General features: G+C 62.6%; 90 protein-coding genes, 2 tRNA genes, 3 pseudogenes and 1 riboswitch. Of the genes and pseudogenes, 46 read left to right on the forward strand and 49 right to left on the reverse strand.

Annotated features, from left to right (window positions below):
• From FEV53_RS08965 to iscR, 12 genes are all read right to left on the reverse strand, one after another.
• Positions 1–236 (reverse strand): transposase (locus FEV53_RS08965; RefSeq protein ID WP_185962149.1); only part of this gene is annotated, 236 nt, incomplete at its 3' end.
• Positions 237–322: 86 nt separating this feature from the next.
• Positions 323–399: transfer RNA gene (locus FEV53_RS08970), tRNA-Arg, on the reverse strand.
• A gap of 85 nt (positions 400–484) precedes the next feature.
• Complete coding sequence (locus tag FEV53_RS08975; RefSeq protein ID WP_142834483.1) at positions 485–1705, reverse strand: cysteine desulfurase; 1221 nt, start codon at positions 1703–1705, stop codon at positions 485–487.
• 11 nt (positions 1706–1716) lie between these two features.
• Positions 1717–2313, reverse strand: coding sequence for a Yip1 family protein (locus tag FEV53_RS08980; protein ID WP_142834484.1), 597 nt, complete (start codon positions 2311–2313; stop codon positions 1717–1719).
• On the reverse strand, positions 2310–2792 hold the full coding sequence (locus FEV53_RS08985) for a YIP1 family protein (protein ID WP_142834485.1): 483 nt from the start codon (positions 2790–2792) through the stop codon (positions 2310–2312). Before FEV53_RS08985 ends, FEV53_RS08980 begins: the two co-directional genes overlap by 4 nt.
• Before the next feature lie 3 nt (positions 2793–2795).
• Positions 2796–4094, reverse strand: coding sequence for a SufB/SufD family protein (locus FEV53_RS08990; protein ID WP_142834486.1), 1299 nt, complete (start codon positions 4092–4094; stop codon positions 2796–2798).
• Complete coding sequence (gene sufC / locus FEV53_RS08995) at positions 4094–4849, reverse strand: Fe-S cluster assembly ATPase SufC (protein ID WP_142834487.1); 756 nt, start codon at positions 4847–4849, stop codon at positions 4094–4096. Before sufC ends, FEV53_RS08990 begins: the two co-directional genes overlap by 1 nt.
• A gap of 33 nt (positions 4850–4882) precedes the next feature.
• Positions 4883–5203 carry a heavy metal-binding domain-containing protein gene (locus FEV53_RS09000; RefSeq protein ID WP_142834565.1) on the reverse strand — a complete coding sequence of 107 codons (321 nt, stop codon included), beginning with the start codon at positions 5201–5203 and terminating at the stop codon, positions 4883–4885.
• Positions 5204–5241: 38 nt separating this feature from the next.
• Entirely contained in the window at positions 5242–5877 is a 636-nt protein-coding gene (locus FEV53_RS09005) for a class I SAM-dependent methyltransferase (RefSeq protein ID WP_246100767.1), read from the reverse strand.
• Positions 5878–5902: 25 nt separating this feature from the next.
• Positions 5903–7429, reverse strand: a complete 1527-nt coding sequence (sufB, locus tag FEV53_RS09010; protein ID WP_142834488.1) for a Fe-S cluster assembly protein SufB — start codon at positions 7427–7429, stop codon at positions 5903–5905.
• Positions 7430–7442: 13 nt separating this feature from the next.
• Positions 7443–8486: a cysteine desulfurase family protein gene (locus FEV53_RS09015; RefSeq protein WP_142834489.1), complete on the reverse strand. Its 1044-nt coding sequence runs from the start codon at positions 8484–8486 to the stop codon at positions 7443–7445.
• Positions 8479–8937, reverse strand: a complete 459-nt coding sequence (iscR, locus tag FEV53_RS09020) for a Fe-S cluster assembly transcriptional regulator IscR (RefSeq protein WP_142834490.1) — start codon at positions 8935–8937, stop codon at positions 8479–8481. Before iscR ends, FEV53_RS09015 begins: the two co-directional genes overlap by 8 nt.
• A gap of 169 nt (positions 8938–9106) precedes the next feature.
• On the opposite strand from iscR, the gene FEV53_RS09025 reads away from it, so the two are divergent.
• Positions 9107–9760, forward strand: coding sequence for an alpha/beta hydrolase (locus FEV53_RS09025; protein WP_142834491.1), 654 nt, complete (start codon positions 9107–9109; stop codon positions 9758–9760).
• 80 nt (positions 9761–9840) lie between these two features.
• Here the strand turns inward: FEV53_RS09025 and FEV53_RS09030 are convergent, their stop codons facing one another.
• A complete protein-coding gene (locus tag FEV53_RS09030) occupies positions 9841–10473 on the reverse strand; it encodes a hypothetical protein (RefSeq protein ID WP_142834492.1) in 633 nt (210 codons plus the stop codon).
• Positions 10474–10603: 130 nt separating this feature from the next.
• Here FEV53_RS09030 and FEV53_RS09035 point away from each other — a divergent pair, with 130 nt between their 5' ends.
• From FEV53_RS09035 to FEV53_RS09080, 10 genes are all read left to right on the forward strand, one after another.
• Positions 10604–11815: an NADP-dependent isocitrate dehydrogenase gene (locus FEV53_RS09035; RefSeq protein ID WP_142834493.1), complete on the forward strand. Its 1212-nt coding sequence runs from the start codon at positions 10604–10606 to the stop codon at positions 11813–11815.
• Positions 11816–11948: 133 nt separating this feature from the next.
• Positions 11949–12248, forward strand: a complete 300-nt coding sequence (locus tag FEV53_RS09040) for a hypothetical protein (RefSeq protein ID WP_142834494.1) — start codon at positions 11949–11951, stop codon at positions 12246–12248.
• Between the two features lie 73 nt (positions 12249–12321).
• The gene (locus FEV53_RS09045) at positions 12322–13614 is read left to right on the forward strand and encodes a homoserine dehydrogenase (protein WP_142834495.1); all 1293 of its coding nucleotides are present in this window, start codon (positions 12322–12324) and stop codon (positions 13612–13614) included.
• 101 nt (positions 13615–13715) lie between these two features.
• On the forward strand, positions 13716–14690 hold the full coding sequence (gene glpX, locus FEV53_RS09050; protein ID WP_142834496.1) for a class II fructose-bisphosphatase: 975 nt from the start codon (positions 13716–13718) through the stop codon (positions 14688–14690).
• Positions 14691–14692: 2 nt separating this feature from the next.
• Positions 14693–15373 (forward strand): orotate phosphoribosyltransferase, encoded by a 681-nt coding sequence (locus FEV53_RS09055; RefSeq protein ID WP_142834497.1) that lies wholly within the window; start codon positions 14693–14695, stop codon positions 15371–15373.
• Between the two features lie 227 nt (positions 15374–15600).
• The gene (locus FEV53_RS09060; protein ID WP_142834567.1) at positions 15601–17085 is read left to right on the forward strand and encodes a replicative DNA helicase; all 1485 of its coding nucleotides are present in this window, start codon (positions 15601–15603) and stop codon (positions 17083–17085) included.
• A 2-nt stretch (positions 17086–17087) separates the two neighbouring features.
• A complete protein-coding gene (locus tag FEV53_RS09065; protein ID WP_221931601.1) occupies positions 17088–17507 on the forward strand; it encodes a VOC family protein in 420 nt (139 codons plus the stop codon).
• A gap of 15 nt (positions 17508–17522) precedes the next feature.
• Positions 17523–18560: an alanine racemase gene (alr, locus tag FEV53_RS09070; RefSeq protein ID WP_142834499.1), complete on the forward strand. Its 1038-nt coding sequence runs from the start codon at positions 17523–17525 to the stop codon at positions 18558–18560.
• A 4-nt stretch (positions 18561–18564) separates the two neighbouring features.
• On the forward strand, positions 18565–19929 hold the full coding sequence (gene radA, locus FEV53_RS09075) for a DNA repair protein RadA (protein ID WP_142834500.1): 1365 nt from the start codon (positions 18565–18567) through the stop codon (positions 19927–19929).
• Positions 19930–19939: 10 nt separating this feature from the next.
• Positions 19940–20494, forward strand: a complete 555-nt coding sequence (locus FEV53_RS09080; RefSeq protein ID WP_142834501.1) for a CvpA family protein — start codon at positions 19940–19942, stop codon at positions 20492–20494.
• On the opposite strand, the gene FEV53_RS09085 is transcribed toward FEV53_RS09080, so the two are convergent.
• The 4 genes from FEV53_RS09085 to ndk form a co-directional block, all read right to left on the reverse strand.
• Positions 20461–21351 (reverse strand): DMT family transporter, encoded by an 891-nt coding sequence (locus tag FEV53_RS09085; protein WP_281283469.1) that lies wholly within the window; start codon positions 21349–21351, stop codon positions 20461–20463. The genes FEV53_RS09080 and FEV53_RS09085 overlap by 34 nt on opposite strands.
• On the reverse strand, positions 21348–21941 hold the full coding sequence (locus FEV53_RS09090; RefSeq protein ID WP_142834502.1) for a LysE/ArgO family amino acid transporter: 594 nt from the start codon (positions 21939–21941) through the stop codon (positions 21348–21350). The genes FEV53_RS09085 and FEV53_RS09090 overlap by 4 nt, the downstream gene beginning before the upstream one ends.
• Before the next feature lie 85 nt (positions 21942–22026).
• The gene (locus tag FEV53_RS09095) at positions 22027–22767 is read right to left on the reverse strand and encodes a YebC/PmpR family DNA-binding transcriptional regulator (RefSeq protein ID WP_142834503.1); all 741 of its coding nucleotides are present in this window, start codon (positions 22765–22767) and stop codon (positions 22027–22029) included.
• A 142-nt stretch (positions 22768–22909) separates the two neighbouring features.
• The gene (gene ndk, locus FEV53_RS09100) at positions 22910–23332 is read right to left on the reverse strand and encodes a nucleoside-diphosphate kinase (RefSeq protein WP_142834504.1); all 423 of its coding nucleotides are present in this window, start codon (positions 23330–23332) and stop codon (positions 22910–22912) included.
• A gap of 271 nt (positions 23333–23603) precedes the next feature.
• Between ndk and FEV53_RS09105 the strand changes: the two genes are divergently transcribed.
• From FEV53_RS09105 to gap, 6 genes are all read left to right on the forward strand, one after another.
• Positions 23604–25481: an ABC-F family ATP-binding cassette domain-containing protein gene (locus tag FEV53_RS09105; RefSeq protein ID WP_142834505.1), complete on the forward strand. Its 1878-nt coding sequence runs from the start codon at positions 23604–23606 to the stop codon at positions 25479–25481.
• A complete protein-coding gene (locus FEV53_RS09110; RefSeq protein ID WP_142834506.1) occupies positions 25478–26098 on the forward strand; it encodes a MarC family protein in 621 nt (206 codons plus the stop codon). The genes FEV53_RS09105 and FEV53_RS09110 overlap by 4 nt, the downstream gene beginning before the upstream one ends.
• Positions 26099–26119: 21 nt before the next feature.
• Positions 26120–26701, forward strand: a complete 582-nt coding sequence (locus FEV53_RS09115; RefSeq protein ID WP_142834507.1) for a retropepsin-like aspartic protease family protein — start codon at positions 26120–26122, stop codon at positions 26699–26701.
• A 73-nt stretch (positions 26702–26774) separates the two neighbouring features.
• A complete protein-coding gene (locus FEV53_RS09120) occupies positions 26775–27962 on the forward strand; it encodes a Gfo/Idh/MocA family protein (RefSeq protein ID WP_142834508.1) in 1188 nt (395 codons plus the stop codon).
• A 55-nt stretch (positions 27963–28017) separates the two neighbouring features.
• The gene (locus FEV53_RS09125; RefSeq protein WP_142834509.1) at positions 28018–28158 is read left to right on the forward strand and encodes a glyceraldehyde-3-phosphate dehydrogenase; all 141 of its coding nucleotides are present in this window, start codon (positions 28018–28020) and stop codon (positions 28156–28158) included.
• Between the two features lie 92 nt (positions 28159–28250).
• Entirely contained in the window at positions 28251–29249 is a 999-nt protein-coding gene (gene gap, locus FEV53_RS09130) for a type I glyceraldehyde-3-phosphate dehydrogenase (RefSeq protein WP_142834510.1), read from the forward strand.
• 185 nt (positions 29250–29434) lie between these two features.
• Here gap and FEV53_RS09135 read toward each other — a convergent pair whose 3' ends face one another.
• Complete coding sequence (locus tag FEV53_RS09135; RefSeq protein ID WP_142834511.1) at positions 29435–29848, reverse strand: DUF6314 family protein; 414 nt, start codon at positions 29846–29848, stop codon at positions 29435–29437.
• Positions 29849–29928: 80 nt separating this feature from the next.
• Here FEV53_RS09135 and purB point away from each other — a divergent pair, with 80 nt between their 5' ends.
• The 3 genes from purB (at position 29929) to FEV53_RS09145 (ending at position 32483) form a co-directional block, all read left to right on the forward strand.
• Entirely contained in the window at positions 29929–31236 is a 1308-nt protein-coding gene (gene purB, locus FEV53_RS09140) for an adenylosuccinate lyase (RefSeq protein WP_142834512.1), read from the forward strand.
• 93 nt (positions 31237–31329) lie between these two features.
• Entirely contained in the window at positions 31330–31482 is a 153-nt protein-coding gene (locus FEV53_RS20840) for a hypothetical protein (RefSeq protein WP_185962150.1), read from the forward strand.
• Between the two features lie 86 nt (positions 31483–31568).
• Positions 31569–32483 (forward strand): lysophospholipid acyltransferase family protein, encoded by a 915-nt coding sequence (locus tag FEV53_RS09145; RefSeq protein ID WP_142834513.1) that lies wholly within the window; start codon positions 31569–31571, stop codon positions 32481–32483.
• 3 nt (positions 32484–32486) lie between these two features.
• Here FEV53_RS09145 and FEV53_RS09150 read toward each other — a convergent pair whose 3' ends face one another.
• On the reverse strand, positions 32487–33185 hold the full coding sequence (locus tag FEV53_RS09150) for a DUF1223 domain-containing protein (RefSeq protein ID WP_142834514.1): 699 nt from the start codon (positions 33183–33185) through the stop codon (positions 32487–32489).
• A 235-nt stretch (positions 33186–33420) separates the two neighbouring features.
• Here FEV53_RS09150 and acnA point away from each other — a divergent pair, with 235 nt between their 5' ends.
• Positions 33421–36210: an aconitate hydratase AcnA gene (acnA, locus tag FEV53_RS09155; protein ID WP_142834515.1), complete on the forward strand. Its 2790-nt coding sequence runs from the start codon at positions 33421–33423 to the stop codon at positions 36208–36210.
• A gap of 67 nt (positions 36211–36277) precedes the next feature.
• Here the strand turns inward: acnA and FEV53_RS09160 are convergent, their stop codons facing one another.
• From FEV53_RS09160 to yajC, 10 genes are all read right to left on the reverse strand, one after another.
• The gene (locus FEV53_RS09160) at positions 36278–36931 is read right to left on the reverse strand and encodes a DUF6946 family protein (protein ID WP_142834516.1); all 654 of its coding nucleotides are present in this window, start codon (positions 36929–36931) and stop codon (positions 36278–36280) included.
• A gap of 54 nt (positions 36932–36985) precedes the next feature.
• Positions 36986–37534 carry a DsbE family thiol:disulfide interchange protein gene (locus FEV53_RS09165; protein WP_142834517.1) on the reverse strand — a complete coding sequence of 183 codons (549 nt, stop codon included), beginning with the start codon at positions 37532–37534 and terminating at the stop codon, positions 36986–36988.
• Positions 37527–37676: a heme exporter protein CcmD gene (gene ccmD, locus FEV53_RS09170; protein ID WP_142834518.1), complete on the reverse strand. Its 150-nt coding sequence runs from the start codon at positions 37674–37676 to the stop codon at positions 37527–37529. The genes FEV53_RS09165 and ccmD overlap by 8 nt, the downstream gene beginning before the upstream one ends.
• Positions 37669–38403 (reverse strand): heme ABC transporter permease, encoded by a 735-nt coding sequence (locus FEV53_RS09175; protein WP_142834519.1) that lies wholly within the window; start codon positions 38401–38403, stop codon positions 37669–37671. The genes ccmD and FEV53_RS09175 overlap by 8 nt, the downstream gene beginning before the upstream one ends.
• A 41-nt stretch (positions 38404–38444) precedes the next feature.
• A complete protein-coding gene (gene ccmB / locus FEV53_RS09180; protein ID WP_425465477.1) occupies positions 38445–39089 on the reverse strand; it encodes a heme exporter protein CcmB in 645 nt (214 codons plus the stop codon).
• Positions 39090–39097: 8 nt separating this feature from the next.
• Positions 39098–39706 carry a heme ABC exporter ATP-binding protein CcmA gene (gene ccmA, locus FEV53_RS09185; RefSeq protein ID WP_142834521.1) on the reverse strand — a complete coding sequence of 203 codons (609 nt, stop codon included), beginning with the start codon at positions 39704–39706 and terminating at the stop codon, positions 39098–39100.
• Positions 39703–40056, reverse strand: coding sequence for an Mth938-like domain-containing protein (locus FEV53_RS09190; protein WP_142834522.1), 354 nt, complete (start codon positions 40054–40056; stop codon positions 39703–39705). Before FEV53_RS09190 ends, ccmA begins: the two co-directional genes overlap by 4 nt.
• Positions 40057–40146: 90 nt before the next feature.
• Positions 40147–41115, reverse strand: coding sequence for a protein translocase subunit SecF (gene secF, locus FEV53_RS09195; protein WP_142834523.1), 969 nt, complete (start codon positions 41113–41115; stop codon positions 40147–40149).
• A 1-nt stretch (position 41116) separates the two neighbouring features.
• Entirely contained in the window at positions 41117–42790 is a 1674-nt protein-coding gene (gene secD / locus FEV53_RS09200; protein ID WP_142834524.1) for a protein translocase subunit SecD, read from the reverse strand.
• Positions 42790–43116, reverse strand: a complete 327-nt coding sequence (gene yajC, locus FEV53_RS09205; RefSeq protein ID WP_142834525.1) for a preprotein translocase subunit YajC — start codon at positions 43114–43116, stop codon at positions 42790–42792. Before yajC ends, secD begins: the two co-directional genes overlap by 1 nt.
• A 146-nt stretch (positions 43117–43262) precedes the next feature.
• Between yajC and FEV53_RS09210 the strand changes: the two genes are divergently transcribed.
• On the forward strand, positions 43263–44504 hold the full coding sequence (locus FEV53_RS09210) for a pentapeptide repeat-containing protein (RefSeq protein ID WP_142834526.1): 1242 nt from the start codon (positions 43263–43265) through the stop codon (positions 44502–44504).
• Positions 44505–44561: 57 nt separating this feature from the next.
• Here FEV53_RS09210 and FEV53_RS09215 read toward each other — a convergent pair whose 3' ends face one another.
• Positions 44562–45083: a 2,4'-dihydroxyacetophenone dioxygenase family protein gene (locus tag FEV53_RS09215; protein ID WP_142834527.1), complete on the reverse strand. Its 522-nt coding sequence runs from the start codon at positions 45081–45083 to the stop codon at positions 44562–44564.
• Positions 45084–45249: 166 nt separating this feature from the next.
• Between FEV53_RS09215 and serS the strand changes: the two genes are divergently transcribed.
• Both serS and FEV53_RS09225 read left to right on the forward strand, forming a co-directional pair.
• Entirely contained in the window at positions 45250–46539 is a 1290-nt protein-coding gene (serS, locus tag FEV53_RS09220) for a serine--tRNA ligase (RefSeq protein ID WP_142834528.1), read from the forward strand.
• A 71-nt stretch (positions 46540–46610) separates the two neighbouring features.
• Positions 46611–47291 carry a hypothetical protein gene (locus tag FEV53_RS09225; protein WP_142834529.1) on the forward strand — a complete coding sequence of 227 codons (681 nt, stop codon included), beginning with the start codon at positions 46611–46613 and terminating at the stop codon, positions 47289–47291.
• Between the two features lie 41 nt (positions 47292–47332).
• On the opposite strand, the gene der is transcribed toward FEV53_RS09225, so the two are convergent.
• From der to FEV53_RS09240, 3 genes are read right to left on the reverse strand one after another with little or no spacing between them, the layout of a single operon-like run.
• Positions 47333–48772 (reverse strand): ribosome biogenesis GTPase Der, encoded by a 1440-nt coding sequence (gene der / locus FEV53_RS09230; RefSeq protein ID WP_142834530.1) that lies wholly within the window; start codon positions 48770–48772, stop codon positions 47333–47335.
• 18 nt (positions 48773–48790) lie between these two features.
• Positions 48791–50089, reverse strand: a complete 1299-nt coding sequence (locus tag FEV53_RS09235) for an outer membrane protein assembly factor BamB family protein (RefSeq protein WP_142834531.1) — start codon at positions 50087–50089, stop codon at positions 48791–48793.
• A gap of 10 nt (positions 50090–50099) precedes the next feature.
• On the reverse strand, positions 50100–50759 hold the full coding sequence (locus FEV53_RS09240) for a tetratricopeptide repeat protein (protein ID WP_142834532.1): 660 nt from the start codon (positions 50757–50759) through the stop codon (positions 50100–50102).
• Positions 50760–50972: 213 nt separating this feature from the next.
• Between FEV53_RS09240 and FEV53_RS09245 the strand changes: the two genes are divergently transcribed.
• From FEV53_RS09245 to FEV53_RS09255, 3 genes are all read left to right on the forward strand, one after another.
• The gene (locus FEV53_RS09245; protein ID WP_142834533.1) at positions 50973–52193 is read left to right on the forward strand and encodes an efflux RND transporter periplasmic adaptor subunit; all 1221 of its coding nucleotides are present in this window, start codon (positions 50973–50975) and stop codon (positions 52191–52193) included.
• Complete coding sequence (locus tag FEV53_RS09250) at positions 52190–55948, forward strand: efflux RND transporter permease subunit (RefSeq protein ID WP_142834534.1); 3759 nt, start codon at positions 52190–52192, stop codon at positions 55946–55948. The genes FEV53_RS09245 and FEV53_RS09250 overlap by 4 nt, the downstream gene beginning before the upstream one ends.
• A 176-nt stretch (positions 55949–56124) precedes the next feature.
• A complete protein-coding gene (locus FEV53_RS09255) occupies positions 56125–56376 on the forward strand; it encodes an HP1242/YdcH family protein (RefSeq protein WP_142834535.1) in 252 nt (83 codons plus the stop codon).
• A 143-nt stretch (positions 56377–56519) separates the two neighbouring features.
• Here FEV53_RS09255 and FEV53_RS09260 read toward each other — a convergent pair whose 3' ends face one another.
• Together FEV53_RS09260 and FEV53_RS09265 are read right to left on the reverse strand one after the other, a co-directional pair.
• Positions 56520–58334, reverse strand: coding sequence for an ABCB family ABC transporter ATP-binding protein/permease (locus tag FEV53_RS09260; protein ID WP_142834536.1), 1815 nt, complete (start codon positions 58332–58334; stop codon positions 56520–56522).
• Positions 58335–58356: 22 nt separating this feature from the next.
• Positions 58357–59331 carry a LysM peptidoglycan-binding domain-containing protein gene (locus tag FEV53_RS09265; protein ID WP_142834537.1) on the reverse strand — a complete coding sequence of 325 codons (975 nt, stop codon included), beginning with the start codon at positions 59329–59331 and terminating at the stop codon, positions 58357–58359.
• Between the two features lie 100 nt (positions 59332–59431).
• Between FEV53_RS09265 and FEV53_RS09270 the strand changes: the two genes are divergently transcribed.
• The gene (locus tag FEV53_RS09270; protein ID WP_142834538.1) at positions 59432–59998 is read left to right on the forward strand and encodes an LOG family protein; all 567 of its coding nucleotides are present in this window, start codon (positions 59432–59434) and stop codon (positions 59996–59998) included.
• Here FEV53_RS09270 and rarD read toward each other — a convergent pair.
• Positions 59995–60885: an EamA family transporter RarD gene (gene rarD / locus FEV53_RS09275; RefSeq protein WP_246100768.1), complete on the reverse strand. Its 891-nt coding sequence runs from the start codon at positions 60883–60885 to the stop codon at positions 59995–59997. The two genes, FEV53_RS09270 and rarD, sit on opposite strands and share 4 nt — an antisense overlap.
• 95 nt (positions 60886–60980) lie before the next feature.
• Here rarD and FEV53_RS09280 point away from each other — a divergent pair, with 95 nt between their 5' ends.
• From FEV53_RS09280 to FEV53_RS09290, 3 genes are all read left to right on the forward strand, one after another.
• Positions 60981–61562 (forward strand): anthranilate synthase component II, encoded by a 582-nt coding sequence (locus tag FEV53_RS09280; RefSeq protein WP_142834540.1) that lies wholly within the window; start codon positions 60981–60983, stop codon positions 61560–61562.
• A complete protein-coding gene (trpD, locus tag FEV53_RS09285) occupies positions 61559–62581 on the forward strand; it encodes an anthranilate phosphoribosyltransferase (RefSeq protein ID WP_142834541.1) in 1023 nt (340 codons plus the stop codon). The genes FEV53_RS09280 and trpD overlap by 4 nt, the downstream gene beginning before the upstream one ends.
• 66 nt (positions 62582–62647) lie before the next feature.
• Positions 62648–63082, forward strand: coding sequence for a DUF4399 domain-containing protein (locus tag FEV53_RS09290; RefSeq protein WP_142834542.1), 435 nt, complete (start codon positions 62648–62650; stop codon positions 63080–63082).
• Between the two features lie 56 nt (positions 63083–63138).
• On the opposite strand, the gene FEV53_RS09295 is transcribed toward FEV53_RS09290, so the two are convergent.
• Both FEV53_RS09295 and FEV53_RS09300 read right to left on the reverse strand, forming a co-directional pair.
• Positions 63139–63819 carry an energy-coupling factor ABC transporter permease gene (locus tag FEV53_RS09295; RefSeq protein ID WP_142834543.1) on the reverse strand — a complete coding sequence of 227 codons (681 nt, stop codon included), beginning with the start codon at positions 63817–63819 and terminating at the stop codon, positions 63139–63141.
• A gap of 48 nt (positions 63820–63867) precedes the next feature.
• Positions 63868–64073, reverse strand: a riboswitch (cobalamin riboswitch).
• 64 nt (positions 64074–64137) lie between these two features.
• Positions 64138–64551, reverse strand: coding sequence for a VOC family protein (locus FEV53_RS09300; protein ID WP_142834544.1), 414 nt, complete (start codon positions 64549–64551; stop codon positions 64138–64140).
• Between the two features lie 70 nt (positions 64552–64621).
• On the opposite strand from FEV53_RS09300, the gene FEV53_RS09305 reads away from it, so the two are divergent.
• Positions 64622–65911: an O-acetylhomoserine aminocarboxypropyltransferase/cysteine synthase family protein gene (locus FEV53_RS09305; protein ID WP_142834545.1), complete on the forward strand. Its 1290-nt coding sequence runs from the start codon at positions 64622–64624 to the stop codon at positions 65909–65911.
• A 45-nt stretch (positions 65912–65956) separates the two neighbouring features.
• Here the strand turns inward: FEV53_RS09305 and FEV53_RS09310 are convergent, their stop codons facing one another.
• Positions 65957–66688, reverse strand: a complete 732-nt coding sequence (locus FEV53_RS09310; protein ID WP_185962151.1) for an SIMPL domain-containing protein — start codon at positions 66686–66688, stop codon at positions 65957–65959.
• 145 nt (positions 66689–66833) lie between these two features.
• On the opposite strand from FEV53_RS09310, the gene FEV53_RS09315 reads away from it, so the two are divergent.
• Both FEV53_RS09315 and FEV53_RS09320 read left to right on the forward strand, forming a co-directional pair.
• On the forward strand, positions 66834–69110 hold the full coding sequence (locus FEV53_RS09315) for a hypothetical protein (RefSeq protein WP_142834547.1): 2277 nt from the start codon (positions 66834–66836) through the stop codon (positions 69108–69110).
• Positions 69111–69234: 124 nt separating this feature from the next.
• Complete coding sequence (locus FEV53_RS09320; RefSeq protein WP_142834548.1) at positions 69235–71172, forward strand: monovalent cation:proton antiporter-2 (CPA2) family protein; 1938 nt, start codon at positions 69235–69237, stop codon at positions 71170–71172.
• A gap of 91 nt (positions 71173–71263) precedes the next feature.
• Here FEV53_RS09320 and FEV53_RS09325 read toward each other — a convergent pair whose 3' ends face one another.
• From FEV53_RS09325 to FEV53_RS09345, 5 genes are all read right to left on the reverse strand, one after another.
• Positions 71264–71776 (reverse strand): CarD family transcriptional regulator, encoded by a 513-nt coding sequence (locus FEV53_RS09325; RefSeq protein ID WP_142834549.1) that lies wholly within the window; start codon positions 71774–71776, stop codon positions 71264–71266.
• A 170-nt stretch (positions 71777–71946) separates the two neighbouring features.
• Positions 71947–72282, reverse strand: coding sequence for a ferredoxin FdxA (gene fdxA, locus FEV53_RS09330; protein ID WP_142834550.1), 336 nt, complete (start codon positions 72280–72282; stop codon positions 71947–71949).
• A gap of 79 nt (positions 72283–72361) precedes the next feature.
• Positions 72362–72721 carry an RNA-binding S4 domain-containing protein gene (locus FEV53_RS09335; RefSeq protein ID WP_142834551.1) on the reverse strand — a complete coding sequence of 120 codons (360 nt, stop codon included), beginning with the start codon at positions 72719–72721 and terminating at the stop codon, positions 72362–72364.
• Positions 72722–72727: 6 nt separating this feature from the next.
• Positions 72728–75514: a helicase-related protein gene (locus FEV53_RS09340; protein ID WP_142834552.1), complete on the reverse strand. Its 2787-nt coding sequence runs from the start codon at positions 75512–75514 to the stop codon at positions 72728–72730.
• 78 nt (positions 75515–75592) lie between these two features.
• Positions 75593–76168, reverse strand: coding sequence for a tetratricopeptide repeat protein (locus FEV53_RS09345; RefSeq protein WP_246100769.1), 576 nt, complete (start codon positions 76166–76168; stop codon positions 75593–75595).
• Positions 76169–76217: 49 nt separating this feature from the next.
• Between FEV53_RS09345 and FEV53_RS09350 the strand changes: the two genes are divergently transcribed.
• Positions 76218–76502, forward strand: a complete 285-nt coding sequence (locus tag FEV53_RS09350; protein WP_142834553.1) for an SCP2 sterol-binding domain-containing protein — start codon at positions 76218–76220, stop codon at positions 76500–76502.
• Between the two features lie 3 nt (positions 76503–76505).
• Positions 76506–77444, forward strand: a complete 939-nt coding sequence (locus tag FEV53_RS09355) for an alpha/beta fold hydrolase (protein WP_142834554.1) — start codon at positions 76506–76508, stop codon at positions 77442–77444.
• Here FEV53_RS09355 and miaB read toward each other — a convergent pair.
• Positions 77441–78760, reverse strand: coding sequence for a tRNA (N6-isopentenyl adenosine(37)-C2)-methylthiotransferase MiaB (gene miaB, locus FEV53_RS09360; RefSeq protein WP_142834555.1), 1320 nt, complete (start codon positions 78758–78760; stop codon positions 77441–77443). The genes FEV53_RS09355 and miaB overlap by 4 nt on opposite strands.
• Positions 78761–78878: 118 nt before the next feature.
• On the opposite strand from miaB, the gene FEV53_RS09365 reads away from it, so the two are divergent.
• Entirely contained in the window at positions 78879–79742 is an 864-nt protein-coding gene (locus FEV53_RS09365; RefSeq protein ID WP_142834556.1) for a hypothetical protein, read from the forward strand.
• Between the two features lie 9 nt (positions 79743–79751).
• On the opposite strand, the gene FEV53_RS09370 is transcribed toward FEV53_RS09365, so the two are convergent.
• A complete protein-coding gene (locus FEV53_RS09370; RefSeq protein ID WP_221931600.1) occupies positions 79752–80387 on the reverse strand; it encodes a glycosyltransferase family protein in 636 nt (211 codons plus the stop codon).
• A 114-nt stretch (positions 80388–80501) separates the two neighbouring features.
• Positions 80502–80948: an iron response transcriptional regulator IrrA gene (gene irrA / locus FEV53_RS09375; RefSeq protein ID WP_142834558.1), complete on the reverse strand. Its 447-nt coding sequence runs from the start codon at positions 80946–80948 to the stop codon at positions 80502–80504.
• A gap of 119 nt (positions 80949–81067) precedes the next feature.
• On the opposite strand from irrA, the gene fabA reads away from it, so the two are divergent.
• The 3 genes from fabA (at position 81068) to FEV53_RS09390 (ending at position 83733) form a co-directional block, all read left to right on the forward strand.
• Positions 81068–81577, forward strand: a complete 510-nt coding sequence (gene fabA, locus FEV53_RS09380; protein WP_142834559.1) for a bifunctional 3-hydroxydecanoyl-ACP dehydratase/trans-2-decenoyl-ACP isomerase — start codon at positions 81068–81070, stop codon at positions 81575–81577.
• Positions 81578–81715: 138 nt separating this feature from the next.
• Positions 81716–82942 (forward strand): beta-ketoacyl-ACP synthase I, encoded by a 1227-nt coding sequence (gene fabB / locus FEV53_RS09385; protein ID WP_142834560.1) that lies wholly within the window; start codon positions 81716–81718, stop codon positions 82940–82942.
• A 2-nt stretch (positions 82943–82944) separates the two neighbouring features.
• A complete protein-coding gene (locus FEV53_RS09390) occupies positions 82945–83733 on the forward strand; it encodes an enoyl-ACP reductase FabI (protein WP_142834561.1) in 789 nt (262 codons plus the stop codon).
• Between the two features lie 18 nt (positions 83734–83751).
• On the opposite strand, the gene FEV53_RS09395 is transcribed toward FEV53_RS09390, so the two are convergent.
• Positions 83752–84768, reverse strand: a complete 1017-nt coding sequence (locus tag FEV53_RS09395; protein WP_142834562.1) for a phosphotransferase family protein — start codon at positions 84766–84768, stop codon at positions 83752–83754.
• A gap of 1 nt (position 84769) precedes the next feature.
• Positions 84770–85996, reverse strand: coding sequence for an acyl-CoA dehydrogenase family protein (locus FEV53_RS09400; protein ID WP_142834563.1), 1227 nt, complete (start codon positions 85994–85996; stop codon positions 84770–84772).
• 106 nt (positions 85997–86102) lie between these two features.
• Here FEV53_RS09400 and dtd point away from each other — a divergent pair, with 106 nt between their 5' ends.
• The 6 genes and pseudogenes from dtd to FEV53_RS09430 all read left to right on the forward strand — a co-directional run.
• Positions 86103–86540 carry a D-aminoacyl-tRNA deacylase gene (dtd, locus tag FEV53_RS09405; RefSeq protein ID WP_142834564.1) on the forward strand — a complete coding sequence of 146 codons (438 nt, stop codon included), beginning with the start codon at positions 86103–86105 and terminating at the stop codon, positions 86538–86540.
• A gap of 53 nt (positions 86541–86593) precedes the next feature.
• A tRNA-Gly gene (locus FEV53_RS09410) sits at positions 86594–86667 on the forward strand.
• Between the two features lie 655 nt (positions 86668–87322).
• Positions 87323–88748, forward strand: a pseudogene (locus FEV53_RS09415) (transposase).
• Positions 88749–88949: 201 nt separating this feature from the next.
• Positions 88950–89836 (forward strand): annotated as a pseudogene (locus FEV53_RS09420) (tyrosine-type recombinase/integrase).
• A 12-nt stretch (positions 89837–89848) separates the two neighbouring features.
• Positions 89849–90615: pseudogene (locus FEV53_RS09425) on the forward strand (IS91 family transposase); the annotation flags it as partial.
• Positions 90616–90697: 82 nt separating this feature from the next.
• A partial coding sequence (locus FEV53_RS09430) for a transposase (protein WP_142834367.1) occupies positions 90698–90932 on the forward strand: 235 nt, incomplete at its 3' end.

The raw sequence follows: 90932 nt of genomic DNA on the forward strand, positions 1-90932 counted from the left end.
CAGGGCTGAAAACAGTCCACCGGACTGTTTTCCGAGCGCCCTTCACCCTTCATTGTCAGGCACGTCTGGATAGCTTCATCGCTGAAACTCGGCTGCCGCCCACGCTTCCCGCTGGGCGGCAGCTTCCACATCATGTCGGGATCGAACCAGATCGTCAGCGATCCGCGCTGGCACAGTGCTTCATTGTAAGCCGACCAGTTCGTGGTCTTGTCCTTCGTAGGGGCCCAACTGCTCATACCTTCCAGCTATCACGCTCGATTCACCCAGTGAATCCCTCACTCGATTTGTGCAACAAGGCCTACCTGCCATAAAAAATATAAGGTGGCGCACCCAGTAGGATTCGAACCTACGACCTTCGCCTTCGGAGGGCGACACTCTATCCAGCTGAGCTATGGGTGCTCCGTTTTTACGGCTATAAGCTGACTGCCGTTGGGGTGCAATGGGCGAAGATCCCGAAATCGCGATCTTCGCCCGTTATTGCTTGTCAGGAAAACAGGTCGTGGCACAGCTCCAGCCCATCGACCAGCGCGTCCACGTCGGCTCGATTATTGTATAGGGCAAAGCTCGCGCGACAGGTCGCGCTAAGGCCCAGATGGTCCATGAGCGGGCCGGCGCAATGCTGACCAGCGCGGACGGCGATGCCTTTTTTGTCGAGCACCGTGGAGATGTCGTGGGCGTGGGCCTGACCTTCGATGGTAAAGGAGAAGATGCCCCCCTTCCCCGGCGCATTTCCCTGCACGTTCAGCCAGTTCAGCCCGGAGAGACGCTCCGTCGCATAGGCGGTCAGGTCGCGCTCATGGGCGGCGATGGCCTCCATGCCGAGGCCCATCATGTAGTCGAGCGCTGCGCCCAGACCGATCTGCTGGACGATTCCCGGTGTCCCGGCCTCGAAGCGCATGGGCGCGTCGTTATACTCGACCCGGTCGCGATGGACCTCGCGGATCATATCACCCCCGCCCATGAAGGGCCGCATTTCCGCCATCCGCTCGGGCCGGATGTAGATGCCGCCAGAGCCAGATGGACCATAGAGCTTATGGCCGGTGATGGCGTAGAAATCACAGCCGATCTCTTCGACGTTGACCGGCAGATGGACCGCCGCCTGACTACCATCGACGAGGACAGGAACCTCCCGCTCACGCGCGGCGCGGCTGATGGCGGCTACATCCACCACGGTGCCCAGCACGTTGGACATGTGGGTTATGGCGATGAGGCGGGTCCGGTCAGTGACCGCCTCCAGTACCTTGTCCCCAAGGAGACTGCCGTCAGGATCGGGCTCGACCCAGACGAGCTTCACGCCCTGCCGCTCGCGCAGGAAATGCCAAGGCACGATATTAGCGTGGTGCTCCATCACGGACAGGACGATCTCGTCGCCCGCCTGCATCCGCGGCATGGCCCAGCCATAGGCAACCAGATTGATGCCTTCGGTGGTGCCGGTATTCATGACAATATTATCCTCGGAGGCGGCCCCGAGGAAGCGGGCAATGGTGCCCCGCGTGGATTCGTATTTCTCCGTCGAGATCGTAGAAAGCGTATGCAAGCCCCTGTGGACGTTCGAATATTCCTCGGCATACGCACGCTGGATCGTATCAAGCACAATTCTCGGCTTTTGCGCCGAAGCACCGCTGTCGAGATAGACGAGCGGCTTGCCGTTCACCTGTCGTGACAAAATCGGAAAGTCCCGGCGGACCGTATCAATATCGAGCATGGGACGTCCTCTCAGGGAGTGATGGTCACACCGGACAGGGTGAGGAAGAAGGAGATGGCAAGCGCCACACCGACCATAACGAACAGGATCATCGCGAAGGTGCGGCCGACCGAAGCAAAGCCGTGCAATTCGGCCACAAAGGCCGAGAGCAGGTAAAAAAACAGCACCACCCCGGCGATGAGCAGCAGCCCGGCAAAGGGCGGCGCGATAAACAGCATGAGCGACTGGGCGATCTGTAGCAGGACCATGATGGCTTGCACCCATGTGACTGTCATGAGGGCGCCCGCAAAATCACCCTTGCCTCCCATCGCGCGTCCGACGCGATCCACAAGGCCGATGATCACGACCATCGCCGCGAATTGAAGGGCCCCGAACAGCACAGGTGACAGGAAGACCGGCGGGGACATTCCGGGTGGCAAGGCAGCACGGATCAGAATGTTACCGAGCTCGGCCAGAATAACCGACAGCACGATCACCAACGCCAGCGCGTGCCACAGGACGGAGGCCGGCAGGTTCAGATCCAGAAGGCGGCGCATGGTGGGGCGTGGTGCCTTGACGCTTTGTGCGGCGAGGCGAACGAGACCGCCGGGGCTAAGATCAACGGTCATGGGCGCTCCACCCGGTAGAGGCACGCGCCCCAGATCAGCACAAAGGCGCCCAGCGCCACGATTCCTATCACGTCCAGCCCTACCCCCGGACCAACCAGCCCCGCAACCAGCCCCCACAGGAGCCAGAGCGGTGCCGCTGCGAGGAACGACCAGAACAGCGCCATGCGCGCCTCGCTATAGGTCCCCTGCCCGCCCACGAGCTTTGCCACGAAATGCGATACGCCCGCGATGCCATAAAACACCAGCGGCGCCACAAAGAGCCAGCCGAACAGCGCCCCGCCGATCATCACGTCGAGTTCCTGCCCGGTCTCTATGCTTTGGCGCTGCAGACGCGGAGCCTGCGCCAGGAAGACCAGAAAACAGCCCAGCATCAGCGTGGCCAGTGCCCGGGCCTCGCGGCGATAGACCGGACCCAGCCGCCGCAAGAGCGTGTCTCCGGGATGCGCGTAGCTGCGCAGGATATCGGCGGTCAGGGACATGGGTCAGCCCGCGTGCCTCTCAAGCCAATGCTCCAGCCGCAACAGAAGGCTTTCAGAGATCTTCGGATCCTCGATCTCCTCCAGCGTCTCGGCAACGAAGGCCAGCACAAGCAGGTCCTGAGCGCGCCGGTTGGGAATGCCGCGTGCCCGCAGGTAGAACAGCATATCCTCATCAATGGCGCCGGTGGTCGAGCCATGGGAGCAGGCCACGTCATCGGCGTAGATCTCCAGCTCGGGTTTGGCGAGAAACTGGCTGTCTTCGTCGAGCAAGAGCGCCTGACTGATCTGGTAACCGTCGGTTTTCTGCGCCCCGGGTTGCACGAGGATCTTTCCCTGAAACACACCCACGGCGCCGTTCTTCAGAACCTTCTTAAAGACCTGCCGACTTTCGCAATTCACCGCGTCATGGGTCACAAACACCGTGTCATCATGGTGGAACGGCGCCGTCTTGCCGTCCCCGATGGCAGCACCAGCCACATGGGCGACCGCATCATCTCCGGTAAACCACACGATATGCTCATTCCGCGTCAGCGCGCCGTTCAGGGTCGAGGTGAAGGACTTGAATACCGACTCCCGACCCAGCCGGGCCAGATCGTGGCAATTCGACCGCCGGGCCGTGTCACGCCCCTGCGCGCGGACGTGATGCAGCACGCCCGTATCCGCGATATCGGCCTCAAGCACCGTATTGAACCGCGCGCCGGGAGAACCCGCTTCGAGGAAGGTCAGCTCCGCGCCCTCTTCGACCTTGATCACATGGTGAAGGATCGGATCGCTGTCGGCACTGGCATGCTCGTAGCGCAGGCAAATGGGGCGGGCAGGCTTACCCGTCACACGGACCAGCACGCCTTCGGTGGCATGGGCCGTGTTCAGCGCAGCAAAGGGCCGGGCCACGGGCGTCTGGGCGTCCGCTTCCAGCGTCCCGTAGAGATCCCGCGCCCAGTGGATATCGGCCACGCCGCTCTGGGACAGGAGCGAGATCTCCACCCCCTCCAACTCCAGCGCATCCGAAGCGTCGGCGTCATAGACCCCGTCCCGGAACACAATGTTCAGCGCCTCGATCCCGTCATAGATCGGCGTCTCGCCACTCTCATCCTTGGGCTCCGAGCGCGGCGGCTCCGCAGCATTCAGGTCGGCGGGCTTGGTAAAGCGCCAGTATTCGTCGCGCGGCAGGGGCAGGCCCATCTCCGCCAGACGCGACGCCGCAGCGGCCCGCGCCGGAGCGGTCCAGCCACTGCTAAGCGGTGCTGGCAATGTCGCCAGCCGCGCCTCGGTCAGCTCTCGCTTTTTCTCCAGAGCGACCATCAAGCGTGCTCCTTCAGAATATCCGCATAGCCGTTCTCTTCGACCTCGAGCGCAAGCTCCGGGCCACCCGTCGCGATGATCCGGCCATTGGCCATGATATGCACTACGTCCGGTTTGATGTGGTCGAGCAGCCGCTGGTAGTGGGTAATGACGAGGAAACCCCGATCCTCCGAGCGCAGCGCATTCACGCCCTGCGCCACCAGCTTCATGGCGTCCACATCGAGGCCAGAATCGGTCTCGTCGAGGATGCACATTTTCGGCTCAAGCATGGCCATCTGCAGAATTTCATTGCGCTTTTTCTCACCGCCGGAAAAGCCCACATTGACCGGCCGCTTCAGCATATCAGCGTCAATCTTCAGCTCTTTGGCCTTCTCACGGATCACTTTCAGGAACTCGGCCGCGGACATCTCGTCCTCGCCACGCGCCTTTCGCTGGGAGTTCACGGCGGTCCGCAGAAAGGTCATGTTGCCGACGCCGGGGATCTCCACCGGGTATTGGAACGCCAGGAAAATCCCGGCCGCCGCGCGCTCTTCGGGTTCCAGCTCCAGCACATCCTCACCGCCCAGCGAGACCTCGCCATCGGTCACCTCGTAGCCATCCCGGCCCGAGAGCACATAGGACAGCGTCGATTTGCCAGAGCCGTTCGGCCCCATGATCGCGTGCACCTTTCCGGGCTCGACCGTGAGGTTAACACCTTTGAGGATCGCTTTATCCTCTTCCTCAAGTTTGACGTGCAGATTCTTGATTTCGAGCATTTTTTATTCCTTGCGTATCCCTGTCAGCCCAGCTCAGTCCAGCACCACAGCGGTGCCCGAAGCCGAGACCATCAGCATTCCGTTTTCTTTTCCCACCGTCTCGTAATCGAGATCGATGCCGATCACCGCGTTGGCACCTGCATCGCGCGCGCGGTCTTCAAGTTCCTTCAGCGCCGTCTCCCGCGCCTCGTTCAGGCTGCGCTCATAGGCACCCGAGCGGCCCCCGACAATGTCCGTAATCCCGGCAAACATATCCCGAAAGATATTCGCACCGAGAATCGCCTCACCGACTACAACGCCCCTGTAGGCGGTGATCTTGCGCCCCTCGACCGACGGCGTGGTGGTCAGGATGATCTCGCTCTTGTTCCAGAAACTCATGTCATTCTCCGAAGTCAGGCCTGATCGACAAAGGCACGGGCAAGCAGTGGCAGGTCTGCCGGTGTGATCTGGCGCGGTGTGAGCTCAAAGCGGACCATGCGTCCGACGCGTTCGACCGGCGCGCCGTAGCGCTCGGCCAGATGATATTTCCGCCGCTCCGCGTAATCGTCCCAGAGCAGCGTTGTGGGCCGCGTGATGTTGAACAGGGTCGCTAGGAAGCAGCCCAGCCGAAACCGTCCGTCCACAAGCACCAGATCCGGCCCCTGCCCGTCCATTTTGGACCAAACATCAAGGGCATATCCCGGGAATTGCAGCATATGCTTGTTCGTCCGCGGGGCGCCCCATTTCCGGGTGGGACCGATATCTTGCCAGATCAGCTCCACAGAGTGGCCGGGACAGGCGGCGTCGAGACTGCGGCGCAAACGGTCGGCCCAATCCCGATCGCTCTCGACCGAATAGACGGCACGATGGGTCTGCTGCGCCGCCAGAACCGTGGACCCGCCCGAGCCATATTCGAGGATCACGTCAGACCGGCCATACCAGTCGCTTACATATTCCGCGACCTCAGGGTCAAAGCTCAGACCGGGCAGGAACAGGTCGCCCGCAGCATCCGCCACGCGCTCCGTCTGTTCGAGTGTGATCCCGGTCATCGCGTTTAGTCCCACCTTGACCCGCTCAGCCCACCGAGCCTTCGAGGCTGATCGCCACAAGCTGTTGAGCTTCCATGGCAAACTCCATTGGCAGCGCCTGAAGGACCTCTTTGCAGAAGCCGTTCACGATCAGCGCCACGGCCTCTTCCTCGTCCATGCCCCGCTGGCGGCAGTAGAACATCTGGTCATCATCGACCTTCGATGTGGTGGCCTCGTGTTCGACGCGGGAAGAGTTGTTCTTCACCTCGATATACGGAACCGTGTGGGCGCCGCATTTGTCGCCGATCAGCAGGCTGTCGCACTGGGTATAATTCCGCGCGTTTTTCGCCTTGGGGTGCATGGAGACCAGCCCGCGATAGGTGTTCTGGGCGTGACCGGCGCTGATGCCTTTGGACACGATGCGCGAACGTGTGTTCTTACCCAGATGCACCATCTTCGTGCCCGTATCGGCCTGCTGCCAGTTATTGGTGATGGCGATTGAGTAAAACTCGCCCTGGCTCTCATCGCCGCGCAGAATGCAAGAGGGGTATTTCCAGGTCAGGGCCGAGCCTGTCTCAACCTGGGTCCAGGACACTTTCGACCGGGCGCCCCGGCAATCGGCGCGCTTGGTGACGAAGTTGTAGATCCCGCCCACACCGTTCTCGTCGCCCGGATACCAGTTTTGCACCGTCGAATACTTCACCTCCGCATCGTCCAGTGCGACGATCTCGACCACGGCGGCGTGGAGCTGGTTGGTGTCCCGCATCGGCGCCGTGCAGCCCTCAAGATAGCTGACATAAGCGCCCTCATCCGCGATGATCAGCGTCCGCTCGAACTGGCCGGTATTCTCGGCGTTGATGCGGAAATAGGTGCTCAGCTCCATGGGACAGCGTACGCCCTTTGGCACGTAGACGAAGGAGCCGTCGGAGAAGACCGCCGAGTTCAGAGTTGCAAAATAGTTGTCCTGCACCGGCACCACTGACGCGAGGTATTTCTTCACCAGCTCGGGATGCTCACGGATCGCTTCGGAGATCGAGCAGAAAATCACCCCTGCCGCCTCCAGCTCCTTCTTGAAGGTCGTGCCCACAGAAACCGAATCGAACACCGCGTCCACGGCGACCTTGCGGCCCTCGGCAAGCGCGTCTTCGGCGCCCTCGACCCCGGCAAGAATCATCTGCTCCTTCAGCGGGATACCGAGCTTTGCATAGGCTTCCAGCAGCTTCGGATCAACGTCGTCCAGCGATTTCGGCTTATCCTTCATGGAAGCCGGCTGTGCGTAGTAATATTGCTCCTGATAATCCACCGGCGCATAATTCAGCATCGACCAGTCGGGCTCTTCCAACTGCTGCCACCGGCGAAACGCCTCCAGCCGCCACTCGGTCATCCACTCGGGCTCTTCGTTGCGCTCTGAGATCAGCCGCACGATGTCCTCGTTCAGCCCCTTCGGCGCGAAATCCATCTCAACATCGGTGGCCCAGCCGTGCTTATAGGTGCCGAGCTTGGCGACGGCATCGACCGTCTCCTGATCGACCCCGTCCTTCACTTCGGTATCCAGAACCGTCTGATCGGTCATCGTCAACTCCTCTTCAGGCGGCACGCGCCCGGTGTTTCACCCATTGCCCGAGCCAGGTTTCCGCGAACCTGCCCAGCTCTTCATCCGTTGTCGCGGGTCCGATGGAGACCCTCAGCGCCGACCCGGCAGCCGTCTCGTCAAATCCCATGGCCGCCAGCACACCCGACCCGCGCAGTTTTCCGCTGGAGCAGGCCGAGCCTGCCGAGACCGCGAACCCCGCCAGATCCATCTGCATCACCTGCGTCTCACCCTTCCAGCCGGGCGCGATCATCAGCGTCGTGTTGGGCAGGCGGTCCGCCCCCTTGCCTGCGCAGATAAGACCGGGAGCCTCCGCCATCAACCGCTCTTCCAGCGCATCACGCCGCGCTGCGACCTCTTGCCAGACTCCGTCGGCGAGATCCCGGCCTGCCGCTTCGGCTGCTGCACCAAAGCCCGCGATGGCCGCGACATTCTCCGTCCCGGCCCGCCGACCCATCTCCTGGCCGCCGCCCTTCAGCCGCGCTGTCACATCAAGGCCGCGACGAATGAAAAGCGCACCGATCCCCTTGGGACCGCCGATCTTATGCGCGGAGACAAAGGCCATATCGACCCCACTCCAGTCAAATGCAAAGGGCACCTTGCCAAAGGCTTGCGTCGCATCGACAACGGCCAGCCCCTCGGGCAGCGGCTGAATCACGCCGGTTTCGGAATTGGCCGCCTGCAGGGCTGTCCGCGCAGGCTCCCCGACCTCAACGGCGCCGTGAGAATCAACAGACAACTCCGAGTGGCACCAGGCCAGCACGGCCTCATGCTCCACAGGCGCGCAGACCAGATCGCGCTTGGCACAGGCCAGCGCCGCAGCCTCCGTCGCGCCGGAGACAAAGACCACATCGGCCCCCATCGCCCCCGCCGCCTCGGCGACCTTCGCCCGGGATCGTTCTATCAGTGCCCGCGCCGCCCGACCCTCAGCATGGATCGAGGACGGGTTGCCCAGCTGATCCAGCGCCGCCACCATGGCCTCTCGGGCCTCGACGCGCAGCGGAGCCGAGGCGTTCCAGTCGAGATAAGCCCTAATCATCGGTCACCTCAAACAGCGACGGGACCGCAGGGCATGGCGCCAGCGAATTATTGGCCACATCGGACAGCCGTGTCTGGTGCAGGAACACGTAGACATGGGCGGAGAGGCTTTCCCACAGCCGGTTGTTCAGCGATTGCGCGCGGGTGCCGGACAGGCCACCCTTGGCCCCTGCCCCGGTTTCCATCGCGCTCACCGTCTCATCCACCGCAGTCAGGATATCCACCACCCGGATTTCCGACGCCGGCCGTGCCAGACGGTAGCCCCCGCCGGGGCCACGGACCGAGGTCACCAGCCCGGCGCGCCGCAATTTGACGAACAGCTGCTCCAGATAAGCCAGCGACACGTTCTGCCGCTGGGACAATTCCGCGAGCGAAACCGGCGTGTCCGCGCCGGACAGATACAGATCCGTCAGCGCGACCATCGCATAGCGACCTTTGGTGCTCAGCTTCATAACGGATCTTACCCCGGAGTTGACGACAGGACACTTGGCGCATACCTCCCCTCTTCGGAGATATCTACGGCCCAAGCTATAGTTTAGAATTATTCTAAGGATTAGCGTGCGGAACGTCAAACAGATTGCCGACCCCATCCGGGTGAGGCCGATACAGGAGATCGTGTGAATGCCCGAGGTGATTTTTCCCGGACCCGAGGGACGGCTTGAGGGTCGTTATCACCCCCAGAGAAAGCAGGACGCGCCCATCGCGATCATCCTCCATCCCCACCCGCAGTTCGGCGGGACGATGAACAACCGCGTCGTCTATAACCTGCATTACGCCTTCCATAATATCGGCTTTACCGTGCTGCGGTTCAATTTCCGTGGCGTGGGCCGGTCGCAAGGCGAGTATGATCAAGGCGTGGGCGAGCTCAGCGATGCCGCGTCCGCGCTGGACTACCTGCAATCGATGAATGCCAACGCCAAGCACTGCTGGGTCGCGGGATTCTCTTTCGGTGCTTGGATCGGAATGCAGCTTCTCATGCGCCGCCCGGAGATCACCGGGTTCATCTCGGTGGCGCCGCCAGCGAACATGTACGACTTCTCATTCCTTGCGCCCTGCCCGTCTTCGGGTCTGGTGATCAACGGCACCGCCGACCGTGTCGCGCCGCCGAAGGATACGCAGGCACTGGTGTCGAAACTGCATGAGCAGAAAGGCATCACCATCACCCACGAGGAAGTCGAGGGCGCCGATCACTTCTTTGCCGATCCGCATATGGACCCGATGATCGAGAGCATACAGACCTACGTCAAACGTCGCCTGACCGAGAATACGCGGTAACGAAGCAACCACAGCATGGCGCAGGGGGTAATGCCCCTGCCCATAACCTCATTAGTCCGGTCGATCACGATAAACTGCTGTCAGAGACCGCGCAGATCGCCATGTAATGTGAAGAACGGCATGTGCTCGCGGTTTGCAGTTTCTCGCATCATGATCATCGATACGATACGGAACGTTGATCCCACATCCACGGACAGCCCGGGCAACCACTGCTCAACTTGGTGACTGTAGAGCCAAGGCTCGACTGAAAACATCAACAGAACGTCGAACGACTTTTCATCATCTGAATATTTTTTCACCTTCTTGGAGATGACGGCACCCATCTCTTCATGAAAACGCTCCTTCGACCATTGCATTTTTTTAAACAGATCACCGCGACTGTGCGCTTCACCCTCGGCGGCCATAGACTTATGGCCGCTGTTCACGAGCTGGACGACTTCGATGGAGATTGACCGACCGGCAATCAACGCCATTACATCGGGCGGATCATGTTCTGGCGATATGAGCTTTATCTTCTCAGCGACCGACCTTTCAAAACCCGCGTCACACCAGTCCCGGCACACCTTCAGCTCGACCCACGCCTTCCAGGTGCCGCGCATTTTTGCCAAATTACTGAACCCGCCGTAGTCGCTGTTTCTCAGCTTAAGCGTCCGCTCCAGTTCTTCTGTCCATTCGATATCAGTCAAATGACTGCCAGTGGTCTGTCGTTGCATCCTGAGCACTCGTTACATGCCGGCGCGTGTTAACGCACAAACTCATTCGGTATCCCACGGTATACCCTTTTCACAGGTTCCTCTTTCCTTTATGAGCGAGATCAAAGAGCTCAATGAAACGAGGGACCCCATGTCGAAAATCAAGGTTGAAAATCCGGTCGTCGAACTCGACGGCGACGAGATGACCCGGATCATCTGGGACTTCATCAAGAAGAAGCTGATTCTGCCCTATCTGGACGTGGATCTGCTCTATTATGATCTCGGCATCGAAGAGCGGGATCGCACCGACGACCAGATCACCATCGACGCGGCCGAGAAGATCAAGGAAATCGGCGTCGGTGTGAAATGCGCCACGATTACGCCCGACGAGGCCCGCGTCGAGGAGTTCGGCCTCAAGAAAATGTGGCGCTCGCCCAACGGGACGATCCGCAACATTCTTGGCGGTGTTGTTTTCCGGGAGCCGATCATCTGCTCCAACGTGCCGCGTCTGGTGCCCGGCTGGACCCAGCCCATCATCATCGGCCGTCACGCCTTTGGCGACCAGTACCGCGCCACCGACATGAAATTCCCCGGACCGGGCAAGCTGTCGATGAAATTCGTCGGCGAAGACGGCACTGTGATCGAGGAAGAGGTCTTCGATGCGCCCTCCTCCGGCATCTACATGGGCATGTATAACCTCGACAAATCCATCGAGGATTTTGCCCGTGCATCCTTTAACTACGGGCTGAAGCGCGGCTATCCGGTCTATCTCTCGACCAAGAACACCATCCTCAAGCAGTATGATGGTCAGTTCATGATCATCTTCCAGCGGGTGTTCGACGAGGAATTTGCCGATAAGTTCAAGGAAGCCGGTCTGACCTATGAGCACCGCCTGATCGACGACATGGTCGCGGCAGCCATGAAGTGGTCCGGTGGCTATGTCTGGGCTTGTAAGAACTACGATGGCGATGTGCAGTCCGACACCGTGGCGCAGGGCTTCGGCTCGCTGGGTCTGATGACCTCGCAGCTGATGACTCCCGATGGCAAGATCGTCGAGGCCGAGGCTGCCCACGGCACCGTGACCCGTCACTACCGCCAGCACCAGAAGGGCGAGCAGACATCGACCAACTCGATTGCCTCGATCTTTGCCTGGACCGGCGGCCTGAAGCACCGCGCCAAACTCGACGACAACGCCCAGCTGCGCAACTTTGCCGAAACGCTGGAAAAAGTCATCGTCGACACGGTGGAATCGGGTCACATGACCAAGGACCTGGCGCTGCTTGTCGGCCCCGAACAGGGCTGGCTCACGACCATGGGCTTCCTCGACAAGATCGACGAAAATCTGCAAAAAGCGCTGAGCTGAGCCTTTTCTCAGGACCAGCGAGGGGTGTGCCCTGCTATGGGCGCACCCTTTTTATGTTCCGGGCGCTGCCTGGCCTTGCACCGTCCTGCCGGGGCCGCATAGGCTTGGCCGCGTGACCCCAAAGCGAGCTCCTATGACCCGCCTGACCATCCTTCTGCCCATTCTGCTCTCTGCCTGCGCGTTGCCGGACATCAACGTGGCCGCGCCGCCCGAGACTGCCACGCGGCCGGAGCTGCGCCCGGTCGAGGAGATCGTTTTGCAATTGCCAAAGACCAGTCAGGCGACCCCCATGGTGGCTGAGGATCTGCAGGCGCAGGCCGAGGCGCTCGAGGCGCGCGGCGCGGCCCTGCCCGATCACGCGGTGGACCCGGCTGAGCAGGCCCGACTGGCCGCCCGGGCCGAGCGGCTGCGCAAATTGCGTGACGGGGGCTGACGCCCCCTTTGATCCCGCGCACAAACCCGCTACACGCGACCCGTCCGGAACCTGCCCCAAAGGAGCATTTCATATGACCCAGCCCCTTCGTCTTGGCATTGCTGGCCTCGGAACCGTCGGCGTCGGTGTGATCCGGATGGTGCAGCGCCACGGCGAAATGCTGGCCACGCGCGCCGGGCGTCCCATTTCGATCTCCGCCGTGTCAGCCCGCAACAGGGACAAGGATCGCGGCGTCGATCTCTCTGGCTATGCATGGGAAGACAACGCCGCTGATCTGGCCGCGCGGGACGATGTGGATCTGGTGGTCGAGCTGATCGGCGGTATTGAGGGCTCGGCGCGCGAGACCGTCGAGGCCGCGATCGCCCATGGCAAGGACGTGGTGACCGCGAACAAGGCTCTGCTGGCGATCCACGGTCATGATCTGGCGACAAAGGCCGAGGCGGCGGGGCTGGCCCTGCGCTTCGAGGCGGCTGTTGCGGGCGGTATCCCCTGTGTCAAAGCGCTGACCGAGGGCCTCGCAGGCAACAAGATCGAGCGCGTCATGGGCGTGATGAACGGCACCTGCAACTACATCCTGACCCGGATGGAGAGCGCGGGTCTGCCCTATGAGACAGTATTCGCCGAAGCCAATGATCTGGGCTATCTGGAGGCCGACCCGACCCTCGACGTGGGCGGCATCGATGCGGGCCACAAGCTCGCCCTGCTGGCCGCTGCCGCCTTCGGCATCCGGGTGGATTTCGACGCTGTGCGGCTTGAAGGTATCGAGCGCGTGACCATCGACGATATCACCCATGCCGCCGATATGGGCTTTGCGATCAAGCTGCTGGGCGTGGCGCAACTGACTGGCCGGGGGCTCGACATGCGCATGTCTCCCTGCCTTGTCCCGCTGGCCTCGCCGCTGGGACAACTTCATGGGGCCACGAATATGGTGGTGTTCGAGGGCGATGCCGTGGGCCAGATCGTCCTGCGCGGTGCCGGAGCGGGCGAAGGTCCCACCGCCAGCGCCGTCATGGGCGACATCGTAGATATCGCGCGCGGCCTGCGCTTGCCGGTCTTCGGCGTGCCCGCCGACCAGTTGCGCGCCGAGACCCGTGCCAACACAGGCGCGCCTTCGCCGTATTACCTGCGCATGGATATCCTCGACAAACCCGGCGCGCTGGCGAAAATCGCCGCCTGCCTCGGTGAGGCAGGAATCTCCATCGACCGGATGCGCCAGTATGATCACGCGGACACCAACGCTCCGGTGCTGATCGTGACGCACAAAGCCGGTCGCACGGAGCTCGATGCTGCGATCGAGGCGATGGCGCGGACTGGTGTGCTGGCCAGCGAGCCCGTGGCCTTCCGGATCGAGCAGATCGGCGAGTGATCCGGACCTGCCGCCTGCGACACTGTGGGCGGTAACAGCCTTGTGCCCTGAGGTCACGACGGGCAATACGACCCCGGACGTAGCAAAAAAGGCGGAGTGCCATGAAGGATTTCAACGATCGCATGTTGTCGCTGGGCTTGGCCCGGGTTTCAGAAGCGGCGGCGCTGGCCTCTGGCCTGTGGATCGGGCGCGGAGACGAAAAGGCTGCCGATCAGGCCGCCGTCACCGCCATGCGCACTCAGCTCAACAAGCTCGACATTGCCGGCACCGTGGTGATCGGTGAGGGCGAACGCGACGAGGCGCCGATGCTCTATATTGGCGAAGAGGTCGGTACCCAGAACGGTCCCGAGGTCGATATCGCGCTCGATCCGCTCGAAGGCACGACCCTGACCGCCAAGGATATGCCCAACGCGCTGACCGTGATCGCCATGGGCCCGCGCGGCTCGCTCCTGCACGCGCCCGACGTGTACATGGAAAAGCTGGCGATCGGCCCCGGCTACCGTCCCGGTGTGGTGACCATGGACATGTCCCCCGCCGAGCGGGTCTCCGCACTGGCCGCGGCCAAGGGCGCCTCGACCCATGACATCACCGTCTGCGTGCTGGAACGTCCCCGCCACGAGGACCTGATCGAAGAGCTGCGCACCACCGACTGTGCCATTCGCCTGATCACCGACGGCGACGTCGCGGGCGTGATCCATACCGCCGACAGCGACCGGACGGGCATCGACATGTATATGGGTTCGGGCGGTGCGCCCGAGGGCGTTCTGGCCGCCGCCGCGCTGAAATGCATGGGCGGTCAGATGTTTGGCAAGCTGCTGTTCCGCAATGATGACGAGCGTGCGCGCGCCGATAAGGCCGGGATCAAGAACCTCGACCGCGTTTATACCCGCGACGATCTTGTGATGGATGACGTGATCTTTGCCGCGACTGGCGTCACCGACGGCTCCATCGTCCCCGGCATCAAGCGCGAGCCCGGCTACCTGACCACCGAGACCATCCTGATGCGCTCGAAAACCGGCTCGGTGCGCCGCATGTCCTACCGCAACCCCATCGAGCGTTCCCCGAAAGGCCTCTGATCATGATCCCCACCAGCTTCCCCGACCGCGCCGAGATTGCTCGTCTGTCGGCGCAGATGCTGCTTGAGATCGGGGCGGTGCATTTCAACGCGCGCGAGCCCTTTACCCTCGCGAGCGGCCTGCCCTCGCCCACCTATATCGACTGCCGCAAGCTCATCTCCTACCCGCGCATCCGTTCGACGCTGATGGATTTCCTAACCGTCACCGTGATGCGCGACGCGGGCTTTGAGGTTTTCGACAACATCGCGGGTGGCGAGACGGCGGGGATCCCCTTTGCCGCGATGGTGGCCGAGCGGCTCGCCCTGCCGATGACCTATGTGCGCAAAAAGCCCAAAGGTTACGGTCGCAACGCCCGGATCGAAGGCGTGATGACCGAGGGCCAGCGTGTGCTGCTGGTCGAAGATCTGACCACCGATGGCGGCTCGAAACTGTCCTTTGTGGACGCGATCCGCGACACCGGCGCGACCTGCGCTCATACGGCGGTGATCTTCTCCTACGGGATCTTCCCGGAGACAGAGCGGACTCTGGGCGATCACGGGGTCACGCTGCACAGCCTTTGCACCTGGTGGGACGTGCTGGCGGCGGCCAAGGCGAGTGGCAGCTTTGACGACGAGACTCTGTCCGGTGTGGAGGCGTTCCTGAACGATCCGCGTGCCTGGCAGGAAGCCAACAAGAAGGGCTGAAGCCCGTCTCGCGCCCTGCCCTGGCAGTTAGGGCGCGATTCTTCCACAGCCTGTGGAAACCGGGGATAACTTCCGTCATTCTGTAGTCGCTCTGCGCCGCTCCCCCAGATCTGGTGGTAACAGCGCTGTGTCTGTCCCCATACAGAACCCCTTGGCAGCGCCCCTGAGGTAGGGCTAGACCAGTGCTGACACCGCCGATTTGGGAGGCCCGCCGCGCCATGGTTCAGATGATCACGCCCCGCAAGGAGACCGATGCCGAGGCTGACCCGACCGCGCCGATTCCCCACAATATCGAAGCCGAGCAACAGCTCCTCGGGGCGCTCCTGACCAATAATGACTGCTACGATTCCGTGGCCTCGATCATTGACGAGAACCACTTCTACCTGCCTGTCCATGGCCGCATCTATCAGGTCGCCGCGGCCCGTATCGCCAAGAACGCACTGGCCTCTCCGGTGACGCTCAAGGCGTTTCTCGAAACCGACGAAGAGCTGAACGAGTTGGGCGGGCCCACCTATCTGGTGAAACTCGCGGGGGCCGCGATTTCCTCTTATGCCGCAGCGGATTACGCCCGGATGATCCATGAGATGGCGGTGCGTCGCAAACTCATGGACCTGGGACGTGACATCGCGGACAAGGCCATGCGCGTGGATGTGGCCTCCGACCCCAAAGACCAGATCACCGAAGCCGAACAGGCGCTCTATAAGCTGGGCGAGGCCGGTCAGGCCAATCAGGGATTCCAGACCTTTCTGCGCGCGGTCACCGACGCCGTGCAGGTCGCCAACGCCGCCTATAAGCGCGACGGGCAACTCGGCGGCACCTCCACCGGGCTGATCGATCTAGACAAGAAACTCGGCGGCTTGCACCGCTCTGACCTGTTGATCCTCGCCGGGCGTCCCTCCATGGGGAAAACCTCGCTCGCCACCAACATCGCCTTCAATATCGCCAAAGCTTATCGTCGGGGCGTCACCGAGGACGGGACCGAAGGCGCAGTAGATGGCGGCGTGGTCGGGTTCTTTTCGTTGGAAATGTCCGCCGAACAGCTCGCCGCGCGGATCCTGTCCGAGGCCTCCGAGATCCCATCCGAACAGATCCGGCGCGGCCAAATGACCGAGGGCGAATTCCGCCGCTTTATCGAGGCCGCCAAGGATCTTGAGGCCTGCCCGATCTTCATCGACGACACCCCCGCCCTGCCCATCTCCCAGCTCGCCGCCCGCGCGCGCCGGCTGAAACGGGAGCACGGGCTCGATGCGCTGTTCGTGGACTACCTTCAGCTCGTCCGCCCCGCGACCGCCAAGGACAGCCGGGTGAACGAGGTCTCCGAGATCACTCAAGGCCTTAAGGCCATTGCCAAGGAACTGAACATCCCCGTGGTCGCCCTGTCGCAGCTCTCCCGTCAGGTGGAGAACCGCGAGGACAAACGCCCCCAGCTCTCCGATCTCCGCGAATCGGGCTCCATTGAGCAGGACGCCGACGTGGTCATGTTCGTGTTCCGCGAGGAATATTACAAAGAACGCGAAAAGCCCGCGGACGACAATCTCGAGGCAATGGCGAAATGGCAGGACACCATGGAGCGCTGCCATGGCAAGGCCGAGGTCATCATCGGCAAGCAACGCCACGGCCCCATTGGCTCGGTTGATCTCAGCTTTGAGAGCCAGTTTACCCGGTTCGGCAACCTTGTGCAGAACTACCAGCGCGACGCTGGCGATTTTTGAGCATCACCGGCGTCAACCACGTGACCCTCGCGGTGTTAGATCTGGACCGGTCGGTCATATTCTACACGGATCTGCTCGGCGCCCGGCTCCGCGCCCGATGGCCGGACGGGGCCTATCTGACCCTCGGTGATCTCTGGCTGTGCCTCGAACTGACGGTGCATATGTCGCCACGCGAGGATGACAGTCATCTGGCCCTGAGCGCAGCGCCCGGTTCCTTTGATCCGCTGGCCCGTCGCATCCGCAGCGAAACGCGGATCTGGAAAGAGAATCGCTCTGAAGGAGCGTCTGTGTATTTCCTCGATCCCGACGGCCACCGGCTGGAACTGCACAACGGCACCCTTGCGTCGCGGCTGGCCCATTACCGCTGCCATCCGGTGGACGGGATGGAGATTTTCGGAGATACGGGGACCGAACGCAGCTGACCCGGGAGATGAGACATGGGGACCGGCAGACTGAACATTGATCTGGGCGCCGTGGTCGCCAACTGGCGGGCGCTCGACGCCATGACCGCGCCCGATTGCGAGACCGGCGCGGTGGTCAAGGCGGACAGCTACGGGCTCGATGCCACCCGCGTGGCTCCGGCCCTTTATGAGGCAGGTGCACGGACCTTCTTTGTCGCCATGGCCGAAGAAGGCGCTGCAATCCGTACGGTCGCCGGGCCCGACGCCCGGATCATGGTGTTTTCGGGGCATATGGCCGGAGATGCGGAGGTGATTGCGGCGCAGGGCCTGATCCCGATGCTCAGCTCCGTAGATCAGGTTCAGCGGCATTTCGAGGCTCTGCCCGATCATCCTTTCGGTATCCAGCTCGACAGCGGCATGAACCGGCTGGGTTTGGAGCCCGCCGACTGGGCCGACCTTCGGGGTGAGGTTCTGGCAAAGGGACCCGCCCTGATCATGTCCCATCTGGCCTGTGCCGACGATGCAGCCGACCCGATGAACCGGCAGCAATTGGACTGCTTTCGAGAGATGACCGAGGGCGTTGATGCGCCGCTGTCACTCGGGGCGACGGGCGGCATTTTGCTGGGCGAGGAGTATCATTTCGACATGACCCGCCCGGGAATCGGCCTCTATGGTGGATTTCCTTATGAGGACGCGCGCCCGGTGGTCCGCCTGAGCCTGCCAGTCATCCAGACCCGCACCGTCGCGCCGGGCGAAGCGGTTGGCTACGGGTGCAGCTGGCGCGCGACCAGAGAGAGTCGCATTGCGACGGTTTCCTGCGGCTATGCTGACGGTCTGATCCGTGCCATGAGCAGCCGCGCCATGCTGTATCACGAGGGCACCGCTTGCCCTCAAGTGGGCCGCGTGTCCATGGACACGATTACCGTGGATGTGACGGATCTCGGCGGTGAGCCAGAAGCGCTCGATATCCTCTGCCCAAAGCAGGGAATCGACATCCTCGCCGACGCTGCGGGCACCATTGGCTACGAGATCCTGACCTCCCTCGGCGCGCGCTATAACCGCGTCTATATCTGAGCTCATGGCCAGAACCGCCTCATATGTTTGCCAGAGTTGCGGCGCGACCAGCTCGAAATGGTCCGGGCGCTGCGACAGTTGCGGGGCCTGGAACACCATTGTCGAGGAGACGCCGATCTCCGCCGGTCCGGCGAAAAAGTCACTGGGGGCCGCGCGCGGCACGGGGATGACCCTCCTTGATCTCGATGCCGAAGAGGCGCCCCCGCCGCGCACCCATTCGGGACTAGACGAGCTGGATCGGGTACTGGGCGGGGGGCTTGTTCCCGGCTCCGCGATCCTTGTGGGCGGTGACCCCGGCATCGGCAAATCCACTCTGCTCCTGCAAGCTGCCGCGACCTTTGCAAAGAACGGTCTGCCCGTGATCTATGTCTCGGGCGAGGAATCGAGCGCTCAGGTCCGCCTGCGAGCCTCACGGCTGGGGCTGGGTGGCGCGCCGGTTCAGCTTGCCGCCGAAACCAATCTGCGCAACATTCTGACCACGCTCAAAGAAGAGCGCCCCGGCCTCGCGATCATCGATTCGATCCAGACGATGTGGGCGGATAATGTGGAGAGCGCGCCGGGCTCCGTCGGTCAGGTCCGCGCCGCCGCCCATGAGCTGACCAGCTTTGCCAAGCGTCACAACGTGGCCATCGTCCTCGTCGGTCATGTGACGAAAGAAGGCCAGATCGCCGGTCCCCGGGTGGTCGAGCATATGGTGGACACGGTGCTCTATTTCGAGGGCGAACGCGGCCATGCCTTCCGCATCCTGCGCGCCGTGAAAAACCGCTTTGGCGCGGCGGATGAAATCGGGGTGTTTGAGATGACCGGCGGAGGGCTGACCGAGGTTGCGAACCCCTCCGCTCTGTTTCTGGGCGAGCGCGAGGCGCCGTCCGCCGGCTCTGCGGTCTTTGCCGGCGTCGAAGGCTCCCGGCCCGTTCTGTGCGAAATTCAGGCGCTGGTTGCGCCCACGCCCCACAGTCAGCCGCGCCGCTCGACCGTGGGCTGGGATGGCGGCCGGCTAAATATGATTCTCGCGGTGCTTGAGGCGCGCTGCGGAATCCCGTTCTCAGGGCTCGACGTCTATCTGAATGTCGCCGGTGGCTTACGTGTGCGGGAGCCTGCGGCTGACCTTGCGGTTGCAGTGGCGCTCCTTTCTGCCCGCGAAGATGTGTCTTTGCCGCCGCAAAGCGTAGTCTTTGGCGAAATCGCCCTGTCCGGACGGCTCAGACCCGCCGGTCAGACCGAAAACCGGTTGAAAGAAGCGGCTAAACTTGGTTTCCAGAGCGCCATCGTGCCGGAGCATTCCGCAGCGGTGGGCGATCATGGGCTTGAGCTGAAGCGCTTCCCCGATCTGGCCACGCTCGTCGGGGATATGTTCGGCGCCGGGTGAGAGGACGGATATGGACGGATATACGATCGTCGACGGGATCGTCGTGTTGCTGCTGGTGGTTTCGGCGCTGCTGGCCTATTCGCGCGGGTTCGTGCGCGAAGCGACCTCCATCGCGGGCTGGATCGTCGCAGGCATCGGCGCCTTCGCGTTCGCGCCAATGGCCCAGCCGCTGGTCCGGGAAATCCCTTATCTCGACAAGTATCTGTCCTCCTCGTGCGAGCTGTCGATCATCTTCGCCTTCGGCGCGGTGTTCCTCGCGTTTCTCATCGTCTTCTGGGTGTTTACCCCGATCCTGTCGGGCCTGATTCAGGACAGCGCTCTGGGACCGGTGGACCGGACGCTGGGCTTCGTTTTCGGGGTGCTCCGGGGGCTGGTGCTGATTGCGGTGGCGTTCTTTGTTTATGAGAAAGTTGCCGTCACCGAAGGTGTCGCGCAAGTAGATCAGAGCCGTAGTGCCAATATATACGCGAAATCTCAGAACGCCATCGAGGACACCATGCCCGAGGACGCGCCCGGCTGGATTGTCCAGCGTTACGAGGGACTTGTGTCCTTCTGCGACCTCTGACGACGGGTCCGCGCCTCGCGGATGGATATGGTGACCACGGCGGCAATGATAATGGTGCCGCCGCCGATCACGTAGCTGTCCACCTTTTCGTCAAACAGATACCACCCCGCCAGCGTCGCCCAGACCAGTTGCAGGAAGACAAGTGGCTGCGTCACGCTGATTGGCGCGGAGCGGAACGCGAGGGTCATGGTGAAATGTCCCGCCGTCGCCGCCGCCGCGACAAGAGCCAGCACGCCGAGCTGCGCCATGCTCGGCCAGACCCACTCGATAAGGGCCACGGGCGCAAGGAACAGCCCCGTCCACAGCGACAGCATAATGACGACAAGTGTCGGTGAAGCGCCACCGCTGAGAGATTTGGCCATCAGGTACGACCCAGCAAAACACAGGGCCGTGGCCAACATGGCGATATGCCCCGGATCAATCGGGCGGATGCCCGGGCGCAGGATCAGGATCACGCCCACCAACGCCGCGAGGATGGCCAGGCCCCGGATCCACGAAAATCGCTCTCCGAGAAAGAGCGCGGCCCCGATGGTGATGTAGACCGGCGAGAGGTAGTTCAGCACCTGCACTTCGGCGAGCGAGATGCGGGTCATTGCATAGAACCAGAAAACCACACCGGCGGCCTGAAATACCCCGCGAATGGCGAAAACCCGCATTTGCGTCCGGCTCACCCGGAGCGGCTCCCGCAGCATCAGAGGCAGGAGCAGCAGAATGCCGATAATGTATCGCAGAAACGCCGCTTCGCCCGCCGGAATGCCGCCGCCCAGCGCTTTGACGAGGATATTGACCGCGACAAAGCAGAACCCCGTCAATACCATCCAGAACGCGCCGACCAGAGGCCGGTCTTGCGCGCTCACAGGATGAGACTCGCGGCGATGGCAAACATGGTCAGGGCCACCAGCCCGTCCAGGATGCGCCAGGCCGACGGTCGGGCGAAGAGCGGCGCCAGCAGACGCGCGCCATAGCCCAGTGAAAAGAAGAACGTGAAGGAGGCGCAGACCGCTCCGAGGCCAAACAGCCACGGTGGATCATAGGTGGTGGAGACCGAGCCCAGCAACACCACCGTATCGAGATACACATGTGGATTCAGCCAGGTGAGGGCGAGGCAGATGCTCACGGCCTGACCCAATGTCTGCTGCTGATCCTCTGCCGCCTGCATTCCGGTCCCGGGGCGCAAGGCCGAGCGGAGCGAGATCAGACCATAGATGATGAGGAACGCCGCGCCGCCATAGCGCATGGCGGGCTCCAGCCATGTTAGACGTTCGACCAGCCAGCCGAACCCCGCCACGCCCGCGGTGACCAGCAGCGCGTCTGAGATCGCGCAGGTCAGAACGACCGCCAGCACATGGCTCCTCCGGATCCCCTGACGCAGCACAAAGGCATTCTGCGACCCGATCGCGAGGATCAGGGAGAGGCCTAGGCCGAAACCGGCGAGAAATGTGCTCATATCAAAGATCCGCCAATGCGGAAGTCATCAGGGAAGCCGGTGTGGAAAAGCGACGCCGGGCTGGTCCCCGGCGCACAGAATTGGATCAAAGCTGCTCCATAACCTCATCGGATGTTTCGAAATTCGCCGTGACCGTCTGAACATCGTCATCATCCTCAAGGGCTTCCATCAGCTTCATCAGCTTCTGCATCCCCTCAAGATCGAGCTCGGTGGTGGTTTGCGGACGCCAGACCAGCTTGGTCGAGTCCGACTCGCCGAGTTCCGCCTCAAGCGCGTTTGACACTTCGTTCAGATCGGTCGCCTCGCACCAGATAACATGCTCTTCGTCCGAGCTCTCCACGTCCTCGGCACCGGCCTCGATGGCAGCCATCATCACCGTATCCGCATCACCGACGCTGCCGGGATAAGTCACCTGACCCTTGCGGTCGAACATGAAGGACACCGAGCCCGTCTCGCCCAGATTACCGCCATTCTTCGAAAAGGTGGAGCGCACGGTCGAGGCGGTCCGGTTGCGGTTGTCGGTCATCGCCTCGACGATGATGGCCACGCCGTTCGGGCCGTAGCCCTCATAGCGGATCTCTTCGTAATTCTCCGCATCACCGCCCTGAGATTTCTTGATCGCGCGGTCGATCACGTCCTTCGGCACGGAGTTCGACTTGGCTTCCTTCACCGCCAACCGCAGGCGCGGGTTTTTATCGGGGTCGGGATCGCCCATCTTCGCGGCGACAGTGATTTCCTTCGCCAGCTTGGAAAACAGCTTGGAGCGCGCCGCATCCTGACGCCCCTTGCGATGCTGGATATTCGCCCATTTGGAATGGCCGGCCATGGCTCTCTCCGGTCTGAAAACAATCTTGCGGGGTATAGGCCGTAGACGGTCCGGCGTTCAAGGCCCGCCGGACGCCAGACCCCTAACGAAAAGACCCCCGCCGCGGTGGCGAGGGTCCGTCAGATCAGATCTCTGGACGGCTTCAGCCGACGAGCTCAAGACCCGAGAAGAAGAACGCGATCTCTTCTTTGGCAGTTTCCGGCGCGTCGGAGCCGTGCACGGAGTTCTCGCCAACGCTCTCGGCGAACTCGGCGCGGATGGTGCCCGCATCGGCTTCGGCGGGGTTGGTGGCGCCCATCACTTCACGGTTCTTGGCAATGGCGCCTTCACCTTCGAGGACCTGCACAACGACCGGCTCGGAGGCCATGAATTCGCACAGCTCGTCATAGAAGGGACGCTCGGCGTGGACGGCGTAGAACTGGCCCGCCTGCGCTTTGGTCAGGTGGATGCGCTTTTGCGCGACGATGCGCAGCCCGGCATCCTCGAACTTGGCGTTGATCTTGCCGGTCAGGTTGCGGCGGGTGGCGTCGGGCTTGATGATCGAAAGGGTGCGTTCGGTGGCCATGTGTGCCTCTGTATCCTACGTGGACCGCCCCATGCGGCCCGTCATGTGGGGCGCCCGTTACCACGGCCTGCGAGGGGTGAAAAGACGTAGCCGGTCTTACACAGCGCTCAGCCACGACCGCTTGCGCCTGTAGCGTACAGATCCGACAGGCGACTCCTGGCTTCTCATGCCTTGCTCTTTGTGTCCGGAAATACCCCGGGGTCCGGGGCAGCGCCCCGGTAAGCTCTGCGAGACGCTTTCCCATGGCGCCCGGCTCTGCTAGGCGCAGCCTATGCTACGGATCCGAAACATCTCCTATTCCATCGCCGGGCGGCCGCTCTTTGACGACGCCTCCGCTGATATTCCCGCAGGCCACAAGGTCGGCGTTGTGGGCCGTAACGGCACGGGGAAGACAACGCTCTTTCGCCTGATCCGCGGGGAACTTGCGCTGGAGGGAGGCGAGATTACCTCGCCGAAAAGCGCGCGCCTCGGCGGCGTGCGCCAGGAGGTGCCGTCCTCGGACACGTCGCTGCTCGACACCGTGCTGGCTGCCGACACGGAGCGCGCCTCCCTCATGGCCGAGGCCGAAACCGCCACGGATGCCGGTCGCATCGCCGAGATTCAGACGCGGCTCGCGGATATCGACGCCTGGTCCGGTGAAGCGCGGGCGACGCAGATCCTGAGGGGGCTCGGCTTTACCCAAGCCGAGACACTCCAGCCCTGCTCCGCCTTTTCGGGCGGCTGGCGGATGCGGGTGGCTCTGGCGGGGGTGCTGTTCTCCCGTCCAGATATCCTGCTGCTCGACGAGCCGACAAACTATCTCGACCTCGAAGGCGCGCTGTGGCTGGAGAGCTATCTGGCCAGCTACCCGCACACGGTGATTCTGATTTCGCATGACCGAGAACTGCTGAACCGTTCGGTCGGGGCGATCCTCCATCTCGAAGACCGCAAACTGACGCTCTATCAGGGGCCCTACGACACCTTTGCCAAGACCCGCGCGGCGCGGATCGCGGCGAAGGAATCGGAGATCCGCAAGCAAGAAGAGCGGCGTGCCCATTTGCAGAGTTTCGTCGACCGCTTCCGCGCCAAGGCGACCAAGGCACGGCAGGCCCAGTCGCGGCTGAAGATGATCGAACGGATGGAAACCATCACAACGCCGCAGGAGGCTGCGCTGCGTGCGTTTTCCTTCCCGGAGCCCAAGGAACTGTCGCCGCCGATCCTGACCACCGAAGGCGTCTCGGTCGGCTATGGCGGCGCGCCGGTTCTCTCACGCCTGTCGCTCCGGATCGATCAGGATGACCGTATCGCGCTGCTTGGCCGCAACGGCGAAGGCAAGTCCACCCTGTCGAAACTGCTGTCCGGGCGGTTGGCTGAGCAAGGCGGTCAGCTGACCCGCGCGGCAAAGCTACGGGTGGGGTATTTCGCCCAGCACCAGGTAGATGAACTGCATCTGGATGAAACCCCGCTTGACCACATCCGTCGGCTGCGCCCGGACGAAGCCCCTGCCCGGCTGCGCGCGCGGCTGGCCGGGTTCGGACTCGGTGCGGAACAGGCGGAGACGCTCGTGGGATCGCTGTCTGGCGGACAAAAGGCGCGGCTCTCCCTGCTCATCGCCACCCTCGACGCGCCGCAACTGTTGATTCTCGACGAGCCGACCAACCACCTCGATATCGAGAGCCGCGAGGCGCTGGTCGAGGCGTTGACCATGTATTCCGGCGCCGTGGTGCTGGTGTCCCACGACATGCACCTGCTGTCGCTGGTGGCCGACCGGTTGTGGCTGGTGAAGGACGGTCAGGTTGCGCCCTATGACGAGGATCTGGAAGCCTATCGCCAGTATCTCCTGCAACGGGCGGGCAATTCGGACGCGAAGTCGAAGAAAGCCGACAAGGCCAAAGCCCCCAAGCGCCCCTCTCGTGAAAAGATGCAGGCCCTGCGCAGCGAGGTCCGCAAATCCGAAGCGCGGATGGAGAAACTTCAGGAGATGCGGGATAAGCTGGCGGAAAAGCTTGCCGACCCTGCGCTTTACGAAGACGACCGGATCGGCGATCTTGAGGTCTGGAACCGAAAATATGCCGAGGTCATGGAAGCCATCGACCGCGCCGAGACGCTCTGGATGACCGCTCTGGAAAAGCTTGAACAGGCCGAGAGCATCGGAGGAGAGCCCGCGTGACGTTTGATTTCACCATCACGGCGTTTGTGTCGCTCCTGGTCATCATCGACCCGCTCGGTATGACGCCCATTTTTGTCGCGCTGACCTCGGGCATGTCCAAAGCCATGCGCCGCAGCATCGCCATCCGGGCCTGCATCACCGGCACCGCGATCCTGATGATGTTCGGGCTGTTTGGCGACGCGGTGCTGGGCTTTATCGGGATCTCCATGCCGGCCTTCCGCATCGCCGGAGGTTTGCTCCTTTTTCTGACCGCGCTGGAGATGCTTTTTGGCAAGCGAACCCAGCGGCGGCAGGATCAGGCGGATGAGCCCGGTGACGACCCGTCGGTCTTCCCCATCGCGATTCCACTGCTGGCCGGGCCCGGCTCCATCGCCACGATTATTCTTCTGACCGATCAGGCGGGTGGCGGCGTGATCGGCTATCTGGGGGTGTTTGGCGTGATGCTGGCGGTGGTCGCGATTTGCTTTGTGATGTTCCTCCTGTCGGAGCGCATCGAGAAGGCACTGGGCGATACGGGCATCCTCGTGGTCACCCGTCTCCTCGGAATGCTGCTGGCCGCGCTGTCCGTGCAATTCGTCATCGACGGAATCGTCAACTCGGTTCTGGCACTCGGCTGACGGCGTTCCCATATCGACGGCATGACTGGAGACGACACCGCATCCCTGATCTACCTGTCGCTGCTCGGCGCCGCGCTGGTGGGCTATTTCATCGCTTCGAACAGGATGCGCATGGGCGAGACCCTGCGCGCCATGGTTCTGTGGGGTATCATTTTTGCGGGCGTGGTCGCCGTGGCGGGTCTCTGGCCAACGCTCCGCGATCAGGTAATGCCGCAGCAGAGTGTCAGCGTGACGGGCGAGATCCGCATCCCCCGCAGTTTCGACGGTCACTACAGGATCGTCTTGCAACTCAATGATGTTCCAGTGGAATTCATTGTCGATACCGGTGCCACTGACATGGTCCTGAGCCAGCAGGACGCGCGCCGCATCGGCTTTGAGCCGGACACCCTCGCTTACACGGGCAAGGCGCGCACCGCGAACGGGATCGTGCCGATGGCGACGGTGGTGCTCGATACCGTGGCGATCGATGGGGTGCTTGAAGATCAGCGCCTGCCCGCCAGCGTCAATGGCGGCGAGATGGAGATGTCCCTCCTCGGCATGAGCTACCTATCCCGCTTCGGACGAATTTCCATCGAGAACAATGTCTTGCTGCTTGAAGGCTAAGTAAGGCTTCCCAGACAGCCCCGTATCTTGTAACCGGTTGCAAAGGACTGCACCGGTATCGGGAGGATTGGGCATGAGCGAATTCACCATCATGGATCTGCGGCGCCCGCCTTTGGGTCGGCGCTTGCGACTCGGCGTTGTGGGCGGCGGACGTGGGGGTCTGGTCGGGCAGTGGCACGCCTCCGGGGTGCGCCTGTCGAACCATTGGGAGATCGTCGCCGGGGCCTTGTCATCGCGTCCCGACAACGCCGCCCTTTCGGCCACCGACTGGATCATCCCGCCCGAGCGCAGTTACACGGACTGGGCCGAGATGGCGCGGGTTGAGGCCGCGCGCGAGGATGGGGTCGAGGCGGTGTTCGTCTGCACGCCGAATTTCACTCATCACGACATCTCCGCCGCCTTTCTGAAGGCCGGGATTGCCGTGATCTGTGACAAGCCCATGACCCGCACGGTCGAGGAAGCGCACTCGCTCGCCGGGATTGCCGCCGAGACGGGCACGCCGCTGTTCGTGACCTACCCCTACATGCACCATGCCATGGCCCGACAAGCCGCCGAGATGGTCGCCACAGGCGCGATAGGTAAGATCCGCCAGATCCGTGCGGAGTACTTGCAGGACTGGGCCACTGGCCCGGCCGATCCCGAGAGCAGCGGCCAGGCGTGGCGGCAGGATCCGGCCAAGGTCGGACGCACCGCCGCCGTTGCCGATATCGGGACCCACGCCTTCCATGCGCTGGAATATATGAGTGGACTTCGGGCAGACGCGCTCAGGGCCGATTTCCACACATGCGGCGCGCCGAAGGGCGGGCTTGAGGATACGGCCTTCATTTCTCTTAAGATGCAGGACGACGTTCCGGCGCACCTCCATATCTCACAGGCCGCACCGGGCCAGCATTGCGGGCTGCGCGTGCAGATCTGGGGCGACGAAGGCGGGATCTACTGGGATCAGGAGCATCCGGAACTTCTGCGCCACGCCCCCCTCGGCCAGCCCGAGCGGCACCTTGTCCGAGGGCAGGCAGGCAGCATGGGCAACGGTGCGAGCTGGCTGTCCCACCTGCCCCCCGGTCACAGCGAAGCGCTGCCAGATGCATGGTCCAATCTCTACGCCGAGATGGGTTTTGCCCTCGCGAGCCATCTGATCGGAACGACGCTGCCGGAGGGGCTGATCCAGACGTGGGATGTCAGCGAGGGCGTGCGCGGTGTCGTCTTCTCTGATCGATGCGCAGACAGCCATGAGGCGGGCGGAATCTGGCTACAGATCTGACCGCTGGAACACCGACGCGGTCTCTGCCAAAAGGGGGCAAACCCGGAGTTCAGTTGTGACCAACCCCATCGCCATCGTGCTTGGCCTGATTCTCGTCGCCGCCTATGCCTATGACGCCTCACAGGGCGGGGATGGGTTCCTCTTCCTGATGCAGAAACAGGACGAGTTGATCGAATGGCTGGCCTTCTGGCGCTAACCTTTGTGCGTTGCAGTTGACCTGCCGTCGCATTTGTCCTTGAACAACGGCGACCATGCCGCCCAAGGGCGGAACCGAACCAGGAGGACATCATGGCAGTGAAAGTCGCCATTAACGGCTTTGGACGTATTGGACGCAACGTGCTGCGCGCGATCATCGAGTCGGGCCGCACCGATATCGAAGTCGTGGCGATCAACGATCTGGGGCCGGTTGAAACCAACGCGCACCTCATCCGCTACGACAGCGTGCACGGGCGCTTCCCCGGCGAGGTCACCACCGGCGAAGACTGGATCGACGTCGGCCGCGGCAAGATCAAGGTGACCGCAATCCGCGATCCCAAGGACCTGCCCTGGGGCGATGTGGATATCGCCATGGAGTGCACGGGCATCTTCACCGCCCGCGACAAGGCCGCGCTGCACCTTGAGAACGGCTCCAAGCGCGTGCTGATCTCCGCCCCCGGCGCAGATGCGGATAAAACCATCGTCTACGGCGTGAACCACGGCACCCTGAGCGCCGAGGACAAGATCGTCTCGAACGCGTCCTGCACCACCAACTGCCTGTCGCCGGTGGCCAAGGTGCTGAACGACACGATTGGCATCACCAAGGGCTTCATGACAACGATCCACAGCTATACCGGCGACCAGCCGACGCTGGACACCATGCACTCGGATCTCTACCGCGCGCGCGCTGCGGCGCTGAACATGATCCCCACCTCCACCGGTGCCGCCAAGGCCGTGGGTCTGGTTCTGCCCGAGCTGAAGGGTAAGCTCGACGGCGTCGCGATCCGCGTGCCGACCCCGAATGTCTCCGTCGTCGACCTGACCTTCGAGGCCGCGCGCGCGACCACCGCCGAAGAGATCAACGACGCGATCCGGACCGCGGCAAATGGCGAGCTGAAGGGCGTTCTGGGCTATACGGACGAGAAACTCGTCTCCATGGACTTCAACCACGACGCCCATTCCTCGATCTTCCACACCGAGCAGACCAAGGTCATGGAAGGCACCATGTGCCGGATCCTGACCTGGTATGACAACGAGTGGGGCTTCTCCAACCGGATGTCCGACACGGCTGTGGCGATGGGCAAGCTCTGAACCAGACCAGAGACTGAAAGACAACAACGCCGCCCTGTTAAGAGCGGCGTTTTTTGTGGAGCGTCCGGACCGCACGCCAAACTGAGGACTCGCGAGGCAACAGCCCCGCCTTTCGGGGGTATTTACGGACAAAAAGAGCGTGCAGTCGGTTCTGTCGGCGACTGCGCAGGCGCAAGCGGCCGTTCTTACGTGCGCAGAACGTAGGAGCTGCGCAGTGTGTAATCTTTACGCGGCCCCGAAACCTCCCATTTCACCGACCAATCAGGCCAATTCGGGAATGCGTAGGTGACCAGGTAGATGTCGGGCGCGCAATCATGCCGGGCTGTTGGGGCAACTTCACTCGCGTCAAAGTCATGGAATGGGCGACCGTCTGAGAATGTGACGCGGATCAAGTCGCCGATGCTGCTCCAGAGATGGGACTGCGCCGCGTGCATAGGCTGCGGACCGAGGTAAAGGGTTCCTTCCTCCTCATATCGCAGCCCGTCCGCAAACGGCACGAACCGCGCTTCGCCCTCGAAATGTCCCGTTTGACCGGCCCGGCGATCTTCGATCTCCCGGCGCAGCGTCCACTTTCCGACAAACTCATTGAGCGTTGGCATCCCGCCCTCTCCTTGCCGACTCCTGCCCCGCCGTCTAAACGGTGCGCGCACGCAACGCCAGAACCCCAAAGGACCTGCCGATGATCCCCCGCTATTCCCGCCCCGAGATGGTCTCTATCTGGGAGCCGCAGACGAAATTCCGCATCTGGTACGAGATCGAAGCCCATGCCGGCGACGCCATGGCCGAGCTGGGCGTTATTCCGAAGGAAAACGCCGAGGCCGTCTGGAAAGCCCAGGACGTGGAGTTCGACGTGGATCGCATCGACGAGATCGAGCGCGAGACCAAGCATGACGTGATCGCCTTTCTCACCCATCTGGCCGAGATCGTCGGCTCCGACAATGCGCGGTTCGTGCATCAGGGGATGACCTCTTCGGACGTGCTCGACACCACACTCAACGTGCAGCTGACCCGTGCCGCCGACATCCTGATCGCCGATCTGGAGGGGCTCCTCGCTGCCCTGAAAAAGCGTGCCTATGAGCATAAGGACACGGTGCGAATCGGGCGCTCCCACGGCATCCATGCCGAGCCGACGACGATGGGCCTGACCTTTGCCCGGTTTTACGCCGAGATGGACCGCAACCTAAGCCGCCTGCGCGATGCCCGCGCCGAGGTGGCCACGGGCGCGCTGTCCGGCGCTGTAGGGACCTTTGCCAATATCGACCCGCGCGTCGAAGAGCATGTCTGCGACAAGATGGGGCTGGTGCCTGAGCCGATCTCGACTCAGGTGATCCCCCGCGACCGGAATGCGGCGTTTTTCGCGACACTCGGCGTTATCGCGAGTTCGGTCGAGAACATCGCCATCGAGATTCGCCACATGCAGCGCACTGAGGTGCTGGAGGCCGAAGAGTTCTTCTCCAAGGGGCAAAAAGGCTCCTCCGCGATGCCGCATAAGCGCAACCCGGTCCTGTCCGAGAACCTCACTGGCCTCGCGCGCCTCGTGCGCATGGCGGTGGTGCCCGCCATGGAGAATGTGGCGCTCTGGCATGAGCGCGACATCTCTCATTCCTCGGTCGAGCGGGTGATCGGCCCTGATGCCACCGTGACGCTGGATTTCGCTCTGGCGCGGCTGACGGGGCTGGTGGAAAACCTCGTCGTCTATCCCGAGCGGATGCTGGAGAACATGAACAAGTTCAAAGGTCTGGTCATGTCCCAGCGGGTGCTTCTGGCGCTGACCCAAGCGGGCGTGAGCCGCGAGGACGCCTATCGCCTGGTGCAGCGCAACGCCATGAAGGTCTGGACCGACGGCGCGGATTTCAAGACCGAGCTGCTGGCCGATGCCGAGGTGACGGCCGCGCTGTCGCCTGAGGAGATCGAAGAGAAATTCGACCTCTGCTACCATACCAAGCACGTGGACACGATCTTTGCCCGTGTGTTCGGCGAAGACTGACCTGACGTTTTCGTGATCAGAGGGCGCGGGACCGGAATCGGTTTCGCGCCTTTTTTATGTTAATGTTTCCGCGGTACAACTGGGAGGACTGAAATGCGTCTCGTATTGTTCACGGCTGTTCTTGGGCTGACCCCGATCATCGCGCAGGCAGCTTGCACTGGCTCGGATCATCAGGCCAGCATGACCTGCTCCGATGGCAGCACCTACGACAAGGATAGCCAGCGTTGCGTGCCGACCACTGGCTGATACGCGTTCCCCCGGTGCAATGCTTGCGCCGGGGTCCCCTAGCGGTCTAAGTCTGCATAGTTTCAGACAACACCGCGAGAAGATTGATGGCCAGAGACAATCGCTCGGACCTGTCGGACCGGTTTCAGGATCTGGTGATCCGCGGGCTATTGGGCGCGGTGCTTACCCTGCCCTATCCGACCCGCGTTTGTTTGATGGGTTGGTTGTTGCGGCGCGTTCTCGCGCCTATTGTCGGCTGGGATGACCGTATTCGCAAAAATCTGGCGCATGTTTGCCCTGACATGCCAGAAGATGAGATCCGCAAACTGATCCGCGAGGTCCCCGACAATGTGGGCCGATCGATGATTGAGCTCTATTCCGGCGAAGAATTCCGCGCTTGTGTCACTGGTGCGCCGATGGGAGGTCCGGGATTTGAGGCTGTGGCCGAGGCACGCGCGGCGGGTCGCCCGGTAGCCCTAGTGACCGCCCATATCGGCAATTTCGATGCGCTGCGCGCCAATCTACAGGATCGCGGCTATGAAATCGCGGGGCTTTACCGTGAGATGAACAACCCGCGCTTTAACGAACATTACGTGGGCGCGCTGTCAGCCAATGGCAAGCCGGTCTTTCCAACCAACCGCACAGGTACTCTGAACTTTGTCAAACATCTGGCTCGTGGGGGCATGGTCGGCATTCTTGCCGATCTCTACTCGTCCAACGGCGCCAGCGTCACGTTTTTTGGCAAGGACGCCCCGACCTCGACGGCAATCTGCGACTGGTCGTTAAAATACGATGCGGTGGTGGTGCCTTGTTACGCAATCCGGCGTCCGGACGGACTGCGCTTTGATCTGATCTTCGATGAGCCCGTCGCGCATCGGGATCCGGTCGAGATGATGCAGGAGATCAATGACAAGCTCGAAGCGGTCGTGCGCCAGCACATGGGCCAGTGGTTCTGGATCCATCGCCGATGGAAACCCAACCGCCGCCGCCGCAAGCGTCACCAGTCAAGTAGCGACAGCTGACCCTCAGTCGACCCGGGCCGCGCCAAGAATTGCCCCAAGCCCGGCTGACTGCGCGAACACGGCCGCCGGACCCTCATGGTCGAACTCTGCGGTCCAGGTCCCTTCACCGTTCCAATCGCCAATGACTTTCCAGTCACGGGCAACATTGGCGTAACTTATGGTCTCACCGGCGTTTTCACCCCGTTCGATCACAACCTCTGTGCTGGGTTGGAACGGCACAAGATGAATCATCATGGCTTGTCCGCCCTGCTGCCCTGCGGCAAACTTGGCCTCAATCGCCACGCGCGTGTCGCGGCGCGTCACGGTGATCCGCACCGGCTGCTCTGCCATCAGATGTCTGCTCAGAGCATCCGCGATCTCCATGGGCCGGCTGCCGACCACCACATCCTGCCCGCCAATGATCATTTGGGGCGTGTAGACCATCTTGTCACCCGCGCGGTGGGCATAAGCTTTCTGTCGCTTGGTGAACCGCGCATCGGCAAAGGTGTCGGCCCATCCGATATAATCCCAGTAGTCCACATGCAGCGACAGCGGGAGCACATCGTCGCGCTGTGCCATCTCGGCCAGAATCGCATCTGCGGGCGGACAGGACGAGCAACCTTGGGAAGTGAACAGCTCGACGATCACGGGCTGATCCCCGGCATGAGCGGCCGGCGCGGCAAGAGCGAGGCAGAGCAGAGCCGCTCGTGACAGTAAACGCATGGGGATCTCCGATGAATTTCTCTCCCGAACCGGTTTAGCCTCCGAAGCCACCAAGCACCAATCAAGGTTTTGCGATACATCGAAACGTCCCGGCCTCCGTGACCCGCTCACCGCATTGCATACTATTGCATACCGCATTGAACTGGGCTACGAAGGTGCTACAAATTACCTACAACCTCGCGCCCGGCTCAATCGGCTTGCGCGACAATCGACAGTCGAACACGAGGAGACCCACATGCCCATCGAGGTCGGACAGGACAGCAGCAAGACCCGCCGTAAACTGGATGTCGGCGGCAAGAGCTACGCCTATTACGCACTGCCTGCGGGACAAGAGGCCGGGCTCGGAGATTTCTCCCGCCTGCCCAAGTCGCTGAAGGTCCTCGTGGAGAACCTCTTGCGCTTTGAAGATGGCAATACGGTTAAGACCGATGACATCAAGGCGTTCGGTGAGTGGGTCGAGGCGGGAGGTAAGGCGCCCCGTGAGATCGCCTACCGCCCCGCCCGGGTGCTGATGCAGGATTTCACCGGAGTTCCGGCGGTCGTGGACCTCGCCGCCATGCGTGACGGGATCGTGGGCCTCGGCGGGGATGCGCAGAAGATCAACCCGCTGAACCCGGTGGATCTGGTCATCGACCACTCGGTGATGATCGACAATTTCGGCAACCCGCGCGCGTTTCAGCTGAACGTGGACCGGGAATATGAGCGGAATATCGAGCGCTACACCTTCCTGAAATGGGGCCAGAAAGCGTTCCAGAACTTCCGCGTCGTGCCACCGGGGACGGGCATCTGCCATCAGGTGAACCTGGAATATCTTTCGAAGACTGTCTGGACCGACACCGATCAGTCCGGCGAGACCGTCGCCTACCCCGACACGCTGGTGGGCACGGACAGCCACACGACCATGGTCAATGGCGCCGCTGTTCTGGGCTGGGGCGTGGGTGGCATCGAGGCCGAGGCCGCGATGCTGGGCCAGCCGGTTTCCATGCTGATCCCCGAAGTCATCGGCTTCAAGCTCACCGGCGAGCTGCCCGAGGGCTGCACAGCCACCGACCTTGTGCTGCGGGTCTGCGAGATGCTGCGCGAAAAGGGCGTGGTGCAGAAATTCGTCGAGTTCTACGGCGACGGTCTGGCCAATGTGACTCTCGCTGACCGCGCCACCATCGGCAATATGAGCCCCGAATTCGGCTCCACCTGCGCCTTCTTCCCGATCGATGCCGAGACCCTGCGCTACCTGCACACGACGGGCCGCGACGAGGACACCATCGCGCTGGTCGAAGCCTATGCCAAAGCACAAGGCATGTGGCGGGCCGAAGGCGACGAGCCGGTCTTTACCGACACGCTCGAACTGGACATGTCCACGGTCAAGCCCGCCATTTCCGGCCCCAAGCGTCCGCAGGACCACATCAATCTCGACGAGGCTGCGCAGACGTTCCACGCCTATATCGAAGGCCAGCGCAAAGCCAAGGACAGCGCCCCCGCCGCTGAGGCCCAGATGGCCGCTGAGGGTGGCGCGGTCGCTCCAGCCACGATCCCCGGCGACACGGGCAGCCACAAAAAGGCGCAGGTCACGATCACGGATATCGATGGCGAGGAGAAGAGCTTCCAGATCCACGATGGCTCCATCGTGATCGCCTCGATCACCTCCTGTACCAACACGTCGAACCCCTATGTGATGATCGGTGCAGGCCTCGTGGCACGCAAGGCTGCCGCCCTCGGTCTGACCCGCAAGCCCTGGGTCAAGACCTCGCTGGCCCCCGGCTCGCAGGTCGTCTCTGCCTATCTTGAGGCCGCCGATCTGCAAAAGGATCTGGATGCGGTGGGCTTTAACCTGGTCGGTTACGGCTGCACCACCTGCATCGGCAATTCCGGTCCGATCAACGAGGAGCTGTCGAAGGCGATCAACGAGAACGATCTCGTGGCGACCTCAGTCCTGTCGGGCAACCGTAACTTCGAAGGCCGGATCAGCCCTGATGTGCGCGCCAACTACCTCGCCTCGCCACCGCTCGTCGTGGCCTACGCGCTGGTTGGTGACATGAATGTGGACATCACCCGCGAGCCGCTCGGTCAGGATCAGAACGGCAACGACGTCTACCTCAAAGACATCTGGCCCACCCAGAAGGAAATCGCCGATCTGGTCGCTCAGACCGTGACCCGCGAAAGCTTCCAGGAGAAATATGCCGACGTCTTTAAGGGCGACGACAAATGGCAAGCGGTCGAGACCACGGACAGCGAGACCTATGACTGGCCCGCGACCTCGACCTATGTCCAGAACCCGCCCTATTTCCGCGGCATGGGCACCGAGGCGGGCGAGATCCGCAATATCGAGGGCGCGCGGATGCTGGCGCTGCTGGGCGACATGGTCACCACCGACCACATTTCTCCGGCTGGCTCCTTCAAGGAAAGCACCCCGGCCGGTCAGTACCTCACCGAGCGTCAGGTCGCCCCGCGGGAGTTCAACTCCTACGGCTCGCGGCGCGGCAATCACGAGGTGATGATGCGCGGCACCTTCGCCAACATCCGCATCCGCAACGAGATGCTGGACGGGGTCGAGGGGGGCTACACCAAAGGCCCGAATGGCGAACAGATGTCGATCTACGACGCCGCCATGGCCTATCAGGATGCGGGTACCCCGCTGGTCGTGATCGCCGGTGAGCTCTATGGCGCAGGCTCCAGCCGCGACTGGGCGGCCAAGGGCACCGCCCTGCTGGGCGTCAAGGCGGTCATCGCCGAGAGCTATGAGCGCATCCACCGCTCGAACCTCGTGGGCATGGGCGTCCTGCCCTTCGAGTTCATGGGCGATGACAACCGCAAAAGCCTTGGGCTGAAGGGCGACGAGACCTTCGCCATCCACGGGCTTGAGGACGGCTTCGCTCCCGCCGCCGAGGTGCCCTGCACCATTACCTACGCGGACGGCTCGACGAAGGAGATCACCATCAAGAGCCGCATCGATACGGCCATCGAGATCGACTACGTCAAGAATGGTGGCGTACTGCACTACGTGCTGCGCAGGCTCGCTGCGGCCTGATCGGTTCGACCAAACACAGAAAGGCCCGCCAAACCGGCGGGCCTTTTTAGTTGCTAGAGGGCGGAAATCACAGAAACTCCGCAGATCCCACTGCCCACCCAAGAGTAAGCGGCGTGCCGGATGGCAGGATCAGAGTGTCGGACTGCCCCGGCTCAAGGGACATCCCTAAAAGCTCCGCAAAGGCCCGGAAATCTACAAACCACTTATGTTCCTGAGAAAAGGAATGGACGATCATCGCAGCCCGGTCGGAATTGAACCGCGCCGCTTCAAGGATTGCGGCGGCGGTCCGGTGAAAGAGCTGATAGCGCAGCGCAGGCGGCGCGTCTGACAGACCGAGAAGCGCGCAGATATGGGCAATCCGCTCCTGTTTCCCGGCGCTTGCGTCTTTCAGCCATTCTCCGACCGTCGGGCCAAAAGGCTCATCCACTTTCGCTTCAACCGCGAGCGCAATCGTTTCATCGTTCCGTTTCGCCAAAGCGAACACATCGCATTGGCTCGCACGACCACCGCCGGGCAAAGCGACTTTATGCTCTGGAATTGCCAGCAAGAGTTGAGCAGACCCGCCGAGACAAGCTGAAATCTCCGCGGGCAAGCCGTCGGCCGCTTCCCACGACAGTGCGGCAGCCATCGCCGAGTTGCCGCGCTTCCAGTGCTTTTCAGGATCAGCCAACAGACGCTGCCAATCCTCCGCGCCCGTGGTGGGGATGAAAATTCGCCTCATCTCGTCTCTGACCTCCTTAGCGTGACGCGCCTTGGCCAAAGAAATAGCGCGATCTCAGCCGCCGTCCGCCAAAGCCTCTTCCAGCGCCGGCCGAACCGTCTTTTCCAGCGTCCGTGTGGTCAGGGGGCCGGCGACGCGGGCGAGGATTTTGCCGTCGGCGTCCACAACAAACGTCTCAGGTACGCCATAGACGCCCCAGTCGCGGGCTGTGCGACCTTCGGGGTCAGCGGCAAGCGAGGCGAAGGGGTTTCTCAGCTCCTCCAGAAAGGCGATGGCATTGTCGGGAGCATCCTTGTAATTCAGCCCGACGATCTCGATCCCCTCCTCCTCGGCCAGCGCCAGCAGGTTCGGGTGCTCAACCCGGCAGGGCGCGCACCAGGAGGCCCAGAAATTCACCAGCTTGACACCACTCTCGCGCACGGCGTCGGTGGTGGCGACCGGATAGTCTCCAAGCGGAAAAACTGTCAGCTCTGGCGCCTCTTGGCCCACCAGTGTCGAGGGCAGTGCATCCGGGTTCTCCCGCTGCATGCCCGCATAGAACAATCCCGCGAGACCGGCAAAGATCAGCGGCGGGATGACGGCGAAAACAGGAATTTTAGCCATGACGGCGGGCCTCCACGCGGTCGAGCTCCCGGCGCATCCGGGCAGCGCGGCGGATCGACATCATCACGAGCGCCGCGAGCAGAACACCCGTGGCGCCGTAGGCCAGCGCAACTTCGAGCGCGTATTTGCCAAGATCAGGCATCCTGCATCCTTTCCCGCAAGAGCAGCGCGTTCAGACGGCGGGCGCGGATTTCCGTGCGCGTGCGCAGAAGCAACAGCGCTGCAAACAGCAGCACGAAGCCCGCCATGGTCACCACCGCAGGATACCAGAAAACATCGGACACATTTTCTTCGGCATCCAGCGACATGCTGGCCCCCTGATGCAGACCCTGATTCCAGAAGTTCACCGCATAGCGCGACAGAATCGCAAACACCGAGCCCACAAGGCAGAGGATGCTGGTCAGATCAGCCGCCGAGTCGGGGTTCTCGATCGCTTCCCAGAGAGCCATGTAGCCGATGTAGAAAAGGAACAAGATCAGGAACGAGGTCAGCCTCGGATCCCATTCCCACCACGTCCCCCACATGGGCTGGCCCCAGACCGCACCGGTGATGAGCGCGATCACGGTCATCGTCGCGCCGATGGGCGCTGCGGCTCGGGCGACAAGCGCGCTGACGTGGTGCCGGCGGATCACCCAGATCAGCGAGGCGATAAGCATGACAAACCACGCATTGATCGCCACCAGCGCGGAGGGCACGTGAATATAGAAGATCTTGACCGTCGCGCCCATGCGATAGTCATCGGGGGTAAAGAAGAACCCCCAGATCAGCCCCACTGCAAGGCAGAGCGCCGACAGGGCGCCGAAGACTGGCACCAGCGGCTTGGTGAACGCCATGAAGCGGACGGGGTTTGCGTAGGTCCAGATTGACATGAGTTGTTCCTATCCCTGCCCTCTGACGGCAACAAGAGGGCTCACCGCAGATTGACCCGGAGTGCGGCGGCAGCGGCAAAAGGAAGCACCGCGAGGCAGCCCAGCGTCACCGCGCCAAGCAGAGCCAGCACGGTGCCCACGGCCATGCCTTCGGTCCCCCGCCGGGCGATCTCAGCGCCAAAAAGCAACGTCGGGACATAGAGCGGCAAAACGAGGATCGACAGGAGCATCCCGCCGCGCCTGAGCCCAACGGTCAGAGCTGCTCCGAACGCGCCGATCAGCGACAGCGCGGGCGTGCCGATCAGGAGCGAAACAAAGAGCCACAGGTGCCCCGGCCAGCCGAGGTTTAACAGGATCCCCAGCGCAGGTGCGGCGAGACAGAGCGGCAAACCCGTGGTCAGCCAATGGGCCAGCGATTTGCCAAGGACAAGCGCTTCGAGAGGCAGCGGTGCGGTGACCAGAAGATCCAATGCTCCGTCCTCACGGTCGAGGGCAAAGATCCGGTCGAGGGACAGGAGGCAAGCCAGCAGCGCCCCGATCCACAGGACCCCCGGCGCGATCAAGGCCAGCCGTCCGGTCTCTGGCCCGACCCCGAAGGGCACCAGCACCACGACGATCAGGAAGAACGCGAGCCCGAGGCCGAATCCTCCCCCGGCGCGCACCGCAAGCATCAGATCTCGGGACATGATCCGGATCACAGCGCCATCAGCTCCCGTGCGCGGGCCCGGTGGGGCGTAACGTCAAGCACATCTCCCGACAGGCCAAGGTCGATATGGGTCGCGATAATCGCGATCCCGCCGGTTTCCAGATGATCGCGAACCATCCCAGCAAAACGCCCGGTGTTCTCTGCATCAAGCGACACCGTCGGCTCATCGAGGCACCAGATCGGGCGCCCCGTGAGCATCAGCCGTGCGAGGCCCAGACGCCGCCCCTGACCCGCAGACAAGTGCTGCGCCAGGCGGTCTGCGAGGCGCCCGAGGTCGAACACATCCATGGCGCGGGACACGGCATCGCCGCGACCCAGACCGTGCAGACCGGCCCAGAATTGCAGGTTTTCCTCAACCGTCAGCTGCCCTTTCATCCCGTCGCGATGGGCTCCATAGGCGATGCTCTCGGGGTTAGGTGTCACCGTACCGCTCATCGGCGGCTGCAAGCCCGCAAGGGTGCGCAGCAGCGTGGTTTTTCCCGCACCATTGGGACCGCGCAGAATCAGCGCGTGACCGGGGGCAACGTCGAAACTGAGTCCCGCCAGAACCGGCACCCCCCCCCGACCGACCACCAGATCCCGGACAGAGACGCTCATGCAGGCAAGAGCGCAAGGGCGACCCGGCGGCCCTCGCCGAGCAGCACGTTATAGGTGCGGCAAGCCTGTTCCGAGGCCATTTGCTCCACTCCGATACCGGCCTGTTCCAATGCGCTTCGAAAGGCTGGAGGCAGGTGAGTCATCATGGCGCCGGTTCCGACCAGAATGACATCGACATCTCCCGCAGCGGCAATCAACGGAGCTGTGTCCTCATAGCCGCCCCAGGCCGCAACTTGCCCCGGCAGCACCAGAACCGCGCCCTCGTAGCGCTGCCCGCCGATGCGGAAGAACCCAGGGCCGTAACCATCAACGGGAGTGCCGTCCTGAAATGTCGTTTCGGTGAGTTTCATGGAAACCTCCTGACGTTTGTCCCGGGGCGCCGATTTTTTACGAAAAAGTCAGCCCGGAAACTATCACAGGTTCCGGGCTCGCGCCGAACATCACGCGTCAATATTGGCGAACTGGTTGCCTTCCGTCTTGTCGGGCTTCGACCAGTCGCGCTTGACACCGAGGAAGAGCACCACGTTCTTGGCCACGAAGACCGAGGAATAGGTGCCGACGATCACGCCCCAGAAGATGGCAAAGACGAACCCCCGGATCACGTCGCCGCCGAGGATCAGGAGGGCCAGCAGCGCCACGAGCGTGGTGCCCGAGGTCATCACCGTCCGGCTGAGCGTCTCGTTCACCGAGATGTTCATCACCTCGCGCAGGTCGCGCTTTTTATACTTGATCAGGTTCTCCCGGAGGCGGTCGAAGATCACCACCGTGTCGTTGATCGAGTAACCGATAATCGTCAGGATCGCCGCGATGGTGGCCAGATCAAACTGGATCTGCAGCACCGAGAAAATCCCGATGGTCAGGACCACATCATGGAACAGCGCGGCCACAGCACCGACCGAAAACTGCCATTCAAAACGCAGCCAGATGTAGAACAGGATTGCCGCGAGCGAGGCCGCCACGGCGATCACCGCCGTCTGGATCAACTCGCCCGAGACCTTGGGCCCGACCGATTCGACAGAGGTGAACTTGATCCCCGGAGCCACAGCGTTCAGCGCATCCTGCACCGCGGACAGATTCTCGGCGCTCAGACCTTCCTGCCCTTCCTGCGCGGCGATGCGGACCATCGCCACATGCTGATCGGCAGCAAAAGACGGGTCGAACACCTCGGAAATCACCACATCGCCAAGACCCAGCGGCTCCATCGCGTCGCGATAGGCGGCCACGTCCACCGGCGCGCTGGCCTCGGTGCGGACCGTGGTGCCGCCCTGAAAATCGATGCCGAAATTCAAACCAATCGCCAGCCACGCCACCAGCGACAGGATCACAGCCACCACCGATGCCCCGAGGGTGAAGCGCGCGTATTTGAAGAAATCCCAGTTGGTTTCTTCGGGAACGAGTTTCAGCCGCATGTCAGACCTCGATCTTCTTGGGACGCGCGCGGTCGAACCACGTCACGATGATGAGCCGCGTCACGAAGATCGCGGTGAACACGGAGGTGATAATGCCGATCCCCAGCGTCACCGCAAAGCCCCGCACCGGGCCGGAGCCCAGCATGAACAGGATGCCCGCGATGATGAAAGTGGTGATATTGGCGTCCACAATAGCCGACAGCGCACGCTCATAGCCGAGACTGATGGCACGGCTGGGCCCCTTGGCGGTCTTCATCTCTTCGCGGATCCGCTCGAAGACCAGCACGTTGGCATCCACCGCCATACCGATGGTCAGAACGATGCCCGCAATGCCCGGCAGGGTGAGGGTCGCGCCAATCATGCTCAGGAGACCAAAGATCAGCCCCACATTGATCAACAGCGCGATATTGGCAAAGAGGCCGAACAGCCCGTAGCTCGCCCACATCAGCGCCAGCACGGCGACAAAGGCCACCAGACAGGCGATGCGCCCCGCGTCAATGCTGTCCTGGCCCAGTTCCGGACCGACGGTCCGCTCTTCGAGGAAGGTCAGCTCGGCCGGCAAGGCACCCGCACGCAGAAGCACCGCCAGTTCCGTCGATTCCTCAATGGTGAAGTTACCGGTGATGATGCCGGAGCCGCCGGGGATGTGGTCTTGGATGACCGGGGCGGAGATGACCTCTTCGTCCAGCACAATTGCGAACGGAGAGCCGATATTCTCCGCCGTGTAATCGCCGAACGCCCGCGCGCCGGTGGGGTTAAACCGGAAGGTCACCGCCGGGCGGCCGTTCTGGTCAAAGGACGGCTGGCTGTCCACGAGGTTCTCGCCCGACACAACCGGGGTCCGCTCCAAGACGTAAAACGTGTCAGGCTCGTCGATGGACGGGTAGATCACCTCGCCCGGACCAGCACTGGCGGCCGCATCCGTGGTCCGTCCCGCGACCGGGTGGAAGGTCAGCTGCGCCGTCGTGCCAATGAGGCTCTTCAGCTCTTCGGCCGAGCCGATGCCGGGCACCTGAATCAGGATCCGGTCCTGACCCTGACGCTGGATCGTGGGCTCGCGCGTACCGACCTCGTCGATCCGGCGGCGGATGATTTCCAGCGACTGGCGCACGGTGCGATCATCCGTAGCGGCGCGCTCGGCCTCCGACAGGCGGACGGTGAGCATCGCGCCATCGGCAGTTTCCTCGCCCGCGACCTCAATATCCGTGGCTCCCGCACCCGAGAGAGACGCCACCGGACGCGCCAGCGAGCGGGCCACTTCCATCGCACGCGGAAGGGCTGCGGCATCGCTGAGGCGTACCTTCAGCTCCGGCCCGCCCTGATCAGCACGGCGGATCGGGCCGACCTCATCTCGGGCGTCGCGCAGAGCATCCCGCAGATCCGGCCAGAAGCCGTCCATGCGCTGCTCATAGACATCCGCGACCTGCACCTCGGCCAGCAGATGCGCCCCGCCCCGCAGGTCGAGGCCCAGATTGACAAGGCCGGAGGGCAACCACGATGGCCAGTTTTCCGCTGCCGCATTCCGCTCGGGCGTCGCGCCCAGCGTCTCGATGGCGGCGCGCGCGTCATTGGCCTGTTCGACCCGGGCGTAAAACAGGTTTGGCAGGGCCAGGGCCAGCCCCACCGCGACCAGCGCCCAGATGAACAGGCGCTTCCAGAGCGGGATCTGCAGCATCAGGCTTCTGCGGGCTCCGTCTTGGAGCGCACATGGGCGATGGTGGACTTCACCACGCGCACCTTCACACCTTCTGCGATCTCGACCTCGACCTCGCCATCTTCACGCACCTTCACGACCTTGCCGACAAGGCCACCCGCAGTCACCACCTGATCGCCACGGCGCAGGGCCTCAACCATCTTCTGGTGCTCTTTGACCTTTTTCTGCTGCGGACGGATCAGCAGGAAATACATGATCAGGAAGATCAGGATGAGCGGCAGGAAGGAGGCAAAAGCGCCACCGGCTCCACCACCGGCGGCCTGAGCGAAAGCGGGAGTTGCAAGCATGATCGGTCCTCGATTGTCTGCGTTTTGCCCGTCCTATCTGTGCCCCCTTCCCTTGTCCAGCAAGGGGCATTGCGTCAGCGTGGTCACAAGGCGGCGAGGTGCCGCGGATCAGTGGGTGTTCTTGAGCATTGGAAGTGACAGTTTTGATGATTGATTTGAAACAGCGCTCACTCAGGGTCGGATCATGGCTACCGCGCCATTACTGGAAATTTATGATCGCTGCGGGGCTGGCGGCAGCCGCTGGCGCAGTTTTCTTCTACCTCGCCGAAATCGCAATTGCGGTGAATGACATCGTTGATCTCTTGCAGCTGGAGGCCGGTAAGGAAGAACCGGCGGCTGAAAATATCCGGAATCTCGCAACGGGTGCTGCGGTCTTGCTCGCTGCGCTGGCGGCAGCCACGACGCTGGTATTTCAATTGGTCAAAGTCTGGACCACCGAGCGCCAGACCCGCACGGCCGAAGAAGGCCACATCACCGACCGGATCAACAAAGCGGTTGAGAATCTCGGGGCGGACAAAGTTGTAAAGACGGCGGATGGGGAAGAAACGGTCCCCAACCTCGAAGTCCGTCTCGGCGCGATCTACGCGCTGGAGCGCATTTCGCGGGACAGCCTGCGCGACCATGTGCAGATCATGGAGATCTTCTGCGCGTATGTCAGGAATAATGCGCCCGCCGGAGACGCCGCTTATTGGGGCCATAGACCTGAACTCCTAGACATTCCGAAGCCGCGCGTCGACATTCAAACAATCCTCACCGTGATCGGGAGGCGGGAGAAGAATGCTCGGTCAAAAGAGATTGAGGCAAAATATAGGCCCGATTTGAGCGGATGCAGTCTGCAAGGGCTCCAATTGGCCAACGCAGACTTGTCGAATATCAATTTCGACGGTACCCGAATGGACAACGCGGTGCTGGACGATGTCGACATGTCCGATTGCAGTCTCATTGCCGTGAAGCTCACGTCCCTTAGCACACGTTCGATGATTTATTTTCGGAACGCGAACTTATTGGGGGCTTCGCTAATCTCAGCTTACGTCCCGGATTCCGATTTCACCGGCGCAAATCTAAGCCAGTGCAAACTCCAAAACGCGACATTCGGCCGGTCGAACTTGACCAACGCCAAGTTGATGAGAGTTGTCACTGAAGACGACGCGCCCACTATCTTGACAAGCGCAAATCTGAAAGGGGCCGGGTTGCGACTGATTGATCTACGCGGGAATGACGGCAGGACCTTCTCGCAAGCCTTCGGCGATTCAACAGTTAAGTTGCCAGATGGGTGTCGTGCCGGTCAGGGCGAGCTGGCCCATTGGAGCGCTGAGTCGCTGCCCGATGATGATTTCGAGAACCGGTGGCGCGCGTGGCAGCGGGAGATGGGATATCTCACGGACTGATCCAAAACCACAAAAAAGGGCGGCGCGGGGCCGCCCGTTTTCCGTGATTTCGAATGCTTAGCGACGGAACTTCGCGCCGCCGCCGGGGATGATGTACTGGAGCTCTATGCCGCGCTCTTCTGCGATCTTTTCAGCAGTATCTTGAATCCACTTGGCGTCCATGACGTTCAGGAAATTGCCATCTTCGTCAAAATTCACGTTGGCTCCGATCACCACGTTGAAGAACTCCGCACCGGTGTCTGAGGTCAGCGTGTGATAGGAGCCGCCGGGCTCATAGAGATAGCTGCCCTCTTTCTGCACGTCGTCGGGGTACTCTTTGTAGTACCACTCACCCTTGAGCGTGTAGAGGTGGACAGGGCCCGTGTGGAAGTGGGTCGGCACCGTTCCGCCCGGTGCGACTTTGACATATATGACCCAGACGCCATTTTCGCCGTCGAGGAACAAGGGCGTGATCGTAAAGCCGGGGAGAGCATCTTCAATCTCGGGTATTTCGAACCGGTTTACCGAAAGCAGCTCGTGCTGGTCATGGATCGCAACGGTGCCGTCATCGGGGGCGTTCGTGTACTTACCGTCTTTCATGGTGATGTTCCCTCTAGCTGGGTCGTGAGTGGTAGAACGTTGTGTCCACTGACAACCCACAATTGCAATATCGGTTCCCTGTTCCGTACCGATGCTTCGTCACAGACTGGGCTTTTCTCCGGACGCTCAATCCGGCATAGGGGCGCAAAGTCCGCAGGAGACCGTCATGCACGATATTCGCCTTATCCGTCAGGACCCCGCCGCGTTGGACGCCGCTATGGCCCGTCGCGGAATCGAGGGCGCCTCAGAGCCGCTGCTGGCCCTTGATGCTGAGCGTCGGGCCGCGATCCATGCCGCCGAGACCGCGAAAGCCGAACAGAACGCTGCGTCAAAACAGGTGGGTGCCGCCAAGGCGAAGGGCGATGAGGCGGAGTTCGAGCGCCTGCGCGCCGAAGTTGCGATGAAAAAGGGCGAAGTCGCCGAGCAGGAGCGGATTGCACGGGAAAAGGACGCCGAGCTGGCCGAGATCCTGATGGGGCTGCCGAATGTGATGGCCGACGACGTTCCGGACGGTGCCGATGAGGAGGACAATGTCGAGGTCAAGCGCGTGGGCGAGCCGCGCAGCTTTGATTTCGAGCCGAAAGAGCACCACGAGCTGGCCTCGGCCGCGCCCGGACTTGATTTCGAAACGGCGGCCAAGCTGTCGGGCTCGCGCTTTGTTCTGATGAGCGGACAGGTGGCGCGGCTCCACCGGGCTTTGGCACAATTCATGCTCGACACCCATGTGACGGAGAATGGTCTGACCGAAGTGAACCCGCCGGTTCTGGTGCGCGACGAGGCCATGCGCGGCACCGGGCAGCTGCCGAAATTCTCCGAGGATAGCTATCAGACCACCAATGGCTGGTGGCTGGTGCCGACGTCGGAGGTGCCGCTGACGAACATCGTTGCAGGCCATGTGGTCGAAGAGAGCTACCTGCCCCGCCGTTACGTGGCGCATACGCTCTGCTTCCGCTCCGAGGCGGGGTCTGCCGGGAAAGACACGACGGGTATGCTTCGTCAGCACCAGTTTGAAAAGGTCGAGATGGTCTCGGTCACTCACCCCGATCACTCCGACGCAGAACAAGAGCGGATGCTGGGCTGCGCCGAAAGTATCCTGCAAAAGCTGGGGCTGCCTTACCGGGTGGTTAAGCTGTGCACGGGCGACACGGGCTTTGGCGCCCGGCGGACCTACGATATCGAGGTCTGGCTGCCGGGTCAGAACCGGTACCGCGAGATTTCCTCGGTCTCGAATTGCTGGGATTTCCAGGCGCGTCGTATGAACGCCCGGTATAAGCCCACTGATGGGGGCAAGCCGGAATTTCTGCATACGCTGAACGGTTCTGGCCTCGCTGTGGGGCGGACCCTCATCGCGGTGCTGGAAAACGGTCAGCAAGAGGACGGCAGCGTGGTCGTCCCCGACGCGCTGCGTGGCTATATGGGCGGGCTTGATCGGCTCGAGCCGGTGACATCCAACTGACCGGGTCAAACTGGCGCGATTTTTCTGCGAAGAATCGTTGCCCCCGTCCGCTTTGACCCCATGTCTGGCAGATGAAGTACGCACCGTTTTTCCTCGCTCTCGCTTTCGCCCTGTCGCCGTTCCTGACGGATTCGTTTGGCGGCTTTGCGCCTGACGCGTTCCCCGTCCCGCAGGAGGATCCACCGACGCAGCCTGCGGGCTATGCCTTCGCGATCTGGGGGCTGATTTATCTGTGGCTCATTGTCCACGGCGCCGTCGGAACCCGCCGCGACAACCCGGACTGGGGCGCGACCCGCCTGCCGCTGAGCCTGTCGCTGGGCGTGGGCGTCTTCTGGATCCCGGTGGCCAACCTGTCGCCGATCTGGGCCACTGTGCTGATCTGGATCATGCTCGGGACTGCTCTGGCGGCGCTTTTGCGCGCAGGTCGCTCGGAGCCTCTGCTCCTCGACACGCCGCTCGGCCTCTATGCGGGTTGGCTGACGGCTGCCTCTTCTGTCTCGCTGGGCTTGCTTGCGGGAGGTTGGGGTCTAACCGGACCGGTGCCCGCCGCGATCCTCGCGATCCTCGTCGCACTGGTGGTCGGGCTCGTGATCCTCTCACGCCGCCCAAGCTGGGGCTATACCGCGGCGCTTATCTGGGCGCTGGTGGCACTGGTCGTCCAGAACCTGGGGACCTCCCCGCTGGTCGCGGGCCTCAGCGGCTTGGGGGCGCTGGCGGTTCTCGGCTACCAGTTCAAACAATCCCGCGCCTGACCCAATTGAAAAACCCGGACGCCTGAGCGCCCGGGTCTCTTTTACTTCAAATGTTTGCGTAGCCGCGACGGCGTGGATTTCTTGCGATCCTTATACGGGTTCTGATCCGCCTGACTGCGCATCCAGAGCCGGATTGGCGTTCCCGGCATGTCGAAATCCTGCCTGAGCCCGTTGATGAGATACCGCTCATAAGACTCGGACATCTCTTTGGGATTCGAGCACATGACGACAAATCCGGGGGGTCTCGTCTTTGCCTGGGTCATATACCGCAGCTTGATCCGGCGACCGCCCGGTGCGGGGGGCGGGTGCGCCTCGACCATGCCGGTGAGCCACTGGTTCAGCCGCGACGTTGAGACCCGGCGGTTCCATACATCATGAGCCGAGACCACCGCGTCGCACAGTCGGTCAAGCCCCTTGCCCGTCTTGGCCGACACTGTGACCAGCGGTACGCCGCGCAACTGCGGCAGGAGGCGCTCGCACGCTTCGCGCAGCTCGCGGATCTTCGCGTTCTTATCCGGCTCGGCGTCCCATTTATTCACCGCGATGACCACAGCCCGTCCCTCGCGCTCGGCCAAAGCCGCGATGCGCAGGTCCTGCTGCTCAAAGGGAATCGCAGCGTCGAGCAGAACCACCACGACCTCGGCGAATTTCACCGCGCGCAGACCATCGGAGACCGAGAGCTTTTCCAGCTTTTCCGTCACCTTGGCCCGTTTGCGCATTCCCGCCGTGTCAAAGATGCGAACCGGCATCTCGCCCCAGTCGAGTGATACCGAAATCGCATCCCGGGTGATCCCGGCCTCGGGACCGGTCAGCAGGCGATCCTCGCCCAGTAGCGCGTTGACCAGAGTAGATTTACCCGCATTTGGGCGCCCCACGACGGCGATCTGCAGAGGCTTTTCACGGGTCGGAACGCGGGGGGCGTCAGTCTCGTCCTCGTCGAGATCCACCTCGGTGTCGGGCGCGGCGGCGCGGTCGACTTCGGTCACCACATCGGCCAGCGGCTGGAGCATCGAATAGAGTTCCGGCATTCCCTCGCCATGCTCCGCCGACAGGCGCAAGGGCTCTCCGAGGCCGAGCCCATAGGCCTCCAGGAGGCCGCCCTCGGCCGCACGACCTTCGCACTTATTCGCAGCAAGAATCAGATGTCGCGCGCGCTTGCGCAGGATCTCGGCGAACACCTCGTCCGTGGGGGTGATCCCGGTGCGCGCATCGACCACAAAGAGACAGATATCGGCCATATCCACGGCGCGCTCGGTCAGGCGCCGCATTCGGCCCTGCAGCGATTCGTCGGTGGCCTCTTCGAGACCGGCTGTGTCAATCACCGTGAAACGAAGATCCCCCAGCCGTGCCTCGCCCTCGCGCAGGTCACGGGTCACGCCGGGCCGGTCATCGACCAGCGCCAGACGCTTGCCAACCAATCGGTTGAACAGGGTGGATTTGCCGACATTAGGCCGGCCGACAATGGCAAGGGTAAAGCTCATGCTCTGCCCCTTAGCCGCTTATCGGTAGCCCAGCAACTGTCCGTCGCGGTTCACAACGTAAAGCACGCCACCCGCAACCACCGGGTTGGTCGCAGCCCCTCCGGGCAACTCGATTTGCGCCCTGAGTGCACCCGACGTCGGATCGAACGCGCGCAAGGTGCCATCGGAGGACGCGACCCAGAGCCGTCCCCCCGCCAATACCGGTCCGTAATGAGCATAGATGTCCCGGCGTCGGCGGATCTGGTTCCGCTTGTAGTAGGGCAGATCCACCGCCCAGATCAGGTCGCCGCTGCTGGCCGACAGGCGGACGAGCTGGTTCAGGTCCGACACAGCAAAGACCGATCCGCCCGCCACGGCCACCGGAGACATGGCGCCCTGATCCGTCGACCAGATGAGCCGGCCATCCGTCAGCTCATGCGCGGTGATCTGACCGGAACTGGAGCCGGTGTAAACGCGCCCGCCCGAAATGACAGGATCACCCGTGAGGTCCGCAATGGAGGCATATGCCCGGGCGAGGCGCTTGCCACCAACGGCGGCTGTCCAGCGCCGGGTGCCGCCTTCGGGCAGAAGCCCGCGCAGATCGCGTCCGGGAAATGGAAGGACGACGAGACCGGACCCCACCGCAGGAGACGCGCCGCCCACCACGCCCGCCGCAGCCGGGACGCCCTGCTCCGTCCAGCGGATGCGGCCATTGGCGGTGTTGATCGCAAATGCAGTGGCATCGCGGTTGACCACGTACACGCTGCTGCCGGAGACGGTGGGTGCGCCCGCCGCAGAAGCACCCAGATCCTGGGTCCAGACCCGCCGCCCTGTCGCCGTATCAAGCGCGATCAGCTCGCCAAACGTTGTCGAGACATAGAGACGTCCACCCGAGACCGCGAGACCCGCACCGGACGAATCGTCTATGGGTTCGCCGCCGGGGGAGACTTGTGTCCGCCACAGAACCTGCCCCGCGAGGGAATGCGCCATCACCTGAGACCGGCTGTCCACGGTGTAGATCCGACCGCCCGCGATGACCGGGTCGGTGGAAATGCGATGCTTGCGGTCATTTCCCATGCCAATCGGCACCGACAGACGCAGTTGCGGGTTGGGGGACAGGGCCGCATGGGGCCTGTCATGCCGGGCGTTCGCTGACTTGTGGGTCCAGTCCGCAAGCTGCGTTACGGCCGGTAACGACAGGCCGACGGCGCCCTGCTGCGCCAGCGCGATGTCACCGCCTCGAACGCTTTCGCGTGGTCCCACGAGGATTTCTTCCTGATCGCCGCACCCGGCCAAAGCCAGCGCCGCACCCGCCAAGAGAATTCCGATCCGCATCATCTGTCAGCCCTCAGCCGCTTGTGGTGTCGAGCGTTCCGCCGAGGGCGATGATCAACTGCTGAACCCGCCGTTGCAAGTCACGTGTCGCAGCACCGTCGTTCCGGATGGCGTCGAGCGTCGTCAGGGCCGCGTCGTTATCGCCAGCCCGCACCTGCGCCAGCGCGCGTTGCTCTTCGGCCAGAAGTCGGTAGGGTCGCCCCGGCGCCGTCAGAGGATCAAGCCGCTCCAGAATGTCCTCTGGGCTGACCTCGTCCTGCTGAATCATCACCAGCTTCAAAGTGGCCAGATCGCGATACAGTTGGGGCACGGTTTCGTCGCCGGACACCTGCTCCAGATCAGCGCGGACAGCATCCGAGGATCCGTCATCTTCCATGGCGCCCGCAGAGAGCATGGCAATCAGCGCAGCGCGGCCCCCTTCGGCGTCGATCTGGGACAGGGCATCGCGCCGCTCGGCGTCGGTCTCCAGACCCAGCGCCGCAACGATCGCATCCCCGAACGCCTCGGCGTCGGCCCGCTTGCTCGCCCTTTGCCACTCGATCCACGCAGCCGTGCCAACCATGAGCACCACCAGCAGAATGGCAATCCAGCCATATTTTCGAATGAGGCCAAAGAGCCGGTCCCGGCGCACCTCTTCGGTGACCTCGTTGATAAAGTTGTCGCTGTCGCTCACGGGCGCCCTCCATCACTTGGCGGACTGTTTGCCCGTTCACACCCGGAAAGCCAAGGGGATCGCGACCATTGCCCGCATCGGGCTGGAATTTCTCAGGCCAATGGGTAAATAATCGCCGTCTCGTGAAGCGAACCGATTGGTTTAGTTCTCGCAGACCCTAGATAAGATCAATGTCCAGACGCCCCGGCCATCCGCAGCTCCAAAGGATCCCTCATGCGCCTCGTTTCCCTGATCACAGCCCTGATCGTGGCGGCCTCGCTGTATTTCTTTGTGTTTGAGCGGAACGAGGTGCTCGATTTCGCTGGCGCCGCGCCAGCGGTCGAAGAGGTTGCCGCCGAGGTGGAAGCACCGGAAGAGCGCCGAGGTGTGTCCGTCGTGGCCGTCCGATCCGTCGCGCAGCCTGTCGGCAGCGAAATCATCCTGCGGGGCCGGACCGAAGCCGCCCGCCGGGTCGAAGTCCGCGCTGAGACCACCGGGCGCGTCATCTCGGAGCCTTTGCGCAAAGGCGCGCGGGTGGCCGAGGGCGATGTGCTCTGCCGGATTGATCCGGGTACGCGGGCCAGCACGCTCGCTGAGCAAAAGGCCCGGCTCGCTGAGGCCGAGGCTGCACGACCGGGCGCCGAAGCCCGGCTGATCGAAGCAAAGGCACGACTGATCGAGGCTGAAATCAACCAGAATGCCGCAACAAAACTCTCGGATCGCGGCTTCGCCTCCCAGACGCGGGTCGCTTCCAGCGACGCCGCCGCCGAATCGGCTCGTGCCGCCATTCAGGCCGCTGAGGGGGGATTGCAGTCCATCGAGGCCCAAGTCAGCTCAGCCCGCGCCGCCGTCGCTGCCGCCGAGACCGAGATCGATCGTCTCACCATCACGGCCCCTTTTGGCGGGCTGCTGGAGAGTGACACCTCGGAACTTGGCGCGCTTCTGCAAGCCGGCGGGACCTGCGCGGAAATCATCCAGCTTGACCCGATCAAGCTTGTGGGATTCGTGCCCGAATTGTCGGTGAGCAAGGTCACCCTTGGGGCTGAGGCTAGTGGGATCCTGTCCGGCGGCCGCGAGGTGAGCGGGCAGGTCACATTCCTGTCGCGCTCGGCGGATCCCGACACCCGCACCTTCCGCACGGAGATTGAGATCCCAAACCCCGAGCAGCGCCTCCGCGATGGTGAAACGGTCGAGATCACGATATCTTCGGACGGCACGCTGGCGCATCTGCTGCCGCAATCAGCGCTCACCCTGAACGATATGGGCGAAATGGGTGTGCGGCTGGTCACGGAGGCAGATGAAGCGGGCTTCGTCCCGGTGACCGTGCTGCGCGATACCCGGCAAGGGGTCTATCTCGCCGGCCTGCCCGAACAAGCGCAGGTCATCGTGGTCGGGCAGGAGTTTGTCTCGGACGGCGTGCCTCTCGAGGTGACCCTCCGGGAGCTGCCCCAATGACCCGCCTCGTCGACTGGGCTGCCGCCCATGCGCGCATGGTGTTGGCCTTCATTATCATGTCTCTCGCGGCGGGCTGGTTGACCTATCAGGGCCTGCCCAAAGAGGGTGAGCCCGATATCGAAGTGCCTGCGCTGTTCATCTCGGTTCCGTTTCCCGGCATTTCGGCGGAAGATTCCGAGACACTGCTGGTCAAGCCCATGGAGAGCGAGCTGGCGGATCTGGACGGTCTGAAGACCATGACCGGCACGGCTGGCGAAAACTATGCGGGCATAGCGCTGGAGTTCGAGTTTGGCTGGGACAAGACCAAAGTCCTCGCCGATGTACGCGACGCTATGAATTCTGCCGAGGCCGAGTTTCCCGAGGGCGCCGAGCAATACTCGATCAACGAGTTCAATTTCTCCGAATTTCCGATTCTGATCGTCAACCTCACGGGTCAGGTCCCCGAGCGCACACTGCTGCGGGTTGCAAAATCTCTTCAGGACCGGCTCGAGACCATCGAATCCGTTCTCGAAGCCCCCATTGCGGGCAATCGCGACGAGATGGTCGAGGTGATCATCGACCCCCTGCGTCTCGAAGCCTACAACGTCACCGCAGGCGAGCTGATCTCGGTGGTGCGCAACAACAACCAGCTCATCGCGGCGGGTGAGGTCGAGACCGATCAGGGCACATTTTCGGTAAAGCTGCCGTCAAGCTTCGACGAGCCGGAGGATATCTTTGCCTTGCCGGTTAAGGTCAGTGCGGACCGGGTGGTGACGCTGGGCGATCTGGCCGACATTCGCCTGACCTTCGAGGATCGCGAGGGCACGGCTCGCTTTAACGGCGAAAAGACCGTGGCGCTGCAAATCGTCAAGCGCAAGGGTTACAACATCATCGACACCGTGGCCGAGGTTGAGGCCGTGCTGGCCGAGGTGCAGGAAGGCTGGCCCGAGGTTCTTCGCGACGCGGTGACCGTGGGCACCTCGAACGACCAGTCTGTACAGGTGGACAGCATGGTGCGCCAGCTCGAAGGCTCGGTCCTGACCGCCATTGCGCTGGTGATGATCGTCGTCCTCGCCGCGCTGGGCCTGCGTTCTGCGGTACTGGTAGGCTTTGCCATCCCGACCTCGTTCCTGTTGTGCTTCATCCTGCTTGGCCTGATGGGGATCTCGATCTCCAACATCGTGATGTTCGGCCTGATCCTTGCCGTGGGGATGCTGGTGGACGGCGCCATCGTGGTGGTTGAATATGCTGACCGCCGCATCACCGAGGGCTCAGGTCCGATGGCCGCCTACACAGAAGCCGCGCGGCGGATGTTCTGGCCCATCGTCTCCTCCACTGCGACGACGCTCTGCGCCTTCCTGCCGATGCTGTTCTGGCCCGGTGTGGCGGGCGAATTTATGGGAATGCTGCCGGTCACGCTGATCTTCGTCCTCTCGGCCTCGCTGATCGTGGCGCTGATCTACCTGCCGGTGATGGGCGGCGTCGCGGGCCGGCTCAGCCGCACCACAGACGACCTCGCAGAGCACATCAAGCACACCGTCCCGTGGCTGGTCCGTCTGCTCGCAGCCGTGGTCTTTAGCGCTCTGGTCTTTGTCGGCGCGATGCAGGCCCTGAACCCGAGCTATCTGTTCGACGCGGGCTCCAGCGTTCCAGGGATGCTGATCTTCGCCATCAGCGCGTCTGTCGCGGGTATCGCCATCAAGACCCTGACCCGCGAGCGCCCCGAACCCGGCCTGACCGGTAAGCACCGTCGCACGCCCTTTGGCCGCCTCATGTCCCTGACGGTCCTGAACCCTATCGGTCCGGTGATCGCCATGGGCGCGGTGATTGGCTTCATTGTCTTTTCGTTTGGCTATTACGGCGCCAACAATAACGGCACTGAATTCTTCGTTGATAGCGAGCCGGAACAGGCGCTGGTCTATGTCCGCGCCCGCGGCAATCTCAGCCTGACGGAAAAGGACGACATCCTGCGACAGGCCGAAGAGATCGCCATCGCGACGCCCGGCATCGACTCGGTCTTTGCCTTTGCCGGTGAGGGTGGGATCAACAACAATACGGGCGGCGGGCAGAGCCCCCTCGACACGGTGGGTCAGGTTCAGATCGAGTTGGTGCGCTGGGAAGACCGCCCTGCCTATGCCAGAAAGAACGGCCTGGACACCGCAGATCTGGACGGGGATCTGGTGCTCGAAGGACTGCGCCAGAAGCTGGCGCTAATCCCCGGCATCCGCACCGAGATCGTGAACCTGTCGCGCGGCCCCGCCAGTGCCAAGCCCGTCCACCTGCGGCTCAAGGGCGAGGACTGGCAGAGCCTCTATCAGGCCGCCGCGATCACCCGCGCCCGATTCGACACCCTGCCGGGCCTCAAGGATATCGAGGACACGCTGCCCCTGCCCCGGATCGACTTTCAGATCGATGTCGATGTCGAAGAAGCCGGTCGCTACGGGGCAGACGTGGCCATCGTGGGCGGTATGGTGCAGCTGGTCACGCGGGGCATTCTGCTCGACACGATGCGCATCGACGGCTCCGATGAAGAGGTCGAGATCCGCGTGCGCCTGCCCGAAGAGGACCGTCTCCTCTCCACTCTTGACAACCTGAAGGTTCGCACGGGCGATGGGCTGGTGCCCTTGTCAAATTTTGTCACCCGCACCCCCGTACCGAATATCGGTCAGATCAACCGTGTCGACCAGCGCCGCTATTTCGACGTGAAGGCGGACATCATCGCCGACCTGAAGATGCTGCGGCTGGTGCCTGAGGACGCAGATGCGAGCCCTACCGATATCGGCCTGGCCACCGAGCTGACCGCCGAGGAGGCCACCGGCAGCGCCTATGATTTTGAGATTGCCGGAACCAAGGGCCTCTTCGGCACCAGCGGACCGCGCTACTTCAAGGTCAGCGAGTTCACCGGGGACATCACCCGTGAGGCGGTGACGCAGGCTCTGGATGCGGGCACAGCCACCCTGTCCCTCACCCCGCTCACCGCCAATGAGCGGATCGAGGCGCTCACCGCGTGGCTCGGGACAGACCCGCTGCCGGCCAATATCGCCTGGGAATGGACCGGCGAACAGGAAGATCAGGCCGAAAGTGCGGCCTTCCTGTCAAAGGCCTATCCGGCCGCGCTGGGTCTGATCTTCGTGATCCTGCTGGCGCAATTCAACAGCCTCTACAACGCGGTCCTTGTCCTGTCCGCTGTGGTCATGTCCACCGCTGGCAGCTTCTGGGGGATGATCGTTATGGGGCAGCCCTTCTCGGTGATCATGACCGGAACGGGGATCGTCGCGCTTGCCGGGATCGTGGTAAACAACAACATCGTGCTGATCGACACCTATCAGGAGTTCAGTCGCCACATGCCCCGGCTGGAGGCGATCGTGCGCACCGCCGAGATGCGCATCCGGCCCGTGCTGCTAACCACGATCACCACGATGGCAGGCCTGACGCCGATGATGTTCGGGCTCAGCCTCGACTTTATCGGTGGCGGCTTCACGGTCGACAGCCCGACTGCGCTCTGGTGGAAGCAACTGGCCACCGCCGTGGTGTTCGGCCTCGGTATCGCCACGGTTCTAACGCTGGTTTTCACCCCTGCCGCGCTGGCCTTCCGCGTCTGGTTCTCCAAGGCTGCCTATGGCGGCGCGAAACGCCTGCAAGCCCTCGCGGCCCGCAGCGTGAAGGAAGACATGCGTCTGAGCCGCGAGATCCGTAAGGCCAAGGGGATGGAGATCATCTGGGACACCGAACCCGCGCCCCCCGCCTTGCCGCGTCCGGTTGAGGCAGCGGAATAAGGCGCGCTCCGGGGATCTTACGAGCGTGTCGGATCGCGCGTATTGGGCCGCGAACACCCGGAGGAGCCACTCATCCGCAGCCACCGCCTCCGGAAAATTGTGCTTTTCACCGGAGGCGGCAATTCCATCCACGGCAAAAGTCCCATAAGTAAATTCTGTCTATACAGGAGTACGCAATGTCCCACGTTCCCCATGAGCTCGTGCAAGAGTTCCCCGAATACGCCGATGCGATTCACACCCTGAAAACAAACGACGCACATTTTGCGCGGCTGTTTGACGAGTATCACGACGTGAACCGCGAAGTTCACCGGGGTGAAACGGACGTCGAGCCGATGAGCGACGAGACACTTGTCACCCTGCGCAAAAAGCGGATGGCACTGAAGGACGAGCTCTACGCCGCGCTGAAGCAAAGCGAGCAAGCGTCGTAATCTCAGACGTGACGATAGTCCGAACAGGCGCGGACGGAGAGGCTCATCTGTCCGCGCCTGCCCAAGCTGGGGGCAAAACTTGATCCGGTGACGCCCTCGGGAACGCCCTTCCGTCGCCTTTGGCAGCCCGTTTCGGGAATAACTCAGGCCGCTTCTTCTTCGCTAGCCTGCCTCTGCCAGAGCATCGCATAGCGTCCGCCCTGCGCCAGGAGTCCCTCGTGGGTGCCGCGCTCGGCCACCCGGCCTTCGTGCAGGACTACGATCTCGTCGGCATCGGCGATGGTTGACAGCCGGTGGGCGATGACCACGACGCTGCGCCCCTCGCCGATCGCCCGCAGCGCGCTTTGGATGCCGCGCTCGGTCTCGCTGTCAAGCGCCGAGGTCGCCTCATCCAACAGCAGGATCGGCGGGTCCTTTAGGATCGTGCGGGCGATGCCGACGCGCTGTTTCTCACCGCCCGAGAGCTTCAGCCCGCGCTCACCGACCTGCGTGTCGTATCCATCCGGCAAGGACATGACAAACTCGTGGATCTGCGCGGCTTGGGCGGCGGCTTCGATCTCTGTTCGGGTCGCGTCGGGGCGGCCATAGGAAATGTTGTAGAGGATCGTGTCGTTGAACAGCACCGTGTCCTGCGGCACCACGCCGATGGCGTTGTGCAGGCTGTCCTGAGTCACCTCGCGCAGGTCCTGCCCGTCGATGCGCACCGCGCCGCCGGTCACGTCGTAGAACCGGAAGAGCAGCCGCCCGATGGTGCTTTTCCCTGCACCAGAAGCCCCCACCAGCGCCAGAGTGCGTCCCGGTGGCACGGCGAAGGACACGCCTTGCAAGACCTCCCGATCCGGACCGTAACCAAAGCGAACGTCATCGAACACCACTTCGCCCGCCGGGACCTCCAGCCTGGTCGCGTCCGGCGCGTCGCGCACATCGGCGGGCTGCTCGAGCAGACCGAACATCTGTCCCATATCCACCAGCGCCTGCCGGATCTCCCGATAAACAGTGCCAAGGAAGTTCAGCGGCACGGTGATCTGGATCATGTAGGCGTTGACCATGACGAAATCGCCGGTGGTGAGTTCGCCAGCCTGCACGCCCATCGCCGCCATCACCATGACCGAGACGAGGCCTGCGGTGATAATCAGGGACTGGCCGAAATTCAGCGCGGCCAGTGAGTAGCTGGTCCGGAGTGCCGCATCCACGTAGCGCTCCATGGCGCCGTCATAGCGATCGGCCTCCCGGCGTTCGGCGCCGAAATATTTGACCGTCTCGAAATTCAGCAGGCTGTCCACGGCCTTCTGCGCAGCATCATTATCCGCGTCATTCATCTTGCGCCGGATGCGGACCCGCCATTCGGTGACCCGGAAGGTAAAGGCCACATAAGCTAGGATCGTCAGCGCCACGACCGCCAGATAGCGCCAGTCGAACAGCACCGCGAGGACCACACCCACAAGGACGAGTTCCAGCGCCAAAGGGCCGATGGAGAACAGCAGGAATCGCAGGAGGAACTCCACGCCCTTGATCCCGCGCTCCATGATCCTTTGCAGCGAGCCGGTGCGGCGCTGGATGTGATAGCTGAGCGAAAGTGCATGGATGTGTTGGAACGTCGAGAGCGCGAGCTTGCGCAAAGCCCGCTGCCCGACCTTCGCAAAGATCGCATCCCGGAGCTGCTGCATCCCCACGCCCAAGGCGCGCGTCACCCCATAGGCGATCGTCAGACCGACCGCTCCGGCCCCCAGCGCCCATGCGGGGCTGACCCCCTCGCCCGCCAGCGAATCCACAGCAGCCTTGTAGAAAAACGGCGTGCCGACGGCGATCACCTTGGCCAGCAGAAGCGCCAGCATAGAGAACACGACGCGGCGGCGCACCCAGGACTCTTCGCGCGGCCAAAGATAGGGGAGCACCCGCAGGATGACGCCAAGCCCCTGCGCCTCGGCGTCGGGGCGGCTTGCGGTCTCTGAATTCATGCGCTTCCTTCCGGCTCGGCGGTCATTCTGGCAGCGTGAGCACCTGTCCCGGATAGATCAGGTCAGGATCGATGATCCGGTCACTGTTCGCCTCGAATACGCGGACATAGTTGACCCCGTCTCCATAACGTTCTTCGGAGATCACCCACAAGCTGTAACCGGGCTGCACCACGATCTGGTCCAGATCCCCCGCCCCGGCAGCGAGCTCCGCAAGGAGATCGGGGCTTTCTGGTCGGAAGGGGGTTTCGGCACGGCTGACGACCGAACCGTCCTCGTCCAGCTCATCCACCCGCAAGGTGTAGGGCCGTGGCGTCAGCTCGGGCAGATCCAGCCGCCATTGTCCGTCCGCCTCCGTGCGGGCCAGTCCCACCGGTTCGTTATCCAGATAGATCCGCACGGGTGTTTCAGCCGGCGCACGTCCGCCCAGAACAGGCGTGCCATCCTGAGCATAACTCACGGTATCAATGGAGAGATCCTCGATTTCCGGACTCTGGGACAAAACTTCGAGGCGCCCGCCTTCGGATGCCAGCACGCGAGGACTCGCGGGCAGATCTGGGGTCGTGCCAATCGTCGTCGTGTCGGGAGCGCGAACGGCCACAGGGGTCGGCCCGACAACAAAGCGACGCTCTGCCTCGCGCACTGTGCCGTCCTTTTCGACGACCCGCAGAGACAGGACGCTGGATGCAGCACGCTCGGGAAGCGTCAGAAAGCTGACAAACCCCCCATCCGCCTCAGCCTCGACCTCTGCGAGCGGCCTGTCATCCAGCAGCACGGTGACCCGATCCCCCGGCAGCGCCCGCCCGGACAAGAGCGTGGTCCCGTCGGGCTCGATCCGCAACACGTCGAGTTGAGGCAGATCCATGGCGGGATCGTCCGGTAGGGCCGCCTGCTCGGTCTGGGGGGCAGGTATAACCGGCGGTGCCTCTGGCGGATCCGCGCGCCGGATCAGGTGAGTGACCACCAGAGCCAGCATCAGCAGCCAGAAAAATCCGCGCATTGCGCTCCTTTCCGGATCTTTGAACCGTCCTCACCAAAGGTTGTCCCTAGGGTGGACTGTCCTTAATCAGGGTTCAAGTCCGGTAAAGGAATGCGAGAGTATGAGCACAGATTTACAACAGATTGTTTCAGTTTGTGTCTATTGCGGCGCACGGGACGGGGGGGCGCCCACCTACGCCGCCGCCGCCGAAGCGCTGGGCGCGGGTCTGGCCACGCGTGGCATGCGGCTCGTTTATGGCGCTGGTGATGTGGGCCTCATGGGCCGCGTGGCGCGCAGCTGTCAGGCCGCGGGCGGAGAGACCTTCGGCGTCATCCCCACCCATCTGCTTCAGGCCGAGGTCGGCAAGCGCGATCTTTCGCGTCTGGTGATCACCGAGACCATGCATGAGCGCAAGAAGGTCATGCTGATGAATGCCGATGCGGTGGTGGTGCTGCCGGGCGGCGCGGGATCCCTGGATGAGTTCTTCGAGGTGCTCACCTGGCGCCAGCTTGGGCTGCACGACAAGCCGATCCTGCTGCTGAACGTCGGTGGCTACTGGGACCCGCTGGTTGGGCTGGTGGAACATGTGGTGGCCCAGGGCTTTGCCGAGCCGTCCCTGCGCGATTTCATCGAGGTTGTACCCGACGCTGCGGCTGCGCTGGAACGGCTTGGAGCGTTGCAGGGCTAAGCGCTCTTTCGGGCCGCGCCCAGCGAATAGACTCCAAGTGCGGTCCAGATTATCGCGAAGGTGATGGCGTGGAGCATCGAGAAAGCCTCACCAAAAATCACAACGCCACAAAGGAATTGCAGCGTGGGGTTGAGGTACTGGATGAGCCCAACGGTTGCCATGGGCAGAGCTTTTGCCGCGCGGCTGAAGAGCATGAGCGGAATCGCTGTCATCGGGCCAGCGGCCATGAGGCCGAACGCGGTCCAGCCCTGAAACCCACCGAGACCGGGCGTGGCAAAGACCAGCCAGCCCAAAGCCAAAGGCGCGAGGATCAGGACTTCGGCCGCAACGGAGACAAGCGGACCTGTCCCGAGGAGCCGCTTGACCACACCGTAGGTTCCGAAGGTCAGCGCGAGGACGAGCGCGATGGTCGGCATCTCGCCGAGGCCAACGATCAGGATTACGACGCCTGCCGTTGCCAGAGCGACCGCGAATTTGCGCCGGAAATTCAGGCGCTCCTGAAAAATCGCGGCGCCCATGGCGACCGAGACGAGTGGGAAGATGTAGTAGCCGAGGCTCGACTGGACGACCTCGCCCGCCTGCACCGCATAGATGAACATGCCCCAGTTCACTGTGATAAGAGCGGCCGCCGCGAGGATCAGAGCGAGGTTACGGCGCGAACGGCCAATCAGCGCCACGATTTCGCCCCGCCGTCCCTGCCCCCAGAGGATCAGAACAAACAGCAGGAGCGACCAGAGTGTGCGGTGCGCCAGGATCTCTACGGGCGGGACGTGCGAGAGGGCCTTGTAAAAGAGCGGCGACAGTCCCCAGACCACACAGGCGGCGACCATGGACCAGACACCAGCGCGGGCCGAGACCGGCGCATCGTCACGGGTGTTCTGTTTCACGCTCTGCCCACCTTGACGCTGCCCCTCGCTGTCTCGCATCTATACGGCAATCTGGCGGCTTCCAAGTCGCCGCGTTGATCCGGAAAGGGGCTTTCTTGCTACTCTTCATCGACAATTATGACAGCTTCACCTGGAACCTCGTCCATTATGTCGGCGAGCTCGGGGCCGAGGTGCAGGTGCATCGCAATGACCGCATCACGGTGGAGGAGGCGTTGGCCCTGAACCCGTCGGCGATCATGCTGTCGCCCGGTCCCTGTGACCCGGACAAAGCAGGGATCTGTCTCGCTCTCGTCTCGGCTGCGGCGGAGGCGCGGATCCCGCTGCTCGGTGTCTGCCTCGGCCATCAGGCCATCGGGCAGGCGTTTGGCGGCAAAGTCATCCGCCACAGCGAGATCGTCCACGGCAAGGCCGGGATCATCCATCACGAGGGAGACAGCGTCTTTGCCGGGTTGCCCTCACCTCTCTCGGCCACGCGCTATCATTCGCTGGTGGTCGAACGGGCCACCCTGCCCGACAGCCTTCGGGTCACTGCTGAACTCAAAGACGGAACGATCATGGGCCTCGCCCATCGGGATCTGCCCATCCATGGCGTCCAGTTTCACCCAGAGTCGATCCGCTCCGAGCACGGGCATGCGATGCTGAAGACGTTCCTCGATATGGCAAAGGAGCCCGCATGAGCGATCCGATGAAGCCGCTGATCGCCACCGCGGTCGACCGCCCTCTGACAGCCGAAGAGGCGCGCACGGCCTTCGATCTGCTCTTCGACGGCGAGGCCACCCCGAGCCAGATGGGCGGGTTTCTGATGACCCTGCGGGTGCGGGGCGAGGCGGTGACCGAATACGCCGCCGCCGCCGCCGCAATGCGCGCCCGCGCCAGACCGGTGCGCGCGCCCGAAGGTGCAATGGATATCGTCGGAACCGGCGGCGACGGCAAAGGTACGCTGAACATCTCGACCGCGACCGCCTTCGTGGTGGCAGGCGCCGGGGTGCCGGTGGCGAAACACGGCAACCGCAATCTCAGCTCGAAATCCGGCGCGGCAGATGTGATCAGCCAGCAGGGCATTGACGTGATGGTCGGGCCGGATGTGGTGGAGCGGGCGCTGAACGAGGTCGGCATCGGCTTTATGATGGCGCCCATGCATCACCCGGCGATCGCCAACGTCATGCCAACGCGGATCGAACTCGGAACGCGGACGATTTTCAACATCCTCGGGCCGCTTACCAACCCCGCCGGGGTCAAGCGCCAGCTCACCGGGGCTTTCTCACCGGATGTGATTGTACCTATGGCGGAAACGCTGGGTCAGCTAGGCTCCGAGGTGGCGTGGATCGTTCATGGTGGCGACGGCACCGATGAGCTTGCCATTTCGGATCCGTCGCAGGTCGCGGTGCTGGAGAACGGTCAGGTGACGACGCGAGAGGTCGCCCCCGAGGATGCCGGTCTGCCGCAGCACCCGTTCGAAGAGATTCTTGGCGGCTCTCCCGAAGAGAATGGCCGTGCGTTCCGGGCGCTGCTCGCGGGCGAGGCCTCGGCCTATCGTGACGCGGTGCTGCTGAACTCTGCCGCCGCGCTTCTGATCGCGGGCAAGGTCAGCGACCTGAAGGACGGTGCGAAACTGGCCGCTGAGAGCATCGACAGCGGTGCGGCGAAGTCCAAGGTCGAAGGTCTGGCCAAGGTCTCCCCGCTGGCCTCGACCTGAGACTGTTGCCTTCCGCGCTATCGCTCTAGTTAATTTCCCACCGGGAACAACAACTGGAGCGATACCATGCGCCATGCAGTCTTAACCGTAGCGGCCCTGTGCCTCTCGACCAGTTTCGCCTTCGCCGGCGAGACGGCGGCCCCCGCAGATGCCAAGGTACACATTATCAATCTGGAAAACGGGGCCACAGTGTCCTCGCCCGTTCTGGTCGAGTTTGGCCTGTCGGGCATGGGCGTGGCGCCTGCGGGCGTCGATGTGGAGAAAACAGGGCATCACCACCTCCTGATCGACCGCCCTCCCTTTGGCGAAGGTGCGGATGATGCCATGGATGCAGGACTGCCTTCGGACGATCATCACAAACATTTCGGCGGCGGTCAGACGGAAACCCGGATCGAGCTCGAACCCGGCGAGCACACGCTTCAACTGGTGCTGGGAGACATGAACCATGTGCCCCATGATCCCCCGATCATGTCCGAGGTCATCACGATCACTGTGGAATGACGCAGAATGCCCGGCGCTGGGACGCGCCGGGCATTCATCGCAAAATAAAACGGGTGTCAGTCTGCGCGGACGAGACGCGGTGTCACGAGACCACTCTTTGCGGCGCCCTTCCAACCTTTGGCAGCGCCAAGGACCAGCAGATCCACCAGCGGCTCGATCGCAACGACCAGCATGTAGGCCGCGCCGAAGCTCGACACCGCGACCACATTGGCCGCGCCGAAGCCCTGACCGTAGAAGGCCCAGAACGCGACCCAGGCCACGACTCCACCCTGATAGGCTGCCGAGAGGGCGAGTGTCTGGCCATAACCGAGATCGGTGTAAGCTGTGCCGGGGGCGATAATCTTGCGCGCCAGCAGGCTGACCGCCCAGAGCGGCACCAGCAAGGTCGTCACGTTCATGCCGTATTGCGGCAGGTCGAGCGGGGCAAAGAACAGGCCCTGAAGGAGCAGACCCAGCGCCAGACCAACGGAGGCCGCTCCGCCACCGAAGAGCAGGAACAGGGTCGAGCCAAGGATGAAATGCACCTCGGAAACGCCCACCGGGTAATGCGGCAACACCTGGAAGAACGCGAAGACCGCGGCCGTGGCGAGCACGGAGCGCGCCGCGAGGGCCGGCAGTGCGGTCAGGCCGCGCAGGTTTTCCAGCGCCATTTTTGCGCTGAGCCCTGCCGCGCCCAGCGCAGTCCCGTAGCTCAGCAGAATCTTGGCGCCATTCACGACACCCGGTTCGATATGCATTCAATCCTCCTTATCCGCACCCACCGTGCGCAGGTCGTTGTTGCGGGCAGACGCCCTGTGACGATGGCAGGTGTCCTGGCTCGCAGGTTATCGCCTCTCTCCCCTTCCCAGCCTTCGGCCAGTGGTTCATCGAGATCGGCACCCTGCTTACAGTTGCGGGGGCAGCCCCGGCCTTGAACCCCAAGAGGCCCGCACCGGGTTCCCTTTCTAATCCACCGGCTTACGCACGGGGAACCATCCCGGAAACTGTCGCAGACGGACTGTCACATGTAAACTCGAAACGACAGTTATGCGCTAAACCTCCGCGGGCAGAGCCTCTCAACTGGCGAACACTCCGGAGAGATCGGCGAAACCCTTGATCTCGATTGGGTTTCCGGACGGGTCATAGAAAAACATCGTCCATTGCTCACCCGGCTCTCCAATGAACCGGCCCGAAGGCGGGATCACCCAGTCGATCTGCGCCGCCTCGAGGCGGTCGCGCAGTGCATCCCAGTCAGGCTTATGCAGGACGACCCCCAGATGCGGCATGGGCACCATGTGATCGCCGACCTTCCCCGTCGCCTCGGTGCGGAACGGCTGGCCCAGATGCAGAGACAGCTGATGACCGAAGAAATCGAAATCCACCCAAGTCTCTGTCGAGCGTCCTTCCCGGCAGCCGAGAATGTCGCCGTAGAACACGCGCGTGACGTCCAGATCGGTCACGTTGATGGCGAGGTGAAAGGGCGTGAGCATGGGGCGTGATCCAATATTGTCTGTCAGGTCCGCCCGCCATAGCATCGCGCTCATCTGATGAGGAGAGACCATGAGCGATTCCCCCAAAGGCTTCGAGACACTGCAAATCCATGCAGGGGCCAGCCCCGACCCGGCCACCGGCGCCCGCCAGACGCCGATCTATCAGACCACGGCCTATGAGTTCCGCGACGCCGATCACGCCGCCGCGCTGTTTAACCTGCAAGAGGTGGGCTACATCTATTCCCGCCTGACCAACCCCACTGTCGCCGTTCTGCAGGAACGCATCGCGACGCTGGAGGGCGGTGCGGGCGCGGTCTGCTGTTCTTCGGGTCACGCGGCGCAGATCATGGCGCTCTTCCCGCTCATGGGTCCGGGCAAGAACGTGGTCGTCTCGACCCGTCTCTATGGCGGCACGGTCACGCAGATGAGCCAGACCATCAAGCGCTTCGGCTGGTCGGCCAAGTTCGTCGACTTCGACGATGTGGACGCGATCCGCGCGGCGGTGGATGACGACACGCGGGCGATCTTCTGCGAATCTATTGCAAATCCAGGTGGTTACATAACCGACCTTGATGCAGTAGCTGAAGTTGCGGACAGCGTCGGCCTGCCGCTGATCGTGGATAACACCACCGCGACACCCTACCTCTGCAATCCGATCAAGCATGGCGCGACGCTGGTTGTCCATTCCACCACCAAGTTCCTGACCGGCAACGGCACGGTCACGGGCGGCTGCGTGGTCGACTCGGGCAAATTCGACTGGTCCGCCTCAGACAAGTTCCCCTCTCTCAGCGCGCCCGAACCCGCCTATCACGGTCTGAAATTCCACGAGGCGCTCGGCCCGATGGCCTTCACCTTCCACGGGATCGCCGTGGGTCTGCGCGATCTTGGCATGACCATGAACCCGCAGGCGGCCCATTACACGCTGATGGGGATCGAGACCCTGTCCCTGCGCATGGACCGCCACTGCGAGAACGCGATGAAGGTCGCCAAATGGCTCGAAGCCGATGACCGGATCGACCACGTGACTTATGCGGGTCTGGAGAGTTCGCCCTATAATCACAGGGTGGCAAAGATCTGTCCGCGCGGCGCCTCCAGCCTGTTCACCTTCGCGGTGAAGGGCGGCTATGACGCCTGCGTCAAGCTCATCGACTCGCTGGAGCTGTTCTCGCACGTGGCCAATCTCGGCGACACACGCAGCCTGATTATCCACTCGGCCTCCACCACCCACCGCCAGCTCAGCGAAGAGCAGCAGCGCGCGGCAGGAGCGGCGCCGGAAGTGGTCCGGGTCTCCATCGGGATCGAAAACGCCGACGATATTATCGCCGATCTCGATCAGGCGCTGACCAAGGCAACCGCCTGATCTGAAACGCAGTCCCGCGCGCATCGTGATGCGCGCGGGACGATCTTAGTTCAGCGGCTCAAGCGCGGCTTTCAGCATGACGCTCTGACTGATCTCTACCTCACCGGGGGCCACAGGAACCGGCGCATCGGACATCGCCATCTCCGCCCGCGCCAGATAGGGGCGCGGCACACCCCCACCCCGCTCTTCTGTGACACTCAGGATTGGCCCAAGGCCCATGCCCGCCGCGTCTGCCATGATCGCCGCCCGCCGCAACGCATCCGCGACTGCCGCCGCGAGTGCTGCGTCCTGCGCCGCCGTGTCATCGGCCAGACCAAAACTGAGCCCCTCAAACCGGTTGGCCCCGGCTGAAATGACCCGGTCCAGCACCTCTGACAGCCCGTCAATATTGCTCAGCCGGACGGACAGAATGCTGCTGGCGGTGTATCCGACCAGATTTCGCTGCCGCCTCTGGGGACCCACCGGGTCGATCTGCTCATAGACCGGCGACAGGGTCAGCGTCCCGGTCTGGATGTCCTTGGGGGGAACGCCCGCCTCCACCAACTGCCCCAGAACCGCATCGAGATTGACCCCAAGAGCCCCGGTGGCCTGTCCGGGGCTGTCCGCTTCGGCGACGACGCCCAATCTCGCCGTGGCAATGTCGGGCACCACCCGGAACGAGCCCGAGCCACTGACCTCCAAAACGCCGCCGTCCTGTTGCATTTCGGCCATTGCCGCTCCTCCGGTCATCCCCAACGCCACTGCCAGCGCCAAAATTATCTGTCTTCTGCCCGTCACCTTGTGTCTCCTTCGTGGCTCTGATGTCATTTAGGGCGGGTTCCCGCCCGTCTGATTTCTTCCCATAGGCGCAAAGCTAAGATAGGCTCCAATTGTAATCGTGCCACAGGCTGTCCCGGCCTCGGCCCAGTGATGATACAGGACCATGACCGAGACCATTTTTCTGGAGTTTACCGAGACCGAGATCCGCCTGTTGCGGCAGACCGGCGCCTCCAACCGGGTGCTGGCTGAGTTGCCGGTGGATGACGAGGGCCTGTCCGCCAGGTTGAATGCCCTGCGGGGGCAGCTTGAGGCAGAGCTTGGCATTCCGCTCCGCGCCGATATTCTCGTGCCGCCGTCCGAGATGCTGGTGCTCGATGTCCGGTGCAAAAGCACGGATCCGGCGGCCATGGAGGCTGCCGCCAAAGAGAGCCTTGCGGGCCGTACCCCCTATGCGCTGGACGAGCTTGCGTTCGATGTACAGCGCATCGGCGAAGACCGCATCGCCGTTGCCGCCGTAGCCCGGGAAACACTCGACGAGCTGGACAGCTTTGCCAAAACGCACGGGTTCGGCCCGGGGCGCTTTCGCAGTCATCGCAAGACGGGCCTCTTCCCGCGCATGGCTGACTTTGGCATCTCTCCACGGGCCAAACCCGAAACTGCCAAAAAAGCACCGAAGATCACCGGGATCCGGGTCGCCACCGCCGCCGCAACTGGCCAGTCCGTTGCGACCCCTGTACAACCTGTCCCGAGCGTGGCTCCTTCGCCCAAGCCAGCCGCCAAGTCCAAGCCGACACCAGCTGCTGCCGCGGCGCCCAAGGCCGCGCCCGCTGCGGCGAAGCCTCCTCTGAGAGCGCCACAAAAGCAGGTGGCAACGGCGGTCTCGGCCCTTCGCACGCCCCCCGCTCTGTCTAAAACGAACGCTCTGGCCGCCGCCGGGGTCTTGGCCGTCGCCCTTCTCGGTGGCGCCCTCTGGCTGTTAGGCGCAGATGATGCGCCGGTGGCCTCCCTGCCCGCCGAACCCACACCTCAGGTGGCCGAGACGACAGCCCCCGAGGCAGAACCGCCCAGTGATCAGGTCGCGGACGACACCCCATCTCCGGCAGCTCCGGTCGAGACCGAAACGGCCGACATCGCGGAGATCGTCGCGCCAGCCGAACCGATTGCTGTCTCCGAGAAAGTGGAACAGGAACAATCCGACATTGCCTTTGCCGCCCCCGAGCCCGCGGATACCGCTCCGTCGGCTCCGCCTGAGGTCATTGCCGCTGCGCCTGAGCTGGAACCACGAGCCCGTCCGACCGCGAGTGACGCCGATGCTCCGGTGGTGGAGGGAGAGATCGCCGCAGATCCGGTAGAGGTGATCGCATCAGCGCCAGACATCGTGCCGCCCGCTCGTCCTGGCTTCGACACGCCCACCTCCGACGCAGCCTTAACGCGACCGGGAGACGAGGACCTCCGCCCGCGCGCCCGGCCAGAAACGCCGGTCGTGGCCGAAGACCCGACAGAGGTCACTGAAGCGGCCACGCCTGAGACGCCGCTGACCGTCGATCAGCCTATTGAGGAAGATGGCGCCGCGGCGGCCCTCGCAAAATTGCGCCCGGCGGCCCGGCCATTTGGCGATGAAGAGCGCACCAACGACGCCGACCTGCCGGACACCGCAGACGCCGCATCCGACGATCTGACGGCGCCCAACCGGCCAGATGCGGACGCGACCCGCCCGGCTCCCCGCCCGGAAGCTGTCGCGGAGGCTCAGAGTTCCGCCGTCGCTACTGATGAAGCTCTGCCGTCGGTGCTCGGAGACCGCGACGACCCCCGATCAGGCCTGCGCCCGTCGCCCCGTCCGGCTGATCGGATCAAGACCTTGTTGGAGCAGGCAGAGCTCCAGGAATTGCAGGACCAGAAGATTTCGGACCTCGTTCAGGCCTCGCTCAACCCTCGTGCACGACCTGAAGGTTTGCGTCCCGAGCCGACACAACCCGCCCTCGCCCCGGGCCAGGATGCCGCCGGGGTGGCAGCAACGCTGGCCAGCCTCGCCCGCGAAGTCCCGCAACCCGAGCGGATCAGCCCCTATGCCATCAGCCGGTCCCCTGTACCCAAGACCCGCCCGCGTAATCTGAAGAAGACCGTCCGGCGCGCGGAGCCCGAGGCGAAAAACGTCCGTGTGGCCAGCGCCAGCGCAGTGGTCCGACCTTCTGGTCCGACTTCCGGCTCCGTCGCTGCACGGGCGACGACAAAGAATGTTCTGCCGCTCGGTAACGTGAATCTGATCGGTGTTTATGGTAGCAGCTCGAACCGCCGTGCGCTGGTCCGGCTGCCGTCCGGCAAGTTCGTCAAGGTCAAGATTGGTGATCGGGTTGACGGAGGCCGGGTCCGTGCCATCAGCGCGAGCAGCCTCGATTATGTCAAAAGTGGTCGTACTGTGCGCTTGTCGATGCCCAAGTAACCCGGCAGACAGCGGTAACATGCCGGTCCTAGACGATCTTTCTGGCCTTCATCATCTGCTGGCCTAGAAAGACTTAGGCAGGCTCTGCGAGACCTACTGTCAGACTTTTATTTCGGAGTCCCCCTTGGAAGCTTTTCTATTTCAAGCCACCGTTTATCTTGCCGCAGCCGTGATTTCGGTGCCCATCGCCACACGGCTGGGTCTGGGATCCGTTCTGGGCTGCCTCGCTGCAGGGATCATCGTGGGACCGGTCTTCGGGCTGGTGGGGGACGAGACACAAGACATCCAGCACTTTGCTGAATTCGGCGTGGTGATGATGTTGTTCATCATCGGCCTGGAACTCGAACCGCAAACGCTGTGGAGTATGCGGCACAAACTTCTGGGCCTTGGAGGTGCGCAGGTCGTGCTGACCATGGCATTGGTCACCGGCGCGGCGATCTTTCTGGGGCTGGACAGTTTTGAAGCGATCGCGATCGGCATGATTCTGGCGCTGTCTTCAACTGCTATCGTCCTCCAGACCCTGCAGGAAAAGAGACTGATGCGAACGCCCGGTGGCAACGCGTCTTTTTCGGTTCTGCTGACACAGGATATCGCGGTCATTCCAATGCTGGCGCTGATGCCGCTCTTGGCGACGCGTAACGCAAGCCACGGAGGTGGAGACCACAGCGGCGAGGCTGAGACCACCGCAGAAGTCAACGCTGAGCAGGTCGCAAGCCTGATCGACGGTCTGCCCGGCTGGGGTGTCACGCTGGTCACGTTGGCCGCCATTACCGGGATCATCGTTGCGGGTATCTACGGCACCCGCCCGGCTTATCGCTTTATTCACCGGGCACACATGCGCGAGCTTTACGTGTCTTTCGCACTGCTGATCGTCATTTCGATTGCTTTCACCATGTCATTGCTGGGCCTGTCTCCGGCGCTGGGAACCTTCCTCGCGGGTGTCGTGCTCGCCAACTCGGAATTCCGCCATCAGCTGCGGGCCGATATCGAACCGTTCAAAGGACTGTTGCTCGGGCTGTTCTTTATCACCGTCGGCGCGGGGATTTCATTTCCGCTGTTCTTCGAGCAGCCCTTCACGATCCTGGGACTGACCTTCGGGCTGATGATGCTGAAGGGAATCGTGCTCTTCACGCTGGGCAAACTATCGGGTCTGGGCCGACGGGATCGCTGGCTGTTCACCCTCGGACTGGCACAAGCCGGTGAATTCGGCTTCGTGCTCACGTCCTTCTCCCTGCAAACCGGCGTCCTTGGGCGTTCCCACAGCGACACGATCCTGCTCGTCATCGCCATGTCGATGCTGCTGACCCCACTGTTCTTCATCCTGTGGGAGATGATCCGGAAGCGCATCGCCGAACGGGACGAAGACCGCCCGCAGGAAGCAGATGAGATCGACCATAAGGGAAAGATCATCATCGCCGGCATCGGTCGCTTTGGTCAGATCGTGAACCGCATGCTCCATGTCTCGGGGTTGGAGCCAGTGGTTCTGGACCACAATCTCGACACTATCCTTTTGATGCGCAAGTTTGGCTTTCGGGGATTCTTTGGCGATCCGACTCGGCCTGAGCTGCTGCATGCCGCCGGGCTGGACGAGGCGCAGATCCTCGTCGTGGCGATGGATGAAAAGGACGATGTCACGAACCTTGTCGCCTACGCCCGCAAGGCGCATCCCGAACTTCAGATCATCGCGCGCGCCTATGATCGCAACCATGTCTACGAACTGCACCGGGCGGGCGCGGATGAGGTCGTCCGGGAGGTCTTTGACTCCAGCCTCCGCGCCGCGCGCTACGTGCTGGAGCGGACCGGCATCAGCGATTTGCAGGCCCGCGAAATGGAGCGGACCTTTTTCCGGCTCGACCGGTCATCGCTGCGCGAACTGGCGGATCTTTGGGATCCGGGGGTGCCGATCTCGCAGAATGAAGCTTACCTCGAGCGCGCTCGTGCCCTGAACGCAGAACTCGAAACAGAGCTATCCGCCCGCGCCGAACATGCCAGATCCAGCCCTTACGAAGAGGACGACTCCGAGGAGGATGACTCCGGCGATCTGGAGAAACAGGCCTCCTGATCGCGGCAGATGAAAAACGCCACGACCATACTTCAGGGCGCGGCGTCTCTTTTACATTGGGTACGGATGGCAGGTCAGTGCCGCGGAAGTATCACGCGGCCTGGCGGCTTTCGAGAAGGGTCGCGATTTCGCGTTGCGCGTCATCTTCGACCCCACCGGAAACCGCAGCAACCTCACGGGTCAGGCGTTCCAGCGCCGCCTCATAGAGCTGACGCTCGGAATAGGACTGCTCGCGCTGGTCCTCGTTGCGGTGCAGGTCGCGGACCACCTCGGCAATAGCGATCAGGTCGCCGGAGTTGATCTTCTGCTCATATTCCTGTGCCCGGCGCGACCACATCGCTTTTTTCACCTTGGCCTTGCCCTTCAGCGTGGTCATGGCCTTGGTAATGACGTCCGGAGACGAAAGCTGACGCATCCCGATCTCGGTCGCCTTGTTGGTTGGGACGCGCAACGTCATCTTGTCCTTTTCGAACGAGATGACGAACAGCTCCAGTTCCAGCCCGGCAATTTCCTGCTTTTCGATCGACAGAATTTGTCCGACCCCGTGGGCGGGATAGACGATATATTCGTTCGGGCGGAACTCAGGCTTTTTGGTCTTCGACATATTCGACATCATCCTCAGTGGCTCTCAGGGACTACGCAGACGAAAACGCGCGGGGTGCCGAAACAGCCCATCGCGTCACAATTCATGTGTAATAATTCGCCCACATCCGTGGATAGCATACCACGAATCGCACCTTATTAAAAGTCCGTTAGCGGAACGTTAAGCCGCGCTCAACCACCCTCACCGGGAGCTTCGGAGAAGAGTTCGATCTTGCCTTCTTTTCCGTCCATCTCTTCGGCGGTGGACAACTGGTCTTTTTTCGTCACGATCACCGGCCAAAGCTCGGCATATTTTCGATTGAATTCAACCCACTTCTCCGCGTCCGGATCGGTGTCAGGCCTGATCGCATCGGCCGGACATTCCGGCTCACAGACCCCGCAATCGATACATTCGTCCGGATGGATCACCAGCATATTCTCACCCTCGTAGAAGCAATCTACGGGGCACACCTCGACGCAGTCGGTGTATTTGCAGGCGATGCACTTGTCGTTGACGATATAGGTCATGCGGCTGGTCCTGTAACTCTGTCGCAGGGCAGATAGCCGCTCCCCGCCAGATCATCAAGCCACTGCGGCACCCTGCCCTTCATCCGAATCGGTCGAGATCTCGGCGGTCCTTTTTCGTGGGGCGCCCGCCCTTGTCGAACCGGGGATTGGCCTCGGGTTTCGGCGGTGGAGGAGGCGAATGATCCTCGTAGAGCGCCTGTGCTTCCGGGGCGGGTCCGCGCCGGGTTCCTGGCGCAAGAACCACCACCACGCGCGTGGCGCGGCCCTGGCTGAAGGTCAGCATGTCGCCTTCGCGCACGCTGGCCGAGGGTTTTGAGACCCGTACGCCATTCACCCGGACGCCGCCTTCGGTCACTGTTCGCGCCGCCAGGCTGCGCGTTTTGAAGAAACGCGCAAACCACAGCCATTTGTCGAGGCGGATCGAAGCAGGCTGGTCCAAAGCGGATCAGCCCTTATCCTTCAGCCCCATAAGCGCGGCGGCAAACGGGTTGTCGGGGTCGATTGCCTTTTCCTTGCGCGGCGGACGTGCACTGGCGGTTTGCGGACGCGCGCCACCCTTGCCCTTCTGCCCGCCCTTGGGCTTGCCCTTGCCACGGGGGCGCTGACCCTGACCCTGACGGTCATCGGGCTTGCGACCGGCATTTCGGGCCCGTCCCGCCCAGGTGAAGGTGTAGAACACCTCCATCTCGGGCGTCTCATCGGACTCCGACGTAACCTCGGCATCAGGTGAAGCTTCGGCCGCAGGCTCGTCCGCGACGACCTCGGGCTCGGCGGAAGCAGCGGCTTCCTCGACGGGCTGGGCCACATCTTCCGAGGCCATGTCCACATCAGAGGGCGCCTCGGCGGGGGTCTCCTTCGGGGCCGCAACCTTCGCGCGCTCGCCGCGCTCGGCCTTGTAGCCGAGCCCGGTCATCAGCGCCGCGAATTGCTCCAGCGTCATGCCGGTGATCGACAGCATGTCCGGCGTCGCCTCGAACCCGGCCCGCGAATTCTGCGCGCGCAGCATGTCGGCCAGACGCTCCAGCATGTCGATCCGGATCGCCCGGTCTCCGGCGGGGCGATAGCCCGCGCGCAGATATGTGCCGTCCGGCAGCCCTTCGACCACTGGGATAGTCACGAGACCCGGCGGCGGGCTCTCGGGGAACGTGTCATGGTTCTCGTAGAGCGACCACAGCAGGAGCCGCAGCCGGGTCGGCGCGGGCTTGAGCAGGAGCGGCAGGAAAATGGTGAACTGACCGAAGCGGACGCCGTGCTTGCGCAGGGCACCGCGTGCGGTCTGGTCGAGATCCTTCACCTCACCGGCCACCTCGTCGCGCGGGATCACGCCCATCGCTTCGATCAACCGGTAGGCAAAGCCTTTGGCCAGGCCCTCCAGAGTCTCGTCACCCTTCAGGTTCGTCAAAGGCTCGAACAGCGCTGCGATCTTACGGTCGATGAAGTGCTGGAGACGGCGCTCCACCTTCTGCGCCACATCCGGGCCTGCTTCTTCGTCCACGAACGCCTCGATGCGCGGGCGCAGCGGGTCGTCACCGCGTACCAGCTTACCGACCGCTTCGGTGCCCCACATGAGGCCGCCCTGCTCGGTAAAGTCGATCTCGGTATCCGGAGCGTTATAGAACCGGTCGGCCCGTAGATTGAAATGCGGGGTCAGCGCGGCGATGCTGGCCTGACGCAGCGTCTTCGCCTCGTCGGGAGATCCCGCCTTGTCCTGCCGGAAACGGAAGCCCTCAAGCCGGCCCACATATTGCCCCTCGACGGAGACTTCGCCTTTGTCGTTCACTTCGGCCAACATGGCCTCCTTCTGCTTCAGCCGCCGCAAGAGCACACTCGTACGCCGGTCAACGAATCGCTGGGTCAGTGCCTCATGGAGCGCATCTGACAGGCGGTCTTCTACCGCGCGCGTTGCTTCGCGCCAATGCTGCGCGTCGTCAACCCAGCCCTTTCTTTGCGCCACATAGGTCCATGTGCGGATATACGCCAATCGTTTGGACAGAGTGTCGATGTCGCCTTGGGTCCGGTCGATGCGTTTGACCTGCCGCGCGAGCCAGTCATCGGGCACCCGGCCCCACTCGCGCAGAAAGCCGAAGATCCGGTCGAGGAGCCCTGCATGTTCGCCCGCGCTGATACCCCGGAAGTCCGGGATCCGGCACACATCCCAGAGGAGTTTCACGGCGGTGGCATCGCTGCAGGCAGCGGCGATCTCTGGCTGGGCGGCAAGGCTCTTCAGGGCGATAAGGTCATCCGCCTCGCGCCCACGCACCAGCCGTTGATGATCGGGCCGGGCCTCCAGCGACGCTATGAGTGCCTCCGTGGTTCCGAAGCTCAGCGCAGCGTTGCGCCATTGCAGCGTCCGGATCGGGGCAAAGCGGTGCTCGGAGATCGCATCGGCCACTTCCTCGTCCAGAGGCCGCGCTTCGCCGGTGACGCCATAGGTGCCATCCGTTCGGTAACGCCCTGCCCGGCCAGCAATTTGTGCCAGCTCATTGGGCATCAGATCGCGCATCCGCCGTCCGTCGAACTTACGCGTGGAGGAAAAGGCGATGTGGTCGATATCGAGGTTCAGACCCATGCCGATGGCATCGGTGGCGACCAGATAATCCACATCGCCATTCTGATACATCTCCACCTGCGCGTTCCGGGTACGCGGTGAAAGCGCGCCCATGACAACGGCGGCGCCCCCTTTTTGGCGGCGCAGGAGTTCAGCGATGGCGTAGACGTTATCGACCGAGAACCCGACAATGGCCGAGCGCGGTCGCATCCGGCTGATCTTGCGGCTGCCCGTATAGGTCAGGGTCGAAAAGCGGTCCCGGCGCATGAACTGCGCCTGCGGCACGAGTTCAGCAATGGCGCTGCGCACCGTGTCGGCCCCCAGAAACAGCGTCTCATGGGTGCCCCGCGCACGGAGGAGCCGGTCGGTAAAGACATGTCCTCGCTCAGGATCGGCGCAGAGCTGGATTTCGTCGATGGCGAGAAAATCCGTCCCCATGGCCTCGGGCATCGCTTCAACTGTGCAGACCCAATACTGGGTCCGCTCCGGAACGATTCGTTCCTCGCCCGTGACCAGCGCGACCACGGACGGCCCCCGGATTGCCACCAGTTTGTCGTAGACCTCGCGGGCCAGAAGGCGCAGCGGCAGGCCGATAATGCCGGAGCGGTAGCCCAGCATCCGCTCCAGCGCGTAATGCGTCTTGCCGGTATTCGTCGGCCCGAGGACTGCGGTGATCCGTCCCATATGGCCTCCTTCGTCCCCAGACCCGTTCCCGTGAGCCTAGATGAGGCCGCGCGCCCCCAAGCGCAAGCCCGGAGCCCGTCAGAGAGCTGTGCCGTCGAGCTCCTGCTCCAGACGTCCCAGCGCCGCCACTGCGTCCTCGTTGCCGGGGTAGAGCGCGATCAGGGCGGCCAGCGCGTCGCGGGCGATGGCCGGGGCACCGATTTCCTCCGCGATCAGAGCCAGCCCGCCCATGGCGCCGAAATGGCGGGGGTTCAACGCCAACGCCATCTGGATATCGGCCAGCGCCGGTCCGTAGGTCTTTGCACCGAAATAGGCGACGGCTCGGGAATTATAGGCTTCGGCAAAGTCCGGCGCATGATCGACGAGCGCGGTCAGATGACCAATGGCGGAGGCTGTGTCGCCCGCCTCCAGCGCATCGCGTCCCCGGTCCAGCAGGAGATCCATGGCAGCGGAGCCGGATTTCGACCATTCGAGGGCGATCTTCTCGGCGATCTGTTCCGCATCCGTGCCCTCTGCCGTGGCCAGGGCTTCGAACAGCGAGTCCAGCCGGTCGCCTTCTGCGAAAGCGGGTGCAGAAAAAATGAAGGCTGCCGCCACGAGAGATTTGAGTTTGTGCGAAATACGGGTCATGTCTGTACCAGAATAACCGATCATGCGGTCGGTTCGAGAAAAATATATGTGACATCTGACAGGAGAGACACCGATGAGCACCGTGATCGAAGAAGCCGCCGCCCAGCTTAACGAAAAAGTTGGCGGATCCTTTGACGGGTCGCTGAAGTTCGTGGTCGAGGGTGAAGGCGCGATCATGCTCGACGGTGCGGGCGCCCGTGTGGGCGACGAGCCGGCCGACACCACCATGACCGCCGATGCGGAGACCTTTCAGGCGCTGGCCGAAGGCACGCTCGACCCGACCAGCGCGTTCATGTCGGGCCGCCTGAAGATTGACGGCGACATGGCGCAGGCGATGAAGCTGGCCACCAGCTTCTGAGCGATGATCCCGAACGCGCCTCTGCACGAAGATGTGGCCGACGCCCCGCCTGACGGGCGCGCGGTATGGCTGTTTGCTGAGGATGGCGCCCGCATCCGCGCGGCCCATTGGCTGCCGGAGGGACCGGCCAAAGGTACCGTGTTTCTGTTCCCGGGTCGCACCGAATATATCGAGAAATACGGGCAGGTGATTGGCGATCTGGTGGCCGCCGGTCACGCAGTTCTTGTGGTGGACTGGCGGGGACAGGGGCTCTCCACACGGCTGCTCGACAACCCTCTGTCTGGTCATGTGGAAGTGTTCCACGACTACCAGAAAGACGTCGCAGCGCTCGTGGACTATGCGCAGAGCCTCGATCTGCCCCGACCATGGCGCCTGCTCGCTCATTCGATGGGCGGCACTATTGCGCTGAGGGCGCTTTTGAATGGGATGGATGTGCAGAGCGTCGCCCTGTCCGCACCAATGTGGGGGATCACCATACCCGGCGCCGTGCGTCCGCTTCTCCATGCCGCAGCCATCGTCGCCAAACGCGTGGGCCACGGACACCGGCAATCTCCGGGGATCAAAAACGCGGCCTATCCTGAGCCGCGCGCGTTCGAGGACAATCGTCTCACCCATGACCGGGAGCAGTACAGGCGGATGACCGACCAGACCCGCACCCATCATGGGCTCGCGTTGGGACCGCCGTCTCTCAGTTGGCTGGCCGAAGCCCTCGACGAATGTCACGATCTGGCCAAGGCAGCGTCACCGGAAATCCCCTGTCTCGCTATGATTGGCACCGATGAGAGCATCGTAAAGAATGACGAGATCCGTCGGCGGATGGCCACTTGGCCAGGTGGGGAACTTCTGGAAATCGACGGAGCCCGCCATGAATGCCTCATGGAGACGCCCGAGCGGCGGCGAAAGGCTATCGGCGCTTGCCTCGCCCATTTCGAGCGGTATTAGATCAGCGTTCCGGCCAGCGAATTCGGCGCGCTGGCCGTGATCCTGACCCGCACCAGATCCCCGATTTGATGCCCGGGCGCATCCACGAAGACGGAATGCAGGTGGTCGGATTTGCCCACCAATTGCCCGTCCTCGCGCCCAGGCTTTTCAAACAGAACGCCCACCTCCTGCCCCACCATGCGATCCTGAACGGCGGTTTGCTGACGGCGGAGGAGAGCTTGCAGCCGCTGCAACCGCTCGTCGGCGACCGCCGGATCAACAAGCGCGCGCTCCGCCGCAGGGGTACCGGGGCGGGTGGAGTATTTGAAACTGTAGCACTGGCCGTATTCCACCTCTTCCACCAGACGCAGCGTGTCCTCGAAATCCTGATCGGTCTCTTCGGGGAAGCCGACAATGAAATCGCCCGAAATGAGAATATCCGGGCGCGCTTCGCGCATCCGCTCGATCAGGCGCAGGTAGCTCTCGGCCGTGTGGCTGCGGTTCATCCGCTTCAGGATCCGGTCCGAGCCTGACTGGACCGGCAAGTGCAGATAGGGCATCAGCTTTTCGATCTCGCCATGGGCGGCGATCAGGTCGTCGCTCATGTCATTGGGGTGGCTGGTGGTGTAACGGATGCGGTCAAGCCCGTCGATCTCTGCCAGCTCGCGTACCAGCCGCGCAAGACTCCAGTCCCCATCGGCGGCAGCGCCGTGATAGGCGTTCACATTCTGACCGAGCAGCGTAATCTCACGTACACCACGTTCGACAAGATCTCTCGCCTCACGAAGCACCCGGTCAGCGGGACGAGAAACCTCGGCACCGCGCGTATACGGCACCACGCAGAAGGCGCAGAACTTGTCGCAGCCTTCCTGCACGGTCAGAAACGCCGTCGGACCGCGTTTCGCTTTGGGGCGCGCGTTCAGGTGCTCGAACTTGTCTTCCTCAGGAAAATCGGTGTCGAGCGCCCGCTTGCCCTGACGAGCCGCGGCCTCCAGTTCCGGCAGCCGGTGATAGCTCTGCGGCCCCACCACCAGATCCACCAGCGGTTGACGGCGCATGATTTCCTCGCCCTCGGCCTGGGCCACACAACCAGCAACGCCGATCTTCAGATCGGGGCGCTCGGCCTTCAACGCGCGAAAACGGCCGAGCTCCGAATAGACCTTTTCTGCAGCCTTTTCTCGGATATGGCAGGTGTTTAGGAGGATCAGATCTGCATCCTCGGGGTTGTCCGTCGCCTCATAGCCCTGCCCCTCCATGGCCTCGCCCATGCGCTCGCTGTCATAGACATTCATCTGACAGCCATAGGTTTTGATGTAGAGCTTTCGGGTCGTCGACATGCCGCGCCTCCGGTGCTGAGATCGCGGCGTCTTAACGCCAAGCCTGACATCTCGCAACATGAAGCTCTTGCAAATCGGGCCGCAGGCGTTGCAAACCGCCCGTCAAAGGAGTTCTGCCATGCCGACCTACACCTCTCTGGAGGCATTTCGCCGCGATGACACCCTCGTGCTCAAAGGGCCGGTGGGGATATTGCTCGTGGAAGATGAGGTCGAAGTACAGTCGTCGCTGGATCATATGGTGACCACCGGGTTCAAGACGATCGTGTTGATGGCTCCCGCCAATACAAGCGTGACTTTGCCTGAGACTGTGCCAGTGCATCATGTGGAATGGCGCAAACGTACCTCCGAAGCCGTTTGCGACGCGGTCAATGCCGTCATCGAAAAAGGCCCCGGCCTCTGGATGCATTACGCATTCAACGCGGAGTACCTGTTCTTTCCGTTCAGCGAGACGCGCAGGATCGGTGAGATGCTGACGTTCCATACCGAAGAGCGTCGGTTTAGCATGCTGACCTATGTCATCGACCTCTACGGACCGGAGGCAACCATTTCCAATGCCGTGAACCGCGAGGAAACCTATCTCGATTCGACCGGTTATTATGCGGTGGCACGACACGATCCGGAGACCGGAGGGGACAAGGACCGGCAGATGGATTTCTTTGGCGGATTGCGGTGGCGCTTTGAGGAACACGTCCCCTACACCAAGCGCAAGATCGATCGCATCGGCCTCTTCCGCGCCAAGGCCGGACTGACCTTACGCCCGGATCACACGATGTCGGACGAGGAATACAACACATATTCCTGCCCTTGGCACAACAATCTGACCGCGGCCATTTGCTCGTTCCGCGCGGCGAAGGCGCTGACCCGCAATGCCGGTTCGCGTCATGAAATCAACAGCTTTCACTGGTACGGGACGCAGCCTTTCCGCTGGGAATCGAAGCAGCTGCTGGAACTCGGGCTGGTCGAACCCGGCCAATGGTTCTGAACCGGGCCTTCAGATAAAAAAATAACGGAACACGCTGCGCAGGTGGTGGCGAAACTTTCGGTTGCTGGCCGATTTGTTTGCATGAGCGCAGTTGTGAAACATGCGGATGTCAGGATAAAATCGCACCCGCACATCCAGCGCACGTGCCCGGTCGCAAAGATCTACGTCCTCCATGTACATGAAGTAGCGCTCATCAAATCCGCCCAGTTTCCGGAACAGACCGGCGCGAATGGCAATAAATGCACCCGAGGCCCAATAGGCATACTGAAGGTCTGACGTGTCCTCAGCCGCATAGCGGCTGTGATGGGATTGGCCGAGAAAGGACAGCCCCAGGGACCAAAGGCTGAGCCTCGGCCGGACATTGTGATCCCACTGCTCGGTGCGATTGTTCCACAATAGCGGCGCTACGAGCGTCTCACCCTCTGCCTCAGCCCGGCCAAGGAGGTCGGCGAGCTGATCCTCTGTCCCGGTCACGTCCGGGTTGCAGATGACGAACCAGTCGGCGTCATCGAGACCCGCCATCTCAAATGATCTGTTGTGATTCTCCCCGAACCCAACCGGATTCAGGTTGGACACCACGTCCACGTGTGCCGGCATTTGATGCGCCAGCTCCCCGGTGTTCTCGCGCAGAATAACGCGATGCACCCCCAAATCCCATACCAGAGGATTTTCCAGTACCTCAGCACAGTTGCCGTGGGACACCACGGACACGACGACGTTCATCGGAGTTGTACCATCACATCGATACGCCGCAGCAGATCAAGCAACCGTATCCCGGCGCAAACGGATCACCACGTCCACGGACGCAATCGAGGCGCCTTCTGGCGGGTCCGGCAATCTCGCGATTTCCAGCGTATCGGACGGAGCGTCCTGAAGCTCGCCCGTATCCTCCCAGAAGAAATGCGGGTGCTGATCGGTACGAGTGTCAAAATAGCTGCGGGAGCCCTCGACGGTGACCTCTTGAACGAGGCCCGCTTCCGAAAAGGAGTGCAACGCGTTGTAAACAGTCGCGAGCGATACTTTGTCCCCGGTCGCAGTGCAGGCGGCGTGGAGACTCTCTGCCGTGACATGCCGATCCTGCCCGTCTCCAACGAGCAGCGCGGCAAGAAGCTGGCGCTGACGGGTGGGACGCAAACCAGCCCGGGCCAGCATAAGGCTCGCCCGCTCTAGCTGTTCGACAGTAATCTGGTTCAAAAATTCAGTCATATTACGTTTGATATGCCATCACCGCCGGATGGATTCAATCCGGGTCAAACCTTGCGCCGCAGCAAAAGCCGGTGCTAAGGGCCGTGAAAATGATCCAGACCCGGTGACGGAGGCTCCTCATGTCTGATTTTCCCACATCCTTTGGCTATGACGACCTGATTGCCTGCGCCAAGGGCGAGCTGTTCGGGCCAGGCAATGCGCAGCTGCCGATGCCGCCTATGCTGATGATGGACCGGATCACCGAAATCTCTGCCGATGGCGGCGAGCATGGCAAAGGTCACGTGGTTGCCGAATTCGATATCAAGCCGGAGCTGTGGTTCTTTGACTGCCATTTCCCGGGCAACCCGATCATGCCCGGCTGTCTGGGGCTCGACGGGCTTTGGCAGCTCACCGGGTTCAATCTCGGTTGGCGTGGCTGGCAGGGGCGTGGCTATGCGCTGGGCGTGGGCGAGGTCAAGCTCACCGGCATGGTGCGCCCGGACCGCAAGATGCTGACCTATAACGTGAATTTCACCAAGGCAATCCAGACCCGACGACTGACCATGGGCGTCGCCAATGGCACGGTTCATGCGGATGGCGAGCTGATTTACCAGGTCACCGACATGAAGGTCGCCCTGTCTGAAAGCTGAGCGACCCGTTTTGGACACGTGATGAAAGGCCCGCGGCACGATTCCGGGGGCCTTTCGCATTCTGCGAGAAGAGGCAAAGGCTTGCGTTGCGCGCCGTCCATGCCCTAGACACCAGCCACATCTATGAAGGAGGCCGAGATGCGCCGCGTCGTCGTTACGGGACTGGGAATTGTCTCACCGATCGGAAACACCGCTGACGAGGTGACCGAAGCGCTCAAGGCCGGGCGTTCGGGCATCGAAGCGTCACCGGAAATGGCCGAGCGTGGTTTTCGCAGCCAGATCGCCGGCACGCTGAAAATCGACATCACCGAGCATGTGGACAAACGCGCCCTTCGGTTCATGGGACCCGGTGCGGCTTATGCGCACATCGCCATGCAGCAGGCCATCGCCGATTCCGGCCTCACCGAAGAGATGATCTCGAACCCGATGACGGGTCTCATCGCCGGCTCCGGTGGCCCTTCCACGAGCGCGATGCATCAGGCCCATAAAATCGTCGAAGAAAAGGGCAGCCCCAAGCGCATCGGCCCCTTTGCCGTGCCCAAGGCCATGTCCTCGACGGTGTCCGCGAACCTCGCGACGGCGTTCAAGATCAAAGGGATGAACTTCTCCATCACCTCCGCCTGCTCCACCTCGCTGCATTGCATCGGGATGGCGGCACAGCAAATCCAGCTGGGCCAGCAGGATGTGATGTTTGCCGGCGGCGGCGAAGAGCTCGACTGGACGCTGTCCTGCCTGTTCGACGCCATGGGCGCCATGTCCTCAAAATTCAACGATACGCCCCAGAAGGCCAGCCGTGCTTTCGACAAGGACCGCGACGGCTTCGTGATTGCAGGAGGCGGCGGGATCGTTGTGCTCGAAAGTCTTGAGCACGCACAGGCCCGCGGGGCGACGATCTACGCCGAAGTGACCGGTTTTGGCGCGACCTCTGATGGCCATGACATGGTCGCGCCTTCGGGCGAGGGTGGCGAGCGGGCGATGCGTCTGGCCTTGCGGGACATGGACCCGACCCGCGTCGGGTATATCAACGCCCATGGCACCTCAACGCCCGTCGGCGATGTGGGCGAGGTCGAGGCGGTTCGGCGCGTGTTTGGCGAGGGGAGCACGCCGCCGATCAGCTCGACCAAATCGATGACCGGCCACTCTCAGGGTGCCACCGGCGCGCAGGAAGCGATCTACTGCCTCCTGATGCTCAAAAACGACTTTATTGCCCCATCGATAAACGTGGACACGCTCGACCCGGCGATCCACGACGGCGAGATCGCGACGAAACTCGTCGAAAATGCCGGGCTCGATACCGTGATGACGAATTCATTTGGCTTTGGCGGCACGAACGGGTCGATGTTGTTGACCAAGTGGAAGGATTAAACATGGGCTCGATGTCTGGAAAGCGCGTGCTTGTCATGGGCGTGGCCAACGCCCATTCGATTGCGTGGGGCATTGCCAAAGCCATGGCCGATGCCGGAGCGGAGCTGGCCTTTACCTATCAGGGCGAGCAACTTCTCAAGCGCGTCCGTCCGCTGGCCGAAAGCGTCGGCAGCACCCTCCTGATCCCCGCCGACGTAACCGATTCGGATGCCATGGACGCGGCGTTCGAGACGCTGGCCTCCCACTGGGACCGGCTCGACTGCGTGGTCCATGCCATCGCCTTTACCGACAAGGACGAGATGGTGGGCCGCTTTGTGGACACCAGCCGGTCGAATTTCTCCAACTCGCTGGAGATCTCTTGCTACTCCTTCATCGACGTGGCCCGCCGCGCGGCGCCGCTTATGACCGAGGGCGGCACACTCCTGACTCTGACCTTCCAGGGCTCGGCCCGGGTGACGCCCCACTACAATCTGATGGGCGTCGCGAAGGCTGCACTCGAATCGGCGGTGCGCTATCTCGCCGCCGATCTGGGCCCGGACGGGATCCGCGTGAACGCGATCTCCCCAGGCCCGATGAAAACGCTGGCCGGTGCGGCAATCCGGGGCGCGCGCCGCACTTTCCGCCATACCGAGGAAAACGCTCCGCTACGCGCCAATGCGACGCTGGACGCGGTCGGCGGAACGGCGGTCTATCTGGCTTCCGATGCGGGTGCCTGCACCTCCGGCGAGATCCTGCATGTGGATGGCGGCTACCACGTCATGGGGATGCCCCATGTGGACAACCTCACCTGATCCGTCCCTGAGGCGACCTCACCCGAGCGCCGCCTCCAGACCTTTCTCAGCAAACAGGGGCACATAGCGGCCCAACTTCAAGCCCCTCTCCGGGTCCGAAGCGTTGCCATCCAGCGCGCGACGCTTCACCCCTTCGAGGATCGCGCCCATTCGGAAAAATGCAAAGGCGAGGTAGAAATTCATCGGCGGAATGTCCAAGAGCCCCCGCCTTTCCGCGTAGGTTGCAACAAAGGCGTCGTCCGAGGGCAGGCCAAGCGCCTCCCGATCCACCCCATCGAGTCCCCTGCCCTCTGAGCCCGGCGGCATCCGCCATTGCATCAGCAGCGCGGCCAGATCGGCGAAGGGATGGCCGAGGGTGGAGAGTTCCCAATCCAGCACCGCACAAACCTGAGGCCCGTCGGCCTCGAAGATCAGGTTGTCGATCCGGTAATCCCCATGCACCAGCCCGCGCTGCCCGTCATCGGGGGGCAGATTCGCCTCAAGCCACGCGATGAGCTGATCCATCACCGGCAGATCACCGATCTGGCTGGCGCGATACTGCTTGACCCAGCGCGAAACCTGCCGGGCGAAATAATCGCCATCGGGTCCATAATCGCCGAGCCCCACGGTGACAGGATCAACGTCATGAATTGCCGCCAGAACCTTGCCTAGCTGGTCAAAAATCGCCGCCCGGGCCTCCGGGGTCAGCCCCGGCAAGCGGGGGTCGTCAAAGCTGCGCCCTGCCACATGCTCCATGACATAGAAAGGTACTCCGATCACGTCAGGATGTTCGCACAGGGCCAGCACCTGCCCCACTGGGACATCGGTTCCTTGCAAAGCCCTCTGCACCCGGAATTCCCGCTCCACCGCATGGGCGGATTTCAGGAGCGGGCCGAAGGGCTTGCGCCGCAGCACGAGCGAACGGTCTCCGACCTCCATCCGATAGGTCGGGTTCGACTGCCCACCGGTGAGACGGCTGAGACTCAGCACGCCGCGCACCCCCAGCTCAGCCTCGATCCAACGCGCTAGCGCGCCGGTCTCAAAATCAACGCCCATCTCAGTTCCGGTACCGCTTCAGCTCGGTCCGGGCGACCTGTCGCCGATGCACCGCATCCGGCCCATCGGCAAAGCGCAAGGTTCTGAGCTGCGTCCACATGCGGGCCAGCGGCGTGTCCTGACTGATGCCCATGGCGCCATGCATCTGCATCGCCTCATCAACGACCTTCAGCGCCATGCGGGGGGCGACGACCTTGATCTGGCTGATCCATGGCTGGGCGGCGCGGGTGCCTTCGGTGTCCATCATCCAGGCGGCCTTGAGGCAGAGAAGCCGCGCCTGCTCGATCTCCATCCGGGCCTCGGCGATGATGTCGTAATTGGCGCCAAGGTCGATGATCGTCTTGCCAAACGCCTCGCGTGCGAGACCCCGGCGGCAGAGCATCTCCAGCGCCGACTCGGCCTGACCGATGGCACGCATACAGTGATGAATACGCCCGGGGCCAAGCCGCCCCTGCGCCACCTCGAACCCCCGCCCTTCGCCGAGAATCAGGTCCTCGACAGGGACACGCACGTTCGTCAGGCGGATATGCATATGCCCGTGCGGCGCGTCGTCATCGCCAAAGACCTGCATGGGACGCAGCACCTCGATCCCCTCCGCATCGGACGGCACGACGAACATGGAGTGCTGCACGTGGCGGCTGGCGGTCGGATCGGTGCAGGCCATGATGATATAGACCGCACAGCGCGGATCCCCGGCGCCCGAGGCCCACCATTTCTCGCCGTTGAGGACGTAGGCATCGCCCTCACGCCGCGCCGACAGCGCAATATTGGTGGCGTCGGACGACGCGACGCCGGGTTCGGTCATCAGGTACGCCGACCGGATCTCCCCCTGCAGAAGGCGGCTGAGCCAGCGCTCCTTATGGACCTCGGTTCCGTAGCGCTCAAACACCTCCATATTGCCGGTATCCGGCGCGTTGCAATTAAACACCTCGGCAGCGATCGGAACCTTGCCCATCTCTTCAGCGAGATAGGCATATTCCACCGTCGTCAGCCCGTAGCCCTTTTCGCTGTCGGTCAGCCAGAAATTCCACAGGCCCTGCTCCCGTGCGCGGGCTTTGAGCGTATCGAGAATCTCAAGCTGCCGGTCCGTATGCTGAAACCGGTCGCCACTCGGGTGTTTACCCACCTGGGCGTGATATTCCGCGTCCAGCGGTGCGATCTCATCGGCCACCATGCGGCGTACCTGTTCCACCAGCGGGCGGACCCGCTCCGTCATCCCAAGTTCCATGTGACGCTCCTCTTTGCAGGCCGAGCCTAGAATGCCCCCAACCTCTTGCATAGCCGCGAAGTCCCTGTCAGCGCTGGCGACGTGACGGCAGAAAGGAGCGGGTCGGATGCGGGCAGTGGTACAACGGGTGAGCGAAGCGTCGGTCACGGTGGACGGCGAGGTGATCGGGCAGATCGGTGCGGGGCTTCTGGTTCTGGTTTGCGCCATGCGTGGTGACACGGAGGACAAGGCCAGTGCGCTGGCCCGCCGGATCGCGAAACTTCGGATCTTTCGCGATAACGAAGGCCGCATGAATCGCTCGGTGTTGGATCAGGGGGGCGCCGCACTGGTCGTCAGCCAGTTCACACTGGCCGGTGACGTGTCACGCGGCAATCGTCCCGGCTTCTCCGAGGCCGCCGCCCCAGAGGTAGGGCGAGCGCTGTACGAGCGTTTCACCGCAGCGCTGGCCGCCGAGGGAGTCCCGTTACAAACCGGCCGCTTTGGCGCGGATATGAAGGTCGCGCTGCTCAATGACGGGCCGGTGACGATTTGGTACGATCAATAGGCCCACGGCCCCTTGCACCCCCCGCGGCCTCAGGCTAATCACATCCCCGGAGCGCGGGTATGGTGAAATGGTATCACACGAGCCTTCCAAGCTCTTGGTGCGGGTTCGATTCCCGCTACCCGCTCCACTAAATGACAAAAAAGCTCGCATTGATAGTAGTTTACACGGCAAGGTCTCCCACGAAATAATGGGACATGGGACACTTCAACCGAATGCGGCAAAGGTTTCCATAAAGTATAAGGCATGAGAAAATACAGCGGTGCGAGAGAACTGTAGAGCCAACGGCAGCATTTAGTGGCCAAGGTTTTTAACGCTATCCAAATTTACTCCACCGTTAACACCGGGGACATGCCAGAAATCATTTACGAACAGCAGACAGTACATACACATGGGTCGGGACCGTCGGTGCGCCAATTGGTGGCCTTGCCCGCTATGCCGCATCGCTGCGTTTAGGCTGGGAGCCCGGACTGCCTCGAAATCTCTGTCGGTATTTCGCGAATGCAGCAGGATCGAACTCGAAAGTAACGGCCCATAAGAGACATTGAGCGCCACCTCTGTGTGCTGCGGCGCGGCTAGTGTTTCCGGCCGTTCGACCAAGTACGCAGCATTTTCGCATGGCGAAGGTCGGTTGTGCGGACCTTGCTGCCGTTCGCCGCAGCCGTTCAATCCCCGCTGCAGCGGCGAGGGCGTTGGTTATGGGGGGCGTATTTTGTTGAAAGACTCTTGCTTCATTGAGGTGTTATTCGCTGATTCACTTCTGTTGTAGAGCGGGAGGATCAGCGATGATGAGGCCGAGGCAGGAAGCGCAGCCGGCGCTGTTCTACGAGTTCTCACTGGAAGATCATGTCCCTCAGAACCATCTGCTGAGATCATTGACCGGTTTGTCGACCTGAGCAGCATCCGGGCTCATCTCGCCGATTTCTATAGCCACACTGGCCGCCGTTCCGTTGATCCTGAACTGCTGATCCGGATGCTTTTGGTGGGGTACTGCTTCGGGATCCGCTCCGAGCGCCGGCTGTGCGAGGAGGTCCATCTGAACTTGGCATACCGGTGGTTCTGCCGCCTCGATCTGGCGGACAAGATCCCCGAGCATTCTACGTTCTCAAAGAACCGGCACGGGCGCTTCCGGGAGAGCGAACTGCTGCGGCACCTGTTTGAGACGACCGTCGCACGCTGTATCGCAGAGGGTCTGGTCAGCGGCCAACGACTGGCGGTTGATGCGAGCCTGATCGAAGCGGATGCGAACAAACAGAACTCGACACCCCGGGAAGACTGGGACCCATCGACCTTTGATCCAGTCGACGCGCCTCGCGCTGTGCGGGAGTATTTCGACACCCTGGATGAGGCTGCGTTCGGGGCTGCCAGCGAAGTACAGCCGAAGTTTACATCCCACTCTGATCCGGCGAGCCAGTGGACGGCAGCCCGCAAAGGCCCGGCTTTCTTCAGCTATTCCAACAATTACCTGATCGATACCGATCATGGTGTGATCGTCGACGTTGAGGGTGCAGCGGCTCAGAAACCGATCCAGTGAATCGGTTTCGCGCTGCACGATCCATCCGGCAAGCCGAGGTCGGGTCGACAAAGACCATGTCGGACCGGGTGAAGGGCAAATTCGACATCGTTCCGGACTGGGTCATCGCCGACACCGCCTATGGCTCCGGCCCGATGCTGGGCTGGCTCGTTGACCGCAAGATCGACCCGTACATCCCGGTGATCGACAAGGCCGCACGCCCCGACGGGACATGGGTCAGAACCGACTTCGAGTGGGATCCGGAGAACGACCAGTACATCTGTCCTGAGGGTCAGGAGTTGGCGCAATTCCGCTGCAACTATTCCGATCCGAACCGGGGGCCGACGGGCAAGGGCACCGCCCGCTACCGCGCACTAAAAGACGTCTGTCAGGCGTGCCTCTCCAAAGCCAGATGCTGCCCGAACGCCGATGCCAGACAGATCACGCGCGAAAAGCATGAAGACGCCCGCCAGGTCGCCCGGGATCTGGCCGAGACCGACGACTATGTCATCGCGATGAAGCTGCGAAAGAAGGTCGAGATGCTCTTTGCCCACCTCAAACGCATCCTCGGGCTGGGACGACTTCGATTACGTGGTCAATGCGGCGCGAGCGATGAATTCCTCCTCGCCGCAACCGCCCAGAACCTCCGCAAACTCGCAAAGATCTTCCCCGCACCGCAGCATCCGCGGAAAGCCTGACAGGAAAGGCGCTCGCGCCGTCGTCAGATCAAGTATTTCTGCGCACGCAATACGTTTTTTTCCACAGAATGGGCGGGAGGACGAAGCCGCTCTCGCGGCAATGGCGGTGGTGGCTGGTGTTAAGCGCTGATCCATCCATTTTGTAATCTGGCTGACCTGTTTGACGATTGGGGTTTCTCAATCTGATGACGGGAGGTTCCCATGAAGGAGAAGAAGACGACCCCGCTGCGTGAGCGGATGATCGAGGATATGCGCATACGTGGCATGTCGTTGAAGACCCGGCAGACCCATATCAGGGCGGTCAGGTATTTTGCTGAGTTTATTGGACGCTCGCCCGATACGGCGACACCGGACGAGCTGCGCGCCTATCAGCTTCACATGACAGATAGCGGTGTGTCGACCGGCGTGTTTAACGCGCGGATCGTGTCGCTGCGGTTCTTCTTTGGCATGACCTTTGGGCGCGAGGAGATGAAGCGGTACATGCAGTTCCGCCGCAAGGCGAAGAAGTTGCCCGTTGTCCTGAGCGTCGAGGAGGTCGGCGATCTTCTGGCGGCGGTTCCGGGACCGGGCCTGAAGTATCGCGCAGCCTTGGGGATCAGCTATGGCGCTGGTTTGCGCGCATCTGAGGTCTGCAATCTCAAGGTCTCGGATATCGACAGCGACCGGATGCTGATCCATGTCGACGAGGGCAAGAATGACAAAGACCGCAAGGCCATGTTGTCGCCCGGGCTGCTTGATCTGTTGCGGGATTATTGGCGCGAGGCGCGGCCCGAGGGCTGGCTGTTTCCCGGCAAACCCAAGATCATGGCCTGTCGCCACGCCAACTGAACCGAGCATTCACATCGGCCAAGCATATGGCTGGGATCAACAAGCCTGACACGCTGCACACATTGCGCCACAGCTTTGCCACGCACCTGCTTGAGGCTGGAACCGATGTCCGGGTGATCCAGGTGCTCTTGGGACATTCCAAGCTCAGCACGACGGCGCGCTATACCCATGTCGCGACCAAAACCATCCGCGGTGCCGTCAGTCCCTACGAGATGTTGGAGAAGTTGCAGGATCACACCGTCAGGCGAGGGTTGGAGTAACGGCCGGGGCGGTTGCTACGCCCACGGTTGGAGATTGCAGATATCTTTCGGAACTATGGTCCTGCATATCGGCGGGCCAATGCGGGTTATCTCAGTCTCGACCAACTCAAGGTGATGTCGGCCATTGAGGCCTGCCGAACCGAGATGCTCCGCGGGCATGTGGCGGCCTGCAACAAGTGCGGCCACCATCACATCGCATATAACTCCTGCAAGAACCGTCACCGCCCCAAGTGCCAGGGTGAGCCAAAGGATCGCCAATGGTTCGAGAGACATTGGCGAACGCTGCACGCGACTGGATGGAGGCACGCGCCGAAAATTTGCTGCCGGTCGAGTACTTCCACGTCGTCTTCACGATGCCCGCAGAGATCGCCCGCATCGCGTATTGGAACCCGAGGGCGGTGTACGGCCTGTTGTTCCGCGCATCAGCCGAAACGGTGATGACAATCGCAGCCGATCCCAAGCGGCTCGGCGCAAAAGTCGGCATGACCAGCGTGCTACACACATGGGGGTCGGCGCTGACCCACCATCCGCATATCCATATGATTGTGCCTGGCGGCGGCCTGTCACCCGATGGAACGAGTTGGGTGGCCTGCAGACCGCGGTTCTTCCTGCATGTGCGCGTTTTGGCGCGGCTGTTCAGACGCCTGTTTCTGGATGGGCTGGTGGAGTTGCACCGCGATGGCCAGCTTACTTTCTTTGGTGATCTCGCCTACCTGGCGCAAGTGGATGCCTTCGCGAAGTGGCTTGCCCCGTTCCGCAAAACCGACTGGGTAGTCTATGGGCCTTGTTGAACAAATAGAGGTGGTCGCGGGATTTCGGACCGGGTGCTAATCTGTAGTGTCTGAGGAAGAACGCACAGAAATGACGAAACGGAAACGCTATTCGGCAGAGTTCAAGGCGAAGGTGGCTTTGGAAGCCATCCGCGAGGAGCTGACGACGGCCGAGCTGGCCAAGAAGTATGACATCCACCCTACCATGATCAGCGGCTGGAAACGGACCGCGATTGAGAACATGGCACAGGCCTTCACCGGCCAGGCGACCGCGGAGCCGACGATATCGGCGGCAGAGGTCGGAAAGCTGCACGCCAAAATCGGGC

It is taken from the genome of Palleronia caenipelagi (genome assembly GCF_007004065.1).
GTDB lineage: Bacteria > Pseudomonadota > Alphaproteobacteria > Rhodobacterales > Rhodobacteraceae > Palleronia > Palleronia caenipelagi.

Coding starts and splice junctions, on each gene's coding strand:
- FEV53_RS08975 (WP_142834483.1), bottom strand. CDS start 1,705: ATGCTCGATATTGATACGGTCCGCCGGGACTTTCCGATTTTGTCACGA.
- FEV53_RS08980 (WP_142834484.1), bottom strand. CDS start 2,313: ATGACCGTTGATCTTAGCCCCGGCGGTCTCGTTCGCCTCGCCGCACAA.
- FEV53_RS08985 (WP_142834485.1), bottom strand. CDS start 2,792: ATGTCCCTGACCGCCGATATCCTGCGCAGCTACGCGCATCCCGGAGAC.
- FEV53_RS08990 (WP_142834486.1), bottom strand. CDS start 4,094: ATGGTCGCTCTGGAGAAAAAGCGAGAGCTGACCGAGGCGCGGCTGGCG.
- sufC (WP_142834487.1), bottom strand. CDS start 4,849: ATGCTCGAAATCAAGAATCTGCACGTCAAACTTGAGGAAGAGGATAAA.
- FEV53_RS09005 (WP_246100767.1), bottom strand. CDS start 5,877: ATGACCGGGATCACACTCGAACAGACGGAGCGCGTGGCGGATGCTGCG.
- sufB (WP_142834488.1), bottom strand. CDS start 7,429: ATGACCGATCAGACGGTTCTGGATACCGAAGTGAAGGACGGGGTCGAT.
- FEV53_RS09015 (WP_142834489.1), bottom strand. CDS start 8,486: ATGATTAGGGCTTATCTCGACTGGAACGCCTCGGCTCCGCTGCGCGTC.
- iscR (WP_142834490.1), bottom strand. CDS start 8,937: ATGAAGCTGAGCACCAAAGGTCGCTATGCGATGGTCGCGCTGACGGAT.
- FEV53_RS09025 (WP_142834491.1), top strand. CDS start 9,107: ATGCCCGAGGTGATTTTTCCCGGACCCGAGGGACGGCTTGAGGGTCGT.
- FEV53_RS09030 (WP_142834492.1), bottom strand. CDS start 10,473: ATGCAACGACAGACCACTGGCAGTCATTTGACTGATATCGAATGGACA.
- FEV53_RS09035 (WP_142834493.1), top strand. CDS start 10,604: ATGTCGAAAATCAAGGTTGAAAATCCGGTCGTCGAACTCGACGGCGAC.
- FEV53_RS09040 (WP_142834494.1), top strand. CDS start 11,949: ATGACCCGCCTGACCATCCTTCTGCCCATTCTGCTCTCTGCCTGCGCG.
- FEV53_RS09045 (WP_142834495.1), top strand. CDS start 12,322: ATGACCCAGCCCCTTCGTCTTGGCATTGCTGGCCTCGGAACCGTCGGC.
- glpX (WP_142834496.1), top strand. CDS start 13,716: ATGAAGGATTTCAACGATCGCATGTTGTCGCTGGGCTTGGCCCGGGTT.
- FEV53_RS09055 (WP_142834497.1), top strand. CDS start 14,693: ATGATCCCCACCAGCTTCCCCGACCGCGCCGAGATTGCTCGTCTGTCG.
- FEV53_RS09060 (WP_142834567.1), top strand. CDS start 15,601: ATGATCACGCCCCGCAAGGAGACCGATGCCGAGGCTGACCCGACCGCG.
- alr (WP_142834499.1), top strand. CDS start 17,523: ATGGGGACCGGCAGACTGAACATTGATCTGGGCGCCGTGGTCGCCAAC.
- radA (WP_142834500.1), top strand. CDS start 18,565: ATGGCCAGAACCGCCTCATATGTTTGCCAGAGTTGCGGCGCGACCAGC.
- FEV53_RS09080 (WP_142834501.1), top strand. CDS start 19,940: ATGGACGGATATACGATCGTCGACGGGATCGTCGTGTTGCTGCTGGTG.
- FEV53_RS09090 (WP_142834502.1), bottom strand. CDS start 21,941: ATGAGCACATTTCTCGCCGGTTTCGGCCTAGGCCTCTCCCTGATCCTC.
- FEV53_RS09095 (WP_142834503.1), bottom strand. CDS start 22,767: ATGGCCGGCCATTCCAAATGGGCGAATATCCAGCATCGCAAGGGGCGT.
- ndk (WP_142834504.1), bottom strand. CDS start 23,332: ATGGCCACCGAACGCACCCTTTCGATCATCAAGCCCGACGCCACCCGC.
- FEV53_RS09105 (WP_142834505.1), top strand. CDS start 23,604: ATGCTACGGATCCGAAACATCTCCTATTCCATCGCCGGGCGGCCGCTC.
- FEV53_RS09115 (WP_142834507.1), top strand. CDS start 26,120: ATGACTGGAGACGACACCGCATCCCTGATCTACCTGTCGCTGCTCGGC.
- FEV53_RS09120 (WP_142834508.1), top strand. CDS start 26,775: ATGAGCGAATTCACCATCATGGATCTGCGGCGCCCGCCTTTGGGTCGG.
- gap (WP_142834510.1), top strand. CDS start 28,251: ATGGCAGTGAAAGTCGCCATTAACGGCTTTGGACGTATTGGACGCAAC.
- FEV53_RS09135 (WP_142834511.1), bottom strand. CDS start 29,848: ATGCCAACGCTCAATGAGTTTGTCGGAAAGTGGACGCTGCGCCGGGAG.
- purB (WP_142834512.1), top strand. CDS start 29,929: ATGATCCCCCGCTATTCCCGCCCCGAGATGGTCTCTATCTGGGAGCCG.
- FEV53_RS20840 (WP_185962150.1), top strand. CDS start 31,330: ATGCGTCTCGTATTGTTCACGGCTGTTCTTGGGCTGACCCCGATCATC.
- FEV53_RS09145 (WP_142834513.1), top strand. CDS start 31,569: ATGGCCAGAGACAATCGCTCGGACCTGTCGGACCGGTTTCAGGATCTG.
- FEV53_RS09150 (WP_142834514.1), bottom strand. CDS start 33,185: ATGCGTTTACTGTCACGAGCGGCTCTGCTCTGCCTCGCTCTTGCCGCG.
- acnA (WP_142834515.1), top strand. CDS start 33,421: ATGCCCATCGAGGTCGGACAGGACAGCAGCAAGACCCGCCGTAAACTG.
- FEV53_RS09160 (WP_142834516.1), bottom strand. CDS start 36,931: ATGAGGCGAATTTTCATCCCCACCACGGGCGCGGAGGATTGGCAGCGT.
- FEV53_RS09165 (WP_142834517.1), bottom strand. CDS start 37,534: ATGGCTAAAATTCCTGTTTTCGCCGTCATCCCGCCGCTGATCTTTGCC.
- ccmD (WP_142834518.1), bottom strand. CDS start 37,676: ATGCCTGATCTTGGCAAATACGCGCTCGAAGTTGCGCTGGCCTACGGC.
- FEV53_RS09175 (WP_142834519.1), bottom strand. CDS start 38,403: ATGTCAATCTGGACCTACGCAAACCCCGTCCGCTTCATGGCGTTCACC.
- ccmB (WP_425465477.1), bottom strand. CDS start 39,089: ATGTCCCGAGATCTGATGCTTGCGGTGCGCGCCGGGGGAGGATTCGGC.
- ccmA (WP_142834521.1), bottom strand. CDS start 39,706: ATGAGCGTCTCTGTCCGGGATCTGGTGGTCGGTCGGGGGGGGGTGCCG.
- FEV53_RS09190 (WP_142834522.1), bottom strand. CDS start 40,056: ATGAAACTCACCGAAACGACATTTCAGGACGGCACTCCCGTTGATGGT.
- secF (WP_142834523.1), bottom strand. CDS start 41,115: ATGCGGCTGAAACTCGTTCCCGAAGAAACCAACTGGGATTTCTTCAAA.
- secD (WP_142834524.1), bottom strand. CDS start 42,790: ATGCTGCAGATCCCGCTCTGGAAGCGCCTGTTCATCTGGGCGCTGGTC.
- yajC (WP_142834525.1), bottom strand. CDS start 43,116: ATGCTTGCAACTCCCGCTTTCGCTCAGGCCGCCGGTGGTGGAGCCGGT.
- FEV53_RS09210 (WP_142834526.1), top strand. CDS start 43,263: ATGATTGATTTGAAACAGCGCTCACTCAGGGTCGGATCATGGCTACCG.
- FEV53_RS09215 (WP_142834527.1), bottom strand. CDS start 45,083: ATGAAAGACGGTAAGTACACGAACGCCCCCGATGACGGCACCGTTGCG.
- serS (WP_142834528.1), top strand. CDS start 45,250: ATGCACGATATTCGCCTTATCCGTCAGGACCCCGCCGCGTTGGACGCC.
- FEV53_RS09225 (WP_142834529.1), top strand. CDS start 46,611: ATGAAGTACGCACCGTTTTTCCTCGCTCTCGCTTTCGCCCTGTCGCCG.
- der (WP_142834530.1), bottom strand. CDS start 48,772: ATGAGCTTTACCCTTGCCATTGTCGGCCGGCCTAATGTCGGCAAATCC.
- FEV53_RS09235 (WP_142834531.1), bottom strand. CDS start 50,089: ATGATGCGGATCGGAATTCTCTTGGCGGGTGCGGCGCTGGCTTTGGCC.
- FEV53_RS09245 (WP_142834533.1), top strand. CDS start 50,973: ATGCGCCTCGTTTCCCTGATCACAGCCCTGATCGTGGCGGCCTCGCTG.
- FEV53_RS09250 (WP_142834534.1), top strand. CDS start 52,190: ATGACCCGCCTCGTCGACTGGGCTGCCGCCCATGCGCGCATGGTGTTG.
- FEV53_RS09255 (WP_142834535.1), top strand. CDS start 56,125: ATGTCCCACGTTCCCCATGAGCTCGTGCAAGAGTTCCCCGAATACGCC.
- FEV53_RS09260 (WP_142834536.1), bottom strand. CDS start 58,334: ATGAATTCAGAGACCGCAAGCCGCCCCGACGCCGAGGCGCAGGGGCTT.
- FEV53_RS09265 (WP_142834537.1), bottom strand. CDS start 59,331: ATGCGCGGATTTTTCTGGCTGCTGATGCTGGCTCTGGTGGTCACTCAC.
- FEV53_RS09270 (WP_142834538.1), top strand. CDS start 59,432: ATGAGCACAGATTTACAACAGATTGTTTCAGTTTGTGTCTATTGCGGC.
- trpD (WP_142834541.1), top strand. CDS start 61,559: ATGAGCGATCCGATGAAGCCGCTGATCGCCACCGCGGTCGACCGCCCT.
- FEV53_RS09290 (WP_142834542.1), top strand. CDS start 62,648: ATGCGCCATGCAGTCTTAACCGTAGCGGCCCTGTGCCTCTCGACCAGT.
- FEV53_RS09295 (WP_142834543.1), bottom strand. CDS start 63,819: ATGCATATCGAACCGGGTGTCGTGAATGGCGCCAAGATTCTGCTGAGC.
- FEV53_RS09300 (WP_142834544.1), bottom strand. CDS start 64,551: ATGCTCACGCCCTTTCACCTCGCCATCAACGTGACCGATCTGGACGTC.
- FEV53_RS09305 (WP_142834545.1), top strand. CDS start 64,622: ATGAGCGATTCCCCCAAAGGCTTCGAGACACTGCAAATCCATGCAGGG.
- FEV53_RS09315 (WP_142834547.1), top strand. CDS start 66,834: ATGACCGAGACCATTTTTCTGGAGTTTACCGAGACCGAGATCCGCCTG.
- FEV53_RS09325 (WP_142834549.1), bottom strand. CDS start 71,776: ATGTCGAAGACCAAAAAGCCTGAGTTCCGCCCGAACGAATATATCGTC.
- fdxA (WP_142834550.1), bottom strand. CDS start 72,282: ATGACCTATATCGTCAACGACAAGTGCATCGCCTGCAAATACACCGAC.
- FEV53_RS09340 (WP_142834552.1), bottom strand. CDS start 75,514: ATGGGACGGATCACCGCAGTCCTCGGGCCGACGAATACCGGCAAGACG.
- FEV53_RS09345 (WP_246100769.1), bottom strand. CDS start 76,168: ATGATCGGTTATTCTGGTACAGACATGACCCGTATTTCGCACAAACTC.
- FEV53_RS09350 (WP_142834553.1), top strand. CDS start 76,218: ATGAGCACCGTGATCGAAGAAGCCGCCGCCCAGCTTAACGAAAAAGTT.
- FEV53_RS09355 (WP_142834554.1), top strand. CDS start 76,506: ATGATCCCGAACGCGCCTCTGCACGAAGATGTGGCCGACGCCCCGCCT.
- miaB (WP_142834555.1), bottom strand. CDS start 78,760: ATGTCGACGACCCGAAAGCTCTACATCAAAACCTATGGCTGTCAGATG.
- FEV53_RS09365 (WP_142834556.1), top strand. CDS start 78,879: ATGCCGACCTACACCTCTCTGGAGGCATTTCGCCGCGATGACACCCTC.
- irrA (WP_142834558.1), bottom strand. CDS start 80,948: ATGACTGAATTTTTGAACCAGATTACTGTCGAACAGCTAGAGCGGGCG.
- fabA (WP_142834559.1), top strand. CDS start 81,068: ATGTCTGATTTTCCCACATCCTTTGGCTATGACGACCTGATTGCCTGC.
- fabB (WP_142834560.1), top strand. CDS start 81,716: ATGCGCCGCGTCGTCGTTACGGGACTGGGAATTGTCTCACCGATCGGA.
- FEV53_RS09390 (WP_142834561.1), top strand. CDS start 82,945: ATGGGCTCGATGTCTGGAAAGCGCGTGCTTGTCATGGGCGTGGCCAAC.
- FEV53_RS09395 (WP_142834562.1), bottom strand. CDS start 84,768: ATGGGCGTTGATTTTGAGACCGGCGCGCTAGCGCGTTGGATCGAGGCT.
- FEV53_RS09400 (WP_142834563.1), bottom strand. CDS start 85,996: ATGGAACTTGGGATGACGGAGCGGGTCCGCCCGCTGGTGGAACAGGTA.
- dtd (WP_142834564.1), top strand. CDS start 86,103: ATGCGGGCAGTGGTACAACGGGTGAGCGAAGCGTCGGTCACGGTGGAC.